The following is a 102,405-nucleotide window of genomic DNA, read 5'->3' on the forward strand; positions in this document are numbered from 1 at the left end:
TCCATATGGTTCAGGCCCTGGAGGACGGCGTTTGTAACAGTTGACAGGGAGTAGAATACCACGGCCAGGGAACCAGCCATGGAGAGCCGTATCAGCATGGTATTGTCCTCACTGATAAACAGCAGGTTGCAGACCGGCTTAGCCAACACCGTAATTCCCACTGCTGCCGGAATGGCAATCAGCAGGGAAAAACGGATGGAGGTTGCAATCCGCTCCAGCTTCTCCTTTCTGTTCCTGTTTGCAACCGCCCTTGTGAGGGACGGTATCAGAGAGGATGAAAGGGCGTTGGAAACAGCCACCGGTATATTAAAGAGCAGCTGGTACTGTCCCAGCACACCCCAGTAGGTGGCAATGGAATCCTCCATATACCCCAGCTTGTCCATGCCCTGGCCGAACAGGTAATTGTCCACCACATTGGAGCAGTTGTAGATGCCGCTGCTGATGACAATGGGCAGCACGGTAATGGTGAGCACATAAAATATCCGGCGGTAGCTCTCCGTCCTCCCCGACACATCCTCCCGGACCATCTGCCTTCTCTCCCGCCCTTTGGATGCGGTAAGGCATATAAAAAACAGAAAAGCCGTGAGCGCTCCTGCCCCGGTGCCGATGGTGCCGCCCGCAGCCCCCAGCGCATAGGAATAATCCTTTGCCCCCTGGGCAGCATTAATGGACGTACCCACGCCAAAGAGAATTCCGGCTGCGACCACGCTGACCACCGCGTTGACAATCTGTTCTAAAATCTGTGATACGGCCGTTGGCACCATGGTGCCCGTCCCCTGGAAATATCCTCTGAGCACGCCCAGATATGCCATGATCCAGATGGTGGGCGCCAGGGTCTTTAAGGCGTACCGGCTGAAAGGCGTCTTGATGAGTTGTGCGAACAAATCCGCCCCAAACCACAGAACCACCGCCGCTATGCCTCCCACTGCCGTAGCATAAATAAGAGCCGCTTTTAAGATGCGGCTGCAGTTTCTGTGCTCCCCCCTTGCCAGCCGGGCAGATATCATCTTCGACACTGCCACCGGCATGCTGTAGGAGGATAATATAAGGAGGATATTATACACGTTGAAGGCTGACGTATAATATCCGTTTCCCTGTTTTCCGATAATGTCGTTAAGGGGCATCCTGTAAAGCATGCCGATAATGCGTACCACGATACCGGCCATGGCCAGGATGCTTCCCTGTATGACAAAATTAGCTGCTTTCTGTTTCCTGGTTTTTTTCCTGCTTGTCCTTGGATTCATGTTTATTACTGTGTATCCTCATTTCCGATAATTTCCGACTTGGCAAAGTCCCTGGTGGGAATGATGCAGACCCATGTCTTTCCCTGATTCAGCACAACTTCATCGTGGTTGGCATCGAAGTAACGGGTGGGACCGAATTCTCCGTCCTTTTCCCAGTTAATAGGAATCGCTTTGCCGTCAGTCATAAAATACCCGCATTCCGTAGTATGTACATTGATATCCAGATAATCCGTGGTGGCGTAATGACCGGTCTGGCAGTACTGGAAAATCACATTTTTCACCGCAACAGGCCCTTCATCCCCCTGATGGATGCCGCCGTACTGGTAACGGTGGTAAAGCCCGTCCGAAGGGTCGTACACAAAGTATGCCTGGTTCATGATATATCCGGTCTTTGCCGTGCCTGCGTCCATGACTCCCGGACGCTCTGTCAGGGATGCCTCCCTGCCGTCCCTGGCAAAAAGATAATGGCCCTTGTAGGACGGGGCGTAAGACTGGGTGTACCCCAGCTTCTCTATGGAGGCCGTAATCCTGTCCCCGCTGGTATATGCATTATGAGGCGATTTCTTGTCCTTTGTGCGGTAAAAGGCCAGATCGCCGATGGCGTCCAGACCGTTGATATGGTCCACATTTTTCAGGTAAGGCTTGGCAAAGGTGCTCTGTCCAAAGTGTACATAGACAGCGTCAAACTCCCTGGCAAAATAGGTGTAGTAGGTCCGGCAGCTGCGCACGGAACCAATGCGTTCCAGACCGTCGTAATCCTCTATCAGGGCCATGTACCGGTTCATGCCTCCCTCCACCGGCGCCTCATAGACCACCCCCGCCCTGTTAATGCCGTACTGGGGCCTGGCTTCCTTGTCATTGCTCATCATCACAGCCGCGGGCCGGCGGTTTCCCTTGGCGGTTTCCACCATCTGGCCGGTCAGATAGCTGCGAATCATACCGTTTTCCTCTGTCCGTTCCTCAGGAAGATAAAATGCCGGCAGGTTTCCGGTGTCCTCCTTTTTTGTCTCCGGGTCAGACCGGATGATGATATCGGGTTCAGCGGCCTCAGTGGTGGCAGGAGGCTCCTGAACCGTGGTTGCTTCCACGCTGGCTTCCCTGGCGCAGCCCGTCAAAAGGACTGCTGCCGTCAGTCCTGCCGTTAAACCGATTGCCATCCATCTGAACCCGTTTCTCATCTTGTATACCCCCTGGTTTCCAGTATCTCTTTCTGCTTTTCCTCCATCACCAGCCGCTCGCCGTCCTCCATATGGTCGTAACCAAACAGGTGGAGCATGCTGTGGGCTGTCAGGAAGGCCAGCTCCCTGGTCTGGGAATGGCCGTATTTCTCAGCCTGTTCCTCCACCTTATCCACGGAAATCACAATATCCCCCAGCATCAGCTCTCCGGTTTCAGGATTGAAGTAATCCTCCACAGCCTCCTCCACATGGTCAAAATCCGATGGCGACTCATAATCCACCATAGGAAAGGACAGCACGTCCGTGGGAGCGTCAATCTGACGGTGCTCCCGGTTGATTTCCTGTATGGCGTCATTGTCCGTAAGAATGACATTGACCTCTGCCTCATAGGGACAGCCCTCATAATCCAGGGCAGCCAGCACAGTGTCCTCGATGATTTCCCGGTAGGGCAAATCCAGTACCTTTTCTGCTTCGTATTCAATTGAAATGGTCATACTCACTTCTCCTTGGCGGATTAATTCCGCTCCCGTATCCTGCGCCGTCCTGCAGGCGGGGTATTCTTTTGTTCATATGTCTCATAGGCCTGTACAATTTTCTGCACCAGCGGATGACGCACCACGTCGGAACTGGTCAGGTAGCAGAACCCGATGTCGTCAATCCGTTTCAGCACCTTAAGGGCAGTGTCCAGACCGGAAACAGCGCCTCCCGGAAGGTCCTTCTGGGTCTGGTCTCCTGTTATGATGACCTTGGAGCCAAAACCGATTCTGGTCAGGAACATCTTCATCTGGGCCGGGGTGGTGTTCTGGGCCTCATCCAGGATAATGTAGGCGTTGTCCAGGGTTCTTCCTCTCATGTAGGCCAGGGGCGCCACCTCAATAAGCCCCTTCTCCGAATTGTGGAGATAGCTTTCCGCCCCCATAATCTGGTACAGGGCGTCATAAAGAGGACGCAGATACGGGTCAATCTTGCTCTGGAGATCACCCGGCAGGAATCCCAGCTTTTCTCCGGCCTCAATGGCCGGCCTGGTAAGGATAATGCGCCCCACCTCGCCGTTCTTAAAGGCCTGGATGGCCATGGCCATGGCAAGGTATGTCTTTCCCGTGCCGGCCGGTCCGATGCCGAACACAATCATCTTCTTGCGGATAGCATCCACATAATGCTTCTGCCCCAGCGTCTTTGGCTTTACCGGCTTGCCGGATATGGTCCGGCATATGATATCCTTGTCAATCTCCAGAATCTGCCCGTCATTCTCCGTAAAAGACAGGGACAGGGCATAATCCACGTTTTGTTCCGTAATGGTATTGCCCCTCTTGGACAGTTCAATCAGGTTGTTGAACACGCTTTTTGCCTGGCCTATAGTTTTCTCTGGTCCGATAATTTTTATTTCGCCGTCCCTGGCTATCATGGTCACATGCAGGGTGCGCTCTATCTTCTTTAAGTAGGTGTCAAATTGTCCGCAGACATTCCGCTCATGCTCTGCGGGAATGTCAATCATTGTCTCAATTACACTCATTCAGCAGTTATTGTCTCCTCTGGTTTTTCTCCCGGCTCTCCGCCGGAATTCATATCAGGCTCCGCTGCCGGCTGTGTCTTAACAATGGATTCCTCTGTGACGAGTTCACCTGTCAGACGGCATTCAGAAACACTTGTTTCTATTCTATCATTATTTTCAAGAATTTGTACCCCCTTTTCCTCTAAATTTTTGACAAATTGGTAATTTATGGCTTTTGACAGCTCCTTTAACTCATCCTCCCTGTAATTTCTCTCATAAGCAGCCATTTCCCGGCCCTGTATGGCGCCTATATAGACAGGAAGATAGAAATTGGAAAACAGCCTCAGCTGTTTTTCCTCCATGGAATAATCCCACTCCCCCTGTCCCCTTACCGGGGTCAGGAAGGTAAAGGACCAGGCCCCGGCCTTCATGTACCACCCTCTCCGCCTGCGCCCCGTATGGACACGTTCCTGATGCAGCAGAGGAAATGTTTTCTCATATTGTTTGACGGTTCTGGCCACAATATCCGCATCCGCGTGAACCATGTAGGCATTGATCTCCTCCTCGTTGTCACCAATAATGGGTACCCGGCCGCTGACCAGTACCTGTCCCTCCTCCACCTGGTCCCCCACACAGACCTGGGCAACCCCCTGGCGCACCACCATGGAGGTGATGATTCCGGGCTGGGACGCCACAATGTCGCAGGGTGTCTCGTCCTTCTCAGGGATAGTGGACAGCACCTCGTTTTCCTTGATGTGGATGAGCAGCCTTGTGCCGGAAACACGGGCAGACACCCAGGTTATCTCGGGAAAGCTTGTGCGCATGGAGGCTTCCAGATCCTCGCAGTTAATCCTGGCCTTTAGCATGCCGTAATCAATGTCCTGGGTGTCCAGAAAACGGACCAGAGTATCGTAGGTATACCTGTAATTACCCTCAAACTGGATATCCCAGATAAACAGGGACATGACGTAAAGCACCAGGAAAAAGGCCATGATTCCGGCACCGTAATACCAGCGCTTCCTGTGCCTGTAAATAAAAAATGGGAGGCCGAAACGGCCGGTAATGTGCAGCCTTACCTGTGCCTTGCGCACCAGGGGCTTCACCCGGCGGTATCCTTCCACAGTCATAAAAAACTCATAATCCCCGTCCCGGTTGCATATCAGTCCCCATACCTCCAGACCCCTGGCATTGCAGAGATTCAGGAAACGTTCCGGTGAATAGCCGTGAAGACGGAGTCTTACATATCCTTCCCAATTATGTAACAGCCATTCAATCAAACAGGCCCCTCCTTTGATTTATGTTTCAAATTCCAAAGAACCGACCTGGCCGGTTATCTTCATCTCCTCCGCCGTATAATAATCAATCTTTAAGCGGGCTCCGTGAATCACCACCTTGCAGTTCCTGGCCTGGAGCTTAATCAGGGTATCCGTGTAAATCAGGATGCTCCTGTAATTTTCCACATTCACCTGGCTCCTGCCCACAAAGCTTATAAGCACATCCCCCAGAATCACGTCCCGGGGCAGCCCCAGTGCGGATACGGCTGTTTTCTTTGGTTCCCATGACATACGCCCACGCTCCTGATACACTGGTTCCTTTTATTATATGCATCAGCCTGCCAAAAATGCAGTTCCCTTTTTTTCAAAAACATACACATTCCTTCTTCCATATGAATAGACTATAGTGAATCAATCTTTTGCGAGGTCTCTATGAACAATCAGTCCTATCATACAGACAGAATGAATGAGTATCCGGACACCCTCCTGACCACGGCAGAGCTGGGGGAGGCCGATGTTCCCGTTACTCCTCTTCCCAATCCGGGCGAGGGCGGTCCTGTGGACAGCGGCGGCAATCAGAATAACGGCGCCAATGTCCCGGTCATACCTCTTCCCAATCCAGGTGAAGGCGGCCCTGTGGACAGCGGCAACCGTCCCGGCTTTCCGCCTATCTTCCGGCCTATTTTCCCCGGCAACAGCGGTTCTGTCACCGTGATTCCCGGCGTCACCTTCCCATGCTACAACTGCACCGCCACCAGCTTCGGCAGGGTGCGCATCCTCAATGCTTCCACCGGGTACCAGCCCTTTTACGTGTACCTGGGCAACTGGATGGTGGCAAGCGGCCTGGGGAACGGGGACATAACAGGCTACGTCCAGTCTGCCTCCGGCACCCAGACCGTCACCGTGTCAGGAGCCAACGGCTATGTGTACATCCAGAAGACCGTGCAGGTACGCGCCTCCGCCTCCATGACCATTGCCATCATCAATACGGCAAGCGGCCTGGACATCATGGAAATATCCGACATCTCCTGCAACGCGCCTTCCGGCACCAGCTGTCTGCGGACCTGCAACCTGTCGCTGAACCTGGGGCCCTTCGACGTATCCATCGGCAACCAGAACTCCTCCTATACTGCGTTCAGCAATGTACGCTACAGGGAAGTGACCCCTTACACCAGCTTCTATCCGGGGTGGTACCAGCTCTACATCTCCAGGACCGGCTCCTATCCCAACACCTCAGTGGCAACCACCTCCGCCAACATGAGCGCCAATACATCCTACACTCTGTATATCTTCAATGCCCCAAACGCAACGGATGGGCTGAAGACGCTGGTGGTGTCCAACTAAACGGAAATAATATAAAAAAACCATATTCCTGTTATTATCAGAAAGCCTCAGGAAAAAAACAAATATCCAGCCGGATTTTCTCCCAGAAAAAATCCGGCTGGATTACTTAGTATTGTCTCATGTCCTGATTCCATATTCCCGCAGCTTGCGCCAAAGCGTGGAACGGCTGATGCCAAGAGCTTTGGCTGTGTTGCCCTTATGGTAATGGCAGGATGCAAGGGTCTTAGTAATAATACGCTGTTCGTCCTCCTCATCAGAGAGGACTGAACCTGTCCCGAGCGGGATTCCTCCCTGTAAGGATACAGCGGCCACAAGGTCTGCATCCACCGCAAAACCGTTGCAGAGCACTGCAAGGCGTTCGCAAAAATTAAAAAGCTGCCGCACATTACCGGGCCAGTCCATCTGCTCTAAGTATGCTTTTGCTTCATCTGTTATCCGTATATCAGGAAACGCGCGTTTCATATAGGAATCCGCAAGCAGAGAAATATCCTCCCTGCGCTGGTTCAGAGAGGGAATATTGATCCGCAGCACATCCAGGCGGTACAATAAATCCTCCCGAAACTGACGCTCAGCCGCCAGCTGCTCCAGATTCTGGTTGGTAGCCGCCAGGATGCGGATATCCACGGGAATGACAGAATCTCCCCCGACCCGCATAATCTCCCTCTCCTGAAGAACCCGCAGTAGTTTCGCCTGCAGCGGCAGTGAAATCTCTCCGATTTCGTCCAAAAAAAGGGTTCCCTTGTGGGCCAGCTCAAAAAGTCCCGCCTTTCCGTCCCTGTGCGCTCCTGTAAAAGCCCCCGGTACATAACCGAACAGCTCGCTTTCCAGAAGCTGTTCCGGAATAGCAGCACAATTAACAGCCACAAAGGGCATCCGCCTGCGCTGGCTGTCATTATGGATGCTTTGAGCGAACATCTCTTTTCCTGTTCCGCTTTGTCCAATCAGAAGAATATTGGAGGACGTCCGGCTGTATCTTCTTGCCGTCTCCACAGTCGATATCATAACCGGCGACTCTCCCGTGATATCGTCAAACCTGTAGCGGGCAATATGGCCCCTTTTACAGATCCGTTTTCGGATGTCATGCTCCATGCTCTGGATTTCTTTCACTGCCTGCACATTGACCACATACCCGCAGATGGATGATTGGATTTTCAGAACGTTTTTACTTACATTCAGCATATTGCTGCCATATTGGACAAGGCGGTTCACATATTCTTCATCGCCTGCCAGTACATCCTTAAGCTCCCCTCCAAGGGACAGGGCGTCAACGGGCAGGTGCTCCCCGTCTATTCCAAGGACAGACTGCGCTTTCCTGTTCATGGCTGTAAGCTTAAAATCAGGGTCAATCAGCAGAATGCCATCGTGTGATATGTCCAGCAAAGCCTGCAGGCGAAGGGCTTTCTCCTGTTCCTTCCTGAAAATGGACCAGGTGCGTTTGACGTCGGACAGCGCGTTCCAAAACGCTTCCTGGCTGGTTTGGATCATCATAAAGGATACATGATTCTCCGCAGCATAACGGCAGGTATTTACTCCTCCCAATATCACCTTGCACCCCTCTGACTCAGCACGTTTCACCAGCATTTCATTATTCCAGTCAGGTGTCAAAACAAAGGTCCTGATAGGAGCCTCGCTTAAATCCGAAAGCTCTGTAATGCCGTCAAGCATGTTGCCGGCTGCTATGATTCCGATTTTTTGTTTTCCGTAATGCTCAACGCAATTGCGTATGGTCCTCAGAATATCCGCAGCCGGAACCGTAATTTCCACTACCGGGATATTTTTTGACAAACTGGCCAGGATTTCAGCGAGAAGTCCTCTGGTGAGTACTATGTCGGCCTCAATCTTAATCTGGTTCACATTTTCACTGGTGACAATAACCTCCTCCATCTCATAGTTTTCCTGATCAACCGCTCTGTAAAATTCATTATGTTGTCTGAAAATCTGGTAAGCGTTCTCAATAAAACCCTTGTAAGGAACAGCCAGTGCTATTTTTATCATATGTATCACTTTCCTTCTTTCTCATGCATATACCGCAGAACACATCTGTATCCTGTAAATCTAAAACAGAACTCAGATATAGAACAAATCGTTTTATTCGAGCTATATAGTTGAAACAAAATGTGTCATATCGTATTCCGCATCCATCTTGCCCATATTAAAACAAATCGGCATAAATCACATAAAATAACATAAATCCATCATGTTTTCTGAAAATAGTTTGGTTTTGCAAATCTGGCATGAAATTTGCTTTATTATATTACATAAAACTGGCAGTTTTTTGTATATTTCATCTCTGCAAAGAAAACAAAAGAAAGGAATTATTGGGTGAAAAAATGGTTATGGTTTTAATTGTGGTTTTAGGAATTGCTTTCCTGCTGCTCCTGGTATTAAAATGCAAACTCCATGCGTTTATCGCGCTCTTAATCGCTTCCATCGCGGTGGGTGTGGCAGCCGGAATGCCATTAACAGACATTACGGCAAGTATTCAAAACGGTATGGGAGGTACTCTCGGCACAGTGGCCATCATAGTGGGACTGGGAGCCGTGTTCGGCCAGATGCTGGAGGCATCCGGCGGCGCTCAGGCCCTGGCTAAAAGCATGATCCGTTTCTTCGGTGAGAAGCATGCCCCGCTTGCTTTTGCTGTCACTGGATTCATTATTGCGATCCCTGTTTTTTTCGATGTTGGGTTCATTATCCTGCTGCCTCTGATTTATGCAGTGGCATACAAAACAAAACGCTCCGTCGCAACATTTGCATTTCCCCTGATTATTTCTTTATGTCTGACCAATGCATTTGTGCCTCCCACACCGGGTCCGGTAGCAACATGCAGCGCATTAGACGCAAATGTAGGGTGGGTCATCTTTTTTGGAATCATTATTTCCATTCCCCTTACACTGGTGGGTTATCTTTATTCAATTAAATACATTGATAAGCACCTTTTTATCCCTGTGCCGGATTACATGATTCCCGAAGAGTCAAACGATGAAAACCTGCCTTCTTTTTCCAGTGTAATCCTTATCATTGCAGTTCCCATCCTCCTAATCCTGGTCAATACAGGCGTGGATGCCCTGGTCAATGAGGGAATCCTGGCAGACAGTTTCTTTACACAGGCCGCAAAATTCTTAGGTACATCCTACATTGCTTTGCTGATAGCTGTATTGCTTTCATTTTACATTCTCGGCAAGCGCAGAGGCTTTCACAAAGAAGATCTGTACGAAATATCCTCTAAAGCATTCCTGCCCGTGGGTTTGATCATTCTGGTAACCGGAGCCGGAGGTGTGTTTAAGCAGATACTTTTGGACAGCGGCGTAGGAGATGTTATAGCACAATCCGTGGAGACCATCGGCCTTCCACCTATTATTTTGGGGTATCTGGTTGCTGTATTTATAAGAGTCAGCCAGGGCAGCGGCATGGTAGCCATGATAACAGCCGCCGGTATTGTCAGCCCTTTGCTCGCTGTTTCCCCTGTATCGGAAATGCAGAGAGCCCTGGTTGTATTGGCGATTGCCGCTGGTTCAGTGGCTGCTTCCCATGTAAACGACAGCGGCTTCTGGCTGGTCTGCAAATATCTGAACATGACAGAAGGCCAAACGCTGAAAACATGGACGTTCATCACCGCATTTCTCTCTCTCTGTTCCCTGGTTCTGGTAATCCTGCTCAGCTTAATAATACCGTAAAAAAATCATGTCCGCTTTTCTATGACAAAAAATCCCCTGCTGCAGATTGTGGTAAACCTGCCGCAGGGGACTTCCCATTCCATGGCTCCAATACAGCACAACCCTCTAACCCAGCCGTGCTCCATTTGGGCAATGCCCTTGTTTATTCATCCCAGTTATGGTACACAGCCTGGACATCGTCATCCTCATCCAGCAAATCCAGTGTACGGTTTAACTTCTTGATATCATCCTCATCGGTCAGCTCCACCCATGTCTGGGGAATCATGGTCACATCCGCCTGCATCATGGGAATGCTCTGGGCCTCCAGTGCCTCGCGCACCGCGCTGAAATCCTCAGGCGCCGTAACGACCTCGTAGCTGTCCTCCTCCTCGGAGAAATCCTCTGCTCCTGCATCCAGGGCAAGCATCATCAGCTCATCCGGATCCATGTCGCACTCTTCCTTGTCAATGATGATCTGTCCCTTTTTGTCAAACATATAGGACACGCTTCCCGGTGTGCCTACGTTGCCGCCGCCCTTTGTAAAGGCGCTCCTCACATTGGCAGCCGTACGGTTCTTATTGTCGGTCAGTGTATCTACGATGATAGCTACGCCGTTGGGGCCGTATCCCTCGTATGTAAGGGTCTCGTAGTTTACGGAATTGGCATCGCCTGCCGCCTTCTTGATGCCGCGGTCAATGGTATCATTGGGCATGTTGTTGGCCTTTGCCTTGGCGATGACGTCCCTCAGTTTACTGTTGTTGGCCGGATCTGCCCCGCCCTCTTTTACAGCGACTGCAATCTCACGGCCGATGACAGTGAAGATTTTGCCCTTGGCAGCGTCGTTGCGCTCTTTCTTATGTTTAATGTTGGCAAACTTTGAATGTCCTGACATTGGTAAACACCCTTTCCTGTTTCTTCTTTTATGGTTTATATATGGTTTATACGTTCAAATACAGCCTTCTGCCGTATTTTATACACATCTTTTCTATATTAACACGATTTTTTTTATATGGCAAGAAAAATTCTTCGGCCGGCAGACCCTTTTGCCCAGCCCCTGTCTGCCAGACTCACCCCACATCTGAAGCCAGGTTCCTGAGCCACTTCTTCTGCCTGTACCGTATATATCCCAGAACAGCCTTATATACCTCTTCCGTCATAACCAGGGCATACACTGTATAGATAGGCAGCCTCCACACCAGGGCTCCCAAAAACGCCAGCGGTACGCCGATGAACCACACGCCGCTGGTATCAAGGAACAGACACATCTTGGTATCGCCGCCGCTTCTCAGCACACCCACCACATTGACATAATTGAACATCTTGGCCGGCATGTAAGCCGCAAAAATCAGGATGCACAGGCTTACGTCCCGGGCCACCTCAGGCGTGATGTTGTAAAGGCCGATGATGGGCCAGCGAATGCCAATCAGCACCACTGCCACGCCTACCGTGGCAATGAACTGGAGGATGAAGAAATGCACCGCATACTTCTCCGCCCGCTTGAGATGGCCTGCCCCCAGCTCATTGCCCAGGATAACGGCAGTGGCCGCGCTCAGGCCCTGGAACAATACCACCAGTATATCCTGTATGGTGGTGGCAATGGTGATGGCCGCCACTGCCTCGTCCCCCATGCGCCCGTATGCCAGAGAATACATGGTGGTGCCCAGCCCCCACATGAACTCATTGGCAATGACAGGGGCTGATGTGCCGAAAAACCGGCTGACAAACAGTCTGCTCCAGCCAAACAAATCCTTAAGGCCGCAGGCCACCGGAAGCCTTTTTCCGTACACATACCCCAGTATCAGCACAATTTCAATTATCCTTGCTATCAGGGTGGCCACAGCCGCACCCGACACTCCCATGGCAGGCATACCCAGCTTGCCGAAAATCAGCACATAGTTCAGGCATATATTAATCACGATTGCTATGCAGCTGCTTATGACAGGGAAAATGACCTTGTTCACCGCCCTGAGTATGGCCACATACACATTGGTCATGGCCAGAAAGGGGTAGGTTAATACCGCTATTTTCAAATACTTTGACCCCAGCTCCACGCTGTCATGGCTGGTGGTGAATATGCGCATGACGGATTGTGGGGAAACAAGGGCCGGCACAACGAAGAACAAGGCCCCTGTCAGAGCCAGAAGTATGGAAAGCCCCAGGACCTTCCGTATGCTCCTCAAATCGCCGTTTCCCCAGAACTGGGCCGCCAGCACGCCGCTTCCGCTGACAATTCCGAATACCAGAAGCGAAAAAACAAAGAAGAACTTATTGGCCAGTCCCACTGCCGCTATGGCGGTGGCCCCCATGGTGCCAATCATCAGGGTATCCACCAGGTTTACCACTGTGTTGAGCATTCCCTGCAGAGCCACGGGACAGGCAATCATCAGCGCCTTCCTTAAAAATCTGCTGTCACGAAACATCTCCTTCGTACTCTCTATTAACTGCATCATATTTCTCTTCCACCGAATCTTTCCCGCGGTCCGCAGCCTTCCCGCTTTCTGGCACAGGCACGACCCGGACGCTCTCTATCATCTTATTGCCGGCCCGCTCCACTTCAAAGAGCCAGCCGCCGAACTCCACCTGGGGGTTCTCCCCTTCCTGAGGGATGCGGTCCAGCCGTGAGACCAGATATCCATTCAGGGTATCGTAGGTGTCGCTGTCCTCCTCAGGCAGTTCAATATCCAGGGTTTCCATCACATCTTCCAAGGGCGTAAGGCCGCTCATGACAAAAGTGCCATCCTCCATGGCCTGTATGAAATCCTCTTCCTCATCGTATTCATCCATGATGTTGCCTACGATTTCTTCCAGTATGTCCTCCATGGTGAGAAGGCCTGCTGTCTGTCCGTACTCATCCACCACGATTTCCATGTGAATCTTGCGGGACTGCATCTCCTTGAAAAGGGTGTCGATGTTCCTTGTCTCAGGTATAAAATTGGCTTCCCTTAAAAGGCCGGGAATGTCCATAACCATCCTGTCCTTGTTCTCTTCCTTTTCCGCAAAGGTCATGGCATCGCGCATGTGGAGTATGCCGATGATATCATCTATGTCCTCTCCGTATACAGGATACCGGGTATTCACGCCTTCATTCAGGATAAAATCCACTGCCTCCTTAAGGCTCATGCTGCCGTCCAGAACCGTCATGTTGGTGCGGTGCGTCATGATATCCGCGGCTTCCTTGTCTCCCAGCTCAAAGATATTGGTTATCATCTCTGTCTCATCCGCTTCCAGGACACCCTGTTCATGGCCTTCATTCACCATAGACATGATATCTTCCTCTGTCACGTTGCCGTCGTCATCCGCCAGGTCCACCCCGAAGAGCTTAAGCACCAGGGAAGAAATCAACGTAATCAGGCGTGTCAGGGGCAGGAATAGCCCCGCGAAAAAGAGCACCACCGGAAGCATATGGTATCCCCACTTCTCAGGCTCCTTGGCCGCCAGACGTTTAGGTATGATGATGCCGAAGCTGATAACCAGCACCAGGACAAATATGGTGACCAGGGCCAGAATCCCTGCCCACTGCCACCAGGACGGATTCCTGTACCAGGGCGTGCCCGCTGCCGCCATCACCTGGGCCGGATCTACCCAGGCCAGTACCTTTCCCAAAAGGAACCTGCGCTCCACCATGCCAATCATGGCAGGAAGGATCGCCGCTCCTATAATCATACCCATCAGATGGGTGGTGACCTGGATGGTATGGACGAACCGCACGGGACGGTTCACTATCTCTAACAGACGCGCGGCCTTCTTATTTCCCCCGGCCGCCTCCTCTTCCAGCTTCCCTTCGTTCACATTCTGTATTGCCGAACCAAAACCGTAAAACACTGCCTCCAGAAGAATAAATCCTATCAATATGAGGATACTGACAGGTGGATAACCATCGTCCATAATGACAAAAAGACTCCTTTCATACTCATGAAACACCATAACCGTCGGGCCCTGCCAAAAAAACAGAGCTATACCCCTAAAATACGGCATAACTCTGCTTATCATATCATTTTTCTCATATTTCGTCAATGGTGCCTTATGCTCCTGCTCTTGGTTCCCGCTCACGGGTCCCCCGCCTGCTTATGTACGCAGTTCCAGGCTAATCATAAGGGCCTCATCCACCTTCTGCTGAAGCTCCTCGTCAATGTGGCAGATTTTCTCCTTCAGTCTCTGCTTGTCAATGGTGCGCAGCTGTTCCAGGAGAATGACCGAATCCTTAATCATGGCACAGCGCCTGGTGGGCAGCTCCACATGGGTGGGCAGCTTGGCTTTGTTCATCCTGGATGTAATGGCCGCACATATGACCGTGGGGCTGTGCTTGTTTCCCACGTCATTCTGGATAATCAGCACAGGGCGCACTCCCCCCTGTTCCGAACCCACCACCGGCCGCAAATCTGCATAATAAATATCTCCACGTCTGATAATCACATCGTTCACACTCCGTCAATTTATTCAACCTTAGTATTGACATTTTTGACCTGTGTATACATAGCCGGGATACACTGGTGCATCCGGCCGGCTTTACGCCACACTAATAACATATGAATCAGACGTTCTCTTTGAGCCTGGTAGGCTTTTACATATATCCAAAGCCCTCGTAAATATCGTTAAAGTAATCCTTTTTCCCAATGGCCTTCCCGTCCCGCAGGTAGACTCTTGGAACCCGTTTGCCGATTTGGCAGATAATCTCATAGTGAAAACCGCCGCTTAAGGCAGCTAACTCCTCCACCGTGATGCATTCCTCCCCATCCCTACCAATGAGAGTCACCTGGTCGCCTTCCTCTGCCTCCGGGATGTCCGTGACATCCGCCATAAACTGGTCCATGCATATCCTGCCAAGGATCTCTGCCCGTTTTCCCCGGATAAGCACCGCTCCCTTGTTGGAGAGACTGCGCAGGTAGCCGTCCCCGTATCCCACGGGAATGGTGGCCACACGCATGGGACGGTCCGCCACAAAGGTACCCCCATAGCTCACTGCCGTACCCGGCCCGATGGTCTTTATGTATGTGATAAAGCTCTTAAGCTCCATGGCAGGAACCAGCTTCACCCTGTCCCGGGCCACCTCGTCTGATGGGTACAGGCCGTAAATAGAGATTCCGGCGCGCACCATATCCAGTCCGTTGGAGTCCAGCCCCTCCACAATACCGGCGCTGTTGGAGCAGTGGCGGATCGGGATATCCACCCCACGGCTGCAGAGCATTTCACAGAATTCCCTGTATTTCTTATACTGTGCCTCATAAAATGCCTTGTCCGCCTCGTCTGCCCTGGCAAAATGGGTAAACATACCCTCAATGCATATTCCGGGAAGCCTGGATATACGGGCCGCCTCGTCTGCCGACGCCTCATCCGGCGTCATTCCAATCCGGCTCATGCCCGTATCCACCGCCAGATGGATGTTTGCCCTGGCGCCGTTCTTTACAGCTGTTTCAGACAATTTCCCCGCCTCCTCATACCGGAACATGGCAGGGCGTATATCGTACCGGACCAGATCCTCAAAACGGCTCTCATGGGTCACGCCCAGTACCAGAATCATCTTCTGGATGCCGTGGCGGCGCAGGATAATCGCCTCGTCAATGGTGGCCACCGCGTACCCTTTTACGTAAGGATCAATGGCCCTGGCCACCGGAACTGCCCCGTGTCCGTACCCGTCTGTCTTTACCACCCCGATCATGGAAGCGGAAGGAGGCAGACTGTCCTTCATTGCCCTCATATTGGATTCCACCGCATCCAGGTCAATGGATGCGTAAACTCTGCTGTAAGAATTCATTGTTGTTGCCTCCTGTGTCACGGGCCTCTGTTCCGGCCCATTTTCAATCTTATTTTATTATTTAGCGCGGCGGAAATGATGCTGCACCGCAGTTGTCACACCTTGGCTGTCACGCCCTGGCCGTCACACCATGACTGTCACACCCCAGCCGCACACCATGACCGTCACACCCCAGCCGCACACCATGACTGTCACACCCCAGCCGCACACCATGACCGTCACACCATGGCCATCACACTGCCAACAGCATCCGCCAGTTCCGAAGCCAGCAGGCTGTGGGCGCCGCTTTTAGAGGCAGCCGCGTCCCCTGCCCGTCCATGAAGATATACACCCAGACAGGCCGCCTCCTCTTCCTCCATGCCAATGGCTATCAGACCTGCTATGATGCCTGTGAGCACGTCGCCGGAGCCTGCCTTTGCCATGGCGCTGTTGCCGCTGGAGTTGATGTACAGGTTCCCGTCCCGTCCCGCAGTCACAGTGGCGGCGTCCTTTAACACGCAGGTAAGGCCGTAGCGGCCCGCATACTCCAGGGCCGTGGCTGCCAGGTTCTCCTTAATCTGATCGATTCCCTCCCCTGTAAGCCGGGCCATTTCTCCCAGATGGGGCGTCACGATAATGTTCTCTGTATAGTAGGAGGTAAGATATGGATGACCCGCTATGGCATTCAGGCCGTCGGCGTCAATGATGACAGGCACGAACGCGCTGGTCAGTATATCCTCCACCAGATATTCCACATAGGGTCCGTTTCCCAGTCCCGGTCCCAGCACCACCACGTCAGCCCATTCCATCTGGGCTTCTATCATCTTCCTGAATTCATCCCTGCCCTCCATGAGCTGGTCAGGGGTGTAGGTGGCTATGATGGCCTCAGGCAGGCGTTCCTGGAGAATCTGACGGTTTTCCTCCACCGTAAGCAGTTTTACCAGTCCCGCCCCTGTCCTGTATGCGGATAAAGCGCTCAGGTAGGCGGCCCCGCACATATTCTTAGAGCCTGCCACAATCAGCACCTTTCCAAAGGTTCCCTTGTTGGAATAGGCAGGGCGCCTGGGTATCCGTTTCAAATCATCATCGCTGTAGGTAACGGCAAAATCTCCTGCCGCCGTCCCCTCTGCTTCCTTCACCGCCTCCAGGGCCTGTCCGGGAAATCCGATATCAGCCACCTCCACCCGGCCCGCGTACTCCCGGCCCGGATACAGGGCTGTCCCGGTTTTCTCCCATCCAAAGGTAACCGTCAGGTCCGCCCTCAGGGCTATGCCCATGACAATTCCCGTATCCCCATGAATGCCGGAAGGCACATCCACCGCCACAGTCCTGCGGATGGACTTGGACGCAAGCATTTCGATACACTGCCTGTAATCCCCCTCCACAGGGCGGCTCAGTCCCACGCCGAACACCGCGTCTATGAGAAGGCCGCATTCTTCCTTCTCCCCCTCCTGCCACGGCAGAGTGAAAAGTCCCACGTTGCCTGCAATCTTAAGCTGCGTCCTGAATTCCTCTGTTCCCTTATCCGGATTTCCCACCAGAAATACACGCACCGGATATCCTTTTAGATGAAGCATTCTGGCTGCCGCCACACCGTCGGCCCCGTTGTTGCCGGTGCCGCACACCGCCCAGATTACATCCCCCTTTTCCCACAGGCGCTCCGCTGCCAGGGCCACCTTAAGAGCTGCCCGCTCCATCAGGACCAGGGAGGGGATTCCTATGGTGTGGATGGTGTATGCGTCAATGGCCTTCATCTGTTTTCCCGTTACCAGCATCCTCATTTGGCTGTACCTCCTTTATCCTTCCTTCTCCCACTGCAAACGCCATGGCGTATTCCCTTGTATTGGTGATGGACACCTCCAGACGCTCCATTCCCATCTCCTGAAACCGCTTAAGGGCCCCTCTGTAAAGGCGGACATAGGGTTTTCCCATATCATCCCTGAGCACCTCCACGTCGATGGGCATGAAGGTCCGAAACCCTGTCCCCAAAGCCTTGGCAACCGCTTCCTTCACAGCAAAAGAGCCGGCCAGCTTAGAGGCGGACCCCTTTGCTTGCCGGCTTTCCATATCCGTAAATGTACGCACCACAAAATAATCCTTTTTACAGGCTTTTTCCATGCGTCTGATTTCAATTAAATCTGTTCCAACTCCAAGTATCATGGTGCTGTCTTCCTAAACATTTACTTTAACGCGTTCTTTTTTTCCTCCTGCAGGTCATACATGCTGCTGACCCGGTAGGAAAGACGCATCAGGCTCTCGGACAGGTGCACATTCTCCACCACCACATCCTCCGGTACCACCAAATCCGTATGGGCAAAATTCCAGATAGCCCTGATTCCCGCGTTTACCAGGCGGTCCGCAATCTCCGGCGCCTTTGTCTTCGGGATGGTCAGAGCAGCAATCTGAATCTCATTCTCCCTGATAAACGTTTCCAAATCATCCACGGAGCGAATCTCAATCCCTCTGATGACCAGGCCGATCAGTTTGGGGTTAATATCAAACATTCCCCTGATAACAAAGCCCCTGCGCTCAAAATTCGTATAGTTGGCAATGGCCTGTCCCAGGTTTCCTGCTCCAATGATGATCACATTGTGCTGTCTGTCAATCCCAAGTATTTTGGCGATCTCTGAATAGAGGTACTTAACATTATAACCGTAGCCCTGCTGGCCGAATCCGCCGAAATTATTCAGATCCTGACGGATCTGAGACGCGGTCACTTTCATTCTGGCGCTCAGCTCATTGGAGGATATGCGCTCCACACCTTCCTCTATTAATTCACCTAAATAACGGTAATAACGGGGCAGCCTGGATATGACTGCCTTCGAAATCTCCTTGCGTTCCATGATGTATCCACCTTCCCATTGTGCAATTCTGTCAAAACCTTAATAGTTCTATTATAAACACACGTCAAAAAAATGTCAAACCGTTTACATATGTTCTTGAAAAAATCGTCTCCGTATATTATACTTGGGAGAGCTAAATATGTCGTTTTTAAAGGAGTTTACCATGATTTTATCATGCAGCAATATAAGCAAATCATTTGGAGAGAAACATATATTAAAGCAGGTTTCCTTCCACCTGGAGGACCATGAAAAGGCAGCCATTGTCGGAATCAACGGCGCCGGCAAGTCCACTCTCCTCAAAATCATCATCGGGGAACTGGCCTGTGACGAGGGGTGCGTGGCCCTGAGCAAAGGGGCCTCCATCGGCTACCTGGCCCAGCACCAGGACCTGGACAGCGAGAGCACCATCCACGACGCCCTGCTGGAGGTCAAGCGCCCCATCCTTCAGATGGAAGAACGTATCCGCTCCCTGGAACTGGATATGAAAAGCGCGTCCGGCGAAGGTTTAGAAAACATGCTGGAGGAATACAGCCGCCTGACCCACCAGTTTGAACTGGAGGGCGGTTATGCCTGCCGCAGTGAAATCACCGGCGTATTAAAGGGCCTTGGCTTTGCCGAGGAGGAATTTTCAAAGCCCATCAACGCCCTGTCCGGGGGCCAGAAAACCCGCGTATCCCTGGGCAAGCTTCTGCTGACCAAGCCTGACATCCTGCTCCTTGACGAGCCCACCAACCACCTGGATATGGAATCCATCGCCTGGCTGGAGACATACCTTAAGACCTACAGCGGCAGCGTAATCATCGTTGCCCATGACCGCTATTTCCTGGACCGGGTGGTGACAAAAATCGTGGAGCTGGACAATGGAACCGGGACCGTGTTCAGCGGCAATTACACGGCCTACAGCGACAAAAAAGCCATGCTTCGGGACGCCAGAATCCGGGCATACTTAAATCAGCAGCAGGAAATCAGGCACCAGGAGGCCGTCATTGCCAAGCTTAAATCCTTTAACCGGGAAAAATCCATCCGCAGGGCCGAGAGCCGGGAAAAGATGCTGGATAAAATCGACCGGCTGGAAAAGCCCATAGACATCGACGACTCCATGGATATCCGGCTAGAGCCGGATGTGGAAAGCGGCAAGGATGTGCTTACCGTTACCGGCCTGAGCAAGTCTTTTGACAGCCAGACCCTGTTCACAGACGTAAATTTTGAAATCAAGCGCGGGGAACGGGTGGCCATCATCGGCAACAACGGCACCGGCAAGACCACTCTCCTTAAAATCATCAACCAGCTGCTGCCCGCCGATGCCGGCGAGATACGTCTGGGCTCCAAGGTGCACATCGGCTACTACGACCAGGAACACCAGGTCCTTCATATGGATAAGACCTTGTTTGACGAAATCCAGGACACCTATCCCAGCATGAACAATACCCAGATCCGCAACACCCTGGCGTCCTTTCTCTTTACAGGGGATGATGTGTTCAAGTTGATCCGCGATTTAAGCGGCGGCGAGCGGGGCCGGGTCTCCCTGGCCAAGCTGATGCTTTCCGACGCCAATTTCCTGCTCCTTGACGAGCCCACCAACCATCTGGACATCACCTCCAAGGAAATCCTGGAAAGCGCCCTGTGCCGTTACACCGGAACTGTACTCTATGTATCCCACGACCGGTATTTCATCAACCGCACAGCCACCAGAATTCTGGACTTAACCGGACAGTCCCTGATTAACTATATCGGCAGCTATGACTATTATCTGGAGAAAAAGGATGTGGTGGAAGCCGCGTTTGCAGCCAGGAACAGCCGTACATCCGCAGTGTCCGGTTCCTCCCAGTCCCCGGACCGGCCGTCCCAGGGTTCCCCAAACGACCTGAAGCTGGAATGGAAGGCCCAGAAGGAAGAACAGGCCCGTATACGCAGGATTCAGAACGAGCTCAGAAAAACAGAGGAGTCCATTCACGCCCTGGAGACCAGGGACAGCGAGATCGACGCCCTCCTCACCCTGGAAGAGGTGTACACCGATGTGCCCCGGCTTATGGAACTGAATAAGGAAAAAGAGGAAATAGCCGGACAGCTGGAAAAGCTGTACCAGAGCTGGGAAGAATTGGCCGAGGAGGCCTGATGCCTCAGAAAGGAGCTGTTCAATGAAACTGAAACGTATATTTGCCCTCTTGGGGGCCGTCCTGCTGGCAGGACTGTTTATTCTGGCCATTGTGCTGGCTGTCATGGGCGCGCCGAAGAATTATCTCATGGCGGTTATCTTCTCCCTGGTGTTCATTCCCATCGTAATGTACGCCATGGGTCTTATGACCAGGGTGCTGAAACCATCCGATCCCCCGGAAGGCATGGATGAGGACGGGGATGCAGGGGATGAGCTGTGACAGCGGGAACCCGGATCACTGTATAACTACAAAACAAGCTCCCTTATGAAAGACACGTTTCTCTGTCTCTCATGGAGGGAGCTTTTTATATCATGGCAGAACTCCGGGCTGAACCCTGGGCTGAAATCCGGGCTGAACCCCGGGCCGAATCCCGTGCTGGACTCCGGGCTGAATTTTGGTTTCAGCAGGCCGCCTGTTTTTTCAGGCTGCTTCTCACCAGCCCGTTTACCCAGAACACCCCCATCATGACAACAGACAGCAGGGCCGCGCCCTCATATGGGAAGCGTATATCCGAAGCTCCCGCAGTCCGGGCCATAAATCCCAGTACCAGGGGTGAGGAAAACTGTCCCAGGCTTCTCATGAACATGATGACAGAGCCTGCCGCCAGGGACTCATCCCTCTCACAGGCAATACACGCCTCCGCGTTAAAGGTTCCCACTGCCGAGGCAAGGGCAATTCCAAACAGAACCAGTCCCAGCATGGTCAATGCCAGACTGTTCTTCGCGTATAGGGACAGCAGTCCCCCGATGGAGCACAGCCATATGAAGGTGCCCATATACCTTCCCAGGAGTTTCTTAAGCTTTCCTATGTAAAGCCCTGTCACCAGGGAGCTTACAGTCTGGAAGGACATGATGATCCCCACCTTTTCCCCGCTGATCAGGCCCTCCGACAGAATGATGGAAGAACAGTTGTTCAGTATGGCAAAATAACCTACAAACACCACAAAGGTTCCGGCCCCATAGACCCATGTTTTCCGGATGACGCCAAGATTCCCCCTGGCCCGGCGCGCCCTGTCATCTCCCGCTGCTCCCCCGACGCCGGTGACCGTTACATCAGGAATATGCTTAAGGCACAGCCACAGACATGGTATTCCAAACAGATACACCAGAAACACCGCCCGCCAGGATATGGCAGCCAGGTACCCGGCCAGCACCATGCATATGATGGATGAGACACTGGACCAGATGACAATGCCGCCATTTAAGCGGTGCTGTTCCTCCCTGGTGAAGAAATAGGACAGCAGCCCCACTGACAGGGGCATCATCAGCCCATATCCGGCTCCAATCAGGATTCTGGTCAGGACCAGGGTATAAATTCCGGAAGCCAGACCGCCCATAAGGCCGCCGGCCAGAAACAGGACCAGTCCCGCAGCGCAGAGCTTCCGGACAGAATAGCGTCTGCTGAGCCATGCAAAGGGAATGGCCACGGCAATTACCATCAGGGACGGCAGGGACACTATCATCTGCACCAGCACTCCGGGCGCATCCGGAAAACTCTGGCGTATGACACCCAGGGCAGGCGATATGCCAGTTCCTACCAGGGCATTGGCCATGGAAAGGCTCAGGATTGCCCACAGCACCATGGACCTGTTTTTCATTTCTGATTCTGTTTTTTTCACTTCTGTTTTTTCCACTTCTGTCATTTCCACTGCTGTCATTTCTACTGCTGCATTGTCTTTCGCGCTCATACATCCTGCCTTTCCAGAAGATGGTACAGTGTGTTAATATAGACAGCCAAAGCCGGAACCATGGCATCTTCATCAATATCAAATCTGGGATTATGCAGACTGGCAGTCAGTCCTTTCTCCTCATTCTTCACTCCGAAGAAGAAAAAGGCGCCTTTGTATTTCCTGGTATACCAGGCAAAATCCTCTGATCCCATCTCAGGCTCCGGACGCTTCATCACCTTGTCCTGTCCCAATACCTCTGCCGCGGATTGGTAAATGGTATCCGTGATATCTCTGTCATTGGCAAAGGAGGGAAACGCAAAGGAATCCTCAAATTCACAGGTGATTCCGTTCATCCGGCTTAAGTCTCTTACAATCTGCTCCAGCCTGCCTGCTATATAGTCCCTCACCTGACCGTCGTGGGCCCGGTAGGTTCCTCCAAAGGTCAGCTCTGAGGGAAGGACATTTTTAGTGGACAGTACCCCGGCGTTTATAGAGCATACCGAGATAACGGCTGTCTTCATGGGCGGTATTTCCCTGGAACCTATATTCTGTATGGCCTGAATCATCTCCATGGCAATGGATATCAGGTCCTTCCCCTTATGGGGCGAAGCCGCATGGCACCCGGTTCCCTTAAGCTTTACCTCGAAAAAATCACCGCTGGCAAAAAAGCTTCCGTACCTGCATCCCATCACACCTGCCGGATATTGAGGCTGGCAGTGGGCTCCGAATATGGCGTCCACGCCGTCCAACACCCCTGAATCCACGATGAGCTTTGCCCCGCCAGGCGCAGGACCTTCCTCGGCAGGCTGGAAAATCAGTTTGACACATCCGCCGGGAATCTGGTCCCTGTGCTCTGAAAGATAGGATGCCAGCCCCAGCAAAAGGGCTGTATGTACGTCGTGGCCGCAGGCATGGCATACCCCATCCCTGGCAGAGCGGTAAGGCACATCCTTCTCATCCTGCATCCCCAGGGCATCCATATCCGCCCTGACCGCTATGGTATTTCCCGGCCTGCCTGTTTCCAGGATTCCCAGGACAGCGCTTTCTGCAAATCCGGTGTGCACCTGAAATCCCAGATTCTCCAGCACTCCCGCCACCATGGCCGATGTCTTTGGCAGATGAAATCCGGTTTCAGGACAGGAATGTATATTCCTTCTCCACTCCACCATCCTGTCCCTGTATTCCTGCACCTCATTCAGTAACCCCTGCATCCTGTCACACTTCCTTTCTCAGATCCGCTCACACATCATCAGCCAAATATGGTTTTCAGCCGTTCAAGGCCTTCCTTCAGCATGGCTCTCTGTGTACCGATATTGATACGAAGGAATCCATTTCCTTCTATTCCATAGTGGGAACCGTCATTGGGCGCCACACCTGCCCCTACCACCTTTTCCATGAGTTCCTTCTGGCTTAATCCCAGTGCCGTAAAATCCAGCCACATAAGATAGGTTCCATCCTGGACATATGTCTTTGCCGCAGGCAGGTTCTCCGCCACATACTCTGCCACAAACTGCGCATTTTCATATAAGTACTGATTCAGCTCATCCACATAGGCTGCCCCATGGCGGTAGGCCACCTCAAAGGCCTTAAGTCCGAACAGATCCACTCCCACATGAAACGCGGTGACCACCTTGTTCACCCTGCTATACAGTTCCGGATTCTTGATAATCAGGACAGAGGACTTAAGACCGGCAATATTAAAGGTTTTGCTGGGAGCCATGGCAGTGACGCTGCGCCCCGCCGCATCCTGGTTCACTGTCTGATAAGGAATATGCTTGTGTCCAGGAAAAACCAGATCCGAGTGGATCTCGTCCGAAAATACCAGAACATGGTAGCGGCTGCACAAATCATTGAGTCTGGTCAGCTCCTCCATGGTCCACACACGGCCCACCGGGTTATGGGGGCTGCAAAGGATGAAGAGCTTAACCCCCTCCTTGAATTTCTCCTCCATGTCCTCAAAATCCATTTCATACCGTCCATGTTCAAGCTTCAGTGATGAGGTCACCAGGGTCCTCTCCTGCTGCTCAATCACCTTAAAAAACGGGTCGTAAACAGGCGTGTTTACCATCACCTTGTCCCCTTTTTCCGTCAGTGCATAGATGATGAAGGAACATGCGCAGACAACGCCTGGAATAGTAATCAGCTCCTCCCTCTTTATGTCAAAGTGATTGCGCGTTCTGTTCCATTCAATAAAGCTCTCGTAGTACCCCTCCGACGGGAACGTATACCCATAGGTCGGATGCTTTGCCCTCTCCGTCATGGCCCGGGTGATCTCCGGCAGTGTCTCAAAGTCCATGTCCGCGATTCCAAAGGGAATCAGATCCTTCCGGCCAAAATCTTTTTCCAGCCGGTCCCACTTAATTACCTCCGTATTATGTCTGTCAAATGTCCTGTCGAAATCATACATGTTTCCTTACCAACCTTTCTTAGTTACTTATCATTTATTGGGACGCATACCCGCAGGATGCGTCCCGCCTGATGGTATCTATCATACCCTCAGGCCCCCTCTCTTGTCTACCCCATCATAAGCAGCAGGTTACACATGCCCAGGCCCACAAAGGTTCCAATCATGGAGCCGATAGCTGCCATGATAACGGAGATAGACTGATAGGATTTACCATAAGCAGCCGCAACCACCGGTGCCGACGACACGCCGCCGATATTGGCGATGCTTGCAATTCCCAGTGTACACAAATCCACCTTCATAAGCTTTGCCACCAGGAACATGATGATTACATGTATCAGAAGCACAGTCACGCCGGACAGGAAGAATACGCCTGCATTGGCAAAGCTCCTTAAGTCCACATTGGAGGATGATACGGAAAGGGCAAAGATAGCCAGCGTTCCTCCTATCAGCTCCAGACCGTTTATATAGCCGAATTCCGTGGTGGTGCCGATGATGACGCCGATGGCTGTCACCATAAGATACAGCCATACCTGGGCGGGCACTGCGGGTATCAGCGCTCCTAAAAAGTCGCCCATATGGAAGCCGAACGCCACAATCACAAGGCCCACACCCATAATCATGAACAGATCCAGAGAAGTAGGAATCTGCTTTTCCCTCTTTGTCTCATCAAGCCTTGAGGCAATCACATCTATTTCCTCGGGTTTTCCGCCTGTCCACTTATTAAACCTGGCGGCAAAGGGAACCATGACAATCAATATGGTCATCCAGGGACGGAATATCAGGTTAATCAGCAGCAGTACATTGGCCAGGTTCTCATCGCTCAGCCCCACTGCCCCGGCAACCGCGTACAGGTTTTCAATGCCTCCCGTAAAGCTGGCGGTCCATGTGCCGAAGGACTGGGGAATCTGCTGCAGTCCCAGAGGACCGGCAAAGCACTTATATACCACCACCATGCCAATGCAGATACTCAGGGTGGTGCACAGGAATACGGCCAGCAGCTTGGGACCTATCTTTACCATCTTCTTGAAATCACACTGCACCGCGATACAGAATACCATGAAGGGAACCATGTATTCCAGGATATTGCTCCTCATGGAGCTGACGGCCTTATTGCTGAAAGACCATACACCAAAGGTATTGCAGCACACAACGATCAGGAATACAATAATGACCGGCGGCAGGAACTTATAAATCTTTAAGGGGTACTTCTTTACAATCCAGAACACAAATGCATTAATGGCCAATAATGCTGCTACAAAACTCAATCCTGATGTTACTAACATATACTTCCCTCCTGTGATTCATAATGATGTACGGTCAAACAGCTTTCCCCTTGATTATATTTTAATATTAAAACTGTTTAACCTTTAAACTATTTACAATAAGAAGTATACTATATTTTTCGCCATATTTCAACATATTTTTATGCAAATTTATATCAACTCGCGGATATTTGTTTCCCTAATTCCGTCATATTATATATATTTGTCATGGAGGCTGTCGCATCAGACCCGTGCCGGACCTGAACCAGACAGATTCGTTCATTGATGCGTGAAATGATCCATTCCTATAATGAGATAATATAATGAGAATTAAGTTATGCCAAAAAGGAAAAGCCGGCAGTTTTGTGCCGGCCTGGAGATATGTTAATTATGATTATAAAGATGCTATTTGTTCAAATACTCTATTTACATCCAGTTCTCCATACCCCCAGGTGTTGTTTGGGTATATAATATCCGGATTATGCCTTGCTCCCCGCGTTAATAGTCTGCTGATGTCATTCCCTGTAATGGACGTATAATTTCCCCGTGAGACAGACCATTCCAAAATTATTGCCATAGCCCCGCCAGCAAAAGCGGCGGCAGCGCCGCTGCCGTTAGCCTTACCATAACGGTTAGAAGGCAAAGCGCATGGCAGCTGATAGCCGGGCGCAGCAATATCTGGTTTTATATGATTATTTCGAGTGTATCCTCTTCCCGATGTCTGCATGATTCTATTATCAATCTGATTGTAGGCAGTAACTGTCAATGAATGATAACTGTTGCCTGGAGACGTAACGGTTGTCTCTGGATCAGGCTTAATAAAATATGTAGAATCCGACAGTATGGAACCCGATGGCAACCAGGCGTGAAAAGAAAAGGCTTCATTTTCTAAATTACGCACTCTGATTGTCCATGTACCAGGAAGGGCGTTCGTATAACGGATAAGAATTAATTGGTCCCCTGTATCTTGTTCAAAAATCATGTTATTAACCAGCATAATACAGCCATGGAAAACAAATTGAAATCTTCTGCAATCAAACATGGAAGGATAGATTTGATGAGTCGTTTCCCTATTTGGTGCTATAATTTCTATAGATAATCTTGAGTATGAAGCCCATATTTCCAATGCAAATTCAGAATCGTTCTTTCCGATTAACAGTTCAAACTCATTTTGATAAGGTGCAGTTATAGTGGAATTAAAATAATGTCTGGCGGATATTCCTTCATTTCCTGCGGCTATGGATACTCCAACCCACGGAACCTGAGAAAGAAAATCCAGATAACTGCTAAGAGCGCCGTTTCCGTCATGTCCTCCTTGACTGCTGCCCAGCGCAAGGCATATTACGATAGGACGGTGAAGCGCTTTGGAAACGGAATATACATATCGGACACCAAGCATTATGTCGGATTCCATATAACAGGCCGTATTGTCCGGAACACAGAAAACTTTTTTAATATTTCTTTTCGCTTCTTTTAATTTAACTACTACTAATTCCGTTTTCGGTGCGACACCGGTAAAGTCAAACACATCATTTGGGCTGCCGGCGATTATACTTGCAACGGACGTACCATGTCCGGTGGAATCGGTGGCAAGTACTATAGAATGAGGTTTTGCAGAGGATAATGCTTTGTTTATTATATCTGTTCGATACTCCGTACCAAAAGTAAAATGTTCCGGAGCTGGTCCATTTTGAATGGTTTGGTCCCATATAGAAATAATTCTTGATGTGTTATCTGGATTAAGAAAAGCAGGATGTGTATAATCTACTCCCGTGTCCACAACACCCACCAATACCCCCTGTCCCCGCAAATCCAAATAAGGATTTTCTTGTATTGATATAATGCCTGCCGTACCTAAACTAATTGGAGACGTAGCTTCAAAAAGACTGGGGAATATATGATAAGGCATTGTGCCAAGAGCGCAGATGTTATTAGCAACAGGTATATGTATTAAGGAATGTCGTTGGTTAATATAAGTGATACTATCACCATCTGCATAATTTGGAGCCAACGTTTTATTGAGAATCAAATCATAGTACCCTTCGTCCAATATTTTCATTCAATACTATCCCGGATTTTAGATTTGGTTTAATTATATGGGGATAAGCGTTAAAACAGAACCGTAACCCATGCAGGAGGGGTGCCATTCCAGGTGCCATGAATATGTGTCGAAATTAGGTTGAAATCTTTCCTGTTTTTCCTTATACTAATAGGAGTACAGTTTTATCATTAAATAACCGGGGGAATTATGGAAAAAAAGAATCAAATCCAGGAAACCATATCATTGATCATGAAATATAACCGTCAGATGTATGAGTACGGCAAGGACTTCCGCAGCTACGGTACCGATAAGATGCTTCGCGTGGACCAAATGTCCATCATAAACCTGATTGGTGACAATCCCAAGTGCAATCTGAAGCTCATCGCCCAGTCCACTGACTCCAACATCTCCACCGTATCCCTTCAGGTGGCGCGCCTTGTAAAGCTGGGCCTGCTGGAAAAGCACCGTTCCAGCATGAACCAGAGAGAAATCGTCCTGAGCCTCAGCGGCGAGGGCATGAAGGCCTATGAATTCCACAAGAAACTGGACCAGAACTGGTCTGACACCGTGGAGTCCCTGCTCTCAGGGTATACAAAAGAAGAACTGGCCGTCATCAACGCCTTTCTCCACCAGCTTCTGACCGAGAATCCTCCCATGTAGGGGGGATGTTGACAGAATCATGAGGCCGTTGACAGAATTTCAAAACAGGACCCATCAGCTGCTGCCGAAGGGTCCTGTTTTCTATATTTCCTTATTCTATTTACGCATAATGATGTCGTCTCTTCCCGGTCCGTTGGACACCATTGAGATGGGAGCCTCGATTTCCTTCTCCACAAACTCAATGTATTTACGGCAGTTCTCCGGAAGATCCCCGTACTTCCTGATGCCGCGGATATCACACTTCCAGCCCGGCAGTCTGGTAAGAACCGGTTTGGCCTTCTCAAGCTTAGCCGTGGTAGGGAATTCCCTGGTAACCTGTCCGTCAATCTCATATCCTACGCATACCGGTATCTCATCCAAATATCCCAGCACATCCAGTACAGTAAAAGCCACTTCCGTGGTGCCCTGAATCCGGCAGCCGTACCTGGTAGCCACTGCGTCAAACCAGCCCACGCGTCTGGGCCTTCCTGTGGTGGCGCCGTACTCTCCGCCGTCGCCTCCCCGGTTTCTAAGCTCATCTGCCTCGTCTCCAAATATCTCACTGACAAAGGCTCCTGCGCCAACCGCACTGGAATATGCCTTAACCACAGTGGTAATATCCTTAATCTCATAAGGAGGAATGCCTGCGCCGATGGCTCCATAGGCAGCCAGTGTGGAGGAGGATGTTACCATGGGGTAGATACCGTGGTCCGGGTCCTTAAGGGAGCCCAGCTGGCCCTCTAACAGAATTTTCTTTCCCTCCTTAATGGCCTCATAGAGATAAGCGGAGGTATCACATACATACGGCTCAACCATATCCCGGTAACTCAGGAGCTCCTTTATGATTTCTTCAGGATCCAGAAGAGGTTTATGGTACAGATGCTCCAGAATTACATTTTTCAGTTCGCATACCCTGTATGCCTTTTCCCTCAGCAGCTCCTGGTCAAAGAGCTCGCTGACCTGGAAACCAATTTTGGCATATTTATCCGAATAAAAGGGAGCGATACCTGATTTGGTGGAACCAAAGGACTTTCCGGCCAGACGCGCTTCCTCGTAGGTGTCAAACAGCACATGGTACGGCATGAGAATCTGGGCCCTGTCCGAAACCAGAATCCTGGGCTTTGGCACGCCCCGCTCCACCAGCGACTCAATTTCCTGAACCAGATAAGGTATATTGAGAGCCACACCATTGCCGATGATGCTGGTGGTATGCTGGTAAAACACGCCGGATGGAAGAAGGTGAAGGGCAAACTTGCCGTAATCATTGATAATGGTATGGCCTGCATTACTTCCGCCCTGGAAACGGATGATAATGTCAGACTCCTTGGCAAGCATATCCGTAATCTTACCCTTTCCTTCGTCACCCCAGTTAGCACCTACAATTGCTCTAACCATACTAAAATCCTCCTTCGGGTATCTCCCGTTCAATGCTCATTTGCAGTTCATGAAAGGATGGACACGCATTCCTGTGTATCTTATCCTTACCTAATTTACTACAACCTATACCATAAGTAAAGACGTTATTTATTATGTTTTCCATAAGTATTACTTATGTCATTTTTCTGAAGAAGGCTCATTTTCTATCATTTGCCGCCGGCCGGCTGCTCAGCCGCCGCCTGATCGCAGGCCATCATATCTAACAGCCTGCGCCCCGGCACGGAAATCAGGCTGGACTCTCCCGTTACCACGCACATGTGCCGGAGAGGCATCTCTTGTTTGAATTTCAGCCGGAATACCTCGCCTCTCATTATGGCATCCTCCGCAAATCCCTCCATGACGCACCCGATCCCCATGTTGCGCCTGGCAAACTGCACAATCATATCGCTGATGGCCAGCTCAAATTCCGGCTTAAGCAGTGTTCCCTGCTGTGCCAGAAAGGCGTCCATAAAGGTTCTGGTGCTTGTGTTCTTTTCCAGCGCTATACACGGAAAGGCCTCCAGCTCCTTGTACTCCAGCTTGCGCCCTTCCAATTCCCGGAAGCTGCTGCCCGCTATGAAAACATTGCGTATGGCCTTGACCTGAAACTGTCTGACAGTCCCTCTGCTGGTAAAGGGGGAGGTCACGACTCCAAAATCAATTCTGCCCTCTTCCAGGCTTTTGATGGTTTCCGGGGTGGGCGCATTGGTAACATTCACCTTAATCTTGGGATATTCCCGGTGGAACTGTTCCAGATAAGGAAGAAGATAAAACTGCAGCGTCATATCGCTGGCTCCAATCCGCACTTCCCCCACATCCATATTCAGCATCCGCTCCAGCATCTTCCCGCCTTCCAGCAGCTCCTCCACTCCAGGCTTTACATAGTGGTATAGAAGCTCCCCTTCCCGGGTCAGCTGCACACCTTTGGAAGTGCGGAAGAACAGCTTTGTCCCGGCTTCCTTTTCCAACTGCCGCACAGCCTGGCTTACAGCCGGCTGGGAGATACACAGCTCCTGGGCGGCAGCTGTAAGACTGCCGTGGGCGCACACATGGTAAAATACTTTATAGTATTCAAAGTTCACATTCATCCATAAGTACTCCTTATCGAAAGATAATATATTCAGAATTAATTATTATGGATATCATAGCACAAAACAGAAGAAATGTGAATCCGAAACAGCGCCGGCAACCCCTAAAACAAATTTGCTCCCCACAGATGCAGTATCTATGGAGAGCAGTCAAACATACTATATGAACTTACGTATACCCAATCACTGAATACATCACGGCCGGACCATTTTACGAAACATCTGCTCCCGTACCCGAAAAGGCAGACCAGGAACATAACAGGCCGGTGATATGCGCAGAGAAAATCATCCAAATCAATATAATAAAGTATCTGATAACTATCAGGTGGTACCTCCCACAACCTTAACTTGAAACTGGATACTGGCTGTTCCAAGGGATGCTATATTGGGAATAGTGTATGTCAGCGTATTACTGGTAACCGTTGGTGTGGCGGCAGCGCCATTCACAGTAAATGAACCTGCCACAAAGGTGGCGCCCGCCGGAATTGTATCCGTGAACGGCAAGTTTGTCAAAGCGTTCAGTCCCACATTTGTCACTGTAACCGTATAAGTTAAGGTATCGCCAATACTGGCGGTAAGCTTGTCTACCGCTTTAAGCAGCGTTGGCGCGAGAAGCAAAACCGTTGAAACAGTATTGCTGTTGATAGGATTACCGCCATATGTTACGCTGGCAGTATTATCAAGCTTATTTATTAGAGCCACGTTTCCTCACCCCGCTTATTATGATTTTAATACATCATATGTAAGCGGGAACAGAGTGTTCCTAATATATCAGACATTAATCTGCGCTGTCAACCCAAGCTCTCCCTCATTCTCCTCAAGAAGCGGCTTAATAACCTCTTCCAGAAATTCCTCCACCTGCTTTGGTGAACGGCCCACATAACGGGACGGATCCATGGTCTTTTTCAGTTCATCCAGGGAAAGATTGAAGGCAGGGTCAGCTGCTATCAGCTCCAGGAGGTTGTTATCCAGGCCCTTTTCCTTCACGTTTCTTCCCGCCTCCATGGACAGCTCGCGAATCCGCTCATGGAGTTCCTGACGGTCGCCTCCTGCCTTTACTGCGTCCATCATAATATTCTCTGTGGCCATAAAGGGAAGCTCTGCCATCAGGTGCTTTTCAATGACCTTGGGATATACCACCAGGCCGTCCACCACGTTCAGGTACAGGTCCAGGATGCCGTCCACTGCCAGAAAACCTTCCGGTACGGAAAGTCTCTTGTTGGCTGAGTCGTCCAGGGTTCTCTCAAACCACTGGGTGGACGCCACCAGCATGGGATTCATCATATCGCTCATCACATAGTTAGCCAGGGAGGCAATGCGCTCGCTGCGCATGGGATTCCTCTTATATGCCATGGCGGATGAACCGATTTGCTTCTTCTCAAAGGGCTCCTCCACTTCCTTCAGGTGCTGGAGAAGACGGATGTCATTGGAAAACTTGTGGGCGCTCTGGGCAATCCCTGCCAGGACACTTATAACACGGCTGTCCACCTTCCGTGAATACGTCTGGCCTGATACAGGATAGCAGCCCTCAAATCCCATCTTCTCTGCAATCCTTGCATCCAGACGGCGGCATTTCTCATGATCTCCGTCAAAAAGCTCCAGGAAGCTGGCCTGGGTGCCGGTGGTTCCCTTGGAACCCAGAAGGCGCATGGAGCCGATAAGGTAATCCAGGTCATCCAGGTCCAGCTTAAGCTCCATCATCCACAGGGTGGCGCGTTTACCAACCGTGGTTGGCTGGGCCGGCTGGAAGTGGGTGAACGCAAGTGTGGGCAGATCCTTGTATTTTTCAGCGAACCCGGACAGCTCCGCCAGCACGTTGAGCAGTTTCTTCCTCACCAGCTTCAGGGCCTCAGTCATGATGATAATATCCGTATTATCTCCCACGTAACAGGAGGTAGCACCCAGATGAATGATTCCCTTTGCCTTAGGGCACTGTACACCGTAGGCATAGACATGGCTCATGACATCATGGCGGACTTCCTTCTCCCTGGCCTTAGCCACATCATAATTGATATCCTCTGAATGGGCCTTCAGTTCCTCTATCTGCTCGTCCGTGATGGAAAGCCCCAGCTCCTTCTCTGTCTCAGCCAGCGCAATCCAGAGCTTTCTCCAGGTACAAAACTTCATATCAGGCGAGAAGATGTACTGCATCTCCCTGCTGGCATAGCGCTCGGAAAGAGGGCTTACGTATCTGTCGTGGTCACTCATGTCATATCCTCCGTATTCATTGATTTCATGTTTTCTATCATATCATATACAATTGCTTTTTTAAATGCCCGGGCCTATTTCTCATAACTTCCCCGGATGTCCCCGGAAGGCGGCTCCATAGGGTAATCCCCTGTAAAACATGCGGTGCAGACAGGCCTTTCAGATGCCATCTGGGAAAGCCGCTCCTGTCTTAAAAAGGAAAGGGTGTCCGCCCCAATGATTTGCCTCACTTCATCCACAGTCCTTCCATGGGCAATGAGCTGGTCCTCCGACGGAATATCCGTTCCAAAATAACAGGGATGTAAAAACGGCGGAGCGCTGATCCTCACATGGACCTCCCTGGCACCCGCATCCCGCAGCATCTTCACAATCAGAGCGCTGGTGGTTCCACGGACAATGGAATCATCTATCATAATGACTCTCTTTCCGCTCACCGCCTCCTTCAGCACATTGAGTTTGATGCGTACAGCAGACTCCCTGCTGCTCTGCTTTGGCTTGATAAAAGTCCTTCCCACATAGGAATTCTTCACAAAAGCAGTTCCGTATGGAATCCCGGATTCCATGGCATAGCCCAGAGCCGCCGCGTTGCCGGATTCAGGCACTCCCACCACCAGGTCTGCCTCCACCGGTGAATCCGCTGCCAGGAACCGGCCGGCCTGAATCCTGGCCTTATAAACGCTGACTCCGTCAAAAACACTGTCCGGTCTGGCAAAATAAATATACTCAAAGATACATCTGGCTTCTCCGGAAGGGTCGGACAGGCACATCCCCTTATCGGAGGAAATGCCGTCTTTCGTGATGGTCACGATTTCCCCCGGCTCCACATCCCGGACAAACTCAGCCCCAATGGTCTCCAGGGCACATGTCTCTGATGCCAGGATGTAGGCATTATCCCGTTTGCCGATACACAGGGGCTTGAACCCCATGGGATCCCTTGCTCCAATCAGCTTGCGGGGACTCATTATTACCAGGGAGTAGGCTCCCTTAAGCTTCTTCATGGCTGCGGCCACCGCGCTCTCCACATTATGGGTATGAATCCTGGCCCTGGCTATGTGGTAGGCAATAACCTCCGAGTCAATGGTAGTCTGGAAAATAGCCCCTGTGTACTCCAGCTCATGGCGCAGCTCAGGCGCATTGACCAGGTTGCCGTTGTGGGCCAGCCCCAGGATTCCTTTTACATAATTAAGCACCAACGGCTGTGCATTTTCCCTTGTGCTGCTGCCGGCCGTGGAATACCGCACATGGCCTACTCCTATATTGCCCCTTAATCCTTCCAGCACCTCCGGTGTAAATACCTCGTTGCAAAGGCCCATCCCCTTATGGACCGCCGCCTTCCCCTTGGGCCCTTCTGTGTCGCTCACCGCTATACCGCAGCTTTCCTGTCCCCGGTGCTGCAGGGCAAAAAGCCCATAGTATATGGTCCGGGCCACATCGTTCCCATCAAAATCATACATCCCGAAAACCCCGCACTCCTCACGCAGTTTATCCGCCCCAATATCAAAATCCATCAGGTTCTGATTCATGAAGTCATGTCCTTTCTGTGTGTCAGGCTGCCAGTTTCATACCGCTCTGTACTGATAACAACGCGGTGCTGATTATAGCTTCCCTTCTCAAAGAAGGGAACGCCTGGGTAATCATGCCCAGGCGTTGTATCTTAATTTGTCCGCGTCAAACCTTCCGGTCCGGTTTACTGGATACCCAGTCTGCGGAATACTTCTTCGTATGCATCCTCTACATTGCCCAGGTCTCTTCTGAATCTGTCCTTGTCCAGCTTCTCATGGGTATCCTTATCCCAGAGACGGCATGTATCAGGAGAAATCTCGTCAGCCAGGATAACCTTGCCGTGATAGCGGCCGAACTCTATCTTGAAATCAATCAGGTCAATGTTCAGTCCGCCAAAATATTCCTGCAGCACTTCGTTTACTTTAAACGCATATTCGGTGATATCGTCAATCTCCTCCTGGGTGGCAAGTCCCAGAGCCAGCGCGTAATAGCTGTTGATAAACGGGTCGCCCAGGTCGTCGTTCTTATAGCTGAATTCCAGGGTCGGGCATTTGAACTTGATGCCTTCCTCCATTCCCATTTTCTTGGCAAAGCTGCCCGCAGAGTAGTTGCGGATAATTACCTCCAAAGGTACAATCTCCACTTTCTTCACAGCGGTTTCCCTGTCATTTAATTCTTCTACCAGGTGGGTAGGTACCCCCTTCTCCTCCAGCTTCTTGAAAATGAAGTTGGTCATACGGTTGTTGATGGCGCCCTTTCCAACAATGGTTCCCTTTTTAAGACCGTTGAATGCGGTTGCATCATCCTTGTAGGACACGATTAACACGTCCGGGTCCTCCGTTGTGTAAACCTTCTTAGCCTTTCCTTCGTAGAGCATCTCTTTCTTTTCCATGGGTATCCACCTGTCCTTTTCTTATATTCGTATGGTTGCGATATAGATTTATAAGCTGACGCTATAAAAGAATACCATTTCAGAAGAAATTATAATACACAATGTCCTTGAATACAAGCATGGCAATCATTAAAATTCCTAATGAATGTCCTCTGTCCCGCTAATCACTCCCTGAATCTATGGCTGTCTCACGGTCCTCATACCCTTCCTCCACCTGGAATATGTGGATTTTCTTTTCATCCAGACGAATGGTAAATCCCCGCTTCACCGATGTCATGCCATCCCGGTCCGCAGCCCTGACCGGACCGCTCTCCTCAATCCGTTCCATATACGGTATCTGCTCCCGGACCCAGGATATCATGCCCCGGCCGGTTTTAGCCCAGGCCATGGTACAGGCAGCCAGAAGGAACAGGACTCCTCTAATGAGACGCTTTCTGCGCCTGACAGACGGGCAGCTCTCCCGCCAGAATCTTACTGCCCTGCGGCGCATCTTTCTCAGGCGGCGCATACGCCTGCTTATGTACTCCAATCAATCTCCTTCCCCGTCTGTCCATGAACTGATTATAATACTTTACAGGGTGCTCTTCAAGATCCATCTCCTGGTTTTTACGCAGATGGACCCTCTCCAGCCGTCCTTGGCATAGAAAGGGTCCATATTCAGGCTTTGACAGCAATTTACTATCTGGCCTCTGTTGTATTGTTGGTGCCGCTCTCATTGACCGTGTTGGATTCGCCTGTAATATCATCCACGCCGTCCTTAACGTCATTTGCGCCCTTCTCCACGTCATTCATAAGTCCGTCAATGATGCCGTCCCCTTCCGTTTCCATGGAAGATGTCTCCATCCCTGTTGTTTCCTGGGATGAGGTACTGGTGGATGTGGCTGCTGAGGATGAATTCTGGCTGGCACCTGTTGAGGACTGTGTATTGGAGTTATTGCTTCCGCAGGCCGTAACAGACATAACCATGATGAGCAGCAGCATTGCAAAAATTGCAGGTCTGATTTTTTTCATAATAGCATTCTCCTTTCGTTTTCTACCTATATTATGTGCGTTAGGAGAATGGATTATGGTGGAACTTCCTGCCTTTTCTGGAAAAATCTGTTATAAATCCACCACGTCCGTCATGGAGTACATGCCCGGCTTCTTACCGGCCAGAAATTTGGCTGCCTCCAGGGCGCCTTTGGCGAAAATAGCCTTGGAATATGCGGTGTGGCTTAAGGTGACCACCTCGTCCCTGCCCGCAAATATTACGTCGTGCTCGCCCACGATGGAACCGCCTCTGACAGACGAAATTCCGATTTCTTTGGGATTTCTCTTTTCCCGTCTGGTACTCCTGTCACAGGTATAGGCATACTGCCCGTCCATGGCCTGGTTCATGGAATCTGCCAGAGCCAGGGCTGTGCCGCTGGGCGCGTCCACTTTCTGGTTGTGGTGCTTTTCCACGATTTCCATGTCAAAACCGGATCCTGCCAGTACCCTTGCCGCGTCACTTACCAGTTTGAGCAGCAGGTTTACTCCCAGGGACATGTTGGCAGAACGCAGGATTGCCGTCACCTGGCTGGCCTTTTCCACTGCCGCAAGCTGCTCCCCGGAGAGCCCGGTGGTACAGAGGACCACGGGAACCTGCTTTTTGCAGCTGTAAGCCAGAAGCCCGTCCACTGCCTTTGGAGACGCAAAATCCACAATCACGTCCGCCTCCACACTGCACTGGTCCAGGGACGGGAACACGGGATATCCTAAATCCGTTCCCTCCCGTACATCAATACCTGCCACAATCCGGATCTCCCCGTCTTCTGCCGCCAGTCCCGTAATTACATGTCCCATGGCCCCGCAGCAGCCGTGCATTATCATCTTTACCATTGGTATACCGTCCTTTCCCGGAATCTTCCCTACAGGATGCCGTAAGCTGTCATGGCCTTCTTAAGCTTCTCCTGATTCTGGGGCTCCATCTCAGTCAAAGGCATGCGCAGAGGTCCCACTCCCTTGCCCATCATGTTCATAGCCGCCTTTACAGGAATGGGGTTTACCTCGCTAAAAAGCTCTGTAATCAGCGGAATGGCCTTTAACTGAAGGGCGGCGCTGGTCTTAACATCCCCCGCAAAGTAGGAAGCGCAGATGTCGTGGGTCTGGCGTGGAGCCACATTGGACAGCACGGAGATAACACCCTTGCCTCCCAGGGAGAGAAGGGGCACAATCTGGTCATCGTTGCCTGAGTACAAATCCACCTTGCCGTCAGACAGGCTCATAAGAGTGGCAATGGCTGAAAAGTTGCCGCTGGCCTCCTTTACACCCACAATATTATCCACGTCCCTGCACAGGGCCGCAATGGTCTCAGGCTTAATGGTGACGCCTGTCCTGCCCGGTATATTATAGAGGATAACGGGAATCTTTACAGCGTCCGCAACAGCCGTAAAATGGGCCATAAGTCCCTTCTGGGTAGCCTTGTTATAATATGGAGACACCAGAAGAAGCCCGTCCGCCCCTCTTTTTTCTGCCTCTGCAGAGAGATAGACAGCTGTCTCCGTACAGTTTGAGCCGGTTCCTGCAACCACAGGAATCCGTTTCTTTGTCACCCTGCAGATGTACTCAATCACATCCAGATGTTCTTCATGGGTCATGGTGGAGGCTTCGCCTGTGGTACCGCAGGCAATGATGGCGTCTGTGCCTCCTGCAATCTGCTCTTCTACGATCTCCTCCAGTTTTTCGTAATTCACTTCACCGTTTTCCTTAAACGGGGTCACCAGTGCTACACCTGCTCCTTCAAAAAGTGCCATACTATATTCTCTCCTTTTTTCCTGATTCAATCACAGTGTGCTTTTCCCCATAGAAAATGAAACCCGGACGTACTTTCCCTGGAAACAAAAAAGGGCTGAGGTAAATGTCAGCCCTTCCATATACGTATGATTCCAGTGTCTAATCCACGTTCTTTGGTAGCTCTCCATCCACCCGGATGACAGTCATACGGCTCTTAACCATATGCCCAGAGGGGGCGTGAACACGGAACGCTTCCTCTTCGGCGTTTCTCCCTTTCCCTAAGCCATCACCTGTGCCTGCCACATCCGGCTTATCTACTCATGATCAACGCAACCTCTACTCTATGATTGTTGGTATTATATTATCACCCTGCCAACAGTCTGTCAACAGGAAATCACTCATATCTTGTCTGAATCCTTGTGACCTCATCCACATGGCCGTTCAGGCAATCCGGATATATGGTCCCTGTGAGGATCAGCTGTATCTGCGCGTTCCTGGCCTGGGCTATGATGGCGCACAGCTCCTCGCCTGATATCACTCCCTCGTCCAGGATTCCCAGAATCTCATCCAGGATAAGCACATCACACTCCCCTGTCACCAGAACCTTCCTGGCAAAATTCAGGCCGTTCAGGATACAGATTCTTGCCTCTGCCTTCTCCTCTTCCGTCAGCCGGTCAAAGAAAACAGGTGTCTTCTCAAATCTAAAAATTTTAAATTCCGGTTCCAGACGCTGTATGATTTCCATGTTATCTACATCCAGGGCGCCCTTAAGGAACTGTACCATATAGACACACTTTCCCTTGGTCAGCGCGGTTAATCCCCTTCCAATGGCACTGGTGGTCTTACCGCGTCCCGGTCCACAGATAACCTGTATCATGCTCTCTTTCATCATCTTGCACCTCATGCTTTACTTGCTTTTTCTTAAGAACAATTGGACTTGCTCATAATAGCATAGTTTAGCCAATATTGCAAATATTTCTTACATTTTTCGAAAGATATTCAAAAGGAATCGTTAGATGACAGCGTCTGAAGCTTCTTCTGTTCAAGCCTCGTCACATTCCAGCTTGCTGATGGAGACCTCATATGCAATGCGCTTCTCGCACTCTGTCTCACTGAGCTTCTTGGTGTACTCGCGGCTCTGCACACGGCCCCAAACCCTTACCCTGGTGCCTACCTCGAAGCTGGAAGCAAAACGCGCGTTGCGTCCCCAGCTGATGCAGGGTATGTAATCGGATTTGCCGTAGGGGCGGTTCACAGCCAGAAGAATATCTGCGATTTCCCGTCCGAGAGGAGTCTTTCTGTATATTGGCGGCTTGCAGATATAACCGTCCAGGAATATCTGATTGGTCTTGGTATAATCCGTGAATTCCTCGATAAAGTGGATTTCCCTTACAAAGATGGACAGCATCAGCCGGTTTTTGATTCCCTCATGCCGGTTGTAGGAGCGGAACTGGCCTATGCACTCCACGGTGCTGCCTGAATAGTCTTTATGTACGTCTATAAGGCGCTCGGATATCATCAGGGGAATGATGTCCGCCTGCTCGCTGAGTCTGTTGACAGCCACATCCACCATATAAAATCCTTCTCCGAAGACTTCATGGCTGAAGGTAAATCCCGACACGATTTCTCCGATAACGCTTACCCTGTTGTTTTCAATCATTTTTTCTGACATAGTACATCTCCTCTTCGCTTCTAAAATATTTCTCATTCTGCCGTTTTACTTGTTTCATCCTTTTATTCTCTTGCTTTTGTACGGCACATTGATAGTTTATGAGGGGAAATGCCATAATAGAACAAAAAATAAGGCGAATCCCGCCAGAATCGTTCGACAGGATTCGCCATTTCGCTTACAAAATGTCGTTTTTTGTTTATTTATTCTTAAATGAGGCCCTTTTTCTCAGGGTTGGATCCAGAATCTTTTTGCGGATGCGCAGGCTCTCCGGAGTCACCTCCAAAAGCTCATCCGTATCAATGAAGTCCAGTGCCTGCTCCAGGCTCATGATTTTAGGCGGCGTCAGCTTAAGTGCCTCATCAGCGCTGGAGGAACGGGTGTTGGTCAGCTTCTTTGTCTTGCAGACATTGATTTCAATGTCCTCTGCCTTAGGACTCTGGCCCACTACCATGCCGGAATACACCTTGACGCCCGGTCCGATAAACAGGGTGCCTCTTTCCTGGGCATTGAAAAGGCCGTAGGTAATGGCCTCGCCCGCCTCAAAGGCAATGAGGGAGCCGGTCTGGCGGTAGAACAGATCGCCCTTGTACTCTGAGTAGCCGTCAAAAATGGTGTTCAGGATACCATTTCCCTTTGTATCCGTCATAAAGTCGCCGCGGTAACCGATCAGTCCTCTGGAGGGGATGGAAAATTCCAGCCTGGAATAACCGCCTGCTGCCTGGCTCATGCCCTGAAGGGCGCCCTTACGGCTGGTCAGCTTCTGGATAACAACGCCTGTGTATTCCTCAGGCACATCCACATAGGCCAGCTCCATGGGCTCCAGCTTGCGGTTTCTCTCATCGTACTTATAGAGTACCTCTGCCTTGCTGACAGCAAACTCAAAGCCCTCACGGCGCATGTTTTCAATCAGAACCGACAGGTGAAGCTCACCGCGGCCCGACACCTTGAAGCAGTCCGCGGAATCTGTCTCCTCCACCCGCAGGCTCACGTCCGTGTTCAACTCCCTGAACAGGCGGTCACGCAGATGGCGGGAGGTGATATATTTGCCTTCCTGGCCTGCCAGCGGGCTGTCATTGACCATAAAATACATGGCAATGGTGGGTTCGGATATCTTCTGGAACGGAATGGATTCCGGGTTATTAGGGGTACAGATGGTATCGCCGATATGGATATCCGCAATACCGGAGATGGCAACGATGGAACCAATTCCCGCCTCCTGCACCTCCACTCTCTTAAGACCGTCAAACTCATAGAGCTTTCCTATCTTGATTTTCTTAAACTTATCCGGCTCATGATGGTTTACCAGAACACATTCCTGGTTCACCTTAAGTCCCCCGTTGTCCACACGTCCGATGCCGATACGGCCAACGAACTCGTTGTAGTCAATGGTGCTTATGAGCACCTGGGTCTCCGCGTCCGGATCTCCCTCCGGTGCCGGGATATGGTTTATAATGGTTTCAAACAGGGGACTCATGTCCGCTTCCGGATCCTCAATCTTGTATTTTGCGAATCCGCCCCTGGCAGATGCGTAGATAAAGGGGCAGTCCAACTGCTCATCCGTTGCGTCCAGGTCCATCATAAGCTCCAGCGTCTCGTCTATGACATCCCCTGGTCTGGCCTCAGGCCTGTCAATCTTGTTGATGCATACGATGACGGACAGGTTCAGATCCAGCGCCTTCTGAAGCACGAACTTAGTCTGGGGCATGGGGCCCTCATAGGCGTCCACTACCAGTACAACGCCGTCCACCATCTTGAGCACACGCTCCACCTCGCCGCCGAAATCAGCGTGTCCTGGTGTGTCGATGATGTTAATTTTTGTGTCTTTATAAAATACAGCCGTGTTCTTGGACAGGATGGTGATTCCTCTCTCACGCTCCAGGTCATTGGAGTCCATAACACGCTCCTGTACCTCCTGGTTTACGCGGAACACGCCGCTCTGCCTCAATAGCTGGTCTACTAATGTGGTCTTACCATGGTCTACATGGGCAATGATAGCGATATTTCTTACATCTTCTCTTTTCATCTTCATAGTGATTACTCTTCCTTATTATATACGTCTACAGCCACGGTTTTATAGTATAGCATTGGTGTGTTGAGATTGCAAGGTATTTTACACCATTTCCGCTGATTCCCGCTGTTTTTCCCTGTCACGGCGCCCTATTTGGCCGGCTCAAACACCTCTGCTATTTCCTTCATGTGCTGTACAATGGGCAGATGCTGGGGGCATATGGCCTCACATCTGCGGCAGCCGATGCAGTCCCCGGCTTTCCCGTATCTGCCCCCATAATTCTGGTAGTAGCCCCTGGAATTGGATTTTTCCCCAAAGAGGCTGTACTGGTTGTAAAGAGAGAAATACTTTGGTATGGGAATCTGCTTCGGACATCCCTCCACACAGTACTGGCATGATGTACAGGCAATGGCTGTGGCGGACTGGATGATTTCTGCCGCTCTGGCCACAATGCCTTCCTCCTCCTCGGTCAGGGGAACAAAGTCCTGCATATAGGCTGTGTTGTCCAGAAGCTGGCTGTAATCAGACATGCCTGACAGCACCATGATGACGCCCTCGCGGCTGGCGGCAAAACGGACGGCCCAGGATGCAGGCGTCATGCCGGGAGCATGTGCCTCCATCAGCTTTTCGGCCTCCAGGGGCACATCCGCCAGGGTTCCGCCCTTGACCGGCTCCATGACAATGACATCCTTCCCGTATCTGCGGCACACCTCGTAGCACTGGCGGGACTGGATATTGGGGCTGTCCCAGTCTATGTAATTTAACTGCAGCTGCACAAAATCCAGCTCAGGGTGTTTTGAAAGAATCTCCTCCAGAAGCTCAGCATCCGCATGGAAGGAAAATCCGATTCTGCGGGCCTTTCCCTCCTCCTTTTTCCTGCGGACAAAGGCAAACGCCCCCAGACGCTCAGCTGTTTCATAATATGACCTGGACATATTGTGGAGCATGTAGTAGTCAAAATAGGAAACACCGCACTTTTCAAGCTGTTCCTGGAAAAACCGCTCCATGTCCGCCTCCTCTTTCAGGTGGCTGAGGGGCAGCTTATCCGCCAAAACATATCTGTCTCTGGGCCAGCGATCCACCAGGGCCTTTTTTACCGCTCTCTCGCTCTCGTATTTGTGGTACATGTAGGCAGTGTCAAAATAAGTAAATCCCCTTTCCATAAAGGTATCCACCATCTTGCAGACCTGCTCCAGGTCCACTGACGCCGGATCCTCCTGATTTAACACGGGCAGCCTCATGGTTCCAAATCCCAGCTTTTTCATTTTAATCTCCATCTCCATTATCACATTCCTCCTGTTTTTTACTAAACACAATTCCTCTTAAAACACCACCAGGCCGCTGTCGCCAAGACCGTAGTATACCTCGCCCTCTCTCCGGATAACAGCCTTTCCTGCGGTCCCTTCTATAATCTGGGCCGTGAATCTTCCCTCCTCTGCCATGGGAATCAGGAAGGTGAACACGGCTTTATCCGTATACTGGGTGTCCAGGGTGTCGATCCCGCCCTGGGCCGCAATGTACTGAATCTTTCCCACTCCGTTATAATCCGTGGTGATGTTCAGACGGACAGCCAGTCTTTTCTCCAGGATAACGCAGTTTTTCATTCCTTCCTTGACAGCCCCGGAATATGCCCGCACCAGTCCCCCTGTGCCCAGCAGGGTACCTCCGAAGTACCGGGTTACAACGGCACACACATCGTGGAGCTCCGCCCCTGCCAGCACATCCATCATGGGTTTTCCGGCTGTCTGGGACGGCTCCCCGTCGTCGCTGCACCGGGCGGTCTGCCCCCTGTCCCCGATGATATAAGCAAAACAGTGGTGCCTTGCATCCCAGTATTTCTTTCTGATTTCCTCTATAAAATCCAGGGCCTCCTCCTCTGAGGATACCGGGCACAGGTCCGCTATGAAGCGCGACTTCTTCTCCACCAGCTCTCCTGAGCCTCCCTTGTACAGAATTTTATAACTATCTACCACTTTTACGGCTCCTTTACAGTTATTTGTGGGTTACCATCCCCACCTTTCGACATTTTTTACCTATTTTTTATCATAATATAGATATCAGGCGATGGCAAGGGCATATTTAAACCTTTTCAATTTTACAAAACTGGTGTATAATCTACAGGATAGGTATGAGGGTCCGCAGGGGGGCGGATTTCATTCAGATTATGTACGAAAAGGAGAATCTATGAACTATGGAAAGTACGAGGCTGAGCGCAGGCTTAAGTCTCTCCACTCTAAATCGGGCAAATACGCTTCACGGCTGCTCCTTAATATATTTAAGGCGCTGTTTGTCCTGTTTTTATTTCTGGCAGTAGTGGGTGCATCCATCGGTTTCGGTATGGTTAAAGGCATTATAGATAATGCCCCTTCCGTTGATATTCTAAATATTCAGCCCAGCCGTTTTGCCACTGCGGTATACGACTCTGCCGGAAACCTGACAGATACCCTGGTCACCAGCGGCTCCAACCGTGAGGAAGCCACCTACGAGGAACTTCCAAAGGATTTGATCAACGCATTCGTATCCATTGAGGATTCCCGTTTCTGGAGCCACAACGGAATCGACATCCGTTCCATCGCCAGGGCCGTAAAGGGCATTGTCAGCGATGACTATGCGGGCGGCGGAAGCACCATAACACAGCAGCTCATCAAGAACAACGTGTTCTCCGGAGGTATGGAATCCGGCTGGGGGGCCAGGATTGAGCGAAAACTGCAGGAGCAGTACCTTGCCGTTCAGCTGGAAAAGAATTCAGGCATGAGCAAGGAAGATACAAAGAAGCTGATTATCACCAACTATCTCAATACCATCAACCTGGGCAACAACACCCTGGGAGTAAAGGTGGCGGCCAAACGCTATTTCAATAAGGACGTTTCCGACCTGACCCTCTCCGAGTGTACTGTGCTTGCATCCATCACCAAGAATCCCTCCAGACTCAATCCCATATCAGGACGCGAAAACAATGCGGAACGCAGGAGAATCGTACTCCAGTATATGTATGAGCAGGGTTATATCACCAAGGCCCAGCAGGAGGAAGCCCTGGCCGATGATGTATACGACAGGATACAGAACGTGGATACAGCCGCCAAGGGGACTAACAGCCATTACAGCTATTTTACGGACGAACTCATTGAGCAGGTCATCAGTGCCCTGATGGAAAAGCTGGATTACACGGAAAGTCAGGCCAGCAATCTTCTTTACTCCGGCGGGCTTCAGATTTATACCACCCAGGATCCGGCCCTGCAGGCCATTGTGGACGAGGAGATCAATAACCCGGACAACTATTCTGTTGCCAAGTATTCTGTGGAGTACAGGCTTTCCATCACTCACGCAGACGGCACCACGGAGCATTATTCAGAAGAAAACCTGCGCACCTTCCGCAAGAGCGTGCTGGGAGATTCCTCCTTTGAGGGACTCTACGCCTCCAAGGAAGCGGTCCAGGACGACATTGACCAGTATAAGGCATGGCTTTTAAAGGATGGCGATGAGATCATCGGAGAGCGCCAGAACCTGATTTTACAGCCCCAGGCTTCCTTTGTTCTCTTAGACCAGCACACAGGCGAGGTCAAGGCACTGTGCGGCGGCCGCGGTGAAAAGACGGCCAGCCTTACCTTAAACCGCGCCAGCAACGTATACCGCCAGCCGGGCTCCGCCTTTAAGGTAATCACTGCTTTTGCCCCTGCCCTGGACGCATGCGGCGCTACCCTGGGCACGGTTTACTACGACGCGCCTTATACCATAGGAACGAAAACCTTCAGGAACTGGTGGAATTCCGGCTATGGCTTTACCGGTTACTCCAGCATCCGGGACGGCATCATCTACTCCATGAACATTGTGGCTGTGCGCTGTCTTATGGAGACAGTCACGCCTCAGCTGGGTGTGGAGTACGCAGAAAACATGGGCATTACCTCCCTTACAAAGGACGACCTGGGAGCAGCCACTGCCCTGGGCGGCATCACAAAGGGTGTTTCCAACCTGGAGCTGACCACGGCCTACGCCTCCATTGCCAACGGCGGCGTTTACACAAAGCCACGATTCTTCACCAAGATACTGGACCACAACGGAAAGGTACTCATAGACAATGAACCGGAGACAAAGCAGGTGTTAAAGGATTCCACTGCCTTCCTTTTGACGGACGCCATGTCCGAATCCATGAAGAGCAACCGCAAATTCACCCGCCCGGGCGTGTCCATCAACTCCACCAGCACCCGTGCTGCCCTGACAGGCATGACTGCGGCCGGCAAGAGCGGCACCACCACCTCCAACAACGATGTATGGTTCGTGGGCTACACGCCTTATTATACCGCCGGCATATGGGGCGGATGTGACAACAACCAGAAGCTTAAGCACGGAGGCGTGAATAACGGCGGCACCACCTTCCACAAGGACATCTGGCGCAACATCATGAACCGGGTCCATGAGGGCTTGTCAGACCCGGGATTTGCGGTGCCGGACAGCATTGAGACCGCGGAAATCTGCCGCAAATCCGGCAAGAGAGCTGTCTCCGGTGTCTGCAACCACGACCCCAGAGGGAATGCGGTCTATACCGAATATTTTGCAAAGGGAACCGCTCCCACGGAAGTCTGCGACAAGCATGTGGAGGTTACCGTATGCGCGGAGTCAGGCATGCGCCCCACTCCCTACTGCCCCACTAAGACTACCAGGGTATGCATGACGCTGCCGGAGGGCGAGGAGGGAGCCACGGACGATTCCGTATTTGCCATCCCGGGCTACTGCACCATACACTCCGACGTTTCCACTATTATTCCGCCAAACACCGGCGATTCCGATAATACAGGGCCTACCGTGACACCTATCGGTCCGGGATACCAGTCCCCGCAGGAATCCACGGAAGGGTTTGGTCCGGGGAACCGGCCTTACTAGAAATAGATTTAACTGATTTCAAAAACCAGTATTAGCAGAAATAACAGACAGAATTAGCAGGCGGATATAAAGGCATGAAAAAACCGGAATCCACGTTGTCATATGACAGGTGTGTTCCGGTTTTTTGTTGTTTTGTTGCTACTTTTTATTTTGCTAACGCCCTTATTCTGCTGACGCCCTTTATTCTGCTGACGCCCTTTATACCGCCGTTACCTTCATTTCATTCATGCTTACCAGATTCATTTTCATCACTTCATCTTCGGCTTAAACACAAGGGATGCCAGATAACCGAATACCAATGCGCCGCATATTCCCGCGGAACTGGCCGTTAATCCGCCCTTAAAGATACCCAGAAGCCCGTCCTCTCCGATTCCCTCCTTTACGCCTTTCCAGAGGGTGTTTCCAAAGCCCAGAAGAGGCACGGTGGCTCCTGCCCCTGCCCATTTGGCAAAGGGCTCATAGAGCCCTATGGCTCCCAGTATGGCACCGCTGACCACCAGGGTGACCATGACCCGCCCCGGCATCATCTTTGTTTTTTCCAGCAGTATCTGCACCAGGGCGCAGATGATTCCTCCCACGATAAACGCTTTTAAATAGTCCATGTCATTTCCTCCTTAACTGTCTATATGTTCAATGACGACTGCATGGGCAATGCCCGGTATGCTCTGTCCTTCATTGAAGCTGACCGAGGACAGCAGGGCACCTGTGGGGACAAATAAAACCCGCTTCCATGTGCCGTCCTGTACCTTGGGGAGGATGTAGGAGCAAAGGGTGACAGCGGAACAGCCGCATCCGCTTCCGCCTGAATGGGTGTCCTGCTGTTCCTTATCGTATATCTCCATACCGCAGTCCATGTGAAGCTGGCTTAAGTCCCTTCCTTTATTCTTCATAAACTCCAGCAAAATGGTCCTTCCCACCTCTCCCAGATCCCCGGTAATGATTTTATCATACCAGGTCTCATTGACCTGAAAATCCTCCAGGTTCTGCTCAATGGTGTGGAATGCTGCCGGAGCCATGGCTGCTCCCATATTCATGGAATCCTTGGCGCCCATGTCCACCATGCGTCCCGTTGTGATGCCTGCGATGCGGGCCATACCATCCTTCCGGTTTCCGGCCAGGACCACGGCGCCGCAGCCCGTTACAGTCCATGTGGCAGAGGGCGGCCGCTGGTTCCCATAGGCCAGCGGAAAACGGAACTGTTTTTCCGCAGTGGCAAAATGGCTGGACGCCATGGACATAACCTGGTCCGCGTATCCTGCGTTGACCGCCATTGCCCCTAATCCCAATGCCTCTCCCATGGTGGAGCAGGCCCCGTATAACCCGAAAAGAGGGATCTCCAAATCCACAGTGCCAAAGGATGTGGCTATGAGCTGCCCCAGCAGATCGCCTGCAAACAGATAGCGCAGGTCACCCTTTCGTATGCCGCCCTTTTCAATGACCAGATCCGCGGTTTTCTTCTGCATGGTGCTCTCCGCCTGCTCCCAATTATCCATACCAAACATATCGTCCAGTTCCACCTCGTCGAACAGGCTTCCCAGAGGGCCTTCCCCCTCCTTTTTCCCAACGACGGAGCCAGCGCTTATGATGACCGGGGGATGTTCAAATTCAATACTTGCCTTGCCTTTCATTTGTCCCATTTCATGTACTCTCCTTCCTGTGACAGGATGTAATAATTACAGTATCCCTCGTTTCCGGAAAAATACTCAGAAATAGCAGCCTTAAGCTTTTCTAAATGGGTCAATATAAAACAGCACAATTCTCCTTCAGGTAAAAGTAAATATCTTTCTTCATTTTTGTCAATGGTGTATTCTTTTCATCCTCAGCCAAAAATGGATGGAGCACCTCTATGAATCTGTCATATCCCCCGAAAAGATCCGTATAGTTCTCGCAAAATATCTTGTTGTACTCTTCCCGGGAATAGTCTCTTATCTCGTTTTTTAACCGGTACACAATATCCCTGTGGGTCTCATATACCTCCTCCAGCCTAAATATTTTCTTAGACTGTTCAGCCCTCTTTCCCACTCCTTCGGACTCCTTCAGACAGATATGGATATCCTCTTCTGAAAAAGCATAAAGCTGCGGGACATCAGAAAAAGGAATCTGGAATTCCAGACTGCTGCTCGGATCCATATAAGGGTATAAATGAGCATCACTCTTACAGGAAACCTTATCTAATTTCAGTCTTGAGTTACATATTTGACAGCTGGGCACCATGTTGTGGATGTTCATGGACAAGAAAGGGAACTTGCTCACCGGATAATAATGGTCCGTATCCGTCGTGGTCTTTCTTATCCTTTTCCCTTCTGGGCTGACAGAATAGCTGGTAATATACTGCCTGTTACAGTACGGGCATACCTTTATGCCTATCTCATCCATAAATGTCTCCCTGGACCATGGACGGCCATCCTTTGTCTTGATGCGGGAGCTGCCGGAGAAATTTTGGTATCCTAAAATATAACGGATGTGTTTTACACAATTTTGTTTTTTCTCTTCGCTTATTTCAAACGTGAGCCCATCAAACAGATCTTCCAATGTCTCATCCGCCAGAGTATGGATATCTTCAGAGGTACACCACCTGATAATATTGGTAATCTGGAGCTCCTTACTTTCTTTTTTTATCATATCATGGTTTTCTAATATCTGGCATACCACGTCTATCTCTGTCATTGGGACTTCTTTCTTACAAAAACTCTTCCATCTGCCCGGTAATGTCTCTTCTATGTATTCTGCATGATAATGTTCCAGTTCTTTCCATTTATCTTTTTTTACCTCTATGTAAATCATCGGTCCCCCTTAGCTTCCGTGTTATGTTGTTTTCTCATATATTCTAATACTTTTCTGCGCTCCTCATCGCTGCTGCGCTCCCATTCCTCCATAAAGGAGACATGCAGAGGATTTTTCTTCATAATCCTGTTCTGCAGCTCTCTTCTGGCCACAGGATCGCCCACTGAACCGGCCAGATAGAGCAGTTCTCTCCTCTCCTCACTGTCATTGGTCTGAAAACGGTCAATCCTGCTTATTAGATTTCCTATCTTTTCCTTGGCAAACTCACCGATATTTCCCTTATCCATATAGAACACATCCAAAAACTGCATGGCTATATTGGCCCCAAAGGTAGGGCTTTCCATAGAACGTACCGTTGCATCCCCGGATAGCAGTATGACGTGTTCCTTCAGGATATCTGATAATACAATGGGAGAATGCGAAGTCACTATAAGCTGGAACCGGTATTCCTTAAAGCTTCCCAGCCAATCCAGAAGGAATTTCATGATTTTCTGCTGCCACCTGGGATGCAGTCCTGCATCTATCTCGTCTATGATAATCAGAAATCGTGTCTGAAGGGGATTTTTAGCCATGGCATCCGCTATGTAAGAAAACAGATTTAAAAGCGCCAGCTCTCCTGTAGAAACAGGTCCAATATCAAAACGTAAATTCCGTTTAAAAAAGGACTGAGGCTTTTTCAGTTCTTTCGAATACCATTCAACCAAATTTTTGATATCTTCAAAGTCCTGTACCCCCAGTTCCCAATCCTTCAGGTCCAGGTAATTTTTCTGGGCTCTATCCCTTTGCAGGCGTTCTCCCATCTGACTAAAATATTTGTTCAGTATATCCAGGCAGCCCTTAATCTGAATTCCCCATCCCAGTTTTTCGATCCCCTTGATACTGGAAATAAGGGTCCGCAGATAGCAAATCGCCTCACAACCGGGATTAACTGCCCTATTTTTTATTTCTGCGAGTATTTCCCTTCCTTGTCTGCCATCATAACCACAGAATGCTAAATATATTTCTGCCACGCAGAGAATATAGATATTAAGCCAGAAGTTTTCTTTCTGGTCCTTCAGGACAGTTGTCCTCAGCATTTCGTAACATTTCTTTGCATCTGCCATGTGGGATGAGCTTTGGCTTTTGTCACGGACAGCGTCTGTTATCAAATCCTCGGCAAATTCCCTTATCTTTATTTCACAGCATTGAAAGATATCCAGTTCCTTTTTGATTGCCTCCGAAGAGGACATATACCCTTCTATGATTAACTCTTCCTGTTTTTTGATATAGGCCTGGATGTCAGACCTCTCCATTTCCTCGGCATACTTCTGTATCGGAACAAAATATTGATTGTCAAAGGTTTTGTAGCCATAGGTACCTTTTTTTGCATTTTCCCTGCTGGTTTTCAACAGTGCAGCAGGGGTATAGACCTGACGTGCCAGATAATTGTTCCTTCCTACATCCTCCAATTCATTGCTCCCGCATAACTCAGCAAAATTAAACATATTTGACAAATAGACCATGCTGAGTAAATTTGTATTCCAATCTCTTAATTCAAACTCAAAACCTGCTCCGGTAACATTTTGAACTTCAATTTGGTTTTTATATAGGATAAGCTCCCCGTCATCGGACACTTCTATCCAAAAAAAGGAATTTGCTTTCTTAATACCCGGATATTCGTAATTCATCAGCATCTGCGCAAAGGTTGTTTTCCCGCTTCCGTTTTCCCCCACAACGGCAGTTACACAATCAATATTTTTGCCATAAAAATCCTTTTGGCAGGCATACTCCTTATTCTTATTTATTTTAACACGAACCGATACAGGATACGCATTTTTAACAATATCCGTGGTAACCAGATACTCCTGGCTCAATGCCGCTCCATAACAGTGTCTCCTGTTCCCTTCAAAGTTACAGTACCATACATAAATCAATCTACCCATATCATTTCCACCTTATCATCATAGTTTAAATATTTCCCTTCCTCTACCGCGGAGATGCCTAAAACAACATAGTATTAATTATATCAGAAACATGCAAAAATTCCCATTATGATCACAATATTTTCCACATTCCTCATTATATATTCTATACTACCTCTATATCCCCTGCAAAATTCACACTTACCTCTTGCCTAATTTCCGAACCGCTATTTTGTAAGTTAAACATCTTCAGACATCAAAAAAGCAGGCTAATGAAATATTTCATCCATCATCCTGCTTATAAATGACCGAGTCAATTTTAATCCTTCCTAGCTGCCTATTAAAAAATCCCCATCCATCTGCCAACCCAGTAAATCAGCCCCAAGACCCAGCTGGTCAAAACTCCGTACAAAATCACCGGCCCGGCAATGGTAAATATCTTACAGCCAACACCGAACACCTCGCCCTCCGCGTGAAACTCGATGGCCGGCGCCACCACGGAATTGGCAAATCCTGTTATCGGCACCAGGGCGCCTGCTCCCCCGAACTTCACAATCTTTGGATAGATATTGAATCCGGTCAGCAGGATACTTAAAAGAATCAGCTCCAGCAAAGTCCAGGCCGCTGCTGTCTCCTGGTCCATACCCATGTTGTTCATCATGAAATTCAGGGCAAACTGTCCCAGCACGCAGATGATTCCGCCTACCAGAAAGGCCGCCGCCATGTTCTTTGCCAAGCTGTGGGTGGGAGTCACCTGTTTCACGTACTCCTCATACTTTTTCTTATCAATCTCCATTCGTTTACTCCTCTCAAAATCCGGCTGCGGACAGCCCTAAACCTTTTTGGCTCATCCTCTTTGGGGACATCCTCTTTAGGCTCATCCTCTTTGGCCACATCATCCCAGGGAGGCCATATGATTCCAGAAATATACCAGGGACCCCGCCATTTTCCCTGCCGCCAGGGCAAATATCAGATACTGAAGTCCCACGGCCAGGTGAATCCTCCGGCTGATGACCGGAAGTGCCTTTAGCGTCTCTGCCAGGGACATGACCAGACAGCCCACAAAAATCCCAACCGACAGTCCGAATACACATATGAAAAGGGTGCCGATATAGGGCCCCATATAGATGGGAAGCTCATAAATATCCAGTATATTTCCCAGGACCCCGCCCAGAATAATCACTGTCTCATACAGAAAAATATGCTTCCTGGTACCTGTCTTTCCCATGAGGCGCACAAACACGCCGATAATGGCCAGGAACGCATATACGCCGGCTGCAATGATGCCGCCGGCGCACAGACCGAAGAACGCCAGCAGACATTTTTTAAGTAATATCAATTTTGGACTCCTTTCTGCCGTCATTGGCAATCAGGGTCTTACTGATATTGTCCTCATAAAGGCGCATTTCCACCTCTAACGGCGTGGGGTCCGTATTCAGTTTTATGGCTGCGAAATGATTGAAGAAACCGATGATGCCCACGGCCAGACCAACCGAATAGCTAATCTCCAGCACAGTAAAACCTCCGGATTCATAGCCCATGACTAGGCTGAACACCTCGCTGAACACATCGGTGACGCTGACGTCATTGTTAAAGGTCATAATGGCAAATGCAGCGCCGAAAAAACACACCAGGCAGACAAATACAGTCTTGGTCCACTGCCAGATGTAAGCAGGCGGGGAAGGCGGTTTGTAGGCTATAATAAAATCCGTCTCCCCCACGTTGTTTACATCAATGGTGGAGTCCAGCTGTTTTAACTTGTTGATTACATCCAGGGCACTCATGATATAGCGCCGCTTGGCGTCCACCTTCACGGTCATGACCTTCATGGAGTTGCATTTATTCATCACATTCTGGTCGTCGCAGTAAACCTGGGCCACGTCCTTTAGGACAACGTCCTTGTGGGTCAGCTCCGTGATTTGACTTAGTTTTAAATAGACTGTATGGTTCATAGACCTCTTCCGCTCCTTTGGATTTCCTGCTGTCCGTACATCATGGACACAGGGTCAGTCACAAAGGCCGGACATACTTCCTCTTCCACGGAAGGCTCGTCCATCTCCTCCCATACCAGCGTCCCTTCCTTTTCATATCCCCTGTCTCCGAAACCTGAGGACAGATACCATACCAGGGCCCCTATCAGGAGAAGGGAGGCTATGACTGCAAGCAGTTCACATACTCGTTTACCAAAACCCATAAGAATCACATCCTTTTCAAGAAAAGTTAATTGGTTTCTGGTATCTAGTATGACTTCCATGGAACTTTTTATACCATAAGGCTTTTGTTTACAGTTTTTTCCTCATTTCTTTCAATATACGTTTTTCCAGCCTCGACACCTGTACCTGGGAAATGCCCAGCTCGCCGGCAATCTGGGTCTGAGTCTCATTGTAAAAATATCTGCGCAGAATGATTTCTCTCTGCTCTTCCTCAAGTCCCTCCATCAAATCCTTTAAAACCATTCGGTTTAACAAATCCTCATGGTCATTGTTGTCCTGGGCCAGGCGGTCCATGAGATAGGTGGAATTTTCATCTCCGCTGTCCGCCGGACGGTATAACGACTCCACCTCTGCCGCTGCTTCCAGGGACGCCGCCACTTCCTCACGGCTGGTTCCTAACCTGCCTGCAATCTCCTCAATGGTAGGTTCCCTTCCCAAAGCGTATGTCATTTCCTCCCTGGCGGCCCTGACCTTAACCCCCAGTTCCTTGATGGAGCGGCTGACCTTGATCATACCGTCATCCCTGAGAAATCGTTTAATCTCTCCTGTAATCATGGGCACTGCATAAGTGGAAAATTTCACGTCAAACCCAGTGTCAAATTTGTCAATGGCCTTAATCAGTCCGATGCTTCCAATCTGGAACAGATCCTCCATCTCATATCCCCGGCCTGAGAACCGCCTTACAATGCTCCATATAAGTCCCACATTGTCCATGACCAGCTGGTCTCTTGCCGCTTTATCCCCTTCGTGAGCCATATTGATTAATTTCATGGTCTCATCCATCGCCGTCACCTGCCGATGGATTTCTTCATTGTCACCAATGTGCCATGATTTGGTTCGGACTCCACCTCTACCTGGTCCATAAAGGCCTCCATGAAGGAAAAGCCCATGCCGGAGCGCTCACCTTCGGGATCCGTGGTAAACATAGGCTCCATGGCCTGTTTCACATCCGCTATACCCACACCGCAGTCCTTCACCGCCACGGTCAGGGTCCGTTCCTCCATATCTGCGGTCAGGTCCAGATATATGGTTCCCCTGTCTCCCCTGTAGCCATGTATGACTGCATTGGTCACTGCCTCGGATACGGCTGTCTTCACATCGTCCACCTCCTCCAGGGTGGGGTCCAGCCTGCTCATGAACACGGCGGTCACCACCCTGGCAAACTCCTCATTCCGGGAAAGGCTCTCCATTTCCAGCCTCATGTGTTCTCTGTTTGTCTCCATCTTCTTATCCTCCATCTTTTTCATCCCTTTATTGCTGATTCCCTGTCTTCATATCCTTTGATAAGGCGGCTTACACCGCCCATCTCCAGTATCCGCCTGACCTGGGGTCCTGCCCCGTAATAGGCCACGGTTCCCCGGCTGGCTGCCATCTGCTTATAACGGTTTAAAAGTACCCCGATGCCGGATGAATCCATAAATGATGTGTGTGTAAAATCAAATACAATCCGATTGATGTAATTCTCCGCCAAAAGCAGGTCCGTATCCCGTTTCAGGTTCCTGCAGTTATGGTGGTCCAGCTCTCCCGGAAGGTGAATCACCAGCATCTGCTCCCTGGCCTCATACGTAAACGTTGTCTGTTCCATCCCTCCATACTCCTTTCTCAGTGCCTATAAAATACAAAAAAAGATACCACAAAAGACATGTTTCTTATCTTCTGTAGTATCTTTCCTGAAAAACCGTTTAAATTAATAACCTCTGGCATTCTTTGCCCGGTCCACATATTCGGAATCCGGGAATTCATTGACCACTTTGTCAAACATGGAATTGGCATTGTCCGTGTCGCCGGCATCCTGGTACAGACGCCCCACATAGAACAAGGCTTCCGGATTATCCGGCTTTATGGTCAGACTGGCCTGGAAATAGTCCATGGCCTCTGTCTTATTGCCTGCGTTCCACAGCTGAAGTCCCCGGTCCACCAGACTCTGGTAGATATTCGCCGTCATATCCTGACGGATATTTTCCACAATAGCCTGTATGTTTTCGTCCTCAATCAAATCAAAGCCTGCTCCTGCAAATGCCTTGGCCGCTGCCACCAAATCACCGCTCCTGTAATCCTGGAGAATCCAAATCAGTCCCTGGTACTGGGCAATGACGCTGGTGTTGCCTGTGGTCAGCTCGTCCAGACGGGCCTGAATCTCCTTTGTGTGGGCATCCAGCTCATCGTAATCCGCTTTCAGAATATCGTACTGCTGATTTGCATTGTTAAGCTTCTGCATGTAGGATTTCAGGTTGTTATCGTGAATGCTGTTAAGGTCCCTTGTCCTGGCCGGCAGAATGAGAAAATAAAATGCCATAATGCCCAGAACCAGTCCTATAATGATGTGAAGCACAGTGGAAATACCTGTATTTTCCTTATAAGTATTAGGGATGATGACATCGTCATCCTCCATCTTCCGATGGGAAAATGCCTTCACCATCTTGCGCTTCTCCGCATCAGCCCTGCCTGTATTCTGTTTTACAATGGACATATAGTACAGGGCCTTCTGGTTGCTCTTGTCAATCTGGAGAATCTTGTACAGGCAGCGCCCGGCCTTATTAAAGTCCTCTCTGGCCATATATAACAGGGCCAGGAGCAGATGGGCCTTCACAAAATGAGGGTTTGACTCCACCACCCTGGCCAGCTGGAGAATGGCCAAATCATCGCTTCCGTTTTGGGCGTGCCAGAGCGCCTGGTTAAATGTTTTCACATTCTGGCTCTCTATCTCCAGCTGTCCCGGCTTCCTCTGAATCTCATCCAGATAATGGTCCGCCAGATTATCCTCCGGTTGCAGGTTCAGGCTGATGACCCACTGTACCAGGGCATCTGCCACTTCACCGTTCTCATAGTATATCAGTCCCAGCAGATTCCTGGCATCTGTCTGATACTTATTAAAATGCAGGCTCTTCTTCAGGCACTGGGCCGCGCCGGACAGATCCCGTATCCTGGCCTTTTCCAGGCCCAGGTTGTAGAAGCTGTTGGCTATCTGCTGGTTCTTTCTTGCATAGTCTGTATTCACAGGTCCCGCTCGCCTCTTTCTTTTATCAGTTCCATCATGATGTCCGTCATATCCGTCAAATCGCTCTTAACAATGGCGTCCTCCACCTCTTCCACATCCAGGCTTGGTTTAAAACGCTCAATCTCCTCTTCAAAATCAATCATGTATATCACTCCTATCTTATCAGGACTGCTCAGGACTTCTGCTCCAGTACCGCCTTAATCTCACCGATGAGATACAGGGATCCGGCGCAGAACAGCAGTCCCTCCCGGCTCTTTTCAGCCATATCCTCAACCGCGCTCTTTGTGTCCCCATATGAATAAACAGGTCTGGACGTATAGGTTCTGAATACCCTGGCCAGCTCTTCAGCCGCCAGTCCTCTGTCACTGTTCATATGAACCACGCCCACTGCTTCCCATATCATCTCTCTGCACAGCTGCTCTGCCATACGCTCATAGTCCTTATCTGAAACAGCTGCAAACAGCAGCCATGGCTTCTTTCCCTGTCTGTCCGAAATTTCCCCGGCTGTCTGTATGAACGCCTCAATACCGCCGGGATTATGGGCACCGTCCAGGTAGATTCCCGGCCTCACCTGCTCCATACGGCCGGGCCAGAATGTATTCTTCAGGCCCTTTATAATATGCTGGTCCGATATTCCCCATTCCTTTCCGTCCGGGCAGATGCAGGGACCGTGTCCCGGCATCCGGCATCCTGTCCTGGGACATTCTCCGGGGTAGCGCAGGACGTCCAGGGTGCGCACAGCCAGCATGGCGTTCTCCGCCTGGTAAAAAGCTTCAAAGGGAATCTCCAGCTCCAGGCATCTGCCGTCCTTCATCCTGGCGTTAATGGACAGGCCTTTTTCGCCTATCTCCTCCACATAAAAATCATCCCGGCCTACCGGATATCTGGCAGCACCCTTGCGGAAAGCAAATCCTTCCAGTATGGTGGAGACCTCCGGCTGCCCATCGTCAAAAACAAGAGGAACACCGGTCTTTATAATGCCGGCCTTTTCCCCTGCAATCTTGGCCAGGGTATCGCCCAGATACCTGGTATGGTCCATGCTGATGGAGGTAATCACACAGGCTGCCGGCCGTTCCAGCACATTGGTGGTATCCAGCCTGCCGCCCATGCCTGTTTCCAGAATCATCACATCCACATCATGCATTCTGAACAGGACCATGGCCATATAAAACAGGAATTCAAAAAAAGTGGGATGGCAGAGTCCCTGGTCCGCAAGCTTTCTGCTGGCCTCAAGGACAGTCTCAAAAGCCCCTTCAAAGCTTTCCTGATCCACCATTTCCCCATTAATCAGAAAACGTTCACGCACCTCCACCAGATGTGGTGAGATAAAGGTGCCGGTGCTGTAACCGGCCTCACCTAAAATAGAGGTGAGAAATGCGCACACAGAACCCTTTCCATTGGTCCCTGCCACATGAATCGCCGGTCTGTCCCGGTCAGGGTTTCCCAGATAATCCAGAAACCGCCTGACGTCCTCCAATGAATTCTTTTTCCTGGTCCACATGGGAATGCGGTCCAAATACTCCTCTGCTTGTCCCATAACTAAAATCCATTCTTTCTTAAAAGCCTGTCTGCCGGACAGGCTTTTATAATCTTAACCTAATTTTATTCAATTGGCAACCGGATATTCTCGCCGCCCTTCGTCAGGATGCGACAGGAATCCTCTTTGCCGGTTTCTGTATTATTGGCTGGTTTCTGGTTGACTGGTTTCTGATTGACTGCATTCTGTAACACCAGCTGCCTTCTGTAACACCGGTTTTCTTCTGCACCGGGCCCTCTAGTTTCCCTCCGTATTCAGAGAGGCTTGCCTGCGGCGTCCCACCGGAATCTGCGCCAGTATGATGGCGCCAAACATAAGGGCGCAGCCCAGTACTTCCTTGGAAGAAAGCCTTTGCCCTAAAATCGCCCATCCGGCCAGAACTGAAATACTGGATTCCAGGCTCAGAATCAGGGAAGCCACCGTTGGATTCATCCCCTTCTGTCCCACAATCTGCAGGGTATAAGCCACTCCGCAGGACATGATGCCCGCATAGAGAACCGGCGCCCATGCGGCTATAATCTGGCTCCATTCAGGCGTTTCATAAATCAGCATGGCTGCTCCTGAGAGGATGCCGCTGACAAAAAACTGGATACAGGACATCTTTACTCCGTCCACAACAGGGGAAAAGAAATCAATAATCATGATATGCACAGCAAAAAGAAATGCGCATACCAGCATGAGAAGATCCCCTTTGTTCACCGACAGTTCCCCGCCCTTCATGCACAGCATGTAAAGACCCGCCAGTGACAGAACTACTGCCCCGGCAACCACAGGGCTGCATTTCTTACCTAATAAAAGACCAAGTACAGGGACAATGACAATGTAACAGGCGGTTATGAACCCTGCCTTTCCCACTGTGGTGTACTGGATTCCAAACTGCTGGAAATTGCTGGCCAGGCAAAGGGCCACGCCGCAGCAGATTCCTCCTATAATCAGGGTCTTTCTGGCTCCGGGTATAACAGGAACCTGTTCCTTCCTTTTATTCTTCCTGTCAAAAAACCATATGCAGGGAAGAAGGACGACACCACCCATAAGGCATCTGACGCAGTTAAATGTAAGTGGGCCCACATAATCCATTCCAACGCTCTGCGCCACAAAGGCCACCCCCCATATGGAGGCTGTCAGCAGCAGCAAAAGCGCATTTTTTATCTTCATAGTCTGACCTCGCTGTATGTAATGAATGTGAAGCAGTTAAAAACAACTGCCTAGCTGTCATAAAGGTTCTGATAATCAGGGTTTCAGCACGTCAAGACTGTAATTCACCGCCACATCCTTGCGCACATACGATTTATTGAAAGCGGACAGAATCCGGTCCATGACCATCTCGCTGTTCTCAAAGGTGGCGGAGGACAGAAGCAGGATGAACTGGCTGACACTGTAACGCGCGTAAACGTCGCTGGAACGAAGGGATTTCTGAATAGACGCCCTCAGGCGCTCCATGGCCCTCGCCTGGATCTCCGGCTTCAGGGTGCGTCCCTTCCTGTCTCCCACAGTCAAAAGACAAAGGTACACGGAATCACCGCTGCGCTCCACGCCTCTGCGTTCCAGCTGTACCAGACGCTTGAACACCGCATATTCACACTGGTACGCGCCATGACCTTCTCCGGCGCTACCCGTGCCCAGATTCTCCTGAATCACATCCAGGTCAGTCACTACCTCCTGCTCGCTGTTGCTGATAACCTTGTATAATTCCTTAAAATGCTCTGAGGGCGTCATCAGTCGTTCCCGGTAGAACATATCCGTGGTATCCTTATACCGCTTCAGGGCAGTCTCCTGTTCCCCCTGTCCATACGCAGCATAAATCCAGTAATAGTGGAAATCCTCGGCAAACCGGTCAATGCCGATGGCCCTCTGGCAGATTTCTTCCACCTGGGCATACTCCTTATTCCGGATCAGTTCTTCCGCCATATAAACAACCAGCTTCTGGTATAATGTGTGATAATAGGCAGCCATGGGACCTACCCAGCTCTCCTCAGCTGACCTGGGCAGAAAAATACCCCTGTAGAGTTCAAATGCCTCCAGGCAGGCCTCCCACATATTCTTCCCATCCAATTCCGGGTCCAGGATTCTCCGGCACAGACTCTCAAACCGGTCCGTGTCCACCTCTGTTTCCCAGGCCGGGTTCCACATGTAGGCCCCCTTCTGGCTCAGAATCAAATCCTGAGATGGGAAACCGGCGGCCTCCAGCATCTTCCTAACCCGAAAAACCAGGGTTTTAAGGGCGCCGTAAGGATTATCCTGAACACCGTCCTGCCAGATGGCATGGAACAGCTCATTGATGCTCACATCTCCCCTGCGCTTGATTATCAGATAGCTCAGCAGGCTCCAGGCTTTCCTGGACCGGTTATCGCTGTCGCACATGGCCTTTTCATCCATTGTGATGGTGAAACCGCCGAACATCCTGACATGGATAACCGGCTTATTTCCTGATGATTGATTCATGCTATGCTCTCCCTCTCTATCCCTGTATCTGGTCTGCCGCGGTGTATACGGCCTGGCGCGGTGTAGCTGGTCTGCCGCGGTGTATACGGCCTGCCCCCACCGCCCTAATTTTTCTCCGGGTTCATCACTGAAGCTGTGCCAGACGTATCTTCACCTGCTCCATCATCTGCTCATATTTTTCAAGCTTTGCGCGCTCCTCGGCAATCTTTGCCTCGGGCGCCCTGTTTACAAACTTCTCATTGCCCAGCATACCTCTGGAACGGGCCAGCTCTCCTGCCAGACGTTTTTCTTCGCCCCTCAACCGCTCTATCTCCTTCTCGATATCCACCAAATCTGCAAATGGCATATAAATCACTGCCTTGTGAATCACTGCGGATACAGCATCGTCTGCAATTCCTTCCTTATTCTCCTGGAGAATCACCTCGCCCGCATAGCCCAAAGCGGCAAAGAAGCTTTTACTGTGCTCAAATATCTGCAGCAGCCCTGCGTCCTCCGATACCACATAAACAGTTGCCTTCTTGCTGGGAGGAACGTTCATGGATGAACGCACGCCACGGATAGCTCTTACAGCCTCCTTGATGGTCTCTGTGGACTGTTCTTCCTTTGCAAAATTCCAGTCATCCCTGTAAACCGGCCACTGGGAAACCATGATAGTCTCCTCTTCCTCCTGGAGATTGCAGAAAATTTCTTCTGATATAAACGGCATAAAGGGATGAAGCAGTTTCAGCGCCTGAATCAGCACATGCTTAAGCGTCCAGATGGCAGCCGCCTTTGTATCGTCCTCTTCATTGTACAGCCTTGGCTTCACCATTTCAATATACCAATCGCAAAATTCTTCCCAAATAAAATCATAAACCTTCTGAAGGGCGATTCCCAGCTCGTATTTATCCAGGTTCTCCGTCACTTCCCTGGTAAGGGTATTAACCTTGGACACAATCCATTTGTCAGCCATGGTAAGGCGGTCCAAAGCCACCTCGCCGGACTGGGCAGCCTTCTCAATGTTCATCATAATGAATCGGGACGCATTCCAGACCTTATTGGCAAAGTTACGGCTGTTCTCCACACGCTCCCAATAGAAGCGCATATCATTGCCGGGCGCATTGCCCGTAATCAGGGTCATGCGCAGGGCGTCTGCGCCGTACTTGTCGATGACCTCCAGGGGATCGATGCCGTTGCCCAGGGACTTGCTCATTTTCCGTCCTTCGGAGTCTCTTACCAGGCCGTGAATCAGCACGGTGTGGAACGGAAGCTTTCCGGTCTGCTCCAGGCCGGAGAACACCATACGGATAACCCAGAAGAAAATAATATCATATCCTGTTACCAGAACATCTGTGGGATAGAAATAATCCAGATCCTCTGTCTTTTCAGGCCAGCCCAGGGTGGAGAAGGGCCAGAGGGCGGATGAGAACCAGGTATCCAGGGTATCCTCATCCTGTTTTAATGAAGTGCAGCCGCACTTAGGGCAGGCGTGGGGAGCTTCCTTGGAAACCACGATTTCTCCGCATTCCTGACAGTAATAGGCAGGTATCCTGTGTCCCCACCACAGCTGTCTGGAGATACACCAGTCGCGGATACCTTCCAACCAGTGGAGATATGTCTTTCCAAAGCTCTCAGGAACAAAAGTAAGGCTGCCGTTCTTAAGGGCCTCAATGGCCGGCTTAGCCATCTCCTCCATCTTTACAAACCACTGCTGCTTCACCATTGGCTCTACCGTGGTCTTGCAGCGGTCATGGGTTCCTACGTTATGGGAGTGGGGAACCACCTTGACCAACAGGCCCTGGGCCTCCAAATCAGCCACAATGGCCTTCCTGGCCTCGTAGCGGTCCATACCAAAATACGGTCCCGGAACATTTACTGTGGCATCGTCGTTTAAGATAATGATTTCTTCCAGGTTGTGGCGCTTGCCCACCTCAAAGTCGTTGGGGTCGTGGGCCGGGGTAATTTTCACGCAGCCTGTTCCAAATTCCTTGTCCACATACGGGTCGGCGATAACAGGAATCTCCCTGTCTGTCAGAGGCAGCTTAAGCATCTTGCCCACGATGTCCTGATAGCGCTCGTCCTCCGGGTTCACCGCAACCGCGGTGTCTCCCAGCATGGTTTCCGGCCTTGTGGTGGCTATCTCCACAAAACGGCCAGGCTCTCCCACTACAGGATAATTGATGTGCCAGAAAAAGCCGTTCTGCTCCACATGCTCCACCTCTGCATCAGAGATAGAGGTCTGGCATACAGGGCACCAGTTGATGATTCTGGACCCCTTATAGATGTAGCCTTTTTCGTACAGCTTGACAAAGACCTCCAGAACTGCGTCAGAGCAGCCATGGTCCATGGTAAAACGCTCCCTGTCCCAGTCAGCAGATGAACCCAGTTTATGAAGCTGATTCACAATTCTGGTGCCGTACTCGTCTCTCCACTTCCAGCACTCCTTAAGGAAACCGTCCCGTCCCAGGTCTGCCTTGTCAACGCCTTCCTTCTTAAGCTTGTCAATAACCTTGACCTCGGTGGCAATGGCAGCATGGTCCGTACCCGGCTGCCACAGCGCCTCGTAGCCCTGCATTCTCTTATAGCGGATCAGAATATCCTGCATGGTATTGTCCAGGGCATGGCCCATGTGCAGCTGGCCTGTGATGTTTGGCGGCGGCATCACGATGGTAAATGGTTTCTTACTGCGGTTTACCTCTGCGTGGAAATACTTTCCGTCCAGCCACTTCTGGTACAGGCGGTCTTCGATGTCCGCCGGGTTGTAGGTTTTCTCCAGTTCCTTCATGGTTTGTTCTCCTTTTTTGTAGATGGTTTTTGTAATGGGTCTTAATAATGGGTTTTAATAATGAGTCTTGATAATTAATTTTTGTAATTAGTTTTGGTAATTAGTTTTAGTAATTAGTTTTGATAATTAATTTTAGTAATTATAGTAACTAATTTGTTTGGGTTAATGGTTTTGTTAATGGGTCTGTTAATGGTTTTGTTGATGGACTCATCAACGGTTTGGTTAATTACAGAAAAATGGCTTCCGGCAGACAGGCCCTGTTTGCCTGAAAATAAAAAGCCCTTCGCCAATCCCGGTTAAGGGAAGGCAAAGGGCGGAGTGTCCGCGGTACCACCTTTGTTTTGCCGGATGTCCGGCAGTCTCATTAGGCCTTTAACGCAGGCCGGTCGGAAGCAGCTACACAGAAGGAAACTTTTCATAGAGGCAATACGGGAATATCCGCCTGCCAGTCACTCAGTTTTATCCTTCACCGCTCCAGTTCAGAAGCTACCTTCTATCATACTCTGCCCGGGCCGCCTTTCAGCCAGTGGACCGCCCTCTCTGATGGTTTATATGATGTACTCCTCTTCTTCGTAACCGTTGTGTTTGATTGGATTGCTTTGTTTTAATGATTTGCTTGTTTAGTTATTTGCTTTGATTTATAATTATCAAGCATAATAATTATTGGGGGATTTGTCAAGTGTTTTTTGGTGAAGCTTGCGCTGGTACTCTGGCAGAGTTTTGGCAGGTATTTGTGTACAGCTTATCCTGTCATCCCCGCTCCCCAAGCCGGAAAACCGTATTCTTAAGCACTGCTAATGCTATCTCCGCAAATGTACATTCCAGTCCGGCTGGTTATAAAATATTAATATTGCAAACGCCAATATTGTTATTCCGAAAAACAGACTTGCCCCTTTCACTTTTCCTTTATACCGGTTACTATGCCGTCCGAACAAATACCCCAGTATCACTGCTGCACAATATCCCATCAGGCTCCCCCAGGTATTGTGGAGTACATCATCCAGCTCTCCTAGTCCCCTATCCGTCAGAACCTGAGTAACCTCTATAACAGACGAAAAAACAAATCCTATGATGGCTGCCTTCTTCCAGTCCGGCTTTCGGAGAATGATAGTAAAGAAAAATCCGAATGGCATGAATAGGGCGATATTACCAAGAATCAGATACCAATGATTGCCAGAATGTTCTCTCCAGGCCCTTTTTATGGTCCAGAAAAGCTGGAGCTGTATGTCTCCTTGTCCTGTTTCACGGTATAATGTGGCATACAGGATGACCGCTATGGAAAAAAGAAATAGGAAACGAAACAGATATTTGCGTGGATGGAACATGGCACCTCCTAGGGGAAATTTCTTTGTAAGTGATTCAAAAACTCTACCATTAGTACTTTATAATACTATTCAATATCTGAGATAATCTCCCCACCCACCCTCCATGAGTGTGAAGTTTAGAAAATGCCTCAAACAAGTTAAGTTGCAAAAAAGTTCCACCTGAAGGTATGGTAGTTATTGAATGGAGCCGGCAGAAAAATATTACAAGAGATACCTACTACTATCGTCTTTGAAAGGCTTGAACTTGTGTCAAGAATCCTCGGTCATGCTTCTACGCAGACAACTAGAATATATTATGCTAAGCCATCCCTTGAAATCATAAAACAAGCGATGGATAAAAGTAATCCAGAGCTAAATGCAGCAGAGCAGTTGTGGCCATCTCTTTTTCGAGTCAGGCCTGCCGGATGGCTTCATAATTCCCGGCGTACTTCCGGCGGATTTTATCCTCCAGTTCAAAGAGCCGGTTGACATACATGACCCCCTGGACAGATGCCTGCGTGTAGTCGAGCTGCTTTCCCTTGGGGATCGCGTCGATCAGATATCTGCGTATATGGGCCCAGCAGGCAGTCCGTTTTGCATTCGGTACTTTGTTGTAGCCACTGGACCCGTCGCACATCAGATATCCAAGGAACCCTTCCAGGAATTCCTTCGCATTGTCCCCGGCCCGCGTTGACGAATACTTGTAGATGATGATCGGCGGTTCTCCGTCTTCGCCGCTGCGAAACAGCCACATGTAGGAATTCGTCTGCGCCCGCCGTCCTGGGAACGTGGTGCGGCTGATATCTACGCCACACTGTTTCCAGTCCTGCTATTACCAAATAATCGTATTTCAAAACAAATCTTCTCCTCATTCATTATTGTATACTAACCTTAAATATTCTTTTTCCTGTTATTCTGTTGATAAGCAGAAGAATTTTTGCAAAAGTCTCAAATTTCTTAAATAGCAAATAGTATAGAGTATTGCTAACTATTATGCATGTAAGCAATCGAACAAACAATCCAATGTTTCCGCTTAACGGAATAAATCTAGTAAGTAATGTAACACCAGTAGTTACAAATATCATGATTGCAGTTCCACCTAAAAGTATCTTCGTATATTCGGAAACAGATCTGTCAAAAACATATTTAAACAAATTCCTATACAGCCACGGAATACTTATGCAACACATACTGATTATCGTCGAGATTAGAATTCCATATAAGCCCATAGGCTTTACTAATATAAGATTTACTACCAAATTTGCCCCTGCTTCAATCAAAGGTCTAAATCGATCCTGATGCCAAATTCCTGCCGCGTCTTTGTATAAGCTAAACAAGCTCATAATTTCACATAAATAGAAATAAATGCAAAACAGAATCACCATCAAATAGCTCAGCATCAAATCTTTCCCTACCCAAATTTCCATAAATGGTTGAAAAAGGCATGCAAAGCAGGTTGTACAAAACCCAATTAGCCACATAAACAACATTGATATCATCTTGAAATCACAGTAATTCTTTTCTTTACTTTCAAGCACCATGCTGTTTCCTATACTAGCCAAGCACGCTTTATATATCACTTGATTGATCCCCATTACTGCTGAAAGAATATAATAGTAGTTTTGATATATGGCTAACGCAGTCAAACCCAAAAACGCGGATATAACAATTGTATCTGCCGAGTTAACAACAACTCCTCCAATCTTCGCGGTAAAAAGATCTTTTACTTTCTGATTAATATTTTTAACTACCTCTGTATCTAATTTCCCTTTAGGTTGTAAATCCGGATACAAACGATTTGCCATAAATGCAGTTAAAACATTATTAAGCAATACTGCGGAAAGAGCAAGAAGCAAAAATAGATAATAGTTTTTCCACACTACCAAAACCACAATCTGTGTAGCATATTGAATTGTGCTGACCACAAGAAGTGATCTACTAATAATATCATTTCGTTGGAATGCTGTTAATAGACAACTTTTATACGCAAATAGCCAATATGAGAAAACCGTAGCCAATAAATTCAAGATATATAAGGTATATACATTCAGTCCACCTGGAACTTCACCGCTAATTAAATGTGGGATAAATGGCAAAACGATAATACCCGCACCTAAAATAATGATCCCAATAATACGATAATATATTTTATACAACTTCATTAAAGCACATATTGTAATATGATCATTTTGGGCAATGGGTTCGTACATACTAAATACCATAGCAGAGCCAACCCCTAACTCTGCCAAGTTCAACACTTGAAGTACCGATGCAAATAAGCTATTTAGCCCGACATATTCTATGCCCAAGGAATATATCATTATTGTTCTGATAATAAAAGGAGTTATTATCTGATATACTTTTAATATTCCTCCGAAAATCATATTTCTGGAAACATTTTTCACTCTGCCTTTTTGCATTTTATTCTCCCATATTTTTCAGAATTGCTCATTACGTATTCGCTGTAAAGGACGCTATTTCATCAATAGTTGCCCACATTTCTTCTACCGTCTCAGAATAATAGTCTGCTACTTTTGGAACTCCGGCATCTCCATACCACAAAGTTAATATTGATTTTACTCCGGCATTTTTTGCACTTTTTATATCATTATAGCCGTCACCTATCATGACGGTATTCTCCGGGTCTGCCCCCAAAGCTTCCATTGCTTTCAGAATTGGCATCGCCGAGGGTTTGGGTTCTGGAACATCATCACCGCAAATCAATACATCAAACAGATCATCACATTGAAAGTATTTTAATATTTCCACCGTGCGGTAATGATCCTTTCCCGTACATAATGCAGTTTTGTAGCCATATTTCTTAAGTTTACGAACCAGCTTCATGGCTTCCCAGTTGACCAAAATCTTATCAACAGATTCGCTACTGATTCTCCGAAACGATGCTGCCATCGCAGCTGGAAGCCCCATTTTTTTTAGCATCCCATTAACAGAATCACCAGTATGCTTGATATACTCTTCATAAGACGGACAATGGTCATCTCCGACTACTTCTTTATAGCTGCCAAAAAAAGCAGCTTTCTGGACTTCGCTAGAATCAATCAGGCAACCGTCCAAATCAAAAATCAGATATAAACTTTTATTCACAATTTCCCCTCCATCCCATAATCATTTTTTTGTTCATAGTAAGCATTGGATCCATGCTTACGCATAAAATGCTTGTCCAGAATATGGTGAGGAGCTGGCTTCGCATTTGGCGAAATCATGCGGATACAAATTGCCATCTTTGCAACTTTCTCAAAAACAACAGCATGGTATACAACCTGTGCTGCATCCTTTCCCCACGCAAACGGACCATGGCTACGGCAGAGTACTCTGGAAACAAACAGCGAATTCAGGCTGCGATTCTGGAATGTTCGGTAAGTAAGATTTCGTGTACAGGGAATTGCACCAATTTCTCCAAATGCTTTAAAAAACTCAATATGCGTTTTGGTGTCGGAAGACAGATTTAAGCTACCATCCACAATATGACCATCCACATCAACAACGACCATGTCCTTTGCAGACAAATCCTCATACGCCACACCAGATGGTTTAATCGCGGCAAGACCTCTTTAAACTTTTTCCTTTAATTCTTCCAACATCACTATGCCACCTCCTATGTTTATTCTAAAGCCTTACTATATTCGCTTTGAGTAATAAAATGAATCTCAAACTCCGGATTTGTCTGCACAATATCCGCAATCATTTCTGTATTTTCTCTTGTCAGTTCTTGTCTGTCCTTATCCTCAACGCCTGTTTCCAAATCGTTTTTATAGAACGTGTCACCTGCTGAACGGTACCCATCCAGTCCAGCTACATATACCCCTTCCACGCCGCAACGTATCAGAAGTCTAAGCAGCAGGATGGCGGAGCTATCCAGATTTACCCATCCGAATTTAATCAGAGAGCTATAGTTTACAACCGTGGTATCTTCTTCAATTGCGCCCTGAATATTCGATGTAACAATAACCTTCGTCTCAGGGGCACACTCCTGAAATTTTCTAAGATTATATCGGTTTGTGCTGCTATAGAATATGTAATCCAACTGATATCCGCTGATCACATTATTGACTGCGATGACCATCGTCTTCTTCTCATCGATAAATTTTTGAATGTGCTCCTTTTCTGCTGCCACCGATTTACCTGGTGCAAGCAGCAGAATATTGCGGTTCTTGAATGTATTGCTCAGCTTTTCTAATGCCAGGGCATCAGCCACGGGATTGTCAAAATACTCTACATAGAGCTTTTCCAGCAGAGCGTAATCATACTTTTTCTTCTGAACATCGTCCAACAGTTCAATAATGCCACGCAAATCCTTTGACTTAATATTGTGACGCTTTAAAAGCTGCTTCACATTGAAGGTATGGGCATTATAAATTCCGGCAATAAAGTAAGGAATGCTGTATCCCCAGGAGGTCACCTCCTGTGCTGATGCAATAACAGTATCAATTAAATCCAACAATTCGTCAATATTGTACTTTTCCTCATGCTTCTTATTGATAAACTGTGCAATCAATTCCGTATGGGCATTTCCCGCACTGCGACCACAGCCAAACAAAGAAGCATCCACCACAACATCCCGGTGGGCGCTCATCTTGTTTATATAACTCTGGGCATTTGCATCTGCCAGCATCAGGTTATTATGGGCATGGAAGCCCAGCAAAATATCCTTGGAGAGGTATTGGTCCGCAAGACCGGTATAGTGAAGCATATCTTCTTCATACATTGCGCCAAAGGTATCCACAACAGAATACGCCAAAGGTTTGAACTCATTAACTTTTTCTATAAAGTCAATAATCTCCTCATCGAAAAAACCCATTGTATCTACATGCTGAACGCATACTTGATACCCCTTGGCACGAATCTGTGCTGCGTAATCCAATACCAACCCAATCTCATTCTTCTTAAAACACACCCGGATTGCATCTATGGATCTTCCATCATACTCAGAAAGATACTTCAGGTCATACCGGCCATAGTCTACCAAAGCTACATATGTTTTTCCTTTCTTCTTATTCTTCAGGAAAGGAATGATATCTTCTACTCTCTGGAAAGATGTACTTCCTTTGATATAGTCTGCATTCTTCAAAAAGCCACATTCTATAATATCCACATTTGCCATCTCAAGACCATGAATCATCTTGTGGATGTTCATCTCTCCCCACATCAAATTATCAATAGGGGCTTCCCTCAAGGTACAATCCAATAACTGCAATCTGCCCATAAATCGTACTCCTTTCTTTATTTGATTAAGCCAAGTACATTCGCTCTCTTGCCGTCCGGCATTTCCATAAGAGCCTTAGCCAGTTTCTCATCGCTTAACTGTGAAATCATCTTTCCGAGAACATAGTGGTATACTGCCTCACCATCCTTCGAATTGATACCCTTTGCCATCATCGCATCATCATCCATGTGATACTGCATTCTGGCAAGCAGATAATCAAAGATGGTATCAATATCGGTAGATGTCTTCAAATCTACCTCCATGCCATAGGGATTATGACCGAAATAGTAATACCACTCTCTCATACTTGCTTTAGGTGCAAGTTGAATACCGTCGGTGAAGAAATACAGCTTGTCCAGATCCTGCGAATTTCTATGTTCTGGCCCCCACTTAAAGGTGTATGGCTTCATGTCCTTATCCAGAAGGTAATGGTGATACTCCATCACAGTGATCAGGGAATCATAGCCCTCTTTGAGCTTCTCAAAATAGGTCTTGCAGCCCTTTCTGTAGACATCTGCGCCTACCATTGGAGAAGTGCAGCAAGCCCACATAACATGATCCTCTCTGGCTTCACCAGTGATGTAGTACAGGAAATCCTGGAAAGGAAGTGTCTCTGCAGAATATTCATAAGGACGCTTAATTGCTCTGGCACCTTCCTTATCTGCCATTGTAAGGATGTCATCATCCTCAGAGGATACGATTACCTCAGTGATCGCATCCACCTGCTTCAGCTGACGGATTTTGTGGACAAGGAGGTTGGATTCACCAAACTCCAGCGTATTTTTGCTTGGCAGACGATTGCTCATGCCTTTTGCCGGGATAATTGCAGTAACTTTCTCGCTCATAAACTTCTCTCCTATTATTCTTTATTTTTGAAGAAATCACGCTTTTGGCGCAACTCATCATCGCTCATATTCCACCATTGCATCTGCTCCAACGATGCAATTTTCTCATCATCAAAACGGTATTTGATGATTTTTGCAGGAACACCGACTACAACTGCATAAGGTGGCACATCCTTGGTAACCACAGCACCGGCTCCAACTACCGCACCGTTTCCAATGGTTACTCCACCCAGAACCGTGCTATTACTACCGACCCAAACATCATGTCCAATGTTGACTGGGTTGGGAATATCGTTGTAAAAATCCCCAGCATCCGGCACCTTTAAATACAGTCTGGATGAAGTGGACATATGATAGATCGGATGCTCAAACATACCAATGTGGCAGTTTGTGCCAATGGAACAGAAATTTCCTATATTGGCACTTAGAATTTCGTTTTCCTTCTGCACATAGGAATGGTATCCCATTGACACATAGTCACCTATAAAAACATCCGGTGCAATTTCAGATGTTGGGGTGAGTTTTGCCTTAAATGACACATTTGTAAAATATATCACCCGCCCCCCGAAATGTTTTTTTTAGTTTTTTCAGGCGTAGTGTCCTGATCAGTCTCGACGGAATCAGACTCGTTACGATTTCCAACATTTTACTACCTTCCTTTTATTGTTTTGTATTATGCTTCATCTCGCATTACTTCTAATGCGTTTTTTCAAAACCTATAGCTTTCGTATTCTTATATACAAAACAGGGCATCTGGCAATCAGCCAAAGCTCCAGTTTGAATTTTGGGGAAAACTCTGGAACCCTTTTTATCCTGCGAATATTCCCTTTATGATCCCAGAGCGCATACATATTTCTGTTCATTTACAGCGGCGGGTTGAAGTCCACTTGTAGTTTTTCTGGAAGCAGAGGAAGGCATCCAGTATATCATGATGATCTGTCAGCTCTACGCCCTGAAAAACATCCACATTACCACTCCCCTCTGCATTGTCAACTTTTCTTCTGCACTGGACAACATCCGCCGTATGTTCAACAGCTGTAGTCAGCATGAATGTAATCGTGTTTTTTAGTGCAGCATTACGGGCAGCGGATACGCCTTTGGAGGACTGCAAACAGTTGATCCGATGATCATTTTCCTTCCACGCAAGGCATTTCGCCCAAGAAGCATCCTCTGAGCCGTTTTCAACCAGCAAAAGTTCTAAGTTCTTATAGGTATTCCCAAGGATACTCTGTACACATCGATCTATTATATTTTCATTGTTATGAACCGGTAAATAGCACTTACTAACTCCATTTACTTTATTACCTCCCTGCCGTTATATAATGCAACCAGGAATTTCAGGTTTAGATTGGCAATCCGATACTTGATACCTTTGACTTCTCTTTTCGCCTGACTTCTATACACTTCCCTATACTGTTTCTGAAGTATTTTGTATTCCTCTTCTTTTAAGATTTTCTGATATTGGTTGGCAACATATATAATACGGTCAAGCGGCTGTTCCATCTTCTTATATATTTGTTCCATGCCACCGACCTGGGATAATGCATAGACAAGTATGTCGTTATATTTTTTCTTCTCTTCCTTAGCAAATTCGGACACAGAATAAAACTCATGGAGCAAGGCACATAGCCATCTGAATGCCCATTCTTCCTCACAGCGAAAATCCCGTCTGCATATATCCAGTGCTTCACTGATCGCCTGTATATTATCAACTCTATATTTAGGTTTAATATCATGCGAATCAGAATCGTTGCGCACTAAATAATCGTACAAATTTCGGTTACAGAAGGCGATTATCTTTGCTTTTTTTAATGCAGCAAGCTGAACAATATACTCTTCTGCCTTCCGTCCCACAGGGAAACGAATATCCTGCAATATATCTGCACGATACAGCTTGCCCATGACAGCAACCGCTTGCTCCATAAAATACGTTACGGCATCCTCTGCACTCAAACAATACACGTCACCTTTGTCTTTTAAGAAAAATGGTTTTGGAATAACCGTATTTCCTTTATGATTCTGTGGATAAATCACAGATATATCCGCATTATTAACCAACGAAATCTCTACTAGAACAGAAATACATTCCGGCTCTATCCAGTCATCACTATCTACGAAAAAAATCCATTCTCCTTTTGCCGTATCAAGCCCAATATTCCTTGCCGAAGACTGCCCACCATTCTCTTTATGGAGTACCTGAATGCGACAGTCTCGCGTAGCCCACGCATCACAAATTTCAGGGCAGCGATCAGAACTACCATCGTCAATCAGAATCAATTCAATATTCTGATATGTTTGTTCTACAATACTGTTGATACATTGATCCAGATAAGCCTCTACTCCATATACCGGAACAATGATACTGACCAATGGATTTCCCTTTATCATCCTTACGATTCTCCCCACACTTTAAAAAACTTCTGATACTGATTTACGCCCTCATCTGCTCCAAATATCTCCTGCTTAGTAGCTTTCTGCCATTCAAGACACGCCGCATAATTTTCTCTCGCATTAATTACCACTGCTTCCAGTTCATCGGCATTAGAGAAGGTCGTATCCGTCAAACTCGTGAACATATTGGGCTCCTGCGTTGCATACCGAAAGGAGATTCTTTTCTTGAACAGCATATCCGTATACATTGTCGAGATATAAGTAATATAAAAATCTGGAATCATTTCAAACTCCTTCAAATCATCGCAAATAACATCCGTATCAGATAAATATTTAGCATACTCTTCCCGTTTATTGCTGGGATGAAAACGGATGTAACATTTTAACTCCAGATGTTCAGCCACTTGGTGTGCTGACTTGAGCATAGCTAGGTTATTCTTGAAATTATCCAGCCCGTCAAACACAATTCCGATCTTACTGAGAACATTCGTCTTTTCATATTCAAATTGGAATCCAGCATACTTCATAGGACCAACTACAACAATCTGCTTTTCCGAAATACCACATTGAATAGCATTTATCTTACTCAGCATACTGTTTGCCAAGTAATAATTACTACAAAAACCGGCAAAAATCTCATTTCCATTACCATGTTGTAATGTTGCAGTAGGATAATTTTGTGTTATTGCAAGCTGAGTGAGGGCGTTATCAATACTCCACTGATCGCAAAAAGTCACGACTTTCTCACACCTAAACTTCTTTATAGCATTGATAAAGAAGTTTGCTTGATTGACAGATCTAAATACAGATACAGCCATGTCCAAGCTAATCCATCTATCACGGACAATCGCATTCAGCCTGTTGGCCCAGATAAAGATAAAAGGCAATTTAATGATATTTCTAATGGATAACTTTGTGCTTTTTCGATCAATCAAAAACAGAGTAGAATTCCTTGCTTGGGTTGCAGTATTTTCAACACACTGCAAATAATCTGGCCGCATATACTGATTTCCAGTAAATATGAAAGCTATTTTTCCAGTTCCAATTACAGAACTTCGGACTTGAAAATCAAAAACAGATGCTGCCAGGCGCTTGAGAATACTTCTCTTATCTATAGAAATCCGTCTCATAGCCAAGCAAAAGATATAGTCCGTCAACAATAAATCTGACTTCATCTTGCTATGCAACTTTACCTTTTTAAAGGAATTGCACATATCTTTGAATTCTTCATAATCGAATCCATTTTGAAAAGAAAAACATTTTTTCATTTCCGCCATCTTACCTCTCCTTCAAAATCTTTTTGCCAGTACGGATTATAAATCCTTTCGACATGAACGCCATCAAAAAATTATGTATATTTATAGCATCAACATAACGAGAGCGCATATAGCTGTCATCTTTTCTCATGATGTCAAATTCGTTATTCAAACATATAGATAAAAACTCTCTACATTGTAAACGGAAACAACTATACCTAACATCTTCCTACAATAATACTAACTTTCATAAATTATCTACTCCATTCTATCTATTTGCACCAGAACGTATTTCAAAAAACCGCCACTGCAAACCTTTTCTTTCATATTCAACACATTATTACGATAGCTCTGGTACAAGTGTTCATGGCTTTTTAGTGCTTCTTCCAATTCATCTAAAGATGATATACCAAACCCAAGAGCATTTTCTTCGATGAGTGAGCATAATGCTGCTTCCTTCCAAATTACAACAGGAATTCCCGCAGCAATATAAAGTGACACTTTATGTGGGTTATTGATTCGCAAATATTTACCATAGCTGCCTGAGCATGTCTCAGTTGAACTTCCATCCCACACAAGACCATATGCACCATATAAATTAGCAATCAATTCATCCGGCTTAAAACTGCCGTGATAAGTCGCATTGTCCATTTGCATTTTATCAACAGCATAATTCGAGCCGTAGAGAGAAAGCGCAAATTTATGTTTATCCTTCTTTATCTGATATAAGTATCCGGCTTTGCTCTCCAACAGATTCCCAGCAACAATTACAGTTGATTTATCTTCAGAAATGGTGGCCGGAGTACCATCATAAAGATAGTCGAATAAATCCAGCGAAATATATTCCACTGAAAGTTTCTCCTTTTGTAACGTCCTAATCATGAACGGATTATGGCAAATCAGGTAGTCAGAACTGCCAAGCAATGACAGTTCCAGTACTTTCATACCATCTACGCCCTTATCCCCCAATGGGATGTCTCTCAAGTAATCAATGTCGTGAATCAAGGTAGCAATTCTAATCTTTGATTTGCACCGCTTCAGAATGCGGAATATGTTTTTCATCAAAAGCCGGTTGAGCGGATATTGCATTAAGACAATGTCTCCATCCACCAGCTTATTCCGAAGGCTATATGTTGCAATAACACCGGAAATGATATCCTGTACTCTTGTTCTTACTTGATTGCTTTCATAAAGAGGGATTAGTTTATAACCACACTCCTGAGAAACACGAAGAACGTCATTCCCTGCCTTTGATCCTGCATTATTTTGACCGTTTGCACCCACTACTGATAGTATATATTTTCCCATGTCTCAAGCCTCGATTCCTTCTCTGTTGTTAGCCAGCATCGGCAAAAACATCAGCATATAAATAGCAAAGATTCTCAAATTAAAGTAGGTTCCGGCGGTCAGACCAAACACAATCATAATAACAACCAACATCCTCGGCAGCCTATGATCAGTTGTTCCATCCATAAACTCATAATGGAGGAGAGAGCGTAACATCGCCACATAAAGACCAATTCCAATCAGTCCATAGTAAACAATGAAATAACCCAAGTCAAAATCCACAAGAAAGCTGGAAGACAAAGAGTAATCAAACGGACCATAGCCAATCAGATAATTCCACGGCTGCATTTGTTTTATCAAATTGGTAAATATACTGATCTTGCCGCCAAAGGAATTACTCATGCCCTCATTTACTTTAAACAGTCTCAGATCATCCAAAATACCAGAACCTATATTTCCAGTTAGATTCATGAATAAGACGAAGATCAGAAAGAAGAACAGCATTGTTCCCAGAAAACGCATTGCATATCCTTGATTTGCTCTTCCTTCTGTAAACAAATGATAAATAAGAATCACCACACCTAAAACAAAACCTGTGCGTGATCCTGCCAACACAAACCCAATAATGCAAAGTAGATAAACTACAATATTTCTCATAAAGCCACAGCCATATTTTCGGGATACAACCAAGTGACTGCCCAGACACGCAACAAGGAAACACGCAAATACATTTGGATTCACAAAAATTGAACCACAACGAAAACTGGATAATACAGTAAATTGTGTGTTGTAAAATTGAATACTATCGCCATAGAAGTTCTTCAGTATTGTATTCATATCAATAACTTTGGTAAACTGCAGTATGGCAACAACTACAGACAATGTTAAGAGCATATTCCAGATAGATATATATTTTCTAATATCTACCTTGGAACGCATTATTATCTGAGCAATCAAAATATATATAATGCCTCTCTCAATCTCTTTTACTGCATAACGACTGCTCCCCAATGCAGAGAATCCGCCAAATATGGAAAGTACCATGTATACAATACCCATTCCAGCAATTACAACGAACAACTTTGTAATTTGATTCATGTATAGGGCTACTTTTCCCTCATGTGCCATCATGTACAGCAGAACAATTGCAAGCACCATAGTAATGGGCATGAGAAATCTGTTAACCAGGAAAAGCACCACAACAATTGATAGAAATGTATATATAAAATTATTATTGTTTCTTACCATTATCGTGCCCCTCCATCATCCTGTCTCTTCACTATACATACTTCCATCAACTGCGCCAGTGCCGCAGCATTGTCCTTAACAAAATATCTTGCATTTGCATATTCCTTTGCCACATCCCTTGCATACAAGCAATCGGACAATAATACCGGTGCACCGACTGACATAGCTTCACATATCGGCAAACCAACCGTTTCAAGGTAAGACGGGAATAGCAATATCGACTGCGCATACCAGTCGCTCATCTGCTCCCGATTTTGCTGTCCTACCCACAAGAAATCCATACCACAATCCACTGCTTCTTCCTGTATCCTGCTGATTCTGGAATTTTCGTTTCCTTTTAGCGTAAACACACATCGAAATTGTGTGATACCTTTTTGATATAGCAGCTTTGAAGCCTCCAATATCACATCATGATTCTTAAACCTTGCATCACTTGCAGGATAAAAGAACGTACATTTATCCGTCGGTGACCAAATTACATCCTCAAATAAATTTATCTCCGGAAATACGACCTGAACCTTTGTTTCAGATATTCCTGTCTGACGAACAACTTCATTTTTCATCCAGTTAGTCTGAACAATCACAATATTTGCTCTCTTGATAGATTGTTTGATCATCGATCCAATCAGATTTTGATAAATCCACAGTTTTTTATCCTCATCAATGCTAAATCTATGTTCAGAAAACGGCAAAGCGTTATGGATATAAACAGTCTGTGGCAATTTACAAAATGGAATATCCGTATTCTGTAAGGATAGAATCTGCTCAATCTTATAGTCGCAAAGGTATTTTTTAACACCTATATAATCAAACCACAACCTATGCAACCATGTTTTTTTTACTTCCGGAACATTGATCACCGTAATATTATCGGTATTCTCCAGTGTATGTTTGCCTAACAGATACACATACTGGTTCTCTTTGTCCTCTTTATGAATGCCGTAAAACCAGTTCAGTACGGTCACTGCACCGCCATTTTCGGCGGCAACATCATACACTAGAATCCTCATTTATTTTCTCCAAATCATTTTATTGACAATGCCCGAATAGCTCTGAATGATCTTAATGACCTTTGTAGACACAGCTCTGTCCTGATAACACGGAACTTCCGCTGCTAGATCGCCATTGGCATACATTGCCGTTACAAGTTCAACTGCCTGCAATACCTGTTCTGTGCTAATCGAACCAATTGTAAACACGCCCTGATCCATAGCTTCCGGTCTTTCCGTAGAGGTACGCACCGATACTGCCGGGAATTTGAAATATGCACCCTCCTCCGGCACCGTTCCGCTATCTGACACAACACAAAAAGCATTTTGCTGCAGCTTGTTGTAATCAAAAAATCCGAGTGGTTGATGCTGAATGACCCTTTTATCAAAAATAAACCCACGCTGCTCAATATATTTCTTACTTCTCGGATGGCAAGAGTAAAGAATAGGCATATCGTATTTCTCTGCCATCGCATTAACTGCATTCATAAGAGAAAAAAAATTCTCTTCGATATTTATATTTTCTTCCCTATGTGCAGACAAAAGAATATATTTTTTCGCCTCTAATCCCAAGCGCTTCAGCACATCACTGCTGTCGATTTTTTCCTTATGATCTGTCAAAACTTCCGCCATAGGCGAACCAACCACAAATGTGTACTCTGGTTTTGCACCACTATCAAGTATGTACCGCCGTGCGTGTTCTGAATAACAGAGATTAATATCGCTCGTCACATCAACGATGCGACGTATAACTTCTTCCGGCAGATTCTCATCTTTACAACGGTTTCCGGCTTCCATGTGAAATACTGGTATCTTCAATCTCTTGGCAGAAATAACACAGAGGCAGGAATTGGTATCTCCCAAGACAATAATTGCATCGGGTTTTACTGCACTCATCAGCTCATAGGATTTGGAGATAACATTTCCCATTGTCTGACCAAGGTTTTCTCCTACAACACCCAGATAATGATCTGGCTCTCTCAAGCCAAGATCATCAAAGAAAATCTTATTCAGCTCGTAATCATAATTCTGACCTGTATGTACAAGAATGTGGTCAAAATACTGGTGGGCTTTTTTTATTATTGCGGACATCTTAATGACTTCCGGACGAGTGCCTACAATCGTCATCAATTTAAGTTTGCTCATATCGTTTCCTCTCTCATCATATGTCTCTCACAATTCATAGTGCGGATACATCTCTTTATGTGCTCTCATCCATAATGCCATTTCCGCAACCATCTGTTCATAATTGGGTATCTCAAAATCGTCCCCCAGCTTGGACGGAACAAGGGACTTGTCTGCAACTATGCCCTCTACCGGATTGATTGTTACAGAATTATCCCTCAAGTATTTATTGAACAGTTTCAACAATTCGTATTTACTGATAGAGTTATGAGGAACCGCATTATATAAGCCGCCCATGCGTTCTTTCGCTACATACTCCATTGTTTTTGCCAGTTGAACAGTTGTCTGTCCTGTCCACATTGCTTTTGTGAATCCATTGATGGTGCCACTTTGCTTCATAAACCAGCTCAATAATCCAATACCGCTTGCCTTAATATCCGGACCTACAATTGAATTACGAAGTGTAATATTCTTGTCATCATTCAACTCACCAAGCGCCTTTGTCCGATCATAAAAGGTTTTTCCATCTGGAAAATCAGACTCTAAATAATTTCCCTTTTCTCCAGAAAATACACAGTCTGTACTCATATGAACTACCTGTATCGATGTTCCCTCTGTTATTCCCGCCAAATAGTGCGGCAGGTAAGAATTCAAAAATACTGCACCAGGTTTGTTATTTTCTGCGAATTGATTTAAAAGTCCGACACAGTTGATGATACTATCAAAATTTCCTGAATCTATAACTTCTTTTAACTGAACCGTATTATATGCATCACCAATGACACTATCAAAATATAAAGATTTCTCCCTTGCATATCCTAATACTTCGTGTCCAGTTTCTTTCAAATAGACAGCAATTGTATTTCCTGCCATACCATTGCTGCCAAGTATTAAAAATCTCATAAATATTTGCTCTCCCTCTGCTGCATAGTGTTTTTTTGGTCTCACTTTTCTCTATTATTTATCTTCACTCACAGTGCACTATCACTCTACAGCTCGCTACCTTTTTGCAGTTCCTCTCTGATATATGCCAACTCTAGCAGTTTTTCTTTTACCTGCTCCACAGAAAGAAGATCCGTATTATTTGAATTAAATTCCGTTAATGTATTCCGCTCTGTATCTCCGTGAATAAAATACTTATCATAGTTCAAGCCACGCTTGTCACACGGAACTCGGTAGAAATTCCCCATATCAATAGCATGTGCGCATTCCTCATTGGTCAGGAGTGTCTCATACATTTTTTCGCCATGTCGGATACCGATAATTTTAATATCTTCTTTTTTGCCGCCAAACAAATCGCACACTGCCTCTGCCTGAACCCCAATCGTACAAGCCGAAGCTTTCTGCACCAAAATATCTCCTCTTTCTCCGTGTTCAAATGCAAAAAGGACCAAAGAAACCGCATCATCCAGAGACATAATAAAACGAGTCATGCCAGGATCTGTTAATGTAATAGCGTTCCCCTTACGAATCTGCTCGATCCAAAGTGGGATGACGCTGCCACGGCTACACATAACATTTCCATATCGGGTGCAGCAGATTTTTGTTTTGCTTATCGTGCGGCTCTTCGCCACAATGACTTTTTCCATCATGGCCTTGGAAGTACCCATTGCGTTGACCGGATAAGCAGCCTTGTCCGTTGACAGGCAGATAACAGTTTCTACACCATCGTCAATTGCCGCAGTCAACACATTTTCTGTTCCAAGAACATTTGTCTTAACCGCTTCAATCGGGAAAAATTCACAGGATGGAACTTGCTTTAGTGCCGCTGCATGAAATATGTAGTCTACGCCGTGCATAGCACTTTTAATAGATTGTATATCTCGGACATCACCAATATAAAAGCTGATTTTATCTGCAACTTCCGGCATTTTTGTCTGAAACTCATGACGCATATCATCTTGTTTTTTCTCGTCACGGGAGAAAATACGAATTTCACCGATATCTGTTTTGAGAAAGCGGTTCAACACTGCGTTTCCAAAGGAACCGGTGCCACCGGTAATCATTAAGGTTTTATCTTTGAATAAGGACATATTTAGTTCCTCCTCTTATTTGTTTAAATGCTTCACAATAGCTTTATATCCTACTTTCGGCGTATAATTCTCTTCTAAATATTTAAGTCCGTTTTCTTTCATTCTTGGATCAATATCTAAGTTAGCAATATGCTCCACCAGTCGCACAAAATTTTCTATCTTGTCACTGGTGCATTGCCATCCAAAACCATTATCTTCAACGATATCTCCAACATCTGTTGCCGGATCAGTACAGGTCAGCACCGGAATCCCCGCCTGTATGTATGCTAATAATCGAGACGGTGTATTCGGAACTGTAAATCTGTAGTCCAAGAAAATAATGCCACAATCACAGCAGGCAATCATTGAATCATATTCCTGTTTTGGCAATTGCCCCATCACTCTAACATGGGAGCAGCTTTCTTTTTCGACATACTCATCGAGATAATGCTTCTCCGTACCGCTTCCTACGACTAGGAAGTAGACATTTTTCATATCCTTACACGCTTCAAGACACTTCACGATAAAAGGCACATCCTGTGGTCTTCCAAGGTTTCCGCCATAGACAAAAATTTTCTTATCTACAGGTAACCCATATTTATTGCGCACCTCTTTCTTTCCATTATCAGGCAGCGATAAATCATACCAATCAGAACAGTTGGGACAAAACTCAATGATTTTCTTTTTATCCAACTCGTTATGTTCTTTCACATATCGTATATTTGCTTCTGATGTACAGCCAATCACATCTGAGAGCTTGTAGAGTTTTTGTTCTTTCAGGCTGAAATACTTATAAATCACGCCCTTAAGTCCAGTTTTCTTTAAGATCCCCAAATCAATGGAATTCTGGGGAAAGATATCCTTGAGCATGAGATAACTCAAAGCTTTGTCCCTTTTCTTGATATACGCAACAACTCTGGCTAATGTCACTGGCGGAGTAGAATACAGGACTAAATCAAATTTTGTGTTGGAATAGTATTTTTTTATAGCATTTATGAACTGCTGCCCTAGTAAGACTGTAGCAATACCCTTTTCAATAAGGTTGGTTTGCTGAATATTTCCTGTCCTAACTTTTAGAATTTCCCAGGAATCCTCTTTTACAATATGTGTCTTCTTATTATTCTTTCGTTCAATCGGAGACACAACATAAACAATATCTCCCCTTCTGACAAACTCTCTTAGAAGGTCTGGATATATTCCACGGTTTTCAAGATTCGTAAAACCCAATAATGTTAAAAATAGTATTCTTCTCATCGCAATGCTCCCAATATGAATTTCAAAATATCGTCCATCTTACAAATCACCCCAAGTCTCCACGGTGGGAATACCACGGGATTTCAGGTGCTTGTTACATCTCAAACTTATCAAAGCAGAGGTGCGCCGTCTCCTCATAAGAAACCAGCAGCTCCACGCCGATGGCCGCAAACTCCGCCCGATGCTTGGAGAGGATCTCACTTTCCGGGTCAATAAAGGTGGCAACCAACTGAATCTGCTCTTTTTGCAGATGCCCAGCAGCGTTTCGATGTACTCCGGTGCGTCAATCCGTGGCACCAGGTATGCCTTATCTGCCAAAGACGCCGCCAGTGCATAGGGCTATTGTCCGTCGAAATGATTTTCGATCCGACTTCAACGGACTGCTTGAAATCCTTGATCAACTCTCCTCGGCGACCAACACTGCACATTAAAATGTTCATGCCGCAATCCTCCTTTCAGAGAACACAGCATGGAGGCAAACGCTACTGCATTTTGCCCCCTCCCTACGCGATGATTTTTGCAGGGGTACCTACATATGTACCTTCAATAAACAAATTCTCAACTACCACTGTTCCTGCTCCTATCGTACAATTACTACAAATATCTATATTATTCTTCACCACAGCGCCAATGCCGATATGGGTATTATCGCCTACATGAACAGTGCCTCCAAGTGCAGCATTGGGAGATATATGGACGAAATCTCCCAGCACATTGTCATGCTCCACAATTGCACCAGAATTAACAATGCAATGCTCGCCAATTGTTACTTCGGCATTAACGATCGCGCCAGCCATAACGACGGTTCCTTTACTAATCTGAACTCCCAATGCAATCTGTGCCGATGGATGAATCAGCTTCACCCAATTGACATCGTGGCTCTCTGCAATTCGTCTGCGGATTGCATTGTTGCCAACAGCAATCACGAAATCGGTCTTGCCATCATTCAGTCTTTCTAAATCTTCGGATGTGCCTACAATTGGGAAACCAAGACATTTGCCTGTGGCATTATCATCCAGAAAGAGTATGTTCTCGTATTCGTTTTTCAGACCGATGTCAGCAATCACTTTCCCATGACCGCTAGCACCGAGAATTACCAATGTATTCATCCAACTGTTTCCTCTTCAGGCACTCCCATAAATTCTTCCATTGTAGCGGAAGTTTCGCTATTAATGCCCTCTCGTTTCAAGACCACCGCAACCGTTTTGAACAGAATCTTCACATCAAGCCAGAGGCTCATGTGCTCCACGTAGTAGACATCTTTCTCAAACTTTTCTTCCCAAGTCAGACTGTTTCTGCCGTATGCCTGTGCATACCCGGTTAGACCTGGCTTAACCTCATGCCGTCTAAGTTGTCTTTGGTTATACCTTGGGAGATATTTCATAAGTAATGGTCTGGGTCCTACACAACTCATACAGCCATTAAGGATACAAAACAATTCTGGCAGTTCATCTAAACTTGTACTACGCAGCATCTTTCCAAAACCAGTAAGGCGTTTTTCATCCGATAGCAGGTTTCCGTTTTCATCTTTTTCATCGGTCATCGTCCGAAATTTGTACATATTAAATATCTTGCCATACAGACCCGGACGCTCCTGTTTGAATATTACCGGTGAACCCAATTTGATTTTCACCAGAATAGCAACAAGCAACAACACTGGTGACAACACAAGAATTGCACATAACGAAAGAATAAAATCTAATGGGCGTTTTATATATTTCTCATAGATTCCCATCTTGTGTATTGGTTTCACTTCGTTCTCTAGTACATTTCCCACAAATAATCCCTCACCTCATTCAATCTATTCAAAGCAAGCTCTTATAATCTCAATCACAACATCCTGCTGTTCTGGTTTCATCTTATTGTCACTCGGCAGGCATAAACCTCTATGGAAAATATCCATACCGACATCTAATGGCATTCCATCCCTGCCTATAGCATCACCAGCGATATACGAATTTGTCTTTGCCCTTCCATTACCCTCTCTTGTGACAAATCCATTCATCCGGTAAATTGGCTGCATATGCATCGGCTTCCAGATTGGACGCCCTTCTGCGTTATGTATTGCAAGTGTATCAAGGATTTCTGTCGGACAGCTCTTTCCATGTTTTGGAATATATAGAGCTTCTCCCTCTCCCCTCACCTGCTTGCACATAGCATCCGGGTCGATAATCAAGCAGGACAGCCAATAGTTCGGCTCACTGTTTTCATACTCAATGGGATTCATCTGCACCGGCAGCCCCTTAAATCCAGCTCTGTATCTTTCATAAATTGCTTTCTTTTGAGCAATATGTTCACTCAGATACGGAATCTGACCACGTACTACACCGGCAATGACATTGCTCATCCGGTAATTGTAGCCAAGCTCCTCATGCTGATACCACGGCGCGTTTTCCCTACTCTGCGTACTCCATTTTCTGACTTTCTCGGCTTCTTCCTTGCTATCTGTCAGGAGCACTCCGCCTGCTGATCCAGTAATGATTTTATTTCCGTTGAAACTGCATATTCCCACTTTTCCAAAGTTTCCTGTTTGTTTTCCTTTATAGGTCGCACCAAGAGACTCTGCTGCATCCTCAACAATGACCGCACCATGCTTATCACAAACAGCCTTTATTTCATCAATTTTCCCCGGTGTACCGTATAAATGGGCAACCACAACAATCTTTACATCCGGATATATTTCGAAAGCCTTTTCCAGTGCCACTGGGTCCATATTCCATGTATCATATTCCGTATCAATGAATATAGGAATACCGCCTTCGTACACAACCGGATTGACTGTTGCATCAAAAGTCATGTCCGAACAAAAAACTTTATCTCCCTGCTTTACTCCTGCTACTTTCATCGCGAGGTGAAGTGCAGCCGTTCCGGCGGACAGTGCCACTGCATATTTGCATCCAATGATCTCAGCCATCTGCTTTTCCACTTCATTGATATTGGCACCAACTGTGGACATCCAGTTGGTTTCATATGCTTCCCTCATATATTCCAATTCTTCTCTGTGCATGGTTGGAGAACTCAAATACTGATGCTTTGAAATTGGCTTAAAAAAATTGTTTTCATTAATAAACATACTTATCTCCTTGTAAAATCAAGGCTTTCCTTGATTGACATGTTATATTTGAACATGACAAAAACCCGCACCAAAATTACTCTCTGATACGGGCTTGCCATATTCCTATAGGATTTTAGGAGATCTATTAAAATCATATCAAGATACTATTCTCTCATTAAATATGATAATCTGCCTATTGAACCCATAGGAACAGTTACAAGTTATCTTGATGAGATTAATTTCTTGACTGTTCCAGCCTATCACGTCTATTTATCATTTTCAAACTATCTAAATGACAACATGCCTATCCGAATTTTTTTCAGTGCAGGCTTAGTTAACTTCCTCTTATTTGTTTTCTCTGAATTGGTCTGGTTAACGAATAACCAAGATGACGGTTTTCCTCTGACTTAACAAGGCTGCCTTCCCAAACTTTGAGAATATCAACTACATCTTCTTGGTATTTTCAATTCACTTGACCTTCTCTGTATATAAGCCTGTGTTCACAATTTGCTAATTTCAGACGTAGGTTCAAGTCAACCCAGGTTACAGTTCTCTCAATACAAACAAGATTCCGCCCTAATACGACACCGTAGCCTCCGGCACCTCCAGCTCCGCAACCTCATCCGACCCGTAAACCTTAATACTACCGCCGGCCCCGGTCTCCCATTTCTGGCCATTGCCGTCAGTCACCTTTGTATTCTTCATCACTTTCCCGGCGGCATTTACCAGGCATTTTCCTTCCCCCGGAATGTCGAACACCTCATAGCGGGCAGCCTTATCCGCCTTTTGCATCTTCCCCTTGTAGTATGCATAACCGTCCTTGATACCCGTGATGCCCTTGCCTTTGATATCAAAATAATATTGTGAACGGGTGGCGCTGACGCCGTCATCCACCATGGCTTTACCCACCGCGCATTTCCTGTCCCCATCCTCTGCGCCGCAGTAATAAAAGTCGCCCTTTACCTCAACCAGGCCGTACTGGGCCGCGCCGAACATATCGAAAATGTAATACCCGTCACCGATTTTCTTTATCTCATAGCTGTCCTCGCCACCGCATACCGGTTTTCCTGTATTATCGAAGTAATACCACTCCTTCTGCCCTGAGCCGCTGGCATCCGGAGGTCCCTCCAACTTCAGCCAGGCGCTTTCCACCTTTTCTCCGGGAATATACTTCTTGTCCTTTTCTGTCTCCGGCTGGTAAAAATAGCGGTATCCCTTGATTTCAGGCACAGTACTGCTCATCTTCACCCAGCCAGGATACATGATGCCGTAGCTGTCAAAACAATAGGTAATGCCGTCCACATCCTTTTCCTGCTTACCGCTGCCGGAACGCTTCTTCTTGCCCGAAGTCGTACTGAAATAAAAGTAAGCATACTGTCCGTGTTCCTGGACATAATCCGCCACATCGGTATTATCCATCCAGGTTTCCGGTATCTCCAGCCATTGCCATCCCGCTGCTCTGGCGCCGTCCTCCGCACAGTAGTAATAAGAGCTCTCCTTGTCGTCATCCTCCGGAGTCTCTGTAAGCCAGCCCTTGCGCATAACGCCGGAGGCGTTAAAGCAGTAGTACTTCCCGTCTATCTTATGCCACTTGTCCACGATGACCTTTCCGTCGCTCTCTGCATAGTACCAGTTATTATAATCCGCATTCCTGGAGTCCAGGCCGCTGATGACAAACCATTCCTTTTTCTTCATGGCTCCGTCATCGCCCATATAACGCTTGTCACCGTTATTATCCGTTATCCAGCGTTTCCGGTAGTTCAGCCCGTTTGCATCGAAATAATAAGTCCTTTCCATTGCTGCCGTATTCTCTGCTGCCCCATCCCCGATTGTCTTATATCCGCCCTTTAACACCGCCCCGTCTTCCCCGGCATAGTACCAGCTCTCTGTCACTGCCTTGGTAACGCTGTTGACATTCTCAATCTTGAACCAGCCTTTATCCTGAAGCACGCCGTCTTCATCCAGGTAATACCGTTTCCCTTTGACATTGTCTATGTACCAGCGCTTCCTGTAATTCAGGCCGTTTGGATCAAAGTAATACCATTTTCCATCAATGGCTCCCCAGCCTCCCCGCCACAGCACGCCGTTTGAATCACCATAGTACCAATTGGTGTATTCCTGGCCGTTGGAGGATGTTCCGGTGATGGAAAACCAGCCCTTCATAAGCTCACCTGTGTCGTCCACATAGTAACGGTTGTCCTCCAGGTTGACCCAGCGCTTCCTGGGAGAATTGCCGTTTTTGTCAAAATAGTAGGTTATGCCGTCCAGCTCATGCCAGCCGTCCGTCAAAAGGGAACCATCCGGCTGGACGTAATACCAGTTCACATAGGGATTCCCCTTGCTGTCCACGTTCTCAGTGGAAAACCAGCCGGGCTCCGGTCTGACGCCCTCCGCATCCACGTAATATCGTTTATCCTCTGCCGTAAAAAAAGACGTTCTGGGTGAATTGCCTCCCGGATAGAAGTAATAATACCTTCCTTCCAGCTCATGCCAGCCGTTTACCAGGATTTTCCCGTCAGCCCCGGCATAATACCAGGCCGTGGAAGGCTTTCCTGAAGGCAGGCTTGGATTGGATGTGACGCTGAACCATTCATTTTCATAGCGGGAACCGTCCTCCTTTACGCGGTAACGATCTCCCCCTGCATTCACCCAGTTGTTGGTGACAATCAGACCGTTGCCTCCCAGATACCGTGGAGTGCCGTCCGCCCAGGTAACCCACCGGTTTACCACCTTCTTATCATGCTCCATATAAAACCATTGCTGCGCAGTATCCTGCTGCCATCCGTCCGCCCCATATACGGGCATGGCGGATATGACCAGGACCGCTGATGTGCATGTAACCATCTGCATCAATGTTTTCTTTATCTGCATCCGTGTCTTGATCTTCATCCAATCCATTCCTCGCTGTAAATTTCCCTACGGGTTTTATCGTTATCATTCATCCTGGCATAAATCTTATCCAGATATGGTATGGTGGCCGAGGCCCAGGGGTATTCCGCCATATATGTTCCTGTATAGGCTGTCATATAGGTTTCATTTCCCTTCACGAACTCATATAAATCACATTCAAACCATTCTGTATGAATGGAAAATATACCTCTTTTATGTATCAGCATTTCTTCACATCCATATTCCTCCAGCGTCTTTCGCAGCCGGTGATAAACCACTCTGATATTTCTCTTGGCTGTGCTCTCCTTAAGGTTTTCATATAAAATATGTACCACCTGCGCCAGAGACACACTTCCTCCTCTTTGATTGATAAGGATAGCCAGAAGTTCCTTGGATTTTTTGCTTGGAAAATAGATTACGCGGCCGTTAACAAATACGTCAAAACCATAAAATGTCTGTATATATACTTTGGGCTTTTCCGGCACACCGGCACCCTCCTTTGCGTGATGTGTTTCAGGAAACTAAATCCTGGTATTTTCCTTTTTTGTCATAGTTATTTCCTGTTTCTTACTGTATACTGCCATTGCATTATGAAGCGCCATCCTGCTCTTTACCGGAGACCCCGCTCCGGCCTTTGTATCATATCCGGGCTCCAGCCCGGTTCCTTCTCCATACCCAGGCTCCATTCCGGCGGCAGCCTGTGCCAAAACCTCGTCCTGGTCTGTCATTGCCTCACCGGCATCCTCTTTTGCCCTATAATGGTACTCCGGCACCAGCTCATGAACCAGCTCCCGTATATTATCCTTTTCCAGCCATGCGGCTTCATCCAGCCGTCCCAGTCCCCTCTCAAACCGATGGTAATCCATTTCAATGGGCTTCCCAATAAATATCCTTTCATTTCCGGTCCTCTGAAGTCCCTCTTCATCCATGAGAAGCTCCTCGTAAAGCTTTTCTCCCGGCCTCAGCCCTGTAAATTGGATGTCGATATCCCTGTAGGGTTCATAACCGGACAGCCGGATCAGATTCTCGGCCATGTCCAGGATTCGCACCGGTTTTCCCATGTTCAGCACAAATATTTCCCCTCCCATGGCATAGGCGCCGGCCTGCAGCACCAGGCTTACCGCCTCGGGTATGGTCATGAAATACCGTATGATATCCCTGTGGGTCACGGTTACAGGCCCCCCGTTTTCTATCTGTTTCTTAAACAGGGGAATCACGCTTCCATTGCTGCCCAGCACATTTCCAAAGCGGACCGCCACAAACTCAGTGCCGCTCTTTTGGTTGCACATCTGTATGACCATCTCGCAGAGGCGCTTGCTGGCCCCCATGATGTTGGCGGGATTCACCGCCTTATCCGTGGATATCAGGATGAAACGCCCGGTGCCGTACTGCATGGCTGCCCTGGCGGTCTTATAGGTGCCCAGCACATTGTTCTTGATGGCTTCGTTGGGGCTGTCCTCCATCAGGGGCACATGCTTGTGGGCCGCTGCGTGGTATACAATATCCGGCCTGTATGTGCGAAACAGGTAATCTAAGCGGTTGGTGTTGCGGACGGATCCGATTAGCACCACCAGATTCAGATCCGGAACATTACGTTTCAGCTCCTGCTGGATTTCATAGGCATTGTTTTCATACATGTCAAATATGATGAGCTGCCTGACCCCATGGCCTGCCAGTTGCCTGCACAGCTCGCTTCCTATGGAACCTCCCCCTCCCGTGACAAGGACCACCTTATCCCTTACATAGCCCATGATTTCGTTCAGATTGACCTGTACGGCTTCCCTTCCCAACAGGTCCTCTATCTCCACCTCTTTAAGCCTGGATATATTTACCTCGCCATTCATCAGCTGATAGACACCGGGCAGATACTTAACCTGACATCCTGTTTTCTGGCATATGCCCAGAATGTCTTTAATATCATCCACCGGCGCTGAGGGCAGCGCCACATATATGGCGTCAATACCCTTTTTCCTCACAAGCTCCGGTATGTCGTCCCTTGTACCGGCAACCACCACGCCGTCGATGAACCGTCCCTGCTTGTCCCTGTCGTCATCCACGATACACGCCGGGAATCCATGGATTTTCTGGCTGGCCTTCATTTCCCGGATAATGAGGGTCCCTGCCTGGCCTGCGCCTACCACCATTACCTGAGGCGTGGTGTCTTTTTCCCAGGCGCGGTTCATTCTGTTCACAGTCCTCTGAAGTACCTGAAAGCTGATACGGCCGCATATGGCTGCCCCTGTCATCAGGATAAACCACAAAAGATAATAGCTTCTGGGCATCCGCTGCCCGGATATCAATATACCTGCGGGCTGGGCCAGAGCGGCAATGATGCAGATCAGAACCACCTCCAGCATCTCCCGGGTTCCGGCAGAGCCCCACATGATGGCGTACAGGCGGCCACCATAAAATAAAAGGGTAACCACCGCCATCTGCAGCAGCCCGTATTTCCATAAGGCATGTACATACGATGCTGGTATGCTGTTAAAATCCAAATCAAACCTAAGCCCCAGAGCCAGACAGGCGCAGATCCATACTGCCGCCATGTCATAGGCCCAGAGCAGGCACATCCTCACCCGCTTACTGCGGGGAAGGTATTTATCCAATATGATTCTATCCCTGTTTTTTACGGTTTCTGCGTTTTTCACATTCACACTCTTCCCTGTTATCAGCGCTTTCGCTGTATCTTAACCGGACGTTCATCCGTCCCCTACTTTTTATATACAACAGACAGCGTACCGGAACCCGGCGCATTAAACCACAGCATCTTGGACCCTGCATCCACCCTGGTGGGTTTGATGAGCTGCCATGTTCCTGTCATGTTGTTGTAAAACAGAACTTCCACGTCACCCAGGCCGTCCAGCAGGTTTGGCACATAGAGAGGAACCTCCACCTGCCCTGTCTTCTCTGTGTTGGTGGCTGCATCCTTTGTCATAATTGCATGGGTTCCAACCAGGGCGTTATAACCTGCCAGGTCCAGTCCGGGCACTGCTTCGCTTAAGGGCTTCCCGCTGTTTATGCTGTTGATTGTGTTGACCACAGGCTCAGGCAGACCTGCCACTGCTGCGTTGGCGCCCTGTACAAATTCCAGGGCAGTATCACCTATCACTGCCTGACCTCTGCTGTTGGTCTCCACCGCATGTTCCCCTGCGGTCTGTCCCACCGCTATTCCCACTGCATTGTTTCCCTGTCCGGAACTGGTAACCGTGGAACCTGCCGATGCTCCACCCTTTATTTGATCCACCTTTTCCCCGATGTCATGGCTGCTTCCGTCGCTTCCGCCTCCCACAATGACCGGGCCTGTCCCCGGGCTGTTGGCTGCGAGTATACATGTGGCCTGAGACACGGTAAGGGCCATTGCCAGAGTTATGATTGCTTTTCTTTTTTTCATAATTTCCACCTTTCTTTTCCATCTAAAGGAAATTGCTTCATGACCAGTTTTTCGTTATTCCATCTCCTGCCCCTTTTAACTCCTGTCCTTATTCACGGGGCCTGTAGAACCAATCCAGCACGATTTCCATGATTTCCTCCTGATTCGGATGATATTCGTCGTAAATAACGGTCTCCACAGCTGTTCCCGGCAGGGTCACCATATCTGCATCTGTAAAATCCTGGTTCCCTCCTAAAAAATCAAGGGCCATATCCAGATACCGGTCTTTTGTCATGTCCGTTACCATGTACGGTTCTATTTCTTTCATCAGGTCCGGAATAAGGCTGTCGTCCAGCCTTGACTTGTTCCTGGCTGCATCCAGGAATCCCTTGATATATGTTTTCTGGCGTTCCATTCGTACCAGGGCGCTTTGAGCCCTGCCCGTATCCCTGTAGCGCACATATTTTTCTGCCTGTTCTCCCCGCAGGGTAACGGTCTGTCCCTGGACAAAAACAGGATCTGCCTGTTTCAGTCCCGGCTCTTCTATGGTAACGGTGACGCCTCCCACCTTATCATTGGCCAAAGGCAGGACGGACATGCTCACTGCCATGTATCCGTCTATGGACATCCCCCCCAGCAGACGGCTCACCGCCTCAGTCATGTACCTGCAGCTCTTTTCCCTTCCATCGCCATATGCATATGCCAATGTAAGATGCTGGATTGAGCTGCCCAGTTCGTTCCCGCTTAAATCCGTCAATGTGATTTCCGTCATGGTATCCCTGGGAATTACAAGCACCTTTATCCGGTCCCTGGCCGTATCCTGGGCCACCAGGAATATGCCGTCCGCCTGTCCGCCAAACCCTGCCGTCCTGGTCTCCTCCAGACTTCCCGGCCTGTCTATGCCCATGCACAGGATGGCCTTTATATATGTATTGCGCCGGTAGCTCTTCCCCTGATATTCCACTCCCCCGTCCGGTTCTGCCGGGGTGTTCCCTGCCTGCACGCGGTGCCACTGCTGCGCTTCACGGGACAATGCCTTTCTTTCCAGATACAACTGACCGGTTCTATAAAGGAACAGTGCGGTCAGAATGAAAACCAGGGCCACTGCCGTCCGCATCCGTCTCCTGCGGGTATAAGACCTGCCGCTTTTACGGTCCTCATGGGTGATACGACCGGTATTGGTTCTATGACCGCTATGTATCCTGTGATTGCGCTGTTGTGTCATTCTTTATCCGCGCCCCGCTTACTTCATTGACAGGCGGCGCTTTTCCCTCCTCATACCTGCCGTAGTGCCTGCCATATTTTCCATAATACTTGCCGCCGCGCCTGCCGTAATATTTCTCATAGTAGCTGTGTTCATATCCGCCGCCCACCCGGTTCAGCACGGCTCCCAGAATGCGGCAACCGCTTTTTTCCAGCTGGCTTCTCACTTTCTGGACCAGACGGTAGCTGATTGCCCCGCTTTCAATGACAATGACCGCCCCGTCGCATTGGCTGGCAATGATGGCTCCGTCTATGACATTCGCCATTGGAGGCGTATCTATGATGATGTAGTCATAGATTTCCTTCACGCTCTCAATCATTGTCTTAAACAGTTCATCCTCCAGCAGTTCAGCCGGATTGGGGGAAAAGGGACCGGATAAAACCATATCCAGGTTCTCCATGTCTGTTTCATAGCATATCTCCTCCAGGCTTTTCTGTCCGCTGAGATATTGGGACAGGCCGTTGGGATTCCCCTTGATTTCATACCGTTTGACCATGACGGACTTGCGGATGTCCGCATCCACCAGCAGTACCTTCTTGCCTATGTTTCCAAAGGAGGATGCCAGGGCAAACGCCGTCTCGCTTTTTCCCTCGTCAGGCATGGAGCTGGTAAACATGATTGTCTTAAGGCCGCTTCCGCAAAACTGGATATTGGTGCGCAGGGTCTTGATGGCTTCCTCGTAAAAATAATCCTTTCTGCCGGTATTTTTCAGATGTAAGATTTCGTCCACTCCTATTCCCCCCTTCTGTTTTTCTCTGTCTTGCGTTTTTTACGTTCCAGCTTTCTCTTGCTCCGGTTCCGCTGCTGTTCTTTGGCCATACCATCGTCATCCGGGACAGATGCCAGAACGCTCATGCCCAGGTATTTTCCCACATCCTCCTCAGAGCGGATTGTGTCGTTCATAATCACCTTAAGGGTTATGACGCCGCAGGCAGCTGCAATACATGCCAACCCGCCCAGGGCCGCGTTTTTCTTAATGCTGGGAGATGCCGGGGCTGCCGGCACCACTCCTTGTTCAATAATTTTGGGCGGTACCATTTCCATGATATCCCCTATGTAATCAGAGGAAGCATTGGCCACCTCGTCTGCAATGGCCTTGGCCCTCACCGGATCTGTATCTGATACAGTCATGTTCAGTATTCTGGTATCCGCTGGATTCGATATGCGTATCCTGGCTTTTAACTGTCCGTATGTCATATTCAGCCCCTGATTTTTTATGACCTGCTCCAACACCGGCCTGCTGGTAATCATGACGCTGTAATCCTTGGTCAGCTGGCTTCCTATCTGTAAATCTGCCAGCGACGTCAGGGTAGTCTCTTTGGAAAGGACATATACCATGGCTGTAGATGTATAAACAGGAGTCAATATCAGTCGGCTGTAAGCTCCCGCACCCAGGCATCCCAACACTGCAGCCAGAATGATTACCCATGCCCTTTTCTTAAATTCAAACAACAATTCCAGGAGGTCTATCTCCATGTCATCTTCTCTGTACCGCTTTTCCATCGTTCTCACATTTCCTTTATTTATATTTCCAGGCAGACAATTTACAAAACAGAGTCCCTCAGTATATGCTCCTGGTTTTGCCGGAGAAGCCGCTTGGCCATTCCCCCGGCGTCCTGTCCGTTCCTATCCTGCCTCGTCATCCACCTGACAGCCTCCTCCAGCTCAGGCGGACGTATCACTACCCCATGCATATCCGTAGCTATAAAATGAATGTTTCCCCTCAATATCTCCTTTCTGCACCAGGCTGCCCGTCTGTCAAAAAGTCCTCCTCCAAGGCTCCCGGCATTCATCTGCAGATATGCGCCGCACCTGGCCAGTTCTTTTGTCCTGCCCTTCTCCTTAAGGCAGTCATACCGCTCCGCATGGGCGATGACTGGCAGGTAGGATGACTGAACCAGCCGGCGGACCGCCCTGAACAGCCGCATATATCCGTCTCCCGGCAGGAACTCCACCAGCACATACCTGCTGCCGGCAAGAGTCAGCACCTTTCCCTGTTCCAGGAAGGACGGCAGTTCCTCAAAGTACTGTACTTCCTGTCCCAGACTTACCATCATATTTTCCGATATGGAAAATGCCGTCTCTTTCAGTCTTTTCATCATTTCCCTCAGTCTTTTTGTGTCCTGTCCTGATACATAATGGGGCGTGGCTATGATACGGGTAATTCCCTGTTTATACGCCTTGCAAAGCATTTCCCCGGTTTCCTCCCAATCAGAGGCCCCGTCATCTACACCCGGCAATATATGGGCATGTATGTCAACCCAGCCTTTTGTTCCTCCTTTGTCTGCCAAAATCACACCTCTCCTGCATGCTAAACAGGGAGGTTTCCACCCCCCCCCCCCAGTTTTGTATAATAATTTACTGTCCAATTCTTCATTGATTTTTTATCGTCTCTTATTATGTTTTCAATCCGGATACTTGTCCCATTCCTCCCTGCACCTGTGCCTCACGCGATTCCTCATTACAGCGGTTTTCCTGATACCACAGAATAAACATTCTGTGGTAAATATCTGATAAAATGAAATTAAATTTACTTTTTTGAATCCGTAACCTTGAATGAAAAACGAAATATGGATACCCAAAGACGCCGGAAAACCCTGTTTTTTGTTTCCGGCTTATGTGCTTTGAAGAAAAACATGAATATGTATATTGACTATTACTGTTTTTTTAGATATACTGTATAGAGTTTTTAGACCTGCAAGTAAATACAAGCGAATTATATACCACAGAATGTTTATTCTGTGGTAATTTGTTGATTACCCCAATTTTCAGTTTATTAAGAATTCTTTCATGCTCTTTTATACTGGCAGCCACATAAATACGCGTGGTTTCAATGGAAGAATGTCCCAATATGTCTGCCAGATGGGCCATATTCTTCTCCGCCGCATAAAAACTCCTGGCAAACAGGTGTCGGAAATTATGCGGAAATACCTTATCCTTTTTTACTCCTGCCTTTGCGCAAAGCTTTTTCATGGCATGGCAGATATTGCTTCTGTCCAGAGGTCGTCCGCTCCTGGTACAGAACAAGCTGCCGCTTCGTATGCCGTTCTTCCTGGCAAAAGCCTTCAGCTGGGCTGCCAGGTTCTTTGGAAAAATTACAATTCTGTACTTTCCCTTCATAAAGATTTCCGCCTTTCCTCTCATAACAGCTTCCACTGTCACATACCTTAATTCGCTCACCCTTATGCCCGTGCTGCATATTGTCATCATGAGATAGTAGAGCTGATATTTTCCCTGCCTTCCGGCTGTCTCCATAAGACGTTCATACTCCTTCTGCGTCAGTTCCCGCGTTTCATCAATATAGGCCCTTCTCTGGACCTTCAGAAATTTTACCCTGTACTCATACAGCCCTGTAAACTTAAGAAACGCGTTCACTGCCGACAGCTTGCCGTTGACCGTCTGTGGGCGGTACCTACTGCTGAGATAGGTGCGGTACTGAATCATCAGCTCCTTTCCAATCTCCCTTTTTCCTAAAAATTGTAGGAACATCTGCAATTCGTAGGTGTATTTACTGATTGTCGCATCAGACTTTTCTTCTTCTTTCAGAAAATCCAGAAATTGCTCCACCGTATATGCCATATCCATTGATACCTCCGTTTTTTTTATTATTTTACAAAACCAGGTTTTTTATAATATATAATGGTAAAAAGTCAATTGCCGGAAGCATCTCCTGGTATACCATGGATGAAATAAAAGAAAAAGCCGATTCCAGATAACCAGAATCAGCTTTCCAATCAAACTATAATTATATACTATCTTCCCCCCACCCTTTACAGACATCAATCCACCCAAGATACCCGGAAGCTGTCTCCAGCTCAGGTATCGTAAGCTTTACTGCGCTGCTGGCGCTGCCGCAGGCCGGGTACACCACATCGAACCGTTTAAGGGATTCGTCCAGATACACCGCCACCCCTTCCTTCACTCCAAAGGGGCACACGCCTCCCACACTGTGGCCCACCAGCTCTGTCACCTCGTCCGGCGACATCATTTTGGCCTTTGTATGAAACTGCTCCTTATATTTATGGTTGTCCACCTTGGCATCTCCTGCGGCCACTATGAGCACAGCCTTCTGGTCCGCCATAAAAGATAACGTCTTGGCGATGCGGGCCGGCTCACACCCCACTGCCTGGGCTGCCAGCTCCACCGTGGCGCTGGATACCTCAAACTCATAAATCCGATCCTCCAGACCGGCCTTCCTCAGATGTTCCTTTGCTATGTCAAACGCCATGATGTAATACCTCCGTCATTATCGTATTCTTAATCTCCAAACCGTTTCGCACCATATATACTCAGACCATCATCCGGTACTCCTGCTTCCACCTGCGCACCATCTCAGCCGCGCCGCTCATCCGTTTGATGGGATCCTTTTTAAATAATGCCCTGAGGGCCCTGACTTCCTCTGCCTGTCCTGCCTCCAGCGCGGCCAGGTCCATCTCCCCGCTCCACGTTCTCTTGCGCTCATCCGTAAACACGGACTGGTACTTGTCCTTCACATCCAGCTCCGGCGCAAAGACAGTGAGAAAATAAATGCGTTTTAACAGCGCATCATCCTTTCCCAGCTCATAGGCCTTGTCATAGCATCCCAGAGCCTTGTGAAACTGGAACATCATGGCATAACAGGCTCCCAGGTTGTTGTAGACCTTTGCCAGAAACAGGTCCTCCACCACCTTGTCCCTGGGGTATTCCAGAATTTTACTGTACCTGGCCGCTGCTTTGCCATACTGCTGCTGCCCAAACATGTAATCCGCCCTCTGCTTTTCATACTGGGCCGGATGCAGGGCCCGCAGAGCTGCTGTGGTCTGCTTGAATTTCTGTATTTCCTTGTCGCTGTAATAGTCGCATTCCGACAGGAAAAGGGCCAGAACCTCCTCTGGTCTGGTGCCGGTTTCCACCAGCTTCTCCATCCGCCCTGCCAGATAATCCATGTCCAAATCCTTACGGATAAAATCAACCAGCAGGTCATCCAGAAAATCATCCATCACCAGAACCGGGTGGTTGTATACGATATAACACAGCTCCTGGGAGGAATGGATATGGATTCCCAGCACATCAATATAATACGGATGTTTCACAGGTTCCTGCCTGCAAAGTATCAGGCTCATAAATTCACCTCTTGTTTCACCACCGCGCCGGAGGATGGGAACAGCTCCCCGAATCCCTTGTCGCGGATAGACATTGTCATGGTCCCTTCATCAGTAAATGCCACCTTAAGCTCTATCCTGGTGGTCTTTGGAGGGCGTTCCGGAAATCCGGCCAGCGGAATCCTGACCAGCTTTTTCTTCTTGGAGTCCAGCGGACTGATGATAAACTCAATCTCCTTCTGTCCGTCCACAATCAGATCCATGGAGCTTTTGGATTCATACCAGTTGTCGCCGTAGGAAGCCACCACCAGCTGGTTCTCCCTTCCCCTGCGCATGACCTTTAAGGACACCTCCGCCTTAAGCCTTCCCTCACAGATAAATACATAGGGATAGGAAGTCTCCTGATGGGTATAATCAGCCCCCTTGAAAGCTGCCCCCCTGGCAAAGAGACAGGGCTCCACAAACACCTTTCTCCGGTTGCAGATTAACCGCATAAATCCGCCGGCCCAGTCCTGGCGCTCAAATCCCTTCCCGGTCAGGAACACCGTGGAAAACAGCTTCCTGTTTAAAAGCTTCTCACCGCAGGCCGTCAATATCTTATCTGCCAGCCGGCTGCCGGAAGGCGAATCCAGGATGTCCAGATTAAAGGCCTCCTCCTGGTTCTGGGCCTCTGCCTGGACCATATTGCGCCGCATGCCCCTCTGCACCTTCATTTCATAATAGCACAGGCGTTCGCCGGACAGCTCAAACAGCCCCACCTGATTGGTCCACAGCTCTTTTTTCTGGCTCAGAACATAGTATATGAAACCCTCGGTATGGCTGATTACATGGACCCTGTCCCTTGGTATCTCCAGATAGTCGGCACAGTACATAAGGGTGTCAAGCAGCCTGCAGTCCACGCTCTGGAGGGTGATGACCAGCTGCGCCACCTCATCTGTACCGAATTCCTTCCTGGGATATCCTAACATCTTCTCTATGAACAGCTTAAGCAGCGTACCTCCGCCGTAGCAGATGCCTCCGATGGTGGATGTCCCATCCTTGGCCGCCATCTTAAGAAGTTTATCCACGATAACTCCCTCTCCCAGCAGGGTGGCCGCATAGGCTTCTTCCCCTGAGAGCCAGACTTCCTCTTCCTTCCTCCGGCAGATGACCGTAGGAATGGTCCACGACTTTTCTTTATCATAACAGCATATCTGGGTATAGTCGTCATTTAAATCCAGACCAATCACTAGACCGTCCATAGACAGTTCCTCCATTACTCCATGGGAAACAGCCTGCCAAGCGCCGCCGACTTCTTGAGATAATCTTCCATCGCGTTTAAAAGCCTGCTGTCATCCCTGTCTTTGATTGCTGCTCCCATCTCGTTCAGGCAGGCAAAACGGCTGTTCTCCTTTCCCTCCAGCTTATGGTCGCACTCCACCTGTCCCTCTGCCGCAAGCCTGCGGTGTCCGTCCAGATAGTCATATATCCGGTACTCCATGATTTCTCCCTCAAAGAGTACCTTTTGTTTCACAAAAATCCCCTGGTAAACGCGGCGGATGTCCTCGCTGTGAAATCCTGTTTCCTCGGGCAGAATTCTCACCTGAAGCTCCGGGTGGGCGTCCTTCCTTCCCCGGTATTCCACCATGGCCTTATCCATGATGTCCTCGGGCACCGGAATATGCTTTGACAGCTCTCTGGTATACGGAAATACCAGTCCTTCCTCCAAAAGCAGGGAGGTCATGGTCTTTAACAGTTCCGCATCCCCCCCATCCACCTTGTCCAGCGTGGAAAAATACCGGGTCAGGGCCAGCAGGTAGATGGTGGGCATCCTGTCCTTGTCAAAGGTATTGCCCACTGCCTGCTTCAGATATTCAAACACCCTCTGGTCCATATCCTTTTCTTCCAGGAAGTACTGGACACTCTTCTGGGTAAAATACGCCTTCACCACCATTTCCTTTGTGGTCTTTCGTTTCATGTACAGTTCAAACACGGAATCCATCTGGTCGCAGCAGCCGGTAAACAGCATCTGCCCCAGCAGCCGTTCCTCCAGATCATATGTCTCCACATGCTCCCTGACGCCCTGAATCAGGACCTCATACATCTGGGACACGGTTCCGTTGAAATGCTCGCACAGATAGTCCAGGATCACGCTGTCATAGCACCCCTGGCAGAACACCTGGTGGGACAGGCCCAGAAGCAGGTCGTCCTGGTCAAACAGGTTCATCAGTATGGTCTTGGTGCACAGCTTCATCAGCCGCGGCGTGGATATATACTGGCTTCCGTAATCCCGAATCATATTATAAGCTTCCCGCATATAATTCTGGCTGATTAGGGTCTCGCATATCTGCTGCCTCTGCCTGACAGCCATGGGCTTTTTATCAATCTGTACCAGATAAGCACAGTTGAATACACCGTCGCCGTCCTTATCCTCAGACGCCTTCTGACAGTAATAATCCGTCACTGCCTGCATCAGCCTGCCCTCAAAGGCAGGGCTCAGATGCATCTGCGTCACGATCTCTTCCAACAGCGCTGCCTCCTCGTCTGTCTCCACCCCGCGGTTCACGATGTCCCTGCATTCGGAAAGCTTGAGCATGGGATGGTCCGGATACACCTCATAGCACTGGGCCAGCAGCTCCGGACGGTCCATGACAGACACCTTCCAGTGTTTCACGTCCAGATACCGGTTGCCGTAGGCATCCTGGAACAGGAGGACGCTGCGCTCGGAAAACAGAGGCACATAAGCAGACTGGTCTTCCAGCAAAAATGCTTCCTCATCCTCCAGCTCCTCATAGCGGACAATGACATACTTCATCCTGGAATCCCCGCACCGGATACGGCAGGACTTAAGGATGCCCGGAAGAACCCTGGCCACCCGGCTGTCTATCATATCCTTATAAATCATGTGCTCATAAATAACAGCCAGGGAACGGTTGATTCTGGACTGGAACAGCTGTTCCATGGCAAACTGCTCCATATGCCTGGTGTAGTTCTGGTACAGCTCCGCAGAAGGGTTCATGTATTCCAATATGTTCCGGTAGAGCATCTGGCGGCTGTGCCCGTCCAAATCCTTATCATAGGAGAAATACAGCAGCACCTCCTTAGGCAGCAGGTGTCCGTAATCCTCCGGCAGGGAATAGAGGAAATACTCGTATAGCCTGGTCAGGTTTACTCCCTGTTCCAGGGCTTTCTCATACCAGGCAAATGCGTCCTTTTCCTTGCAGTCCCCCTTGATAAGCAGGCTGCATACGGCCTCCAGAATCTCCTGCTCTTCATATGTCTGATACAGCTTTGTGAATAAACGTTCCACCAGCTTCCTGTAGTGCTTAAGCCCCAGTGCAAGTCCCGCCGCTTTCAGAGCGGTTACACGGCTGACGATTCCTTTCTGTACACCCAGATACAGAGTCTGAATCTCAAAATCACCCAGGCGCACAAACAAATCCGGATGGGCTTCCATCAGACGGCAGGCTGATGCATAGAGGAACGGGCTGCAGCAGCCCTGATTGAACAGGGATGCCATGGACCGGTACAGCTCCAGTGGATTCTGTGCCATTGTTTCGTCCAACTTCACCAGCATCAGAAAGAGGTAAGGCCGTATCTCCCCATCCTCCCATAAAAGCTTGCGTATATAACGGACCAGTGATTCCTTCTGCTGGACAGACGGCTTGATTTCCAGGCGCAGATACTGGTAGAAGCAGTACAATTCCACCTGCTTTTCCCTGTGGGCCAGCACATGATCCCTGGCATCGTCTAAAGCCAGAGATGCATTGTCCTCCCTGCCGTTTAAATAATCTCTCGGAATCTCTAAGCCAGTAAATATAAGGCTTTCAGATTCCTTTTT

The 102,405-nt window shown here is 48.3% G+C and carries 91 protein-coding genes, 2 pseudogenes and 1 riboswitch (1 of these 94 cut by a window edge); of the genes and pseudogenes, 6 read left to right on the plus strand and 87 right to left on the minus strand.

What is annotated here, in order from left to right; all coding sequences use genetic code 11:
* The 6 genes in view from LI015_RS13430 to LI015_RS13455 are tightly spaced (at most 20 nt apart) and all read right to left on the minus strand, a layout consistent with a single transcriptional unit that may run on beyond the window.
* Positions 1-1,244, minus strand: the 5' portion of a protein-coding gene (locus LI015_RS13430; RefSeq protein WP_002567467.1) for a putative polysaccharide biosynthesis protein. 454 nt of this gene lie to the left of the window's left edge; only the first 1,244 of its 1,698 coding nucleotides appear in the window; its start codon is at positions 1,242-1,244; its stop codon lies beyond the left edge, outside the window.
* Between the two features lie 5 nt (positions 1,245-1,249).
* The gene (locus tag LI015_RS13435; protein ID WP_002567466.1) at positions 1,250-2,422 is read right to left on the minus strand and encodes a DUF3048 domain-containing protein; all 1,173 of its coding nucleotides are present in this window, start codon (positions 2,420-2,422) and stop codon (positions 1,250-1,252) included.
* Positions 2,419-2,916: an rRNA maturation RNase YbeY gene (gene ybeY, locus LI015_RS13440; protein ID WP_002567465.1), complete on the minus strand. Its 498-nt coding sequence runs from the start codon at positions 2,914-2,916 to the stop codon at positions 2,419-2,421. Before ybeY ends, LI015_RS13435 begins: the two co-directional genes overlap by 4 nt.
* Positions 2,917-2,936: 20 nt before the next feature.
* On the minus strand, positions 2,937-3,935 hold the full coding sequence (locus tag LI015_RS13445; protein WP_002574484.1) for a PhoH family protein: 999 nt from the start codon (positions 3,933-3,935) through the stop codon (positions 2,937-2,939).
* A complete protein-coding gene (locus tag LI015_RS13450) occupies positions 3,932-5,191 on the minus strand; it encodes a sporulation protein YqfD (protein WP_002567463.1) in 1,260 nt (419 codons plus the stop codon). The genes LI015_RS13445 and LI015_RS13450 overlap by 4 nt, the downstream gene beginning before the upstream one ends.
* An 18-nt stretch (positions 5,192-5,209) precedes the next feature.
* Complete coding sequence (locus LI015_RS13455; protein WP_002567462.1) at positions 5,210-5,479, minus strand: YabP/YqfC family sporulation protein; 270 nt, start codon at positions 5,477-5,479, stop codon at positions 5,210-5,212.
* A 141-nt stretch (positions 5,480-5,620) separates the two neighbouring features.
* On the opposite strand from LI015_RS13455, the gene LI015_RS13460 reads away from it, so the two are divergent.
* On the plus strand, positions 5,621-6,532 hold the full coding sequence (locus tag LI015_RS13460) for a DUF4397 domain-containing protein (protein ID WP_002567461.1): 912 nt from the start codon (positions 5,621-5,623) through the stop codon (positions 6,530-6,532).
* A 117-nt stretch (positions 6,533-6,649) separates the two neighbouring features.
* On the opposite strand, the gene LI015_RS13465 is transcribed toward LI015_RS13460, so the two are convergent.
* Positions 6,650-8,527, minus strand: coding sequence for a sigma 54-interacting transcriptional regulator (locus LI015_RS13465; RefSeq protein WP_227125353.1), 1,878 nt, complete (start codon positions 8,525-8,527; stop codon positions 6,650-6,652).
* 341 nt (positions 8,528-8,868) lie between these two features.
* Here LI015_RS13465 and LI015_RS13470 point away from each other — a divergent pair, with 341 nt between their 5' ends.
* On the plus strand, positions 8,869-10,206 hold the full coding sequence (locus tag LI015_RS13470; protein WP_227125355.1) for a GntP family permease: 1,338 nt from the start codon (positions 8,869-8,871) through the stop codon (positions 10,204-10,206).
* A 142-nt stretch (positions 10,207-10,348) separates the two neighbouring features.
* Here LI015_RS13470 and LI015_RS13475 read toward each other — a convergent pair whose 3' ends face one another.
* The 8 genes from LI015_RS13475 to LI015_RS13510 form a co-directional block, all read right to left on the minus strand.
* Complete coding sequence (locus tag LI015_RS13475) at positions 10,349-11,077, minus strand: YebC/PmpR family DNA-binding transcriptional regulator (protein WP_002567400.1); 729 nt, start codon at positions 11,075-11,077, stop codon at positions 10,349-10,351.
* A gap of 175 nt (positions 11,078-11,252) precedes the next feature.
* Entirely contained in the window at positions 11,253-12,635 is a 1,383-nt protein-coding gene (locus LI015_RS13480; RefSeq protein WP_021894758.1) for an MATE family efflux transporter, read from the minus strand.
* The gene (locus LI015_RS13485) at positions 12,595-14,070 is read right to left on the minus strand and encodes a hemolysin family protein (protein ID WP_038270031.1); all 1,476 of its coding nucleotides are present in this window, start codon (positions 14,068-14,070) and stop codon (positions 12,595-12,597) included. The genes LI015_RS13480 and LI015_RS13485 overlap by 41 nt, the downstream gene beginning before the upstream one ends.
* 180 nt (positions 14,071-14,250) lie before the next feature.
* Positions 14,251-14,598 (minus strand): type II toxin-antitoxin system PemK/MazF family toxin, encoded by a 348-nt coding sequence (locus tag LI015_RS13490; protein ID WP_002567397.1) that lies wholly within the window; start codon positions 14,596-14,598, stop codon positions 14,251-14,253.
* A 148-nt stretch (positions 14,599-14,746) separates the two neighbouring features.
* Positions 14,747-15,937 (minus strand): alanine racemase, encoded by a 1,191-nt coding sequence (alr, locus tag LI015_RS13495; RefSeq protein ID WP_002567396.1) that lies wholly within the window; start codon positions 15,935-15,937, stop codon positions 14,747-14,749.
* Between the two features lie 218 nt (positions 15,938-16,155).
* Positions 16,156-17,697, minus strand: coding sequence for an NAD(P)H-hydrate dehydratase (locus LI015_RS13500; protein ID WP_227125357.1), 1,542 nt, complete (start codon positions 17,695-17,697; stop codon positions 16,156-16,158).
* Complete coding sequence (acpS, locus tag LI015_RS13505) at positions 17,657-18,076, minus strand: holo-ACP synthase (RefSeq protein ID WP_002567394.1); 420 nt, start codon at positions 18,074-18,076, stop codon at positions 17,657-17,659. The genes LI015_RS13500 and acpS overlap by 41 nt, the downstream gene beginning before the upstream one ends.
* 20 nt (positions 18,077-18,096) lie before the next feature.
* On the minus strand, positions 18,097-18,759 hold the full coding sequence (locus tag LI015_RS13510; protein ID WP_002573621.1) for a redox-sensing transcriptional repressor Rex: 663 nt from the start codon (positions 18,757-18,759) through the stop codon (positions 18,097-18,099).
* Between the two features lie 163 nt (positions 18,760-18,922).
* Between LI015_RS13510 and abc-f the strand changes: the two genes are divergently transcribed.
* The gene (abc-f, locus tag LI015_RS13515) at positions 18,923-20,875 is read left to right on the plus strand and encodes a ribosomal protection-like ABC-F family protein (RefSeq protein ID WP_038270029.1); all 1,953 of its coding nucleotides are present in this window, start codon (positions 18,923-18,925) and stop codon (positions 20,873-20,875) included.
* 22 nt (positions 20,876-20,897) lie between these two features.
* On the plus strand, positions 20,898-21,134 hold the full coding sequence (locus LI015_RS13520) for a hypothetical protein (protein ID WP_002567391.1): 237 nt from the start codon (positions 20,898-20,900) through the stop codon (positions 21,132-21,134).
* Positions 21,135-21,315: 181 nt separating this feature from the next.
* Here LI015_RS13520 and LI015_RS13525 read toward each other — a convergent pair whose 3' ends face one another.
* The 5 genes from LI015_RS13525 to LI015_RS13545 form a co-directional block, all read right to left on the minus strand.
* Positions 21,316-22,602 (minus strand): MFS transporter, encoded by a 1,287-nt coding sequence (locus LI015_RS13525; protein ID WP_227125358.1) that lies wholly within the window; start codon positions 22,600-22,602, stop codon positions 21,316-21,318.
* Positions 22,599-23,795, minus strand: a complete 1,197-nt coding sequence (locus LI015_RS13530) for a M20 metallopeptidase family protein (protein WP_054354462.1) — start codon at positions 23,793-23,795, stop codon at positions 22,599-22,601. The genes LI015_RS13525 and LI015_RS13530 overlap by 4 nt, the downstream gene beginning before the upstream one ends.
* Before the next feature lie 38 nt (positions 23,796-23,833).
* Positions 23,834-24,991, minus strand: a complete 1,158-nt coding sequence (locus tag LI015_RS13535) for a MalY/PatB family protein (RefSeq protein WP_054354461.1) — start codon at positions 24,989-24,991, stop codon at positions 23,834-23,836.
* A 107-nt stretch (positions 24,992-25,098) separates the two neighbouring features.
* Entirely contained in the window at positions 25,099-26,274 is a 1,176-nt protein-coding gene (locus tag LI015_RS13540) for a DUF819 family protein (RefSeq protein WP_002567387.1), read from the minus strand.
* A gap of 373 nt (positions 26,275-26,647) precedes the next feature.
* Positions 26,648-28,312: a S8 family peptidase gene (locus tag LI015_RS13545; RefSeq protein WP_227125360.1), complete on the minus strand. Its 1,665-nt coding sequence runs from the start codon at positions 28,310-28,312 to the stop codon at positions 26,648-26,650.
* A 189-nt stretch (positions 28,313-28,501) separates the two neighbouring features.
* On the opposite strand from LI015_RS13545, the gene LI015_RS13550 reads away from it, so the two are divergent.
* The gene (locus tag LI015_RS13550; RefSeq protein WP_002567386.1) at positions 28,502-28,954 is read left to right on the plus strand and encodes a MarR family winged helix-turn-helix transcriptional regulator; all 453 of its coding nucleotides are present in this window, start codon (positions 28,502-28,504) and stop codon (positions 28,952-28,954) included.
* A 96-nt stretch (positions 28,955-29,050) separates the two neighbouring features.
* Here the strand turns inward: LI015_RS13550 and LI015_RS13555 are convergent, their stop codons facing one another.
* The 15 genes from LI015_RS13555 to LI015_RS13625 form a co-directional block, all read right to left on the minus strand.
* Positions 29,051-30,328 carry an adenylosuccinate synthase gene (locus tag LI015_RS13555; protein ID WP_054354460.1) on the minus strand — a complete coding sequence of 426 codons (1,278 nt, stop codon included), beginning with the start codon at positions 30,326-30,328 and terminating at the stop codon, positions 29,051-29,053.
* Positions 30,329-30,516: 188 nt separating this feature from the next.
* Complete coding sequence (locus LI015_RS13560) at positions 30,517-31,437, minus strand: LysR family transcriptional regulator (protein WP_054354459.1); 921 nt, start codon at positions 31,435-31,437, stop codon at positions 30,517-30,519.
* A 321-nt stretch (positions 31,438-31,758) separates the two neighbouring features.
* Positions 31,759-32,139: a DUF11 domain-containing protein gene (locus LI015_RS28735; protein WP_002567383.1), complete on the minus strand. Its 381-nt coding sequence runs from the start codon at positions 32,137-32,139 to the stop codon at positions 31,759-31,761.
* A 69-nt stretch (positions 32,140-32,208) separates the two neighbouring features.
* Entirely contained in the window at positions 32,209-33,645 is a 1,437-nt protein-coding gene (gene purB, locus LI015_RS13570; protein ID WP_002567382.1) for an adenylosuccinate lyase, read from the minus strand.
* Positions 33,646-33,719: 74 nt separating this feature from the next.
* Positions 33,720-35,168, minus strand: coding sequence for an amidophosphoribosyltransferase (gene purF / locus LI015_RS13575; protein ID WP_117625781.1), 1,449 nt, complete (start codon positions 35,166-35,168; stop codon positions 33,720-33,722).
* Positions 35,169-35,332: 164 nt separating this feature from the next.
* Complete coding sequence (gene purC, locus LI015_RS13580; RefSeq protein WP_002567380.1) at positions 35,333-36,040, minus strand: phosphoribosylaminoimidazolesuccinocarboxamide synthase; 708 nt, start codon at positions 36,038-36,040, stop codon at positions 35,333-35,335.
* Positions 36,041-36,200: 160 nt separating this feature from the next.
* Positions 36,201-36,548 (minus strand): hypothetical protein, encoded by a 348-nt coding sequence (locus tag LI015_RS13585; RefSeq protein WP_054354458.1) that lies wholly within the window; start codon positions 36,546-36,548, stop codon positions 36,201-36,203.
* Positions 36,549-36,718: 170 nt separating this feature from the next.
* Positions 36,719-37,051 carry a hypothetical protein gene (locus tag LI015_RS13590; RefSeq protein WP_002567378.1) on the minus strand — a complete coding sequence of 111 codons (333 nt, stop codon included), beginning with the start codon at positions 37,049-37,051 and terminating at the stop codon, positions 36,719-36,721.
* A gap of 90 nt (positions 37,052-37,141) precedes the next feature.
* Positions 37,142-37,900, minus strand: coding sequence for a 4-hydroxy-tetrahydrodipicolinate reductase (dapB, locus tag LI015_RS13595; RefSeq protein WP_119204599.1), 759 nt, complete (start codon positions 37,898-37,900; stop codon positions 37,142-37,144).
* A gap of 29 nt (positions 37,901-37,929) precedes the next feature.
* Positions 37,930-38,814, minus strand: a complete 885-nt coding sequence (gene dapA / locus LI015_RS13600; RefSeq protein ID WP_002567376.1) for a 4-hydroxy-tetrahydrodipicolinate synthase — start codon at positions 38,812-38,814, stop codon at positions 37,930-37,932.
* A gap of 149 nt (positions 38,815-38,963) precedes the next feature.
* Positions 38,964-39,141: riboswitch (Lysine riboswitch) on the minus strand.
* 47 nt (positions 39,142-39,188) lie between these two features.
* The gene (locus tag LI015_RS13605; RefSeq protein ID WP_002567375.1) at positions 39,189-39,686 is read right to left on the minus strand and encodes a cob(I)yrinic acid a,c-diamide adenosyltransferase; all 498 of its coding nucleotides are present in this window, start codon (positions 39,684-39,686) and stop codon (positions 39,189-39,191) included.
* Between the two features lie 150 nt (positions 39,687-39,836).
* Positions 39,837-40,466, minus strand: a complete 630-nt coding sequence (locus LI015_RS13610) for a single-stranded DNA-binding protein (protein WP_002567374.1) — start codon at positions 40,464-40,466, stop codon at positions 39,837-39,839.
* 196 nt (positions 40,467-40,662) lie between these two features.
* Positions 40,663-42,495: a translational GTPase TypA gene (typA, locus tag LI015_RS13615; protein WP_002567373.1), complete on the minus strand. Its 1,833-nt coding sequence runs from the start codon at positions 42,493-42,495 to the stop codon at positions 40,663-40,665.
* 128 nt (positions 42,496-42,623) lie between these two features.
* Positions 42,624-43,757 carry an aldo/keto reductase gene (locus LI015_RS13620; protein WP_002567372.1) on the minus strand — a complete coding sequence of 378 codons (1,134 nt, stop codon included), beginning with the start codon at positions 43,755-43,757 and terminating at the stop codon, positions 42,624-42,626.
* Positions 43,758-43,796: 39 nt separating this feature from the next.
* The gene (locus tag LI015_RS13625) at positions 43,797-44,447 is read right to left on the minus strand and encodes a YigZ family protein (protein ID WP_227125364.1); all 651 of its coding nucleotides are present in this window, start codon (positions 44,445-44,447) and stop codon (positions 43,797-43,799) included.
* A 211-nt stretch (positions 44,448-44,658) separates the two neighbouring features.
* On the opposite strand from LI015_RS13625, the gene LI015_RS13630 reads away from it, so the two are divergent.
* Positions 44,659-47,352, plus strand: a complete 2,694-nt coding sequence (locus LI015_RS13630; protein ID WP_002567370.1) for a transglycosylase domain-containing protein — start codon at positions 44,659-44,661, stop codon at positions 47,350-47,352.
* Between the two features lie 248 nt (positions 47,353-47,600).
* Here LI015_RS13630 and spoVAE read toward each other — a convergent pair whose 3' ends face one another.
* The 52 genes and pseudogenes from spoVAE to LI015_RS13885 all read right to left on the minus strand — a co-directional run.
* On the minus strand, positions 47,601-47,954 hold the full coding sequence (gene spoVAE, locus LI015_RS13635; protein ID WP_002567369.1) for a stage V sporulation protein AE: 354 nt from the start codon (positions 47,952-47,954) through the stop codon (positions 47,601-47,603).
* Between the two features lie 12 nt (positions 47,955-47,966).
* Positions 47,967-48,989 (minus strand): stage V sporulation protein AD, encoded by a 1,023-nt coding sequence (gene spoVAD, locus LI015_RS13640; protein WP_002567368.1) that lies wholly within the window; start codon positions 48,987-48,989, stop codon positions 47,967-47,969.
* A gap of 100 nt (positions 48,990-49,089) precedes the next feature.
* Entirely contained in the window at positions 49,090-50,136 is a 1,047-nt protein-coding gene (locus LI015_RS13645; RefSeq protein WP_227125365.1) for a hypothetical protein, read from the minus strand.
* On the minus strand, positions 50,133-52,058 hold the full coding sequence (locus LI015_RS13650; protein ID WP_227125367.1) for an AAA family ATPase: 1,926 nt from the start codon (positions 52,056-52,058) through the stop codon (positions 50,133-50,135). Before LI015_RS13650 ends, LI015_RS13645 begins: the two co-directional genes overlap by 4 nt.
* Before the next feature lie 319 nt (positions 52,059-52,377).
* Positions 52,378-52,833 carry a SpoVA/SpoVAEb family sporulation membrane protein gene (locus LI015_RS13655; RefSeq protein ID WP_002574452.1) on the minus strand — a complete coding sequence of 152 codons (456 nt, stop codon included), beginning with the start codon at positions 52,831-52,833 and terminating at the stop codon, positions 52,378-52,380.
* Positions 52,834-52,932: 99 nt separating this feature from the next.
* Entirely contained in the window at positions 52,933-53,376 is a 444-nt protein-coding gene (locus LI015_RS13660; protein WP_054354451.1) for a stage V sporulation protein AB, read from the minus strand.
* The gene (locus tag LI015_RS13665) at positions 53,363-53,989 is read right to left on the minus strand and encodes a stage V sporulation protein AA (RefSeq protein ID WP_002567359.1); all 627 of its coding nucleotides are present in this window, start codon (positions 53,987-53,989) and stop codon (positions 53,363-53,365) included. Before LI015_RS13665 ends, LI015_RS13660 begins: the two co-directional genes overlap by 14 nt.
* Positions 53,986-54,231, minus strand: coding sequence for a hypothetical protein (locus LI015_RS13670; RefSeq protein ID WP_054354450.1), 246 nt, complete (start codon positions 54,229-54,231; stop codon positions 53,986-53,988). Before LI015_RS13670 ends, LI015_RS13665 begins: the two co-directional genes overlap by 4 nt.
* Positions 54,232-54,319: 88 nt before the next feature.
* Complete coding sequence (gene sigF, locus LI015_RS13675) at positions 54,320-55,033, minus strand: RNA polymerase sporulation sigma factor SigF (protein WP_002567357.1); 714 nt, start codon at positions 55,031-55,033, stop codon at positions 54,320-54,322.
* 5 nt (positions 55,034-55,038) lie between these two features.
* Positions 55,039-55,473 carry an anti-sigma F factor gene (gene spoIIAB / locus LI015_RS13680; protein ID WP_002567356.1) on the minus strand — a complete coding sequence of 145 codons (435 nt, stop codon included), beginning with the start codon at positions 55,471-55,473 and terminating at the stop codon, positions 55,039-55,041.
* A gap of 20 nt (positions 55,474-55,493) precedes the next feature.
* Positions 55,494-55,835 carry an STAS domain-containing protein gene (locus tag LI015_RS13685; protein WP_002567355.1) on the minus strand — a complete coding sequence of 114 codons (342 nt, stop codon included), beginning with the start codon at positions 55,833-55,835 and terminating at the stop codon, positions 55,494-55,496.
* Positions 55,836-55,937: 102 nt separating this feature from the next.
* Positions 55,938-57,248: a tetratricopeptide repeat protein gene (locus tag LI015_RS13690; protein ID WP_002567354.1), complete on the minus strand. Its 1,311-nt coding sequence runs from the start codon at positions 57,246-57,248 to the stop codon at positions 55,938-55,940.
* Positions 57,245-57,391 (minus strand): hypothetical protein, encoded by a 147-nt coding sequence (locus tag LI015_RS13695; protein WP_002567353.1) that lies wholly within the window; start codon positions 57,389-57,391, stop codon positions 57,245-57,247. The genes LI015_RS13690 and LI015_RS13695 overlap by 4 nt, the downstream gene beginning before the upstream one ends.
* A 29-nt stretch (positions 57,392-57,420) precedes the next feature.
* Positions 57,421-58,785, minus strand: a complete 1,365-nt coding sequence (locus tag LI015_RS13700) for a bifunctional folylpolyglutamate synthase/dihydrofolate synthase (RefSeq protein ID WP_227125369.1) — start codon at positions 58,783-58,785, stop codon at positions 57,421-57,423.
* 237 nt (positions 58,786-59,022) lie between these two features.
* A complete protein-coding gene (locus LI015_RS13705) occupies positions 59,023-59,940 on the minus strand; it encodes a DMT family transporter (RefSeq protein WP_227125371.1) in 918 nt (305 codons plus the stop codon).
* Positions 59,941-60,015: 75 nt separating this feature from the next.
* Complete coding sequence (locus tag LI015_RS13710) at positions 60,016-61,227, minus strand: BTAD domain-containing putative transcriptional regulator (protein ID WP_227125373.1); 1,212 nt, start codon at positions 61,225-61,227, stop codon at positions 60,016-60,018.
* 124 nt (positions 61,228-61,351) lie between these two features.
* Positions 61,352-63,991, minus strand: a complete 2,640-nt coding sequence (locus LI015_RS13715; protein ID WP_117625772.1) for a valine--tRNA ligase — start codon at positions 63,989-63,991, stop codon at positions 61,352-61,354.
* Between the two features lie 800 nt (positions 63,992-64,791).
* Positions 64,792-65,316 carry a VanZ family protein gene (locus LI015_RS28740; RefSeq protein WP_054354449.1) on the minus strand — a complete coding sequence of 175 codons (525 nt, stop codon included), beginning with the start codon at positions 65,314-65,316 and terminating at the stop codon, positions 64,792-64,794.
* 394 nt (positions 65,317-65,710) lie between these two features.
* Positions 65,711-66,124, minus strand: a pseudogene (locus tag LI015_RS13725) (IS66 family transposase); the annotation flags it as partial.
* A gap of 46 nt (positions 66,125-66,170) precedes the next feature.
* Complete coding sequence (locus LI015_RS13730) at positions 66,171-67,715, minus strand: polysaccharide biosynthesis protein (RefSeq protein ID WP_227125376.1); 1,545 nt, start codon at positions 67,713-67,715, stop codon at positions 66,171-66,173.
* 31 nt (positions 67,716-67,746) lie between these two features.
* Positions 67,747-68,400, minus strand: coding sequence for an HAD family hydrolase (locus LI015_RS13735; RefSeq protein WP_117625771.1), 654 nt, complete (start codon positions 68,398-68,400; stop codon positions 67,747-67,749).
* Positions 68,397-68,852: a class II aldolase/adducin family protein gene (locus tag LI015_RS13740; protein ID WP_227125394.1), complete on the minus strand. Its 456-nt coding sequence runs from the start codon at positions 68,850-68,852 to the stop codon at positions 68,397-68,399. Before LI015_RS13740 ends, LI015_RS13735 begins: the two co-directional genes overlap by 4 nt.
* 65 nt (positions 68,853-68,917) lie before the next feature.
* Positions 68,918-70,519 carry a hypothetical protein gene (locus tag LI015_RS13745; RefSeq protein ID WP_117625770.1) on the minus strand — a complete coding sequence of 534 codons (1,602 nt, stop codon included), beginning with the start codon at positions 70,517-70,519 and terminating at the stop codon, positions 68,918-68,920.
* A 17-nt stretch (positions 70,520-70,536) separates the two neighbouring features.
* Complete coding sequence (locus tag LI015_RS13750) at positions 70,537-71,364, minus strand: acylneuraminate cytidylyltransferase family protein (protein WP_002567343.1); 828 nt, start codon at positions 71,362-71,364, stop codon at positions 70,537-70,539.
* A 14-nt stretch (positions 71,365-71,378) separates the two neighbouring features.
* Complete coding sequence (locus tag LI015_RS28375; protein WP_302325023.1) at positions 71,379-71,921, minus strand: CatB-related O-acetyltransferase; 543 nt, start codon at positions 71,919-71,921, stop codon at positions 71,379-71,381.
* 302 nt (positions 71,922-72,223) lie between these two features.
* Positions 72,224-72,625: pseudogene (locus LI015_RS13760) on the minus strand (glycosyltransferase family 2 protein); the annotation flags it as partial.
* A gap of 32 nt (positions 72,626-72,657) precedes the next feature.
* The gene (locus LI015_RS13765) at positions 72,658-73,752 is read right to left on the minus strand and encodes a glycosyltransferase family 2 protein (RefSeq protein WP_117625767.1); all 1,095 of its coding nucleotides are present in this window, start codon (positions 73,750-73,752) and stop codon (positions 72,658-72,660) included.
* Positions 73,753-73,754: 2 nt separating this feature from the next.
* Entirely contained in the window at positions 73,755-75,032 is a 1,278-nt protein-coding gene (locus LI015_RS13770; RefSeq protein WP_002567339.1) for a hypothetical protein, read from the minus strand.
* 237 nt (positions 75,033-75,269) lie between these two features.
* On the minus strand, positions 75,270-76,319 hold the full coding sequence (locus tag LI015_RS13775) for a hypothetical protein (RefSeq protein ID WP_002567338.1): 1,050 nt from the start codon (positions 76,317-76,319) through the stop codon (positions 75,270-75,272).
* A gap of 3 nt (positions 76,320-76,322) precedes the next feature.
* Entirely contained in the window at positions 76,323-77,546 is a 1,224-nt protein-coding gene (locus LI015_RS13780) for a hypothetical protein (protein ID WP_002567337.1), read from the minus strand.
* Positions 77,546-78,556: a glycosyltransferase gene (locus tag LI015_RS13785; RefSeq protein ID WP_227125378.1), complete on the minus strand. Its 1,011-nt coding sequence runs from the start codon at positions 78,554-78,556 to the stop codon at positions 77,546-77,548. The genes LI015_RS13780 and LI015_RS13785 overlap by 1 nt, the downstream gene beginning before the upstream one ends.
* Positions 78,557-79,681: a non-hydrolyzing UDP-N-acetylglucosamine 2-epimerase gene (gene wecB / locus LI015_RS13790; RefSeq protein WP_002567335.1), complete on the minus strand. Its 1,125-nt coding sequence runs from the start codon at positions 79,679-79,681 to the stop codon at positions 78,557-78,559.
* A gap of 27 nt (positions 79,682-79,708) precedes the next feature.
* Positions 79,709-80,563 carry an SDR family oxidoreductase gene (locus tag LI015_RS13795; protein ID WP_002567334.1) on the minus strand — a complete coding sequence of 285 codons (855 nt, stop codon included), beginning with the start codon at positions 80,561-80,563 and terminating at the stop codon, positions 79,709-79,711.
* A gap of 86 nt (positions 80,564-80,649) precedes the next feature.
* Entirely contained in the window at positions 80,650-81,693 is a 1,044-nt protein-coding gene (locus tag LI015_RS13800; RefSeq protein WP_002567333.1) for a polysaccharide biosynthesis protein, read from the minus strand.
* 15 nt (positions 81,694-81,708) lie between these two features.
* Positions 81,709-82,926, minus strand: a complete 1,218-nt coding sequence (locus tag LI015_RS13805; protein ID WP_227125380.1) for a glycosyltransferase family 4 protein — start codon at positions 82,924-82,926, stop codon at positions 81,709-81,711.
* A gap of 94 nt (positions 82,927-83,020) precedes the next feature.
* Positions 83,021-83,155, minus strand: a complete 135-nt coding sequence (locus LI015_RS28245; protein ID WP_264468409.1) for a hypothetical protein — start codon at positions 83,153-83,155, stop codon at positions 83,021-83,023.
* Positions 83,156-83,429: 274 nt separating this feature from the next.
* Positions 83,430-84,035 carry an acetyltransferase gene (locus LI015_RS13810; RefSeq protein WP_002567331.1) on the minus strand — a complete coding sequence of 202 codons (606 nt, stop codon included), beginning with the start codon at positions 84,033-84,035 and terminating at the stop codon, positions 83,430-83,432.
* Positions 84,032-84,703, minus strand: coding sequence for a sugar transferase (locus tag LI015_RS13815; RefSeq protein ID WP_054354193.1), 672 nt, complete (start codon positions 84,701-84,703; stop codon positions 84,032-84,034). The genes LI015_RS13810 and LI015_RS13815 overlap by 4 nt, the downstream gene beginning before the upstream one ends.
* A 24-nt stretch (positions 84,704-84,727) precedes the next feature.
* Positions 84,728-85,999, minus strand: coding sequence for a DegT/DnrJ/EryC1/StrS family aminotransferase (locus tag LI015_RS13820; protein ID WP_227125382.1), 1,272 nt, complete (start codon positions 85,997-85,999; stop codon positions 84,728-84,730).
* Between the two features lie 558 nt (positions 86,000-86,557).
* Positions 86,558-88,870 carry a hypothetical protein gene (locus LI015_RS13825; protein WP_227125384.1) on the minus strand — a complete coding sequence of 771 codons (2,313 nt, stop codon included), beginning with the start codon at positions 88,868-88,870 and terminating at the stop codon, positions 86,558-86,560.
* Positions 88,867-89,355: an AfsR/SARP family transcriptional regulator gene (locus LI015_RS13830; RefSeq protein ID WP_117625761.1), complete on the minus strand. Its 489-nt coding sequence runs from the start codon at positions 89,353-89,355 to the stop codon at positions 88,867-88,869. Before LI015_RS13830 ends, LI015_RS13825 begins: the two co-directional genes overlap by 4 nt.
* Positions 89,356-89,391: 36 nt before the next feature.
* A complete protein-coding gene (locus LI015_RS13835; RefSeq protein ID WP_227125386.1) occupies positions 89,392-91,524 on the minus strand; it encodes a polysaccharide biosynthesis protein in 2,133 nt (710 codons plus the stop codon).
* A 56-nt stretch (positions 91,525-91,580) separates the two neighbouring features.
* A complete protein-coding gene (locus tag LI015_RS13840; RefSeq protein ID WP_002567325.1) occupies positions 91,581-92,261 on the minus strand; it encodes a hypothetical protein in 681 nt (226 codons plus the stop codon).
* An 88-nt stretch (positions 92,262-92,349) separates the two neighbouring features.
* Entirely contained in the window at positions 92,350-93,357 is a 1,008-nt protein-coding gene (locus LI015_RS13845; RefSeq protein WP_002567324.1) for an LCP family protein, read from the minus strand.
* A 76-nt stretch (positions 93,358-93,433) separates the two neighbouring features.
* Entirely contained in the window at positions 93,434-94,234 is an 801-nt protein-coding gene (locus tag LI015_RS13850) for a polysaccharide biosynthesis tyrosine autokinase (RefSeq protein ID WP_002567323.1), read from the minus strand.
* Between the two features lie 2 nt (positions 94,235-94,236).
* Positions 94,237-95,007, minus strand: coding sequence for a YveK family protein (locus LI015_RS13855; RefSeq protein ID WP_002567322.1), 771 nt, complete (start codon positions 95,005-95,007; stop codon positions 94,237-94,239).
* 41 nt (positions 95,008-95,048) lie between these two features.
* Positions 95,049-95,798: a CpsB/CapC family capsule biosynthesis tyrosine phosphatase gene (locus LI015_RS13860; protein WP_128132326.1), complete on the minus strand. Its 750-nt coding sequence runs from the start codon at positions 95,796-95,798 to the stop codon at positions 95,049-95,051.
* Between the two features lie 373 nt (positions 95,799-96,171).
* Positions 96,172-97,089 carry a tyrosine-type recombinase/integrase gene (locus LI015_RS13865; protein ID WP_002567320.1) on the minus strand — a complete coding sequence of 306 codons (918 nt, stop codon included), beginning with the start codon at positions 97,087-97,089 and terminating at the stop codon, positions 96,172-96,174.
* A 160-nt stretch (positions 97,090-97,249) separates the two neighbouring features.
* Complete coding sequence (locus LI015_RS13870; RefSeq protein WP_227125390.1) at positions 97,250-97,732, minus strand: YbaK/EbsC family protein; 483 nt, start codon at positions 97,730-97,732, stop codon at positions 97,250-97,252.
* A gap of 61 nt (positions 97,733-97,793) precedes the next feature.
* Positions 97,794-98,606 (minus strand): tetratricopeptide repeat protein, encoded by an 813-nt coding sequence (locus tag LI015_RS13875; RefSeq protein ID WP_002567318.1) that lies wholly within the window; start codon positions 98,604-98,606, stop codon positions 97,794-97,796.
* Positions 98,603-99,826, minus strand: a complete 1,224-nt coding sequence (locus LI015_RS13880) for a DUF5716 family protein (protein ID WP_002567317.1) — start codon at positions 99,824-99,826, stop codon at positions 98,603-98,605. Before LI015_RS13880 ends, LI015_RS13875 begins: the two co-directional genes overlap by 4 nt.
* A gap of 14 nt (positions 99,827-99,840) precedes the next feature.
* Positions 99,841-102,405 (minus strand): DUF5717 family protein (locus LI015_RS13885; RefSeq protein WP_227125392.1); only part of this gene is annotated, 2,565 nt, incomplete at its 5' end.

Source organism: Enterocloster sp. 210928-DFI.2.20 (genome assembly GCF_020554465.1).
In the GTDB taxonomy this organism is placed as follows: Bacteria; Bacillota; Clostridia; order Lachnospirales; family Lachnospiraceae; genus Enterocloster; species Enterocloster bolteae.

Excerpts from the sequence above, each read along its gene's own strand:
- LI015_RS13435 (WP_002567466.1), bottom strand. The coding sequence starts at position 2,422 with ATGAGAAACGGGTTCAGATGGATGGCAATCGGTTTAACGGCAGGACTG.
- ybeY (WP_002567465.1), bottom strand. The coding sequence starts at position 2,916 with ATGACCATTTCAATTGAATACGAAGCAGAAAAGGTACTGGATTTGCCC.
- LI015_RS13445 (WP_002574484.1), bottom strand. The coding sequence starts at position 3,935 with ATGAGTGTAATTGAGACAATGATTGACATTCCCGCAGAGCATGAGCGG.
- LI015_RS13455 (WP_002567462.1), bottom strand. The coding sequence starts at position 5,479 with ATGTCATGGGAACCAAAGAAAACAGCCGTATCCGCACTGGGGCTGCCC.
- LI015_RS13460 (WP_002567461.1), top strand. The coding sequence starts at position 5,621 with ATGAACAATCAGTCCTATCATACAGACAGAATGAATGAGTATCCGGAC.
- LI015_RS13465 (WP_227125353.1), bottom strand. The coding sequence starts at position 8,527 with ATGATAAAAATAGCACTGGCTGTTCCTTACAAGGGTTTTATTGAGAAC.
- LI015_RS13470 (WP_227125355.1), top strand. The coding sequence starts at position 8,869 with ATGGTTTTAATTGTGGTTTTAGGAATTGCTTTCCTGCTGCTCCTGGTA.
- LI015_RS13475 (WP_002567400.1), bottom strand. The coding sequence starts at position 11,077 with ATGTCAGGACATTCAAAGTTTGCCAACATTAAACATAAGAAAGAGCGC.
- LI015_RS13480 (WP_021894758.1), bottom strand. The coding sequence starts at position 12,635 with ATGATGCAGTTAATAGAGAGTACGAAGGAGATGTTTCGTGACAGCAGA.
- LI015_RS13485 (WP_038270031.1), bottom strand. The coding sequence starts at position 14,070 with ATGGACGATGGTTATCCACCTGTCAGTATCCTCATATTGATAGGATTT.
- alr (WP_002567396.1), bottom strand. The coding sequence starts at position 15,937 with ATGAATTCTTACAGCAGAGTTTACGCATCCATTGACCTGGATGCGGTG.
- LI015_RS13500 (WP_227125357.1), bottom strand. The coding sequence starts at position 17,697 with ATGAGGATGCTGGTAACGGGAAAACAGATGAAGGCCATTGACGCATAC.
- acpS (WP_002567394.1), bottom strand. The coding sequence starts at position 18,076 with ATGATACTTGGAGTTGGAACAGATTTAATTGAAATCAGACGCATGGAA.
- LI015_RS13510 (WP_002573621.1), bottom strand. The coding sequence starts at position 18,759 with ATGGAACGCAAGGAGATTTCGAAGGCAGTCATATCCAGGCTGCCCCGT.
- abc-f (WP_038270029.1), top strand. The coding sequence starts at position 18,923 with ATGATTTTATCATGCAGCAATATAAGCAAATCATTTGGAGAGAAACAT.
- LI015_RS13520 (WP_002567391.1), top strand. The coding sequence starts at position 20,898 with ATGAAACTGAAACGTATATTTGCCCTCTTGGGGGCCGTCCTGCTGGCA.
- LI015_RS13525 (WP_227125358.1), bottom strand. The coding sequence starts at position 22,602 with ATGAGCGCGAAAGACAATGCAGCAGTAGAAATGACAGCAGTGGAAATG.
- LI015_RS13530 (WP_054354462.1), bottom strand. The coding sequence starts at position 23,795 with ATGCAGGGGTTACTGAATGAGGTGCAGGAATACAGGGACAGGATGGTG.
- LI015_RS13535 (WP_054354461.1), bottom strand. The coding sequence starts at position 24,991 with ATGTATGATTTCGACAGGACATTTGACAGACATAATACGGAGGTAATT.
- LI015_RS13540 (WP_002567387.1), bottom strand. The coding sequence starts at position 26,274 with ATGTTAGTAACATCAGGATTGAGTTTTGTAGCAGCATTATTGGCCATT.
- LI015_RS13545 (WP_227125360.1), bottom strand. The coding sequence starts at position 28,312 with ATGAAAATATTGGACGAAGGGTACTATGATTTGATTCTCAATAAAACG.
- LI015_RS13550 (WP_002567386.1), top strand. The coding sequence starts at position 28,502 with ATGGAAAAAAAGAATCAAATCCAGGAAACCATATCATTGATCATGAAA.
- LI015_RS13555 (WP_054354460.1), bottom strand. The coding sequence starts at position 30,328 with ATGGTTAGAGCAATTGTAGGTGCTAACTGGGGTGACGAAGGAAAGGGT.
- LI015_RS13560 (WP_054354459.1), bottom strand. The coding sequence starts at position 31,437 with ATGAATGTGAACTTTGAATACTATAAAGTATTTTACCATGTGTGCGCC.
- purB (WP_002567382.1), bottom strand. The coding sequence starts at position 33,645 with ATGAGTGACCACGACAGATACGTAAGCCCTCTTTCCGAGCGCTATGCC.
- purF (WP_117625781.1), bottom strand. The coding sequence starts at position 35,168 with ATGAATCAGAACCTGATGGATTTTGATATTGGGGCGGATAAACTGCGT.
- purC (WP_002567380.1), bottom strand. The coding sequence starts at position 36,040 with ATGGAAAAGAAAGAGATGCTCTACGAAGGAAAGGCTAAGAAGGTTTAC.
- LI015_RS13585 (WP_054354458.1), bottom strand. The coding sequence starts at position 36,548 with ATGCGCCGCCTGAGAAAGATGCGCCGCAGGGCAGTAAGATTCTGGCGG.
- LI015_RS13590 (WP_002567378.1), bottom strand. The coding sequence starts at position 37,051 with ATGAAAAAAATCAGACCTGCAATTTTTGCAATGCTGCTGCTCATCATG.
- dapB (WP_119204599.1), bottom strand. The coding sequence starts at position 37,900 with ATGGTAAAGATGATAATGCACGGCTGCTGCGGGGCCATGGGACATGTA.
- dapA (WP_002567376.1), bottom strand. The coding sequence starts at position 38,814 with ATGGCACTTTTTGAAGGAGCAGGTGTAGCACTGGTGACCCCGTTTAAG.
- LI015_RS13605 (WP_002567375.1), bottom strand. The coding sequence starts at position 39,686 with ATGATGAAAGAGAGCATGATACAGGTTATCTGTGGACCGGGACGCGGT.
- LI015_RS13610 (WP_002567374.1), bottom strand. The coding sequence starts at position 40,466 with ATGTCAGAAAAAATGATTGAAAACAACAGGGTAAGCGTTATCGGAGAA.
- typA (WP_002567373.1), bottom strand. The coding sequence starts at position 42,495 with ATGAAGATGAAAAGAGAAGATGTAAGAAATATCGCTATCATTGCCCAT.
- LI015_RS13620 (WP_002567372.1), bottom strand. The coding sequence starts at position 43,757 with ATGGAGATGGAGATTAAAATGAAAAAGCTGGGATTTGGAACCATGAGG.
- LI015_RS13630 (WP_002567370.1), top strand. The coding sequence starts at position 44,659 with ATGAACTATGGAAAGTACGAGGCTGAGCGCAGGCTTAAGTCTCTCCAC.
- spoVAE (WP_002567369.1), bottom strand. The coding sequence starts at position 47,954 with ATGGACTATTTAAAAGCGTTTATCGTGGGAGGAATCATCTGCGCCCTG.
- spoVAD (WP_002567368.1), bottom strand. The coding sequence starts at position 48,989 with ATGGGACAAATGAAAGGCAAGGCAAGTATTGAATTTGAACATCCCCCG.
- LI015_RS13645 (WP_227125365.1), bottom strand. The coding sequence starts at position 50,136 with ATGATTTACATAGAGGTAAAAAAAGATAAATGGAAAGAACTGGAACAT.
- LI015_RS13650 (WP_227125367.1), bottom strand. The coding sequence starts at position 52,058 with ATGGGTAGATTGATTTATGTATGGTACTGTAACTTTGAAGGGAACAGG.
- LI015_RS13655 (WP_002574452.1), bottom strand. The coding sequence starts at position 52,833 with ATGGAGATTGATAAGAAAAAGTATGAGGAGTACGTGAAACAGGTGACT.
- LI015_RS13665 (WP_002567359.1), bottom strand. The coding sequence starts at position 53,989 with ATGAACCATACAGTCTATTTAAAACTAAGTCAAATCACGGAGCTGACC.
- LI015_RS13670 (WP_054354450.1), bottom strand. The coding sequence starts at position 54,231 with ATGGGTTTTGGTAAACGAGTATGTGAACTGCTTGCAGTCATAGCCTCC.
- sigF (WP_002567357.1), bottom strand. The coding sequence starts at position 55,033 with ATGGATGAGACCATGAAATTAATCAATATGGCTCACGAAGGGGATAAA.
- spoIIAB (WP_002567356.1), bottom strand. The coding sequence starts at position 55,473 with ATGGAGACAAACAGAGAACACATGAGGCTGGAAATGGAGAGCCTTTCC.
- LI015_RS13685 (WP_002567355.1), bottom strand. The coding sequence starts at position 55,835 with ATGGAACAGACAACGTTTACGTATGAGGCCAGGGAGCAGATGCTGGTG.
- LI015_RS13695 (WP_002567353.1), bottom strand. The coding sequence starts at position 57,391 with ATGATTGATTTTGAAGAGGAGATTGAGCGTTTTAAACCAAGCCTGGAT.
- LI015_RS13700 (WP_227125369.1), bottom strand. The coding sequence starts at position 58,785 with ATGGGACAAGCAGAGGAGTATTTGGACCGCATTCCCATGTGGACCAGG.
- LI015_RS13705 (WP_227125371.1), bottom strand. The coding sequence starts at position 59,940 with ATGAAGATAAAAAATGCGCTTTTGCTGCTGCTGACAGCCTCCATATGG.
- LI015_RS13710 (WP_227125373.1), bottom strand. The coding sequence starts at position 61,227 with ATGAATCAATCATCAGGAAATAAGCCGGTTATCCATGTCAGGATGTTC.
- LI015_RS13715 (WP_117625772.1), bottom strand. The coding sequence starts at position 63,991 with ATGAAGGAACTGGAGAAAACCTACAACCCGGCGGACATCGAAGACCGC.
- LI015_RS28740 (WP_054354449.1), bottom strand. The coding sequence starts at position 65,316 with ATGTTCCATCCACGCAAATATCTGTTTCGTTTCCTATTTCTTTTTTCC.
- LI015_RS13730 (WP_227125376.1), bottom strand. The coding sequence starts at position 67,715 with ATGCAAAAAGGCAGAGTGAAAAATGTTTCCAGAAATATGATTTTCGGA.
- LI015_RS13745 (WP_117625770.1), bottom strand. The coding sequence starts at position 70,519 with ATGGGCAGATTGCAGTTATTGGATTGTACCTTGAGGGAAGCCCCTATT.
- LI015_RS13750 (WP_002567343.1), bottom strand. The coding sequence starts at position 71,364 with ATGAGCGAGAAAGTTACTGCAATTATCCCGGCAAAAGGCATGAGCAAT.
- LI015_RS13765 (WP_117625767.1), bottom strand. The coding sequence starts at position 73,752 with ATGATAAAGGGAAATCCATTGGTCAGTATCATTGTTCCGGTATATGGA.
- LI015_RS13770 (WP_002567339.1), bottom strand. The coding sequence starts at position 75,032 with ATGGCGGAAATGAAAAAATGTTTTTCTTTTCAAAATGGATTCGATTAT.
- LI015_RS13775 (WP_002567338.1), bottom strand. The coding sequence starts at position 76,319 with ATGGGAAAATATATACTATCAGTAGTGGGTGCAAACGGTCAAAATAAT.
- LI015_RS13780 (WP_002567337.1), bottom strand. The coding sequence starts at position 77,546 with ATGGTAAGAAACAATAATAATTTTATATATACATTTCTATCAATTGTT.
- LI015_RS13785 (WP_227125378.1), bottom strand. The coding sequence starts at position 78,556 with ATGAGGATTCTAGTGTATGATGTTGCCGCCGAAAATGGCGGTGCAGTG.
- wecB (WP_002567335.1), bottom strand. The coding sequence starts at position 79,681 with ATGAGCAAACTTAAATTGATGACGATTGTAGGCACTCGTCCGGAAGTC.
- LI015_RS13795 (WP_002567334.1), bottom strand. The coding sequence starts at position 80,563 with ATGAGATTTTTAATACTTGGCAGCAATGGTATGGCAGGAAATACAATT.
- LI015_RS13800 (WP_002567333.1), bottom strand. The coding sequence starts at position 81,693 with ATGTCCTTATTCAAAGATAAAACCTTAATGATTACCGGTGGCACCGGT.
- LI015_RS13805 (WP_227125380.1), bottom strand. The coding sequence starts at position 82,926 with ATGAGAAGAATACTATTTTTAACATTATTGGGTTTTACGAATCTTGAA.
- LI015_RS13810 (WP_002567331.1), bottom strand. The coding sequence starts at position 84,035 with ATGAATACATTGGTAATTCTCGGTGCTAGCGGTCATGGGAAAGTGATT.
- LI015_RS13820 (WP_227125382.1), bottom strand. The coding sequence starts at position 85,999 with ATGTTTATTAATGAAAACAATTTTTTTAAGCCAATTTCAAAGCATCAG.
- LI015_RS13825 (WP_227125384.1), bottom strand. The coding sequence starts at position 88,870 with ATGAAGATCAAGACACGGATGCAGATAAAGAAAACATTGATGCAGATG.
- LI015_RS13840 (WP_002567325.1), bottom strand. The coding sequence starts at position 92,261 with ATGAAAAAAAGAAAAGCAATCATAACTCTGGCAATGGCCCTTACCGTG.
- LI015_RS13845 (WP_002567324.1), bottom strand. The coding sequence starts at position 93,357 with ATGCGGACGGCAGTGGCCCTGGTTTTCATTCTGACCGCACTGTTCCTT.
- LI015_RS13855 (WP_002567322.1), bottom strand. The coding sequence starts at position 95,007 with ATGGAAAAGCGGTACAGAGAAGATGACATGGAGATAGACCTCCTGGAA.
- LI015_RS13865 (WP_002567320.1), bottom strand. The coding sequence starts at position 97,089 with ATGGATATGGCATATACGGTGGAGCAATTTCTGGATTTTCTGAAAGAA.
- LI015_RS13870 (WP_227125390.1), bottom strand. The coding sequence starts at position 97,732 with ATGGCGTTTGACATAGCAAAGGAACATCTGAGGAAGGCCGGTCTGGAG.
- LI015_RS13875 (WP_002567318.1), bottom strand. The coding sequence starts at position 98,606 with ATGAGCCTGATACTTTGCAGGCAGGAACCTGTGAAACATCCGTATTAT.
- LI015_RS13880 (WP_002567317.1), bottom strand. The coding sequence starts at position 99,826 with ATGGACGGTCTAGTGATTGGTCTGGATTTAAATGACGACTATACCCAG.